The organism is Mesorhizobium sp. WSM4935, from assembly GCF_029625735.1.
In the GTDB taxonomy this organism is placed as follows: Bacteria; Pseudomonadota; Alphaproteobacteria; order Rhizobiales; family Rhizobiaceae; genus Mesorhizobium.
Genome location: NZ_JARTVR010000002.1, coordinates 55,694 through 168,028, shown reverse-complemented (window position 1 = coordinate 168,028; position 112,335 = coordinate 55,694). Strand labels below are relative to the sequence as shown.

The window sequence follows — 112,335 nt, the reverse complement described above, 5'->3', positions numbered from 1 at the left end:
CGCCTCGTCGATGGCGCCGTCGGCGGTCAGGCAGCCGACGACGACGCCGGCGACGCCGAGCTCCCGAAGCGCTGCGACATCGGCGAGCATCGAGCGGTATTCGGCCTCGCTGTAGAGGAAGTCTCCGCCGCGCGGGCGCACGATGACGTGGAAGGGGATGGTGGCGCTTTCGAGCGCGGCGCGCACCGTGCCCAGGCTCGGCGTGATGCCGCCTTCGATCAGGCTGGCGCAGAGCTCTACCCGATCGGCGCCAGCGGCCTGCGCGGCGAGCAGTCCGTCGATGCCTTCGACGCAAATTTCGATCAGGGGTTTTTGCGTGTCCGCCACCGGTTCCCATCCATGGTTCGAGGAGACGGGCAGCCCTAGCACCGGGCGCGTCGCGGCGAAAGCCGCAACGATCGGTCCAGCTTGGACGGCGCTTGACAATGCATAACTGCGAAGTTATGGATTACGCATAACTGAAAAGTTATTGATTGATGCGGACCTTACGAACCAAGGAGACCGACGATGCAAGCGAGATTGAAGAACCCGGTGATGCTCATTCCCGGGGCGCTGCAGGCGCTGCTGGCGCTCGACAAGTCGACCGAAGCCGGCGACGTGCCTTATGTGACGCGCAAGCTCATCCACCTGCGCGCCAGCCAGATAAATGCCTGCGCCGTCTGCGTCGACATGCACGCGCGCGAGCTGAAGAAGGCCGGCGAGAAGGACGAGCGAATCTTCGCCGTCTCGGCATGGCGGGAGACGCCATATTTCACCGACGCCGAACGCGCAGCGCTTGCGCTGACGGAGGCCGCGACGCGCCTGGCCGACCGTTCCGACGCGGTGCCGGACGACGTCTGGGACGAGGCCGCGCGCCACTATGACGACAAGGCGCTCGCCGCCCTGGTGATCCAGATCGCGCTGATTAACGCTTTCAACCGCCTGAACGCCATCACGCGGCAACCGGTGGGCGCCTGGGGATGAGGTGAGAGATCCGCTTCGAATCGGGCGCCTTGCCGATTACTGTTTCAGGATCGTGTTCTTGGCGCCTTGCTCCACCTGGTCGATCACCAGAAGCTTCACCGGATCGGGGCCGATGTTGGTGGCCTGGTGCCATTGGCCGATCATCTCGACGATAAAGTCGCCGGTCTTGTAGGTGTTGCTGGCGCCGCTCTCGGCATTGGTGACCTTGAGCGTGCCTTGTTCGACATAGGCATAGCGCGGGAAGGGGTGCTTGTGCACCGGCAGCGTCGCGCCCGGTGCGATCTGATAGGATGAGACCTGAACCTCGACGTTCTTCTGCGGCAGCGTGATCGGCTGGCCGGACGCGGTCGTGGTCTTGGACGCCAGCGGCGTCACAACGACCGGCGTGTTCGAGCTGTCCAGTGCGTTCGCGCTGGTCGTGAAAAATGCCGCCGCCAAAAGCAGCGCCGATGTCGCGATGTTGCGCATGAGATTCCTCCAGAGATCGCCAGCTTGGCTCAGAGGACACTAAGGCGCAAGCTCCGGACAATGGAATAGCTAACGCTTCGCCGGTGCCTGTTTGGGCGGCCGCAGCAACAGTGCAAACGGCACCAGCAGCGCCGTGACGATCGCGCAATAGAAGAAGACATCGACATAGGCGAGCAGCGAAGCCTGGCGGCCGATCTCCTGTCCGATCCAGCCGACGGCCTGCTGCCTGGCTTCGACCAGCGTCGAACCCTCGGCGACGAAATGGTCCGTCACCTGGCGAAGCGTCTGCTGATAGGTCTCGCTCGATTGCGCGGTGTGGCCGACCAGCACCGACTGGTGGAATTGGGTGTTCTGGGCAATCACCGTGTTGGACAGCGACACGCCGATGCTGCCGCCGATGTTGCGGGCGACGTTGATCAGCGAGGATGCCTGATCGGTCTTCTGCGGCGGCAGGCCGACATAGGCGGCGGTGGAGATCGGGATGAACAGGAACGGCAGGCCGATCATCATATAGATGCGCGCATAGGCGAAGAACCCGAAGCTGGCGTCCGGCGTCAGCGAGGTCATGTGCCAGAGCGCGACCGCGACCACCGCCATGCCCAACATGATGAGATAGCGCGGCTGAACCATCCCGGCGGCAAAGCCCGAGACCGGCATCAGCATGAGCATGGCGATGCCGCCCGGCATCATCGACAGACCGGAAAGGGTGGCGGTGTAGTCGAAGGTCGTCTGCTGCAACTGCGGCAAAAGCTGCGTGGTGCTGAAGAGCGCGGCGCCCACCGCCATCATGACGAGGAACGACATACCGAACTGCCGGCTGAAAAGCAGACGGATGTCGACGATCGGATCGCGCCTCGTCCACTCCCACGGAACAAGCAGCAGGAACGACACCGCCGAGATCACGGCGAAAGTGGTGATGAAGGTCGAGGCGAACCAGTCGTTGCGTTGGCCTTCGTCGAGAAAGACTTCAAGGCAGCCGAGTGCCATCGCCACCAGGATGAAGCCGATCCAGTCGACCTTCAGCCCCTTGCTCAACCGCTCGCGGCGCTCGCGTTCGAGAATGTCGGGCTCGATGACCAGCCATTGCACGAGCGCCAGCGACATGATGCCGAACGGCACGTTGATGAAGAAGATCCAGTGCCATGAGAAATTATCGGTCAGCCAGCCGCCGATGGTCGGCCCGACCGTCGGCGCGACGATTACCGCAATGCCGTAAAGCGCAAAGGCCTGAGAGCGTTTCTCAGGCGGGAACGTGTCGGCGAGGATTGACTGCTCGCTCGGCGCCATGCCGCCGCCGCCGAGCCCCTGCAGGATGCGAAAGGCGATCAGCGTTGGTAAATTGGGCGCCAGCCCGCACAGCAGCGACGCCAGCGTGAAGGTCGCCACGCAGATCATGTAATAGCGCTTGCGGCCGATGACGCTGGTCAGCCAGCCGCTGACCGGAATGATGACGGAGTTGGCGACGAGATAGGTGGTGATCACCCATGTGCTCTCGTCCATGCCGGCGGCCAGGCTGCCGGCGATGTTGCGCAGCGCGACATTGGCGATCGAGGTGTCGAGCACCAGCATGAAGGTCGCGATCGAGACGACGATCGCGATCAGCCAGGGGTTGCGCCCGCCGGCGGCGGAACGGCTTTCGTTTCCCTGGACTGTCGCGGCATCGCTCATCGTACCTTGACCGTCGGCACCACCGACATGCCGGGACCGAGATAGACGCCGGGCGGCTGGTCGAACACGATCTTGACCGGCACGCGCTGCACCACCTTGACGAAATTACCGGTGGCGTTTTCGGCGGGCAGCAGGCTGAACGCCGTGCCGCTGCCGGCCTGGACGCTGTCGACATGGCCATGGAAGGTCTTTTCCGGATAGGCGTCGATGGCGATGTCGACTGGTTGGCCCGGTCGCATCAGGTCGAGCTGCGTCTCCTTGAAATTGGCTTTCACCCAGACCTCGTTGGGTACGAACATCATCAGCACCTGGCCAGGCTGCGCATAGGTGCCTTTTGCCGCCGTGATGTTGGTGGCGTGGCCGGCGACGGGCGCCGTGATGGTGGTGCGGGTGAGGGTGATCTTTGCCTGGTTTTCGGTGGCCTCAGCCTGTCGAAGCTTGGCTTCGGCACTCTTGCCTTGAGCCTGCAGAACAGCCAACTGGCTTTTCGCCGCCTCGACATTGGCATTGGCCGTGTCCAGCGCCGCCTGGTCCTGGCGCAGGGTCGAAGCAGCCTGCTGCGCCTGTTGTTGCGTCGCGGTGCCTTTGGCCAGGAGCTCACGGTTTCGCTGGTCCTCGGATTTGGCGAATTCGAGCGCCGCCTGCGCCTGCGCCACCTGCTTTTCGGCGGCATCAATCTTGGCGTTCTGCGCCTCGGTCTGGGCCTGCACATTGGCAATATCGGCCCGCGCCGCAACCACGCCTGCTTCCGCCTGTTTGAGCGAGGCCTGATAATCGCTGTCCTCGACGCGCAGAAGCACCGTGCCGGCCTCGACCGGCTGGTTGTCGGTGACGGCGACATCGGTGATGCGTCCGGCAATTTCCGCGCCGACCGTCACCGTGCGGGTGTCGATGAAGGCGTCGTCGGTCCATTCATACTGCCGTGCGTTGATCCACCAGATGACCACGGCCGCGATGACCAACAGGATGAGGATGGCGACGATCGCCGCCATATAGGGATGACGTCTGATGAGGCCGGGTTTGTTGCCGTCGGACGGAGTATCATTCGCCTGCGTGTCTTGCGCGCGCTTGTCGTCCGCGCGCTCGTTTTCCACGCGTTTTTCGTCGCTCGGCGGCCATTGCTGGTCGGACCGGGGCTGAGCCCGCACTTCTTCGGCGGAAGCGGTTTCGCGCTCTTTTCTTTCGGTTTTCGCGTCCAAGGCAACGGAACCCAGAATCGTTGCCCCCCTCGCAGCTGGGTCAACGGGTGGTTTCCGCAAAGGTTCCTGTCGCCGAATGCCGGGCGGCGGCCCCGCTGGCACCCGTCAGCCCGCCATCCAGCCGCCGTCCACCATCAGGTTTATGCCGGTGACGTAGCTCGCCATGTCGCTGGCGAGAAACAGCGCCGCGCCCGCCACGTCGTTCGGATGTCCGAGCCGCGGCCACGGCGTGCGGCGGAGCGAATAGTCGAGCGCGTCGGGGTCGTTGGCGACGCCGGGCTTGCCGGTGATGATCTTGCCCGGAGCGATGGCGTTGCAGACGATCAGGTCGTCGGCGTGGTCGACCGCGATCTGCCGCGTCATCTGCACGATGCCGCCCTTGCTCACGGAGTAGGGAAAATCGCCGGGGCAGGCGACCATGCCGTGCTGCGAGGAGATATTGACGATGCGGCCGCGCACCTCGTTGACCGGCGCCTGGGTCAGCATCTGCGTGACGGCGCGCTTGTTGCAATAGAAGAAGCCGGTCAGATTGACGCCGATGACGCGGTTCCACTGTTCCGGCGTGGTCTCGATCAGGTTGGTGCTGGTGTAGATCGCGGCATTGTTCACCATCACGTCGAGCCGACCGAAGCGATCGATGGCTGCGCCGACAAGGGCGTCGACGGCGCTCCAGTCCGAGATGTCGGTTTTCATGTAGACGGCATTGCCGCCGGCGGAGCGGATCATATCCACAGTACTCTCGCCACCCTCGATCGGCTGCTCCACCGTGTCGGCAATGACGATATTAGCGCCTTCGGCTGCGAATTTGAGCGCGATGGCGCGGCCGATGCCGGAGCTCGCTCCGGTGACGATGGCGGTTTTGTCTGCGAGCAAGGCCATGGTGTTCAGCTTTCCCGGGTGACGATCTTCCCTTGCGCCGGGCCGACCAGCCGCCCTTCGCGCACGATCTCGCGGCCGCGCAGGAAAACACCGGCCAGCCGCGCTTTCACGGTCCAGCCGTCGAACGGCGTGTAGCCGGCCCGCGACACCTGCTCGGCGTTGGCGATGATGCCGGATCGGCGCGGGTCGAGGATCAGCAGATCGGCATCGTAGCCGGCCGCAATGCGTCCCTTGCGCCGGCCGAGGCCGAAGCGCTCGGCCGGATTGCGGGAGCACATACGCACCAGATCGGGCAGCGCGATGAGCCCGTCGTCGACCAGTCTCAACATCGTTGGAAGCAGCGTCTGCAATCCCGGCATGCCGCCCGGGATGTCGGCGAAAGCAGCATAGCGCGCCGCCTTTTCGTTCGGCGCGTGCGGGGCGTGGTCGCTGGCGACGATGTCGATCAAGCTCGCGCCCAGCGCGGCGCGCAGCGCGTCGACATCCTGCGGCGAGCGCAACGGCGGTGAAGCCTTGAGGTTGGCGCCCTGTGTTTCGTAATCGCCGGCGGTGAAGAACAGGTTCTGCGGCGTGGTCTCGACGCTGGCGTCGGCGATGCCGCGAAGCCGGGTCCAGGTCTCGACACCCAGTTCGGAATTGATCTGACGGACATGGATTCTTGCCTCGGTCGAGGCCGCGGCGACCAGCGCGCGGGCGATGCCGTTGGCTTCAGCCAGCGACGGCCGGCTGTCCAGGAAAGCGGCGATGGTGCCGGAGCGATCACGCTCGGAGCTGCCCGTCAGGATCGACTGGTCGCCGGGCGAGATGCCGATCAGCGTTTCAGCGCCGGCGAGCGCTTTGAGCGCCTCGGCAACCGCGTCGAGCGTTGCGAACAGGAAAGCATCCGGCACGTCGGCGGTGAACAGCTCGAATGACACCGGCGCGAGGTCGAGCAGGCGAGGAATGAGCGACAGATCGCGGCTGACCACGGCCTGCAGGCCGACATCGACATGGATGCGGTTTCCGGCCAACGCCATCTTGTCCGCGAGTTGCTCGGCCGTCGCGGTCCAAGGCTCGTCGGTCGGCATGTCGAGCACCGTCGTCACGCCGCCAAGCGCCGCCGCATGGGTGCCGGAAGAGAAATCCTCCTTATGGGTCAGGCCGGGGTCGCGCAGATGCGCGTGCGCATCGACCAGGCCGGGCAGCACGAAGCAGCCGGAGGCGTCGACGACCGTCCTGGCTTCGGCGGCTTCGCCGGGCGCGATGATTGCCGCGACCTTGCCCGCGGCAATGCCGATATCGCCGCGGCCGAGGCCGTCGGCATTCACCACCGTTCCATCGCGGATCAGCGTGTCGAACATCTCTCAGCCGCGCTGCTCGAAGCGGGCATGATTCGCGTGCCAGAAGCGGGCTATGTCCTCGCGGCGTATGAAGGCGGCGCCGTCGCTCTTTCGGACGTGCTCGATCACCTCGCGCAGGCCCGATGCCCGGTTGGGTTGGCCCGTCCAGCGGGCGTGAATGCCGATGGTCAGCATGCGGCCGCCAATCTCGTCGGCTTCTGAGAGCATATAGTCGATGGCCGAGCGGCAGTCCTCGGCGAAGTCGCGCGGATTGCCGTAGCCCGGCGCGACGAGGTAGCGGCTGTCGTTGAGTGTCTTGGAATAGGGGACGACCAGGATCTCGGTGCTCCTGTGGTCGAGGAAATAGGGCAGGTCGTCGTTGCAGGGATCGGAGTGGTAGAGGAAGCCGCCCTCCTCGACCAGAAGGTCGCGCGTGTTGACGCTGGGCAGCGAGCGGCAGTTCCAGCCTAGCGGGCGCTTCCCCAGCAGCTTCTCGTAGAGCGCGATCGCCTCGTGCAGGTGCCGTTCCTCCTCGCTGCGCTCCATCGTCGTGTAGTCGATCCAGCGCAGGCCGTGTCCGAGCAGGTCGTGGCGGCGACTCTTGATCCATTCGACGAAGGGCGGGTTGCGCTCCAGCGCCACGGCGCAGGCGGAGATGGTGACGGGGACGTCGTAGCGGTCGAACAGCCTGGCCAGGCGCCAGACACCGGCGCGACTGCCATATTCGAAATGCGTCTCGGTGCCGAGGTCGCGTACAGGCGGGCTCGAGGCGAGATTATACTCGCCCCAATTGTCGTTGCGGCCGTCTTCCAGCCAGTTGTACTCCGACCCCTCTTCGTAGTTCAGCACTAGGTTGACAGCGAGCTTGACGCCGCCCGGCCAGGTGACGAAGGGCGGATGCGGGCCATAGCCGACAAAGTCGCGCGGCTGCTGCGCTTGCTGCGGATCGGTCGGCATCGGCTGGTCTCCTCTGATCTCGTTGGCTCAGCTTTCGTTGGCGGCAATCCAGTCCATATAGGCGTGGAAGGCTTCCTTGCCGGGGCGCGGCCGCCACGCGGTGTCGCGCATGATGCGGGCGATGTCATAGGCGCCCCACATGCCGCCTTTCAGCGCCACATCCTGGACGATATTGGCGTCTTCGCCCGGCGTCACCTCGACCTTCAGTCCCGGGACGCGTTCGGCTGCCCAGCCGATGATCTCGCCGATGGTCTGGCTCGACCCGGAGCCGATATTGTAGTGGCGGTAGTTGAGGCGCGGCGCATCGATCAGCGCGAGGATCGCGGCGGCAACGTCGGTCGAGGCGACATAGTCGCCGACGGGCTCCAGGCTGTTCGGCCTGATCGTCTCGCCGGCCAAAGCGATATGCGCGACTCGGTTGGGAACATGACGAAAATTGCGGCTCTCGGTGGCGCGGTCCATCGGGCCGTAGACGGAAGCAAGCCGCACCGAAACCGCCGGCAGGCCGAACAGGTCGGCATAGCGGTTGGTGACCATCTCGGAGGCGAATTTCGAGATGCCGTAGAGCGTCAGCGGCGCGACATAACCGTCCTCCGGCAGCGGCTCACCGCTCCAGTCCGGCCCATTGTGGCGGTAGACGGAACCGGAACTGACATAGATGAAGCGCTGGAGGCCTGGTCTCGCGCGCGCCCAATCCAGCATGCGCACGGTGCCCATCAGATTGACGTCGACGATGCGGGCCGGGTCTTCGGCCTCCGGCTGGCGCTTTGCCTCCGTGGCGCTGCCGCGCGAGATCGGCGTGATCGTCGCGCCATGGACGATCGCCGTGATGCCTTGCTCGTCGAGCCCCGCGGACCAGGCTTTCGGGTCAAGGATATCGGCGGAAATCACCGTCAGCCGGTCGCGCACCGGCGCGAAATGTCTTTCGGCGGCCGCGTCGAGGCCTGAGCGGTCGAGGATCACGGCGCGGGCTTGCGGATCGCGGTCCAGCCATGCGCGCGCAACCACGCTCATGACAAAGCCGGTGCCGCCGGTAACGAGCAGGGTCATGGGACCTCCTCTGAAAGGGTTTTCGGGCTCAGCGCGTCGCATAGCCGCCGTCCACGAGCATGTCGGTTCCGGTGACGAAGGATGCGTCGGAGGAAAGCAGGAAAGCGGCCGCGGCGGCGATCTCATCGGGATCGGCGATGCGGCCGAGCAGGTGGGCAGGCCCAAGGCCGGCATTGGCCGCTTCGAAATCGGCGAACCGGCGCAGCAGCCGCGTCGTCGCCACGGCGCCCGGCGACAGGCTGTTGACGCGGATCTTGTCCGGCGCGTGATCGACGGCCATCGCCTTGGCGAGGTGAATCAGCCCGGCCTTGGCGGCGCAATACGCCACGGCCTTGGTGGTCGCGACGCGTCCAAATTGCGAGCCGATGAAGACGACAGAGCCGCCGCCGCTCGCCGCAATCAGCGGCACGGCGAACTTGCTCATCAGGAAAGCGCCGGTCAGGCCCACGTCGATCTCGTGCCGCCAGGCGCTTTCGTCGAGATCGACGACGGTGGCGCTGGTCGAGGGCGCGGCGGCATTGTGCACCAGCCCGTCGAGCCGGCCGAATTCCTGCCGAGCGAAATCGACGGCTGCTTCCGCGGAATCCCCCTTCGTCACATCGCATTGGCAAGCGGCGGCGGCAGGGCCGAGCGCTTCGGCGCGCTCGGTGGCCGGCTCGAGATCGTAATCCGCGCAGACTACCCTTGCGCCTTCGGCAATACAGCGGCGGGCGATTGCCGCGCCGATGCCGCTGGCCGCGCCTGCGATCAGGATGACATTGCCCTCGAGGCGGTTCGTTGCTGCATCCGTCATCAGGCGCGCTCCTCGACTGCCTGCATCGCCGGCGCGACGACCGGCCGGCGCAAGAGATTGTAGCAGGCAGCAATCGTCACCAGCACGGCGCCGCCGCCCAGAAGCAGGAACATGGCCGGGGCGCCCATATGCTCCATTAGGCCAGCCGAAATGCCAGGCGTCGCGACATTGCCGATCGAATAGAGCAGGAGCAGCGTGCCGGAAGCGCCGACCATATGCCGGCTGTGCAATTGCGAGGCGCCGAACGCCATCGCCACGGGATAGACGGTGAGCGCCGTGCAGCCGTAGATGAAGAACAGAACGAAGAGCAACGGCACCGAAGAATTGCCGAGCCAGGCGATGGCGGCGCAGAGCGTGACCGACAGGATGCCCTGGACAAGCAGTATGATGCGCCGTTCAAACCGGTCCGACAGCCATCCGACGGGCGTCTGCGCCAGCATGCCGGCGATGCTGATGGTGGTGACCAGCCCGACCGTCGTTGCCGCCGACAGCCCGATCTGCGTGCCGTAGATCGGCGTCAGCACGAAGATGTTCATGTTGGTGATGCCGCCCTGGAAGATGGCGACGACCGTTACCGGGGCCAGCCGGAACAGCGCCAGCGGACCGAGCCGCCTGACCGGCCTTGCCGAGCCTGCATGCTCCGGATCGATGGCAGGCAGCGCCGGCCAGCGTCCCCCGGCGAATTTGGAGGCCAGCGCCAGCAAGACCGTCGCCGCCGCAACCAGGAACAGATGCGGCGATTGCGGACCGACCATTGCGACCAGCACCTGACCGAGCAGCACTGCGATCGCCGTTGTCAGCATGTAGATCGAAAACAGCGCGCCGCGATTGTGATGCTCGGCATAAAGGTTGATCCAGCTTTCGCAGACGACGAACAGCGACGCCATCGCAAGGCCGCCGAGCAGCCGGAAGCAGATCCAGCTCGGCAGGAAATCGGTGAAGACGAAGCCGGAAGCCGCGAGCAGCGCCAGCACCAGGATCGCCACGAAAGTGCGCTCGTGGCCGTATTGGGCAACGGCCGGGCGTGTGACCAAGCATCCGACGAGGAAGCCAACAGGATAGGCGGTCAGCACGATCTGCACGACCTGGGGAGAAATGCCGGGCTTGCCGAGATGCAGCGACACGCCGGTGGTCAGCATGGCGCTGCCGATACAAGCAAGGCAGATGCCGACCATGATCGGCAGCATGGCGCGGGAGCGCTCTGCATTATGCCAAAGCCTCATCGCGGATTGAGCGATCGACCTCATGAATGCGGCTGCGGCGGCTCCCTGGCGGCACCGTTGACCGACGGCAGCCCGAGCAGAAGCTACACTTTGCGGCGATTGCCACAAACGAAGATTGACGCGGCTATGGCTTAAATTTTTTTGGCCATGTCGGCAAAGGAAAGCGGCGTCTCGGCCCGGCGCGGGCTTTACAGCCGTTTTGCGCCCTCCTTACCATAGGCAAAAACCAGATATGGGAACCAGCGGAAGGGAACAGCATGACGATCGAACGCCTGGAAAACGGACAACGCTTCTGCCGGGTGCTCCGCTACAACGGCACCGTCTACGTGGCCGGCCTGACGGCGGATGATCTTTCCGGCGACACCACCAGCCAGACCAAGCAGATTTTGGCCAAGATCGATGCGCTTCTCGCCAAGGCCGGCACCGACAAGTCGAAGCTGCTCAGCGCGCAGATATGGCTCCGCGACATCGCCGATTTCGAGATGATGAATGCTGCCTGGGACGCCTGGATCGACAAGAGCGCCATGCCGGTGCGCGCCACGGTGGAAGCGCGGCTTGCCGGCGACCAGTACCGCGTCGAAATCATGGTCACGGCGGCAGTCGGCTGAGCCGGCCGGCGAGGCCAATTTGATAGAAGAGCGGGCCAATGCATGAGCTGGTGATCAGAGGCGGGCGCGTGGCGCTCGACGACGGCTGGGCCGAATGCGACGTCGGCATCGACGACGGCCGCATCGCCGCCATCGGCAAGGGCCTTTCCGGCCAAAAGTCGATCGACGCCGGCGGCCGCTGGGTGATGCCCGGCGGCGTCGACGCGCATTGCCATCTCGACCAGCCGGTCTGGGGTGGGGCGGGCAATGCCGACGATTTCTCTTCCGGCACGATCTCCGCGGCTTTCGGCGGCACCACCTGCATCGTGCCGTTCGGCATGCCCGGACAGGACATGACGACAATCGGCGCCATCGACCGCGCGCTGGAGCGCGCGGCGGGACGCGCCGTGATCGACTACGGGCTCCATGCCGTGGTCACCACGGGCACCGGCGCGGATGTCGAGGCCCAACTCGACCAGCTTGCCCAGCGTGGCATCGCCTCGGTCAAGCTGTTCATGACCTATCAGGGTTTTGCCGTCGACGATGATTTGTTCTTCAAGGTTCTCGATACGGCGCGGCGGCTGGGCTGGATCGTCATGGTCCATGCCGAGAACGACGCCGCGATCCGGCGCACGCGACAGCGGCTCATCGATCTCGGCCGCACCGACATTCGCTACCATGTGGTCGCCCACAGCGAGACGATGGAGCGCGAGGCGACGCATCGCGCGCTGGCGTTTGCCGAGATGACCGGCGCGCGGATGACCATCGTCCACGTCTCGTCCTGGCAGTCGGCCGAGGAGGTGGCGCGGGCGAAGGCGCGGGGCGTCGACGCCATTGCCGAGACCTGTCCGCAATATCTCTTTCTCGGCGCTGCCGATCTCGACCGGCCGGCAATCGATGCGGCACGCTTCGTGTTCTCGCCGCCGCCGCGCTCGCCGCGCAGCCATGAGCATCTGTGGCGGGAGCTGATCGGTGGTGGCATCGACCTCTGGTCGTCCGACCATTCGCCATACTATTTCGCCGACAAGATCGGCCGTTCCGAAGCGCCAGGCTTCACCACGACGCTGAGCGGCATTCCCGGCATTGAGACACGCCTGCCGCTGCTGTTTTCGGAAGGGCTGCTCACCGGCCGTCTGACGCTCGAGCGCTATCTCGACCTCACCGCGCGCAATGCCGCCGCGATCTATGGCTTCGCCGATCGCAAGGGCAGCATCGCCGTCGGGCTCGACGCGGATCTGGCGCTGTGGGATCCGACCGCGCGCTGGACGCTCGGGCACAAGGCGCTGCATTCGCGCGTCGATTTCACGCCCTATGAGGGCAGAAGCGTCACCGGCAAGCCTACGACCGTCCTGGTGCGCGGTGTGCCGGTGGTCGCCGACGGCGAGCTGCAGGCGAAGCCGGGCTTCGGGCGCTTCGTGGCGCGGACCGCCGCCGATCCGGCGCATCTCAGAAAACCTGTCGAGGATTGGACGCCATGGCTCGATGCCTGACCATCGCCGTTTGCCAGACCGGACCGATCCAGCGGAGCGCCACGCGCGCCGAGACGGTGGGGCGGCTGGTGCATCTGCTTGAGAGAGCCGCAGCCGCCGGCGCCGAGATCGCGGTGTTTCCGGAAATGGCGCTCACCACGTTCTTCCCGCGCTGGTGCATCGACGACCAGGCCGAGATCGACGCCTTCTTCGAAACCTCGATGCCGGGCCCGGAGACGCAGCGGCTCTATGATGCCGCCGTGCGCCTCAAGGTCGGCTTTGCGCTGGGCTATTGCGAACTAACGCAGGAAGAGGGGCGCACGCGCCACTTCAACACGATGGATCTGGTCGGGCCTGACGGCGCGTTCATCGGCCGCTACCGCAAGATGCATGTGCCGGGGTCGAGCGAGCCGGAAGCGGGCACGACCACTCATCTCGAACGGCGTTACTTTGAACCCGGCAATCTCGGCTTTCCGGTCTTCGATTATCGCGGCGTTCGCGTCGGCCTCGCCATCTGCAACGACCGCCGCTGGCCGGAAACCTATCGGATGCTCTGCCTCAACGGCGCCGAGGTGGCACTGCTCGGCTACAACACGCCTCTGCTGCTCGACGAGGCGCCCGCGCTGGCGCATCTCAGAATGTTCCACAACCATTTGCCGATGCAGGCTGGGGCCTACCAGAACACGCTCTGGGTCGGCGCCGCTGCCAAGGCCGGGCTGGAGGACGGCCAGGCGCTGATCGGCGGCTCCTGCATCATCGCGCCGACCGGCGAGATCGCCGCGCAGGCGATGTCGCTCGACGACGAGGTCATCGTCCATCGCGCCGATCTCGACCTGATCGAGACTTGTCGCAAGGTGAATTTCAACTTCGCGCTCTACCGCCGTCCCGATCAGTACCGGCGCATTTCGGAACCGGTCTGAGATCGCGATGGGCCTGATCGAAACAAGCCGAAGCCAAAACACGACGCCCTCGACCGATCTGTTGACGCTGAGCGAGATCGTCGAGAGCGGGCTTTGCATCGGCTGCGGCCTCTGCCGCTCGATTGCCGGTGCCGGCCAGGTCGAGATGGTGATGACGCCGGAAGGGCGCGAGCGGCCGGTGGCGAGGCACGCGTTGGACAAGCCGACACTGGCAAAGATCAACGCCGTCTGCCCGGGAACGCGCATCGCCGGTCCGCCACCCGCGCAGATGAATGCGGCCGCGTTGGCGGACGCGGTCTGGGGACCGGTCGAACGGCTTGTGCTCGGTTCAGCCGGAGATCCCAGGGTGCGGTTCGTCGGTTCCGGCGGCGGGACGCTGACGGCGCTCGGGCAATTCCTGCTCGACACTGGCCGGGTCAAATTCGTGCTGCATGTCGCGGCCTCGCGCTCCATGCCGATGCGGACGGAACGCAAGCTGAGCTTCGACGCCGCTTCGGTGCTCGAAGGCGCCGGCTCGCGCTATGGCCCGGCGGCGACGCTGGTCGATTTCAGCGACATCCTCGATCGCGGCGAGCCGTTCGCGCTGATCGCCAAGCCCTGCGACATCACCGCCGTGCGCAATCTGGCGCGGCTCGATCCGCGCGTCGACGAGCGTATGCGCTATGCGCTCGCCTTCGTCTGCGGCGGTGCTTCGGACCTGACGAAGTCGGAGCAGGTGCTGCAGCGTTTTGGCCTCAGCGAGGATGAGTTGTCTCTCTTCCGCTACCGGGGACACGGCAATCCTGGCCTCAACCGGATCGAAACCAAGGACGGCCGCGCCTTCGAGATCAGTTATAGGCAGCTCTGGGAAGACGAGGACAAATGGATGATCCAGCCGCGCTGTAAGATCTGTCCTGATGCCATCGGCCAGGTGGCGGATATCGCGGTATCGGATTCCTGGCTGAATGGCGGACCGGCGGTCGAAGACGAGCCGCTCAACGGCATCATCGTGCGAACGAAGCGTGGGTTGGAGCTGTTCGACGCGGCCGTCGAGGCGGGCGTCTTGGAGATCAAGCGGGAGAGCGGGATCGCTGAGATCAGCGAATTGCAATCGCATCAGGTGCGCAAACGGCGCGCGGTCTGGGCGCGGCTGACGGGCATGGCCATCGCCGGCAAGCCAGTGCCTTTTGTCGGCGACCTCGCATTGCGGGACTGCGCCTCGCAGAATTCGCTGGCCGAGAATCTGGCTGAAGGGCGGGGCGCCCGCGATCGTGCGCGCCGCGGCCGGCTGGGCGAGCCGCCCGCCGTACCGCGCAGCGTGGGGGGAACCGTATTGGCGGATGGGTGTCCATGAGCGAACAAACCGACGTGATCATCATCGGCGGCGGCATGGCTGGCGCCGGCGCTGCCTTTGAGATTTCGCGCGACAGGAAGGTCGTGCTGCTCGAGCGGGAGAGCCATTGCGGCTATCACACCACCGGCCGCTCGGCCGCAAGCTTCACTGAGAATTACGGCAATGGCGTCATCCGCCGCATCGTGCTCGCAAGCCGCGCCTTCCTCACCGAGCCGCCGACTGGTTTTTGCGATTATCCGCTGCTCAGCAAGCGCGGCATGATCACGGTGGCACGCGCCGATCAACTCGAGCTGTTGCGCGAGGACCTTGCAGCCGCGCAGGCGCTCGTTCCCTCGATCGTCGCGATGACGCCGGCCGAGGCGATCGCGCGCGTGCCTGTGCTGCGCCGGGATTACCTGGCCGGTGCTTATATCGAACCGCATTCGATGGATATCGACGTCAACGGCCTGCACCAGGGTTTCTTGCGCGGCGCGCGGGCGCGCGGCGCGCGCATCGTCACTAAAGCCGGCGTGAGAGGCATCGGCAGGCAGGCTGGCCAATGGCGGGTCGAGACGGAGGCGGGCACATTCCTTGCACCGCTGATCGTCAATGCGGCCGGCGCCTGGGGCGACGAGATCGCGCTGATGGCGGGCGTGCGTCCCGTCGGCCTGCAGCCGAAGCGCCGCACCGCCTTCAATATTCCCGCACCTCCAGGTGCCGATATCACCGATTGGCCGCTGGTCAACGATGTCGGCGCGGAGTTCTATTTCAAGCCGGATGCCGGGCAGCTGTTCGTTTCTCCCGCCGATGCAACGCCGTCGGCGCCGATGGACGCCTTTGCGGAGGAGATTGATGTCGCGATCGGCGCCGAGCGTCTCGAACGGGCAACGACGATCGAGGTGCAGCGCGTGTCGCGCTCCTGGGCAGGCCTCAGGACGTTCGTCGCCGACGGGTCGCCGGTGGTCGGGCCGGATGACGAGTTTCACGATTTCGTCTGGCTGGTCGGGCAGGGCGGCTACGGCATCAAGACCTCGCCGGCGCTGTCGCGCGTCTGCGCCAGCCTGATCGCGGGTGGCGGCCTGCCGGACGATGTCGCAAGGCAGGGCGTTTCCTTGAACGATCTGACACCGCACCGGCTGCGCGGTGCCGAGGGGGAAGCTCGACAGGTCGCTTCATGAGCAATGCCGCACTGACGGCCGGCGGCAGGCTGGCCGGACGTCTCCTGGAGACACTCGCGCAAGCCACGACCGACCCGCCTGGAATCACGCGCGTCGCTTACGGACTGGGTGAGCGCTTCGCCCACGATCTCGTACGTGAGGAGGCACAGAAGCTCGGCGCGGTCGCGCGCACCGACGCCGCCGGCAATCTCTATCTGACGCTCGGCGGCCGCGACCCTGACCTGCCGGCGATCGTCATCGGTTCGCATCTCGACAGCGTGCCGCATGGCGGCAATTTCGATGGCGCCGCCGGTGTCGCCGCCGGCCTGGCTGTGATGGCTGAGCTCGTCCGACAGGGCATACGATTGCAGCGCGATCTCATCGTATTGGCGACTCGCGCCGAGGAAGCGGTCTGGTTTCCGCTCTCCTATCCCGGCAGCCAGGCGGTGCTTGGCCTGCTCGATCCGCAGGCGCTCGAAGCCAGGCGTTCCGATAGCGGCCGCACGCTCGCCGATCATATGCGTGAGGAGGGATTCGACCCGGATGCCGTGCGGCGTGGCGTTCCCGGCATCGATGCTGGCGGGATCGCGGCCTTCGTCGAAGTGCATATCGAGCAGGGACCGCGCCTGGTCGCCGCCGAAGCGGCGGTCGGCATCGTCACCGGGATTGCCGGCGGTTTCCGCTATGTCGACGCCAAATGCCTCGGCGCCTACGCCCATTCGGGCGCCGAGCCGCGTTTCGCCCGGCATGACAGTGTGCTCGGCTTTGCCGATCTGGTTGCGGGTCTCGAAGTGGAGTGGGACGCGCTCGAGCGCGAAGGGCATGAGGCCACCATCACCTTCGGACGCGTGCAGTCCGATCGCACGCAGCATGGCGGCAGCCGCGTGCTTGGTGAGCTCGGCTTCACGCTCGATGTGCGCAGCGCCGAGGCGGCCACTCTTGAACGGGTCGAGGCGCGGCTTCAGGCGATTCTCGCAGAGGTTGGCGCCAAACGCGGCGTCACTTTCGAGTCCGGGCCGCGCTTCACCTGGGAGCCCGCGACGATGTCGCCGGTTCTGATCGGCCGGCTCGACCGTGCTGCGACCGAACTGCAGATGCGGGCGCCGCATGTGCCGAGCGGGGCAGGGCACGATGCGGCGACCTTCGCCGGCGCAGGCATTCCGACCGCGATGCTCTTCGTTCGCAACGAGAACGGCAGCCATAACCCGCATGAGAGCATGGAGATCGCCGACCTCGATCAGGCGATCCGGCTGTTTTTGCGTTTCGTCACCGACTTCGACAACTCGGATCAGCCATGAACCTCGCCAAGACTGCCTTGCTCGTCATCGACCTGCAGAACGAATATCGTCCCGGCGCGGCATGGCCGGTCGTCGGCTATGACACGGTGCTTGCCAACACCGCTGCGCTGATCGAAGCCGCCCGCAAGGCGGCCGTGCCAGTCATCCATGCACAGGCCTGGGTGAGGTCGGAGGAACGCGCCGGCTATGCGCGGCAGGAGGAGATACTCACTGAGGAATTCCGCTCCGCGGTGGCCGGCAGCGAAGGCGCTGCGATCTGCGCCGAGGTGGCGGCGGCATCCGGCGACATTGTCATCCACAAGCACTGGCCGAGCGCCTTTCGGCGGACCGATCTTTCGCAAAAGCTCGCCACGCTTGGTATCGAAAACCTTATGGTGGCCGGCGTGCTGACCGACAGCTGCGTGACCGCAAGCGTGTTCGATGCCGTCTATCAGGGCTTTCGCGTCTGGCTGGTCAAAGAAGCCTGCGGCAGCATGACGGAAGCCATGCATCGCACCGGCATGCTGGACATGGCGAACCGGCTCTATGGTGGCGGCATATTGCGCCTGCCCGAAGCCTTGAAGGCGCTGGCCGGCCAGTCCTTCGACGGCTGGCGCTGCACCCGGCCGGTGGAGTTCGCCTACACGCTGGAGAGCGTCGACCGCATTTACGAGGCGCTGTGATCGGCGCCGCAGCCGCATGGGCCTCTGACGATCGCCTTTGAAGCCGAGGGCTTGAGAACCGCGCCCGGCAGCGCTCCGGTGGCTCGGCCCTTGCGCCAGACCGATACGCCGTTCACGAAGACATGCTCGATACCGGCGGCCGGGCGGCGCGGCTCCTCGAAAGTGGCGGTGTCGATGATCGTCTCGGGATCGAAGATGACGAGGTCGGCGAAATTGCCTTCCGCCAGAATGCCGCGCTGCTCGATGCCGAATTCGCGCGCGGGCAGCCCGGTCATGCGGAACACGGCCTCCTCCAGGGTGAGTAACCCGATGTCACGCGCATAGTGCCCAAGCACGCGCGGAAATGTGCCCCACAAACGCGGATGCGGGTGGATGTCGTGCGGCAGGCCGTCCGAGCCGATCATGGTGCGCGGATGGGCAATGATATTGCGGACGTCGTCCTCATCGAGCTGGAAGTAGACCGCGCCCGCCGGCAGCAGCCGCTCGCCGGCCTCGCGCTCGGTGCAGTCCCATTCGCGGGCGATATCGGCGATCTCGCGCCTCGCCATCTCCGGATGCGGATCGGACCAGGTGATGAGGATCTTCAGCCCGGTGTCGCAGCGCTCCAGCCGCAGCACCGTCGAGCTTGCGGCATAGGGGTAGACGTCCATGCTGATGTCCATCGTCTTGCGCGCCCGGTCGATCCGTTCCAGCGAGGGCCGGCTCTTGCCGAAATTGGCGCGGCCAGTGCACTGGTGGTGCGAGATGAAGAGCTTGCCGCCGGCGTGATCGGCGATATCGATCGCTTCCTCGATCGCCTCGTCCATCGTCTCGAAATAGTTGCGGGTGTGGGTGACATAGGGACCGCCGAGCTGCGCGGCGGTGGCCGCTAAAGCCTTGACCTCGTCCGTCGAGGAGTTGACGGCCGGCGGATAATCGAGGCCGGTGCTGAGGCCGAACGCGCCCTCGGCCATGGCCTCGGCGACCGCTTCCTGCATCGCCGCCGTTTCGGCTTCATTGGCCGGCCGGTCGGTCACCGGCATGCAGCGTTGGCGCAGAGTAGTGTGGCCGACAAGCAGGGCAGCGTTGGTGGCGATGCCGCAGCGCTTCAGCTCGGCGACATAGTCGGCAAAACGGTCGAAGCGGAAATTCTCGCGGCCGCCGACCAGCGTGAAGGGCGGCGGCGGGGTCTTGTCGAGCAGCAGCGGCGCGAGGCTGACGCCGCAGTTGCCGGCGATCACCGTCGTCACGCCTTGGCTGATCTTCGGATCCATGCCGCGCGGGGCCAGCAGCGCGCCGTCGTCATGGGTGTGCACGTCGATGAAGCCGGGAGCCACCACCTTGCCCTTTGCGTCGATTTCCTCGATTGCCCGCGCGTCACCCAGCCGGCCGATGGCGGCGATGTGGTCGCCGGTGACTGCGATATCGGCCTCGAACGGCTTCGAGCCGTCACCTGCGATCAGCGCCGCGTGGCGGATGACGAGATCATGAGGCATCGAGCAGCTTCTAGGCATCCGGATTGGCCGCGATTTCCTCGCGGCGGCGCGCGACATAGGCATCGAGCGCCTCGCGGATCGCGGGATCCATCACCGGCTCCTCATAGTCGTGCAGAGCGTGCTGCCAGAGCTCGGTCGCCCGCTCCAAGGCGTCCTTGCCGCCGGCCTCCTGCCAGGCACCGTAGTTCTGCCAGTTGGACAGCATCGGCTGATAGAAGGCCGTTGTGTAGCGCGACATGGTGTGCTCGGCGCCGAAGAAATGGCCGCCAGCCGGCACCGACTTGATCGCTTCGAAGCCGAGGTCGTCCTCCTGGAACGGCAAGGGCCGCAGGAACTCCATCATGTTCTGCAGGATCTCGACGTCCAGCACGAGCTTCTCGTAGGACGCGGTCAGCCCGCCCTCCAGCCAGCCGGCGGCATGGTAGATCAGATTGGCGCCGCCCAGCACCGCGCCCCATGTCGCCATCTCGGTTTCGTAGGCCGCCTGCAGATCGACCACGTTGGAGGCATTCGCGTTGGAGGTGCGGTAGGGCAGGTTGTAACGCCGTGCCAACTGTCCGGCGATGATGTTGGCCTTGGCGTTCTCCGGCGTGCCGAAAGCCGGCGCACCCGACTTCATGTCGACATTGGAGGTGAAGGCGCCATACATCACCGGCGTGCCGGGGTTGACGAGCTGCGTCAGCGTCACGCCGAACAGCGCTTCGGCATTCTGCTGGCAGAGCGCCGCGGCAAGCGTCACCGGCGTCATCGCGCCCATCAGCGTGAAGGGCGTCACCGTCACCGGTTGGCCATGCTCGGCCATGGCGATCAGGCCTTCGGCCATCGCGTCGTCGAACAGGCGCGGCGAGTTGATCGAAATGATTGTCGTAACACCTGGCGAAGCGCGCATCTCCTCGACCGAGATGCCGCGCGCGATGGCCATCATGTTGATGCCGTCCATCGCCCTGGCGCGGCCGATCGCGGTGCAATGGAAGGAGAGGTCGCTCAGCGTCAGATTGGCGTGGTAGGTGTCGAGATGGCGTGAATTGGCCGGCAATTCGATCGGCGCCACCACCTGGTTGCCGATGATGTGGATGGCGTTGAAGTGGTGCGCCAGCCGGATGAAGTTCTGGTAGTCGGGCAGGTTGCCGGGGCGGCGGCCGTTGATGCGGTCATGCACGTTGGGCGGACCGGCGACCAGGCCGAAGACCAGCGAATTGCCGCCGAAATGGACCCGCTTGTCCGGATTGCGGCTGGTCAGCGTGAAGGAGGAGGGCACGTTGCTCAGAGCTTCCGTCACGATGCTCTCGTCGATGCGGATGGTCCGCTCCTCTCGATCGACGATGGCGCCGGCTTTGGCGAACAGGTCCATCACCTTCTCGCTCATGACCCGGATGCCGAGCTCCGACAGAATGCGCATCGAGGTCTTGTGCAGTTGCTCGATGCGCTCCTCGTCGAGCAACTGCATGGGCGGGTAGGGGTTTTTCACGCTCTGCCACGGCAGTTGCGCGATGCCGCCACCGCCGCGTCCGAGCTTCGATCTGCGGCCACCGCCGCGCCTGTCCTGTGACATCGGATCATTCCCCTTCGATTCTTGTTCTCGTAATTCCGGGCGGAAAACCGCTGCGCACTTTTCCTGGAACTGCTTTCAGTAGCCGCGTTCCGGATTGACCACATTCTCCAGCGGCTCGCCTTTGCGGTAGCGCGCCAGATTGTCGGCGAACATGCGCACCGACTTGATGTCCCAGCCGTCATAGACCGCCGCGCAATGGGGCGTGACGGCGACGTTGTCGTAGCCCCAGAGCGGGTGCTCGGCCGGCAGGGGCTCGGTCGCGAAGACGTCGAGCGCCGCGCCCTTGATCCGCTTGTTGTCGAGCGCGCTGAGCAGTGCGGCTTCCTCGACGACGCCGCCGCGCGAAATGTCGATGAGGACAGCGGACGGCTTCATCGCGGCGAAGGCAGCCTCTCCAAGCAGGCCGCGCGTGGTCGGCAGCAGAGGCACGCAGCAGACGATGAAATCGGCGCGGCCGATCAGTGCCAGCAGTGCATCGGGGCCATGCACCTCGTCGAGCGACGGCATCGGCTTCGGTCGGGCGCGGATGCCCAGCGTGCTCATGCCCATCGCCTGCGCGCGGCGCGCGACGGCCTCGCCGGTCTTGCCGAGGCCGACGATGAGGACGGTCTTGCCCTCGATAGGCTCGACGCGGCCGCCCCCCCATTGGCGAGCCTGCTGTCGCCGTTCGAAGCCGCGCAGGTCGAGCGAGAAGGACAGCATGGCGCCGAGCGCATATTCGGCCAGCATGCCGGCGGCGACACCGGCCGAATTGGTAACCGTCACACGCGCCGGATCCCAGCGCCCGAGATGGTCGGTGCCGGAGCCGCCGATCGACACCCATTTGACTGTCGGGCTCTCGACGAGGGCCTGGCGCGGATAGCGCGGCGTGCCGTCAAAGCGGATTGAATAAACCACTTCCGCGGCAATCCGCTCGATCAGCGCGGGAAGGCCGGCATAGGTGTCGCAGGCATGGACATCGAGATCCGGGTGCGTCTCGGCGAGCACGGCAAGCGCGCCGGCCGGCTTGTCGGTGTGCAGGATGATTGTTGGGCGCGCCGACATCGCTGCCTCAATCGCGGCCGATATGGTCGGCTGCGCTGCCGAGGGCGGCAAGCAGCGCCTGGCCGCTTTCCAGCGTCGCGTTCTCATGCGGTGCGCGCAGATTCAGCCAGCGCCGGTCGCCGGACTTGACCGCAAGCACCGCCTTCATCGCCGGGATCAGCCCGGCATCCTGGATCACTTTCCGGAACGCCTTGACGGCGGCATCCGCCTGGGCGAAGTCCTCGCCCTTCCGAGCCGCGTCATAGAGGCGGCGGATGGCGGCGGCGTTCAGATTGACCGTGGCCGAAATGCAGCCGGCCGCGCCGTTTGCCAGACCCTTGGTGAGCTGCGCCTCGGAGCTCGGAAAGACCGAAATATCGGGCGCGGCGGCGATGACGGAAGCCGTGTTGTTCCAGTCGCCGGCGCTGTCCTTGTAGGCCACGACCGTGTCCGGAAATGCTTTGCTCAGCCTTGCCGTCAGCGCCGGGCTGACCGGCACACCGGAATTCTGCGGGATATGGTAGAGGATCACGCGCATCGAAGGTTTTGCCACCTTCTCGATCAGTTCGCTGTAATAGCGCGCCTGGCCGTTGTCGCCGGCGCCGGTGTAGAAGAAGGAGGGCAGCACCATGACCGCAGCGCAGCCGAGGGCCACAGCATGCGCCGACAATTCGACCGTTTCGGGAAGCGCGGTGACGCCGGTGCCGGGCATCAGCCGGTCCGGTGCGATGCCGGCCTCGACCAGCCATTCCAGCGCCTGCATGCGCTCGCGCAGCGACACCGACAGCGCTTCGCCCGTCGTTCCGAAGGGCGAGAGGAAATGCGCGCCTTGGCCGAGCACCCATTTGGCATGGGAGGTCCAGAGATCGCGCGCGATGCGGCCGTCGTCTTCGAACGGCGTCAGGATGGGAGCGATGGTTCCTTGCGGGCGGGTCATGGATGTCCTCTATGCTGGCGGCCGGCCACCGCCGCGACGGCGCGGGCGAAGTAGGCCGAAGCGGTGATGTCGAAGAGTATGTCGAAACCTGCCGGCGAACGGAACGTCACGGCTTCGATATGGCCGACGCGCGTCTGCGCGATATCATCGGCGCCGAATTTTTCGGGTCTCAGGTCCAGCGCGCAAAGGCCGCTCATCGCTTCGGCAAGGCGGGGACCGGAAAGCCGCATCCACGCCCAGCCTTCCTCGCGCCACGATGAGTAGCCTTTCGGCCCCACCGCGGTATGCCAGGCGGCTTTGATCTGGGCGAGTGTCTCGCCGGCATTCTCGGCGAGAAACAGGATGTCCTCGTTACCGAGGCGCAGGACCCGCATGCCGCGATGGTCGCCGATGCGGTTGACGGCGGGGAGGGGAACGCCTTGCGCCGTGAGCCAGGCGGCGCTGCCGCCGCCCTTCAGACCGAAGCATGGCTTGCCGGTAAGATCGCTCAGCACGACCGCGCCGGAAATCAGCTTCGTGCCGTCGGCCGCGCCGCCGGGCATGAAGGGGTAGATGTGAGTCGCTGCGCCGGCGGCCATCTAGATCTCCTGCCGCGCGTTGGTCGGATCGAAGAACGCGTGGGCGACCACCGGCGCCTCGACCAGTTCACCATCGCGGCACTTCACCGTCACGCGGCTGCCTTCGGCCTGGTCGTCGACATGAACATAGGCGAGCGCAATGTGAGCCTCGAGCGACGGCGAATATCCGATCGAGGTGATCTGGCCGACAGGTGCGCCTCCGCGCAGCACCAGGCAGCTTTCGCCGGGAATGTTGCGGGCGCCTGCGGGGAATTGTAGCCCGACCAGCTTGCGGGTCTGGCCGAGCCTTGCGCGCATCTCGATGGAGCGCTTGCCGACGAAGAACGGCTTCTTCTTCGAGACCGCCCAGCCGAAGCCCAGTTCGTCCGGCGTGGTGATCGCATCCGTGTCCTGGCCGATCAGGATGTGGCCTTTCTCCAGGCGCAAGATGCGCGATGCCTCCAGTCCGTAGGGGCGCAGACCGTGCGGCCGTCCGGCCGCCATCACCGCGTCCCAGAGACTGGGTGCCAGGCTCGAAGGGCAGTGCAATTCGTAGCTGAGCTCGCCGGTGAAGCCGATGCGCATCACCCGCACCGGCACACCGGCGACCATGCCGTCGCGGCCGCTGAGATAAGGGAAGGCGTCGCGGCTGAAATCGATGTCGCTGTCCAGCGCCTGAAGCACCAGGCGCGCCTTGGGTCCGGTGACGTTGAGGCCTGAGAACGCGCCGGTGAGGTTGAGCACGTCTACCTTCAGACGCCACTCGGCGTTCCAGAACAGCATGTCGGCATAGACGCGCGCGACGGCGCCGGTGGTCGCCGTCACGTAGAACTGGTCTTCGGCAATCCGGTAAGCGACGCCGTCATCGATTACCGAGCCCATCTCATTGAGCATCAGGCAATAGCGGACACGACCGACGGGTTGGTTGGCATGCGCCATGGTGTAGAGGCGGTCGAGAAACTCGCCGGCGTCCGGCCCGCGGATCTCCAGCTTGCCGAGCGTCGAGACGTCGAGCAGGCCGACGCCTTGGCGCACGGCGAGGATTTCCTCGCGGATAGCCTCCTGCGCGCTGTTTGCATCGCCGTAATAATAGGGCCGCCACCATGCGCCGACGGGCTTCATCGCGGCATTCAGCGCGATGTGTCGCGCATGCAGCGCCGTGCGGCGCTCCAACACTTCGTGGTGGCCAGCGAGCACGCCGAGCGTTTCCGGCCCCACCGGAGGACGCGCCGTGGTGATGCCGATCTCGCCGACGGTCCGGCCGGTTGCCTCGGCGACGATTCGGGCGGTCGCCAGGGCAGAATGGCGCCCTTGGCTAGGACCCATGCCGACGGTGGTGAAGCGCTTGACCAGCTCGATCTCGCGATAGCCGTCCTTGGTCGCGTTCTGCAGGTCCTTGACCTGCAGATCCTCGTCGAAGTCGACGAAGTCGCGTCCCTTGGGGTCCGCTACGATCTTCTGCACATAGCGTGGCCGGGCGGCCTTTGGTGTGACCGGAGGTTCCACCGTCGCTGCGTGGCCAAGTCGCGAAAGCGCGGTAGCAGCCGCGCGCCGGCCGCTGGCGATGGCGTCCTGCAGCTCGTCCGTTCCGGCGACGGCTCCGGCGAGATGGACGGGACCTTGCGGAAGCGTGATCGTCATCATCTGCGTCCCGGTATCGTAGCCCACCTTGCCTCCGGCCTGGCAGGGCAACTGCCATGCCGGCGTCTGGCCGATCGAAACGGTCAGCAGGTCGCAGGCGATCCAGCTTCCCCCGATACGGACGCGGGCAAGGTGACGATTTCCAGCCGTGCCCTCCGCCACCTCGATGGTTGCGTCCTTGCGGATGGCAACGCTCCTGCCGCGGAGCTCGGCTTCCAGCGGACCGGCCTCGCCGGCCGATCTCGGATCGACAAGTTCGACGACCGATACGCCCGCGTCGAGCAGGTCGAGCGCCGTCCGGTAGCCGTCGTCATTGGCAGCCAGCACCACCGCACTCTGGCCAGGCCGCACGCCATAGTGCCGGATCAGGCGCTGGGCAGCACTCCCGAGCATGATCCCCGGGAGGTCGTTGTTGCGGAAAACGGCCGGCTGCTCGATGGCGCCGGTCGCCAGGATCACCTCGAGGGCGCGTGTCCGGTGGAGACGGTCGCCCTCGATCAGCGGCAGCCAGTTGTCTTCGTACCAGCCATTGCAGACGGTGCCGGTCAGCAGCCGGAGATTGGGCAGCGCCTCTAGCCGCGACGCCAGGCCGGAGAGCACCGCCGGATCGTAGCGGCCGTAGCTCAGCGAGCCGCCGATCTCGGGATTCTCGTCGCACAGCATCACATCGGCGCCTGCCTCGGCGGCGGCGATCGCGGCGCTCAATCCCGCCGGACCGGCGCCGACGACGAGCAGGTCGCAATGCAGATGCATCTTGTCGAAATTCCTGTGCGGGGCCCTGGTGTCGACCACGCCCAGGCCCGCCTTGCGGCGGATCATCGGCTCCCAGAATTTCAGCCAGCTGTCGCGGCGCGGGCCCATGAAAGTGCGATAGTAGAAGCCGACCGGCAGGAAGCGGCCGAACCTGTCCATGACCGCGTCGCGGTCGCGCTCGAGCGAGCCGTTGACGTTCTGCGCGCAGACCCGCAGCCCTTCGCTGATCGGCGTGCGCTCTGCGGCTGCGTTCGGCTCGGACGGCAGCTGCACCAGCGCGTTGGCGTCGGCTCCGGTCATCGACAGGATGCCGCGTGGGCGATGATATTTGAACGAGCGCGAGAGCACCCACTGGCCGGAGGCGGCGAGCGCGCTGGCGATGCTGTCGCCCTCATAGCCTTCGAAGGATTTGCCCTCGAAGCTGAAGCGGATAGGGCGGCTTCGGTCGATCCGGCTTCCGAAAGGGGCGGGCAGCCGGTTCATGCGCGTTCCCGCAGTTGCGAAGCGTCGAAGGTGCGGATGATCTCGTTGCTGACGAGATCGCGCTCGGCCAGGAAGAAATAATTGCTCGGCACGTGCCGCCACCACTCGACCACAATGCCCTTGCGGTTCTCGGCTCGGAACAGATGGCGCGACCATTCCCTGTCGGCGGTGCCGTTCGGGTCGGGCCGCGCACGCACCGGGCCGAAAGACTGGAACTCGTCGATGTTGCGCGGGCCGTTCATGGGGCAGGTCAAAAGCTTCATCGTCAATGGCTCGCGGCGGTCGCGCCCATTTCGTTGAGCAGCCGAAAGGTCTCGAACCGCTCCAATGCAAATGGTTTCAGGATCTCGGGCACGCGGCCTTCGGCGATCGTCTGCGCCATGCGCTTTCCGGCGACCGGCGTCGCCTTGAAGCCCCAGGTGCCCCAGCCGCAGTCGAGCCACAGATTGGCGAGCGGGCTCGCGCCCATGATCGGGCTATAATCCGGCGTCATGTCGGTGATACCCGCCCATTGCCTCAGCAGCCGCACGCCCTGCAGGAAGGGGAAGAGGTGGACGGCGCCTTCAGCGAGATGCTCTTTCATGTCGAGCGTCGAGCGCGTCGAATAGAGCTGGTATGGATCGGAACCGCCGCCGATGACGACCTCGCCGCGCGAGGACTGCACGAGATAGGTGTGCAGCGAAACCGACGAGACCAGCGTGTGCAGCCAGGGCTTCAAAGGCTGGGTCACCATCGCCTGCAGCGGGTAGCAGCGGATCGGAAGCTCGACCCCGGCCATCAGCGCCACGTCATAGTTCATGCCGCCGGTGGCGATCAGCACCTGGCCGCCGGCGACGCGACCCCGGTTCGTCTTGACGGCCTGGACGCGGTCGCCGACGACCTCGAAGCCCTGCACCTCGGTGCGCTGGTGGATCTCGACGCCGCGCCGCGACGCCTGGGCGGCGTAGCCCCAGGCGACCGCATCGTGGCGCGCCGTTCCACCATCGGCATGCCAGAGCCCACCGAGGATTTCGAGCGGGCCGCCATAGTCCATGTTCAGCAGCGGACAGAGCTCCTCGACGCCCTTCTGGTCGACGACCTCGGTGCGCGTGCCCATATGCTTGCCCATCTCGGCGCGCATATGAAAGCTGCGCATCGTCGCCTCTGTGTGCGCCAGCGTGAGCTGGCCGCGCTGCGAGAACATGACGTTGAAGTCGAGCTCTTGCGAGAGCCGCTCGAACAGCTCGACGCCTTCCTTGTAGAAGGCGATACCTTCCGGCGTGATGTAGTTGGAGCGAATGGTGGTGGTGTTGCGCGCCGTGTTGCCGCCGGCGAGATAGCCTTTCTCCAGCACCGCCACGCTCTTTATGCCGTGATATTTGGCAAGATGGTGCGCGCAGGACAGTCCATGCCCGCCGCCGCCGATAATGACGACGTCGTAGGCGGGCTTCAACTCGGGCGTGGCCGGGATGTCGCCGCTGACCGGATAGTCCCTGCCGAGACCGTATTTCAGAAGCCTGAGGGGCATTGCGCGCTCAGCTCAAAGTCTTGGGAGGATCGTAGAGCAACGCGGAGAGATCGGAGAAGCGGCTGTCGCGATCATCGAGCGAGAGCACCGCATCGCGGATCGCTGCGGCGCGGCCGGATCCGAGCACGGGCGCTGCGAACTCCATATATTTGGCCTCAACGTCCTGCTTGGTCATCGGCGCTTCGGGACCGCCGCGCGCATGCACGTCGCCCGACATCAGCACGCGTCCATCGTTGGTCGTGATGACGACGTCGGCCCAGCGGCCGGCCGGGAAGCGGGCGCTGTAGCGCTCGCTCTCAGTCACCGTAATGCGGGTCAGCATGTCGGCGACCGCGGCGTCGGCGAGCCCGGGGCCGGAAATATGCTCCAGCCCGATGCGGCCATGAAGGATGAAGGTCGCGACGGCAAAGCGCAGGCTGTATTGCGCCTTCGAAGTCGTGTCCGGCATGCCGTCGAACAGCGTGGCGGCATAATGGAAGCTGTTCACCTGGACATGCGCGATGTCGGACGGGGCGAGATTGTGCGCCAGGCTGAGCTGGCGTACCGCGTCGATCGCCGCATGCGCCCAGCGGCAGATCGGATAAGGCTTCACATACTGATGCAGTGACTGCCAGAAGGCGCCGAGATCCTGCCAGTGCCTCGCGACCTCCGGCGCCTCGACGGTGATCGCCGGCGCTCCGGTGAAGCCGCGTTCGGCGAGCACCGCCGCCGAGAGGCCGACAAGAGCGCCGAGGCCGGAGCCATCATGCAGCATGGTCGGCGTGGCGATCTCCCGCATCATCTGGCTGCGCGGGCCGTGATACTCGGCAATGCCGAGCGCCTCGCGCAATTGGGTTCCGTCGAGCCGCCGCAGTCGTGCCGCCACGGCGGCCACGCCCAACGCGTTCCACGCGCCCGAGGTGTGATAGTCGCTCACCGTCGCATGCAAGGCGATGCCGGCGCGGCCGGCGACTTCGTAGCCAACGACCAGGGACGCTAGCGCCTCCGGCCCGGTGAGATCGGGCCTCGCCTCGGCGAGCGCGGCAAGCGCCGGCACCACCGCGACGCCGATATGGCCTTTGGTGGGACTGTAGCCGTCGTGGCCGTCGAGGTTGTCGGTCTGCGTGGCGACGGCGTAGGCCGCGCCGGCAATGCTGGCGCGCCGCCCATCGAACAGCATGCGGGCCGAATATTGCGGATCGTTGGAGCCATAGAGCAGGACCGCGGCGTCGCGGGCGATGCGGCCCGCTTCCATCGGTCCGGCCGCGACGGCGATGCCGAGCGTGTCGAGCAGAAGGTAACGGGCCTGTTCCAGCACCGGTTCGGGGAAGACGGAAGCGGGACGCCGCAGCACGAAATCGGCCAGACGCGTGAAAGTATCGGAACGGACGACAGGCCCCTCACGCCGGTATGACGGCACAGCCACGCGCTTATCTCCCCTGTCTCTTCACAACATCAATAAATTGGGTTCATTGCGCAGGCACGCGATTAGTTTGGCGGCTTTGACCAAAAATATTGATGCCATGTCGCTTGTCTGCGATTGAATGGCCGGTTGCGCGTGCGATAGCTGTAGGAAACGCGCAGCAGGAGACCGGGATGAAGCCGCCGCCCCCCTTGAACTATATCCGCTCGTTCGAGAGCTCGGCCCGCCATTTAAGCTTCACCACGGCGGCCAAGGAGCTGGGCTACACGCAAGCCGCGGTCAGCACGCATGTGCGCGCGCTCGAACATTATATCGGCCGGCAGCTGTTCATCCGCTATCCGCGCAGCCTGAAGCTCACCGAGATGGGGGAGGCATTCCTGCCGACCTTGCGCCAGGCGCTCGACCAGATCGACCAGGCGACCGAGGCGATCGTGGCTTCCTCGCGCAATCGGACGGTGGTCGTATCCTGCCCGATGAGCCTTGCGGAGAACTGGCTGGCGGGCTGCATGGCGGCCTTCCGCAAGAAGCACCCCGAGATAGAGATCGTGCTGCACGGCACGATCTGGGAGGACTTGAGCGAGCAGATCGCCGACATCACCATCTCGACGCGGCGTTTCGACGACCGGCCGCCTGCGGCGACCCCGCTCTGGAACGACGAATTGGTGCTGCTCTGCGCCCCCGGCATGCTTGACGGCGAACATGCGCTGAAGACGCCGCACGACATGCTCAAGGTGGACTGGATCTTCGTGCATGGCCGCCAGGAATACTGGCAGGTGGTGACCGAGGCGCTTGGCGTCGACCTGGAGGACCACGACAAGGGCCTGTCGACCAACGCCTCCAACATCGCCCTCGAGCTCGCCGCGATGGGAGCCGGCCTGGTCGCCACGCAGCGGTCGCTCGCGCATGCCTATATGCGCCGCGGGCTGCTCGTCGAGCCATTTCCGGTGCGGCCGCCAAGTCCCTGGAATTACTATCTCACCGAGAGCCAGCTTTCGAAAGGAAACATCGCCCGCACGGTCAGGGAATGGATACTTTCCAGGGCCAGGGAAGACGCCGCGCGACCATAGTGTTCGGTTCAGTCTCAAAAATTTGACAGGACAATGGCATCGTTTTTTTAGGCCTCAAAGGCCGGTTTTCTGCGGTTTGTGAAGGGTCGAGCCCTTCCGGGATTTTTGCATCGCCCCTAACATGCGCAGCCGCAAGGGGAATGTAACGGGCGGAAAGCCCTGAACCGGAGAACAACGATGACAATGTTCAAGAGCAACGGTGATCGCGTCCCGGCGGTCATCGAAAGCTACGCAGCCGAAGTCAAAGGCGGCCGGATGGACCGCCGCGAATTCCTGGCCATGGCGAGCGTGATGGGCGCTTCCACGGCGCTCGCCTATTCGATGGCAGGGATGGAGCCGGCCAAGGCCGCCGCGCCCGTGCCCGGCAAGAAGGGCGGCATCCTGAAGATGCAAATGATCATCAAGGACATGAAAGATCCGCGCGCCTGGGACTGGTCGGAAATCGCCAACGTCATGCGTCAGTGCAACGACTACATGATCCGCTACACCACCGACTTCACCTTCGAGGGCCATCTGGTCGAGAGCTGGGAGGTGAGCGACGATGCTACCGAATACACGCTGCACCTACGCAAAGGCGTGAAATGGTCGAACGGCGACGACTTCAACGCCGATGACATCGTCTACAACATCGAGCGCTGGTGCGATAAGGCGGCCGAGGGCAATTCGATGGCTGGCCGCATGGGTTCGCTGATCGATGCCGCCACGAAAAAGGCCGCCAAAGGCGCCATCACCAAGGTCGACGACCATACGGTGAAGCTTAAATGCAACCAATCCGACGTGACCATCATCCCGGGCTTTTCCGACTATCCGGCGGTCATCGTCCATCGCGACTTCGACAAAAATGGCGCCAATATGCTGAAGACGCCCGGCACCGGCCCGTACGAGCTGATCTCCTATAAGGTCGGCGAGTCGGCTTCGGTGCGGCGGCGCAAGGACTTCACCTGGTTCGGCGGCGAGCCCTATCTCGATGGCGTCGACTGGATCGACTACGGATCGGATGCGTCCAACCCCGCGATCGGCAGCGCCTTCGAAGCCGGTGAGATCGACTGCAACTACCAGACGGTCGGCGGCACGGTCGATCTCTATGACAGCATGGGGTTGGTCAAGGAGCAGGTGGTCACCGCCGGCACCATCGTGCTGCGCACCAACGTAACCAACAAGCCCTACGACGACAAACGCGTGCGCAACGCCATCCAGCTCGCGGTCGATAACGAAACTGTGCTGAAACTCGGTTACAGCGGCTTGGGCCAAGTCGCCGAAAACCACCATGTCTGCCCGATTCACCCGGAATATTACGAGCTGCCGAAGATTCCGCGCGACCTGGCCAAGGCAAAGGCACTGATGGCCGAGGCCGGCCAGACGGATCACGAGTTCGAGCTCATCTCTTACGATGCCGACTATGTGAAGGATCCGGCCGATGTCGTCGCGGCGCAGATGCGCGATGCCGGCTTCAAGGTCAAGCGCACCATCATCCCGGGCTCCTCGTTCTGGAACGACTGGACGAAATATCCATGGTCGACCACCGACTGGGGCATGCGGCCGCTGGGGGTCCAGGTGCTGGCGATCGCCTATCGCAGCGGTGAGGCGTGGAACGAGTCCGGCTATGCCAATCCGGAGTTCGACAAGAAGCTCAACGAGGCGATGGCCGTCGCCGACCCGGCCAAGCGCAAAGAGTTGATGAAGGACGTGGAGTTCATCCTGCAGGACTCCGGCATTCTCGTCCAGGCGTTCTGGCGCTCGCTCTATCGTCACCATGCCCCCTATGTGAAGAACCTCGGCATGCACCAAACATTCGAACTGCAACTGGACAAGGTCTGGCTGGACAAGGCCTAGACCGGCAGCTCAAGCATCAATTCAGGGGCGCGGCTTGCGCCCCTGAATTCGCCGGCGACTGCGATCGATCAGTCAGCTAAATGAAATCCCAAAGCGCTGCCAAAGAGCGCGAAGCAAGTCGCCGAACAAAGGGAAGAAAGCTCAAATATGCGTACTCATGCACAAGCCGTTGTTATTGGCGGCGGTCTGATTGGCTGCTCGATCCTCTATCATCTCGCCAAGTTCGGCTGGACCGATGTCGTGCTCTTGGAGCGCAACGAGCTGACCTCCGGTTCGACATGGCATGCGGCGGCCAACATCCACGGCCTGCATGATTCCACCAATATCAGCCGGCTGCAGCATTACACGATGGCGCTCTACAAGGAGCTGGAGGCCGAGACCGGCCAGGGCTGCGGCATCTTCCAGCCGGGCTCGCTCTATCTAGCCCAGACGGAGGCCCGCGAGCATCAGCTGAGGCTGCAGGAAGCCAAGGCGCGGCGCTACAAGATGAATTTCTACGAGGTCGGGCGCACCGAGGCGGAACGGCTGCATCCGCTGGTCGATTTCGACGGCATACGCTGCATCATGTATGAGCCGGAGGGCGGCAATGTCGATCCGTCGGGCGTAACGGCGGCCTATGCCGCGGGCGCCCGCCAGCGTGGCGCCGAGATCCATCGCTTCAACCCGGTCACGGCGACGGAGGCGCAAGCGGACGGCAGCTGGATCGTGCGCACGCCGAAAGGCGACATCCGCACGCAATGGGTGGTCAACGCCGCCGGCCTGTGGGGCAGGGAGGTCGCTGCCATGGCCGGGCTGCAGCTGCCGCTGATCCCGACCGAGCACCAATATTTCGTCACCGAGACAATCCCCGAGATCGCTTCCATGGGGCGCCGCCTGCCGTCGGTCGCCGATCGCGACGGGGAATATTACCTGCGCCAGGAGGGCCTCGGGCTGCTGATCGGCGCCTATGAGCGCAATATGAAGTTCTGGGCCGAGGACGGCACGCCGATGGATTTCGGCCACGAGCTGTTCCCCGACGATCTCGACCGCATCGAAGAGAACATGATGCGCGCCGTTCAGCGTGTCCCCGCAGCGGCTACCGCCGGCGTCAAGAAGGTGATCAACGGGCCGATGATCTGGTCGCCCGACAGCGCCGTGCTGTTCGGGCCGGCGCCGGAGCTCAGCAATTATTTCTGCTGCAACGGCATCATCCCGGGCTTCTCGCAGTCGGGCGGCCTGGGCAAGCTCGCCGCCGAATGGATGATCGAGGGCGAGCCTTCGCTCGATATGTTCGGCTGGGACATGGCGCGTTTCGGCCACTGGGCCGGCAAGGCTTTCACCAAGGCCCGCGTGCAGGACCAGTACAGCCACCGTTTCAAGATCCATTTCCCGAACGAGGAGCGCGCCGCCGGCCGCCCGGTGCGGACCCGGCCGGTCTATGACATGCAGAAGGAAATGGGCGCCGTGTTCGGTCTCAATTTCGGCTGGGAGCACCCGCTGTGGTTCGCCGCGGAAGGCGAGCCGCGCGAGGAGACGGTCGGCTTCACGCGCCAGAACTGGTGGGGGCCGGTCGGCCGCGAAGCGCGTATGCTGCGCGAGCATGCCGGCATTATCGACATCTCCAACTTCGCCAAGTACGAGGTGAAGGGCCCTGGCGCCGAAGCTTGGCTGAACGCGGTCTTCGCCAACCGCATGCCGACCAAAGTCGGCAACTCTTGTCTCACGCCACTGATCGGCAAGCGGGGCGGCATTGCCGGCGACTTCACCGTGACCAGGCTGGCGGACGACGAGTTCATGGTGATCGGCTCGGGTATGGCCGAGCGCTTCCACCAGCGTTTCTTCAAATCCGTGCCGCTGCCGGAAGGCACGACGTTCCGCTCGCGCACCGAGGAACTCGGCGGCTTCAACGTCGCCGGGCCAAAGTCGCGCGAATTGCTGCAGCGGCTGACCAATGACGACCTGTCGAACGAGGCCTTCCCGTTCATGCGCTCGCGCCAGATCACCGTCGCCGGTGTGGAGGTGGTGGCGCTCAGGGTCTCCTTCACCGGCGATCTCGGCTGGGAGCTGCACTGCAAGGCGGCCGATCAGATCGAGCTCTACCGCGCGCTGCTCAAGGCCGGCGCGGAAGTCGGCGCCGGGCCGGTCGGCTCGCGGGCGCTGATGTCGCTGCGCGTCGAAAAGGGCTATGGCAGCTGGAGCCGCGAATATTCGCCGGAATACTGGCCGCAGGAGGTCAAGCTCGACCGACTGGTCAAGACGGACAAGGACTTCCTCAATCGCGACGCCTATCTCGCCGTCGCCGAGAAGCCCGCGCGCGACGAACTCATCATGCTTTCCGTCTCGGCCAAGGACGCCGACGCCACCGGCGGCGAGCCGATCTTCCTGCCGGACGGCACGCCGATCGGCCAGGTGTCGTCGGGCGCCTATGGCTATTTCGTCGATCAGTCGCTGGCGATGGGCTACGTGAAGGCCGGAACCGCCAAGGCCGGCGACAAGGTGACCGTCGCCATTCTGGGCAGGCCGCATGATGCGGTGCTGCTCGCGCATCCACCCTTCGATCCGGAAGGCAAGCGACTGCGGTCGTAGGGGCTGTCGGGCAACCGGGGCGCCGGCTGCCCGGCTTAGCCGCCGTACCGGCTGAGCCAGTGGCGGGCGATATCGGAGCGGCGGCAGACCCAGATGTCGGGATTGGCCGTGATCTTGTCGAGGAAGCGTTCCAGCCCGATCATTCGCCCCGGCCGGGCGGCCAACCGGCAATGCAGCGACACCGTCATCATGCGCGGGATATTTTGGCCTTCCTTCAAAAGCCAGTCGACGCCGTCGCTGACATATTCGAAGAACTGGCTGCCGGTCTCGAGACCGGAGCCGCGCGAAAAACGGCTGTCGTTGTTGTCGAAGCTGTGCGGCACGACGAGGTGCCGCTTGGCGCCGACCTCGACGAAATAGGGCAGGTCGTCATTGTAGTCGTCGCAGTCGAACAGAAAGCCGCCATGCTCGACCACCAGCCGCCTTGTGTTGAGGCTTGGCCGGCCGGTGTACCAGCCCGCTGGATCGGTGCCGGTGATCTTGCGGACCGTATCCACCGTCATGGCAATATGCTGGCGCTCTTCCTCTTCGCTGAGCGGCGCATAGTCGATCCAGCGCCAGCCATGGCACACGATGTCGCTGCCGAGTGCTGCGATCGCCTTGCCGGCGGCCGGATTGAGCTCCAGCGCGCGCCCGACAATATAGAAGGTCGGGACGACGCCCTTGTCCCGGAACAGCGAGACGAGCCGCCAGACGCCGACGCGCGAACCGTACTCGTAAAGCGATTCCATGTTGCGGTTGCGCAAGCCCGGCATGGCGGGCGCCACGGCAAGGTCGGACAGGATCGTTTCGGAGACGCCGTCGCCTTCGCCGATCGAGTATTCGGCACCTTCCTCGTAGTTGACGACGATGCTGAGCGCCAGTTTCGCGCCGCCGGGCCACTCGGCCTGCGGAGGCCGCTCGCCATAGCCGATGAAATCGCGGGCGGGCAGATACGGCGCGTCTGACGTCATGAAATCCCCTCGGATAAAGCTCTTACCAGCATAGCCGGCCGCGCAGGGCGGTCAGGATGCGCAGCGCGCGGTCCATGACGTCCTGCGGCCCGATCGTGATGCGCAGGCAATCGGCGAGGCCGTAACCGGCGAGGCCGCGCACGACGATGCCGGCGCCGCGCAAAGCGTTGTCGGCGGCCGCCGCTGCCGCCGCCTCGGCAAAGCGCACCAGCACGAAATTCGTCCGGCTCTCGGGAACCTCGTATCCGGCCGTGCGCAATCCTTGCGCGAAGCGGTCGCGAATGTCCGATGTGCGCGCCACCGCTGCGCGCATATAGGCCTGGTCCTCGATGGCCGCGACGGCCATGGCAAGGCTCACCGTCGAGACCTGGTTGGAGTTCTGAATCTTGCGCAGTTCGGCGGCGATTTGGGGCGCGAACAAACCCCAGCCGATGCGTGCGCCGGCCAGCCCGTATGCCTTGGACAGACTGCGCAGGACGACGGTGTCGCCTCGCCCGGCCAGCGCAAAGAGGGCGTGCGGATCCTGGTCGTCGAATTCGCCATAGGCCTGATCGATCATCAGGAGAACGTCGCCGGGAAGGGCCGCGCGCAGGCGCAGCAGCTCCGTATTCTTGATGCATGTGCCGGTCGGGTTGCCCGGATTGCAGACGAAGACGATGCGCGTCGCCGGCGTGAGCGCCGCCAGGACGGCGTCGATCGAGACCTCAAAGCCGTGCTCCCGCGCCTTGACATAGGCCGCCCCGACGCGCGCGGCCGCCGAGGCGGCAAAATTATAGGCGTAGTCCGTGGCAAGCACGTCCGTGCCGGGACCGGCGAAGGCCGCGATGGTGCAGGCGATCAGCTCCATCGAGCCCGCGCCGCACAGTATAAGGTCGCGCTCGACCCCATAGGCCCTGGCGATCGCATCGCGCAGCAAGGTCCAGTCCGGGTCAGGATAAAGGTGACTGCGCGCCGTGGCGTCCCGGCCAGCCTCGATCGCCTTGGGGCTCGGTGGAAAGGCGCTCTCGTTCTGCGCCAGTGTCGGCTGGTCGTAACCGCCGAAATTCGCCAGAGCGAAAGCGGACATGGCCTCGATATGGGCAGCGGCTTTCAAGGGCACGGTATAAAGGGTCCGGCTATCGGCTGTCGGCAAGGTGTCGCGCAGTGAGGCTAAGGCAGGGCGACCAAGCCGCAAAGCAAAATTCGCCGGTGCAATGGCTAGGGGAATCTGGCCCATGCAGGAAGAAATGGACCTGTGCCCGTAAGGCGAGCGGCCCGGCAAGCCAGCTCAGGAAAGGCTGCCGGGCCGGTTGGCGGGGCGTTGCACTAAAACATACGCCCGCACTGGCAACGCCGGATTTATATCAATGCCAGCCAAGGCAGTCCCTCATCCGAATGCAGGATTCCTTCCTTACCGATTCGTAAGGTTTGCCTATCAGCCCTGCTCGAGGCATGGCCTGCAAATGGATGATGGCCCGTCGCGGGGCGAGCTATAGGATCGTTGGGTTACGACCGAAACCTCGCGGAGGGGCTGCTCATGCAGTCTCCGATAGAAAAGAACAAAAACCCAGCTCGGCCGTTGCCGGGCGAAGCGGAACGTCGGGCGAGGCTCCAAAAAATGAAAGGACTGCGAAGCCTGCGATCGTATGGCTCCTGCCTCAGGTTTGACCCAAGCGCCCAGTTTCACGAACTGATCGATTGTACTGCGTTGCTGGAATGGTCGAACGAAGGCGACGGCGAGCGGTGGAGGCGAGCTGCCGCTCCCTAGCAGCATGTCTCCCGAGCCTCGCGCCGGCGCCGCCGGCCGTTACGCCTGACAAGCAGCGGTGAACGCTTGCGATTGGATGAGGCCATTTCGCAACAGGAACATTCAGGCCCGATTATCGTTGGCAGTTCTGTTCGACCGTAGAGACAAGCTCAATGGAACCTAAATCATCGCGCGATCTGCCCGGTCCCAAGCCCCGCAAGGACAAGCAATGCGAAACCCGAAATGCTGCTGCCGAAACCCCCGACAAGACCAACGACTGGGACCGGAACAAGGTCCATGGAGACGGGGACAGCATCGGGATCGAAGAAGATAAGGCCTAGGGCGTTTACCGTTCCACGGAACGGCGCAGCCCTCCATCTCTTTCTTGTTACGCAGTGCCGGACGGAAGCTACGGGGAAGTCGCCGAGCCTGATTGCTTGCTCTAGCCGGCGACGACAGCGGCCGTCACCTCCAAAACAAGCGGCCCGGCAAGGCTGGCGGGGTAGAACCAGTCACGCCGGGCCTGACCAGCAAGGCTCGCAACGCTCCAGCTGAATCGAGCTTATCAGCCCGATCAAGGGTTCTCGCCATACAAACGGAGGACGCTCAGCCCATCCGTGGTGAGCCAAGACCCGCCTTGCCAAATAAGTCGCGAGGGCTGTCCTTGAAAATCCATATGCTTTGGAAACTTGGCTCCCCGGGCCGCCGAAACTGCGAACTATGAACTGCCGATTCCCCTCAAAACTCCGCCAGAGCCTTCCCTCAACATTCGAAAGCGGGACCGCGAGCGTGTGGAGCGAAACCGGTTGGCAGGTGGCCCGAAACTATCCCTAAGGCAGCGGGCAGTCGCGCTCGCTCAGGACCGGTGGGTAGTACGAACGCGCGACCTCACGAACATCGGTATTCCCCGTTGCTATCTAACACGGATGTGCAATGAGGGTCTCCTCATCAAGGTCGGCTATGGAATCGATCGCGCAGCAATTCACGACGCGAAATGATCAGGTTACGTCAGGATACTTGTCTGCAGGCGTCATCGCCGAACCAGCGGTTTGCCGCCACTAAGCCCTGGATTTGCGCTTCGCGGGAGCCTTTTTGGCGAGCGTCGGTTGTGGTCTGCGTCCGAGCCCCGAAGCCTTCGCGAGCGTCGATCTTTGGGCCGCGTAGTTCGGCGCAACCATAGGGTAGTCGCGCTTCAATCCCCGCTTTCGCGGTATTCGTTGGGAGTGAGCCCGTAGTGTACCGCGAGATGACGTTTCAGCGATTTAAATTTCTTCCCGTCTTCCAGGCAGATTATGAAATCCGGTGTCACCGACCTTTTCGGATTTATGGCGGGTTCCTGTTTAGGCGGCTCGGCCACATTTGGCTGACCAAGGCCTGACGAATGAATCGACGCGATGAGGTCTGGCAACCCAGCGACGGGCAGGGCATTTTGGCTGACATAGGCAGAGACAATGTCGGCCGTCAGCCCGACTAGATCGGCTGTCACGCCTTGGTTTTGATCGCTCAAGTCTTCGCTCCTGGTATCGGATCAGTGCGCTTCGCCATGTTGTATATCGATAAACCACCACCGGAGCTGTAAGATGAGGCTTTGGCGGGAGGCAACCCTAGCGGGTGTCCAATTCGCGGTGATCCGCATCTCGCTGACCTATGTCGACGAGATCATCCTGGGCTACAACATCCGCAACGACTCGTCCTCGCCCTTGGAGACCGCCCGGCAGGGCGTCGTGCTCTACGCCCAGAACGGCATGAAGATGGTCAAGAACGCGGTCTGGCTGGCGCTGATCCTGTGGGGCGTCACCTTCGTCATCTTCCTGCTCATGCTGGCTCCGGCGGGCGCGGTCGTCTACCTCCTGCCAGGCCATTTAAGCGGCTGGGGCTTCGTGCTGGCCATCGTCTTTGCCTGGGCGCTGAAGGCGGCTTTCGTGGAGCCCTTCGCCATCGCCTCGCTGATGCAAGTCTATTTCGAGGCGATCGAGGGCCAAGTGCCGAACCCCGAATGGGACCTCTCCGAAGCCTCGCGCCAGTTCCGCGAGTTGAAGAACAAGGCGATATTGTCTTCCGGCGAAAGGCCGGCCGGGACTGCGCCGCAACCGAGCATATGAGGCGTGTCTCGTTTAAACCGAGGCGATCCTCGCTGCCCGCAACCGATAGTGCCCCCCCGTTTCCGCCACCGACGAAGAGAGCGGCCATCTCATACTCTCGCAGCGCCGCAGCACGAGCGACGAAATCGAATGTTACGCAACGGCTGGTTTTGATAATCTAAAGGCGGACTGCCACGTTCCGATCCCAAAACGATCGTTGCACGGTTGTTATCTCCGACTAGTTCGAAATCCAGGGACAGCGCTCAGGCGGCGGCTGATGACCGGCCGGGTGGTTATGATCCCATTTCTTGCACTCACCGGGCGGTGGCAAATGGCCCTTCGGAATCCCGGATAAGTGCTGAAGACGTCTGCCGTTTTTGTCGCGATCATGACGCCGGGGATAATCAACGTCTGACCGATGCTTCCAAACTCGATGGCCACTTTCGTCCTTCCACGGATCGGCAGCAGAAAAGCCAGTGCTGCCAGCGACGGTCATAAGAGTCGCCAGCAGGGGAATCAGTATGCGCATTGTCGAAGCCTCCTTGCCCCCGTGTAGTGCGGCACGAAACATACACCCGGCTACGCGTCGTGCCGCAGCTCTTTAGCCGACTTTCTGCGGAGGACCCGGTCTGATAGCACCTGTTCGAGGTTTCGCCTCGTCCGTCGTCCCGGCAGCGTAAAGGGGACAGAAAGCAGAGTCCGCTGCTCGCGTTCGTCCTGCTCTTCATTCGGAGCTCTGGTATGATATCCTACCGAGCATCGTCTCATAGAGAACCCCAATCAGGCGGGACTTCACCGGCACCGGAGGCGAAAACCAAAGGGGATCGTGCGCGCGCATCATTAGGTGACGTCGGGTCAATAGGATCGGAACGCAACAGGAACCGGGCGGCCCGGCCCGCTCATCGAGATGACACTGGATTTGCGGGCCGGGCGCCCAATAGAGCTAGAGTTGCCCAGTCCAGCCTATCTTTTCAAGTTCCGCTGACAGCTGATCGGGCTCACTCACGCCGCGCCTGAAAAGGCACATGACCTTGAGTGCAATCGCCTCGCGCTCGCTCTCGTGGACAATTCGATGGTTGGCGCAATAGTCGTTGAAAACTCTCGCAAGCGTTTCCAGTTCGGCGGAATCCGCGACACCATATGGCAACATGCCTACCTCCCTCCTAGGGGCGAAAGCATGATGACCGCTCCCAAGCGTCCGCTTGCCTCTACCTTGGTGCGGACGACATCAGGATGATACTCCTGAAATGTGTCATGCCCGAGTCAATTCGATGCGACGCTAGGAAAGCAAAAGTCCGGCGACGAGCACGGTCAGGACAAGCGAGGCGGGGACTGCAAGAAGCCAACGAGCTTCCAAAACACTGTTCCGAGGATCTTCCATATTTATCGCTCCTAGTCTGCTTTGAGCGTACCTCCACCAACGCCGGAGCCTCTGCTTGCGCTCAACCGCCCAGCGGGAGCTTCCGGCGTTTGGTCAACGGAAGGTCTGAGTGATCGTTCCGAGCGACGGTACCCAGTCGGCTATCGGTTCCGACTGGAGTCGGACCTCAAATTGCATAGGTCCCACGACTGAAACATACAGCCCGCTATCTCGTTTGGCTCCCTGACTGTCGATTTTGAGTCCCTTCATCGTCAGTCAAGTTGCCAAAACTAACACCCGCTGCTCGTGCGATGCGGCGGGTGTTTTTTGCCTGACAACTCCGGGCGGAACGCGGCATAGCCAAAACCGGGTTTCAGACCGACACCGTCCTAACATGGCACGACAGGCGAGGTCCGTGGCTCCGATCAACAACGCCTCCAAGGCTTGCGTTCTGGATGCGCGGCTTTCGAATAGACGATGCGCGCCGCGGTGGCGGACGATCCGCTGTCGGCCGAGCTGATGGACGTCATGCTGACGGCGCGCGCCGCGCTGTGGAGACAATACTGCCGTCGTGAAGATCGTTGCGCGCAATGAGATGTGCCGGCGCTTCGTGGCCATTCCCGGCGTCGGCCCGGTGACTGCGCTCTCGTTCATCACGGCGATCGAAGACCCGTCGCGCTTCCGCCTCTCGCGCGACGTCGCGGCCTAGTTCGGGCTGACGTCGCGACGCTGGCAATCCGGTTCCACGATCCTCGTCCAGGGGTGCATCTCCAAGGCCGGCGACGCGGACGTCAGGCGCGCGCTCTACGAGGCGGCGTCGCGTCTGATGATGAAGCGCTTCAAGGGCTCCGACAAGGTCAAGAGATGGGGCCAAGTTACCGCCAAACGCTCCTGCCCACTGCAAGGCCTGTGTCGCGGTGCCGCGCAAGCTGGCGGTGATCATGCACGCGCTCTGGAGCGACGGCACGTTCCACTCGACGATCCGGCGGCAAGCCAGGCGGCGCACGCACGACGAGGCCCGCAAGCGACCCGGAGCGCATCGATGAGCAGAAGACCGACAGTTCAAGCGCATGGCCCCAACACGCTGATGGACGCCGCAAAGGGGCGCGTCCGGAGTGCCGGCGCCTGGTTCGGCCATGACGCCATTCATCCTGACATGAATGCGCGAGCCATCGTGTTACGGTGGTCAGGTTTCGGATTTCCGATGTGCCTTAGGGTTGAACGAAGAGGAGAGATCACCACGACCAGGATCAACCGCCGCGCCTTGCTCGCCCACTCTGGCGCCGCCGTTTTGGGGTCGACAGTGGCGGCAACGGCTTCTGCCGCAAAGGGAATGCGTCGAGACCTAGTAACAACCGACAAACTGCAGGCGTTGATTGAAGCGCACATGACGGCATACGCCGCGTTCGGGAAGGCGATTCATAAAGTGGGTGGCAGCAGTGGCGACCACGACAGAGCCAGCCGGCAGGAGGAAAGGACGTTACTGGCCATTTGCGCCTACCCTGCTGTCAGCGAAGGGGATCGCTTGGCCAAGGCCCGATATCTTTTGAAGATCGAGGCACGGGGCGAACTCGATCTACCAGAACACATTCAGGCTCTTCTGCGTTCGACAGTTTCGGAGACATGAGGCGAAAGCCCGGCTAGTCTCCTTCAGATCATCCGAAACGCCAACTGACACAGACAGGTTGATGTGACAGCTTTATGCATGCTTTTGATCTGTGGCGGACCGGTCGTTTCGGCGGACCTGGCGGCCGGTCCGCCTGCGCATGAGGAGAGAGGAATCTGGGCGGCAATCGCCTATTCAAGCCTCGACGGGAAGCAGGGCTTCTTCTTAGATCGCGAAGCCCGCAATTGCGAGCGCCCCGATTTGTGAACAGCCCGATGCTTTTGGGTGGCGTCGCCTTCTGCGAGGATTGCGGAGGTGCAATGACCCTTCGCACCTCGGGAAAGGGCAAACAGTACCGTTTTATACGTGTTGTACGACCGCCCGGCAGGGGCCCACCGGCTGCGAGAACAATTCCCATGGAGAAGCTTGACGAGTTGGTCGCCAGCTATGTGGAACAGCGGCTGTTGAACCCGGCCAGGCTGCAGGAACTGCTGTCCGGGTTGCTGCAACGAAGGGCAGAGCAAAACGACCGCGAGAAGAACCGGATTGGGCATCTGAGACGACGGGCCGCTGATGCTGAGCGGAAGCTCACACGACTGTACGAGGCGATCGAAAACGGTCTGGCCGAGTTGACTGATCTGACCCTTAAGAACCGAATCGCCGAATTGACGAGAATTCGGGATGCCGCCAAAGCCGATGCCGAACGCTCGGAGACCCGAAAGAGTCAATCGGTCCACATAGTGCCAGAGGCTGTTGCAAAGTTTGCCGAAAGTGCCAAGCAGCGCCTCCGGGATGAGAACGGGAGTTTCAGGCGCCACCATCTGCAAACGCTGGTGCAGCGAGTTGACGTTGGAGCCGATCGGATCCTGATCAAGGGATCAAAACTCTCACTCTGTCGAACGCTCGTCGCGTCAGGCGAAAAGCCTAGAGTGTCCACGGCGGGGCGCGACGTTCGCAGTTCTGTACTGAAATGGCTCCCCGGGCCGGATTCGAACCAGCGACCAACCGGTTAACAGCCGGTTGCTCTACCACTGAGCTACCGGGGAACGGAGGCTCTGACGTGAGTGGCGCAGCCTATAGCAAACACCTTTCGGCTTTGCAAAGAAGCAATTCGCAATTTTTCTGCACTTTTTAATGCGGCTATTTGTGCCATCGTTCGGCGACCCCACATATGAGGGGCCTCACACCGGCACGGAACAAAGCGGCCGGTCGTCGCCTTGACATGGCTTAGGCAGCAGATGGGATTTGGCTTGAATGACCGCAGCGGACGATGACGGCGCCCCGGCACGGAAGATTTCGATCTTCGGTCGCGAGTTCACCATGCCGCGCTCGCGCGGCTGGCGAATCGCGATCGGCATGCTGCTTACCCTGGGCGGGCTTCTGGGCTTTCTGCCGATTCTCGGCTTCTGGATGATTCCGCTCGGTCTGCTGGTCTTGTCCTATGAATTCGCCATGATCCGGCGCCACCGGCGGCGTTTCGTCGTCTGGTGGGAACGCCGGCGCCGGCCCGACTGAGAGGCTGCGGCGGCTGTGCCGCGGCGATGCCGCAGCCCTGACAACCGATTGGTAATCACCACTTTGGCCGCTCCATGCGAAAGCGTCGGGAATGACGCGCGAGCGCTTGACGACCTTTGAGCGCCAACATAATGAGTGCGCTCGGAACGCCGGGAGCATTGCGAGGCCTCGTGGCGGAGTGGTTACGCAGAGGACTGCAAATCCTTGCACCCCGGTTCGATTCCGGGCGAGGCCTCCAGATGCTTGCGGGCTCCAGCGCACCGCGCCGGGGTTCCAGTCGAAGTTTTAGCCGCGTGTTGGGCGCGGGGAGCGGATTGTTGGGACATGAGCGCTGATTTCTCCGAACGCCGCGTGAAGATGGTCGACGGCCAGATCCGCACCACCGATGTAACCAGCGCACCGCTCATCGAAGCGATGCTGACCGTTCCGCGTGAGGCTTTTGTCGGCACCGGACAGCAGGATCTGGCCTATATCGACGAAGACATCCGCATCTCCGATGGCGCGAATGGCAGCGGCGCGCGCTACCTGATGGAGCCGTCGCCGCTCGCCAAGCTTTTGCAATTGGCCGAGATCGACGCAAGCGACTCGGTGCTCGATGTCGGTTGCGGCACCGGCTATTCCGCCGCATTGCTGTCCAGGCTGGCGCGGTCCGTCGTGGCGCTGGAGAGCGATCCCGCGCTGGCGGAGGCCGCCAAATCCACGCTTTCCAGCCTTGGCTGCCAGAATGTCACGGTGGTCACCGGGCCGTTGCCGCAGGGGCACGCCGCCAAGGGACCTTACGACGTCATCTTCATCGGCGGCAGCGTCGAGGAAGTGCCGCAGGCATTGCTCGACCAGCTTGCGGAAGATGGACGCCTGGTTGCAGTCGAAGGACAGGGCAACTCTGGCGTGGCCCGGCTGTTTTTCAAAGCAGGGGGGGTTGTAACCGGAAGACGGGCCTTTAATGCGGCAATTAAGCCACTACCGGGCTTCGAACGTGCTCACGCGTTTGAATTCTGAGCGTTTTTACCTTGCAGCGAAGCCGCTGTCATGATCGCTTGCGTCTGACAATCGTTGCTGATTTGGTTAACCAGGCGTTATCGGGAGACTGTCAGCGGGGGAACGATAAACAACGCGGCGGCGGTCGATCCACTAAGGATAGGCTGACGCGGCGTGGTTCCCATGCAAAACGAATGAGGGAAATGACGTGCCGCCTCTACGCAAGAGTGTTTTAGTAGCTATCCTTGTTTCGGCCACAGCGCTTTCGCCGCTGGCCGCCTCCGCCGAGACCATCACGGGCGCCCTCGCCAAAGCCTACCAATACAATTCCCAGCTCAACGCCGCCCGCGCCGGCGTGCGCGTTACCGATGAGGGCGTTGCCATCGCCAAGTCGGGCTGGCGCCCGACCGTCACCGGTTCGGGCAGCATCGACTATACCAGCACCCACGGGCAAGGCATCACCCGGAACATAACGACTGGCAGTTTCGGCGTGCAGATCAACCAGACGCTGTTCGACGGGTTTCAGACCAAGAACAATGTCGCCGCCGCCGAATCGCAGGTGAAGGCTTCGGTCGAAAGCCTGCGCAACACCGAAGAGAACATCCTGTTCAACGCGGCGAGCGCCTATATGGACGTGATTCGCGACCGCCAGATCGCGGCGCTGACCGAACAGAACCTGCAGTTCCTGACCGAGCAGGCGCGCGCCGCCCGCTCGCGCTTTGAGGTCGGCGAGGGCACCCGCACCGATGTCGCCCAGGCCGATGCCTCGCGCGCCACGGCCGTGGCGCAGCTCAGCGCCGCCCGCGCGACGGCGCTGGCGAGCGCCGCCACCTACCACCAGATCGTCGGCGACGAGCCGGGCAAGCTCAAGGCGGCCTCGCCGCTGGGCAAGCTGTTGCCGGGCAACCTCGATTCGGCTTTGGCCGTCGCTTCCGCCGAACATCCGGCCATCCTTGCCACCCAGCATCTCGTCGATGCGGCGGCGTTCTCGGTGAAATCTTCGGAGGGGGCGCTGCTGCCGCAGGTGACGGCCTCCGCGGGCATTTCTGACAATTACAGCCACTCCGTTCCCGATCTCACCGGAACCAACGGCACCTCGACATCGGCCAATATCGGCGCCACGCTCACCATTCCGATCTATTCGGGCGGGCGAACCTCGGCGCTGGTGCGGCAAAACAAGGAATCGCTCAGCCAAGCGCGCATCCAGGTCGATGTCAGCCGCGACCAGGTGCGCCAGGCGGTGGTCTCGGCCTGGACGCAATATGTCGCCGCGCGCGAAAGCGTGGATGCCAACAGGCAGGTCATCGATGCCGCGCAGCTGGCGCTCAACGGCGTCATCGAAGAGCGCAATGTCGGCCAGCGCACGACGCTGGACGTGTTGAACGCGCAGAATGCCGTCATCACCGCCAAGATCAATCAGGCCAGCTCCGAGCGCGACGTGGTCGTGGCGAGCTACGCCATCCTGTCGGCGATGGGCCGCCTGTCGGTCGATCGCCTTGGCCTGCCGGTCACCAAATACAGGCCCGAAGAGCATTACAACGCCGTCAAGGACAAATGGTACGGATTGCGCACGCCTGACGGGCGCTGATTTCCGGTCCAGGCTTCGACAAACGCCGCGCGTCCGATGGATGCGCGGCGTTTGTCGTTGTGGGTGGCTCTTCGGGTTGCGCGTCGCCTAATCTGTTGAAATCCAAGCAGTCCCCAGATTGGGGATTCTCGGATGACGATCGGTCGGTTACGCTGTCGGCGTTGATTCGAATTCCGGACCGGGCAGGAACGGAATTCAACAGGTCACTAGGGCGGCGGATGTTACGATGGCGACGGCAAGCAGCGCGCAGCGCGAACCTTCCATGGAAGAGATATTGGCTTCCATCCGGAGGATCATCGAAGACAGCGACACCGGGCGCAAGCAGCCGACCGAGGCCGGCGAACTGCGCCAGGACCTGGAGCCGGCCACCGCTGCCGTGCCGAATGTCGAGGTTGACGCCTTCCGCTCCGAATTGCATGCCGACGCCCGCAAGCCGGTGACGCTGGCGGAGGTGCAGGCCCAGCTTGCCGCGACCGATCCTGCTCCGGCGCGCGCCGAGGCTCGCCACGAGCCTGCCAAGGCGGCGCCCGCGCCGACCACCTTGTCGGAGGTCGGAGCCAGGAGCGTTGCTCAATCGAGCGCGTCGCCGGCCGCGAGCAAGCCCGTGGCGGCAAACGCAACGCAGAGCGCCGAGACCATCGTGACCGATTGGCGGCGGGAAATCGCGGCGGCGGGCGGCAGCACGGTCACCGCGAAGCCGAGCGCCCGGGCGCCGGAAGCCGCGCCGCGGGTCGAGATCGAGAAGGTCGACATCGAGAAGGAAGAGCTTCGACCGGCGGCTGCATCCGCGCAAGCCGGCGGCTCGCGGGCATCCGAACCGGAGGCGCAGCCGGCTCGGCCCGCGATCCTTTCGGAACATACGGGCCGGCAGGTCGCCGCGGCCTTCGGCGAGCTTTCCGACGCTTTCGCCAGCCGCGGCAAGAAGGGTTTCGACGAGATGGCCGAGGAGATGCTGCGGCCGATGCTGCAGGATTGGCTCGACAACAATTTGCCGACGCTGGTCGAAAGGCTGGTGCGCGAGGAGATCGAGCGCGTGGCGCGCGGGGCGCAGTAAAGCCGCCGGACTGGGCAGGCTGAAAGCGTCGCCTTCGGGGCGGCGCTTTTGTTAAGGGGCTGGGCTGGGTGTGCCGTTGTCCCGGCTCAGGCGGGATTGCCGCTGGCTGCGGTAATCCTATCTGTAGCAGCGATCGCAGCTTCTCGCGGTTGACTCGGCCAAGCCCTTCCGATTTACACCGGACGCTTGTTCCCGACAGTCCGGACTTCCTCCATGCTTGAAAAGACATACGACGCCAAAGCCGTCGAGCCGAAGATCGCAAAAATCTGGGAAGAGGCCGACGCCTTCCGGGCCGGCGCCGGCGCGGAGGAAGGGGCCGAAGCCTTCACCATCGTCATCCCGCCGCCCAACGTTACCGGCTCGTTGCATATGGGCCATGCGCTCAACAACACGCTGCAGGACATTCTCGTGCGCTTCGAGCGCATGCGCGGCAAGAACGTGCTTTGGCAGCCCGGCATGGATCACGCCGGCATCGCCACGCAGATGGTGGTCGAGCGCCGGCTCATGGAAAAGCAGATCCACCGCCGCGACCTGACGCGCGAGCAATTCATCGAGAAAGTCTGGGAGTGGAAGGCCGAATCCGGCGGCGCGATCTTCAACCAGCTGAAGCGGCTCGGCGCCTCGGCCGACTGGTCGCGCGAACGCTTCACCATGGACGAGGGCCTGTCCAAGGCGGTGCTGGAAGTCTTCGTCACGCTCTACAAGGAAGGCCTCATCTACAAGGACAAGCGCCTTGTGAACTGGGACCCGAAGCTGCTCACCGCCATTTCCGACCTCGAGGTCGAGCAGCACGAGGTGAACGGCAATCTCTGGCACTTCCGCTATCCGATCGAAGGCGAGGCGTTCGACCCCGAGAACCCGAAGACCTTCATCACAGTCGCGACGACGCGCCCCGAAACGATGCTCGGCGACACGGCCGTTGCCGTGCATCCCGATGACGAGCGCTTCAACGATCTGGTCGGCCGCAACGTCGTGCTGCCGATCGTCGGCCGCAAGATTCCGATCGTCGCCGACGAGTATTCCGATCCGGAAAAAGGCTCCGGCGCGGTCAAGATCACGCCGGCGCATGATTTCAACGACTTCGAGGTCGGCAAGCGCCATAAATTGCCGGCGATCAACATCCTGACGATCGAAGCGGCCATCAAGCTCAAGGACAATGAGGACTTCCTCGCTGGTCTCGAAGTGACGCCCGAGCGCCAGGCGGTGTGGGACGAGTTGGACGGGCTCGACCGCTTCACTGCCCGCAAGAAGATCGTCGAACTGATGGAAGCCGGCGGCTTTCTGGAGAAGGTCGAGCCGCACCGGCACACCGTGCCGCATGGCGACCGCGGCGGCGTGCCGATCGAGCCGTTCCTGACCGACCAGTGGTACGTCAACGCTGCCGAGCTCGCCAAGCCGGCGATCGCCTCGGTGCGCGAGGGACGCACCAACTTCGTGCCGAAGAACTGGGAAAAGACCTATTTCGACTGGATGGAGAACATCCAGCCCTGGTGCATTTCGCGCCAGCTCTGGTGGGGCCACCAGATCCCGGCGTGGTATGGACCGGACGGGCACGTCTTCGTCGAGAAGACCGAGGAAGAGGCTTTGGCCGCCGCCATCGAATATTACCTTGCGCTGGAAGGGCCATGGAAGGCCTGGGTCGAGGACAAGCTCGAAAACTTCCAGCCGGGCGACATCCTGACCCGCGACGAGGACGTGCTCGACACCTGGTTCTCCTCGGCGCTGTGGCCGTTCTCGACGCTCGGCTGGCCCGACCAGACGCCGGAGCTCAAGACCTATTACCAGACCGACGTGCTGGTGACCGGCTTCGACATCATCTTCTTCTGGGTCGCCCGCATGATGATGATGGGCCTGCACTTCATGGACGAGGAGCCGTTCCATACCGTCTATGTGCATGCGCTGGTGCGCGACAAGAACGGCGCCAAGATGTCGAAGTCGAAAGGCAACGTCATCGATCCGCTCGACCTGATCGACGAATATGGCGCCGATGCGCTGCGCTTCACGCTGACCGTCATGGCGGCTCAAGGGCGCGACGTGAAGCTCGATCCGGCCCGCATCGCCGGCTACCGCAATTTCGGCACCAAGCTGTGGAACGCGACGCGCTTCGCCGAGATGAATGAAGTGGCGCGCGACGACGCTTTCTGGCTGAACGATGCCAAGCTGCCGGTCAACCGCTGGATTCTGACCGAGCTGACGCGGGCGGCGCGCGCCGTCACCGAAGGCATCACCAGCTATCGTTTCAACGAGGCGGCGACTGCTGCCTACCGCTTCGTCTGGAACCTGTTCTGCGACTGGTATCTGGAACTGTTGAAGCCGGTATTCATGGGCGCCGACGAAGCCGCCAAGGCCGAAAGCCGGGCCTGCGTCGCCTTCGTGCTGGACGAGATCTATAAGCTGCTCCATCCGATGATGCCGTTCATGACCGAGGAGCTTTGGGCGCAGACCGCTGGCGAGGGCAAGGAGCGTTCCTCGCTGCTTTGCCACGCCGCCTGGCCGTCGCCCGACTTCGAGGACGAGGAGGCAGCCGCCGATATCAACTGGCTGGTCGATCTTGTCTCGGGCATCCGCTCGGTGCGTTCGGAAATGAATGTGCCGCCGGCGGCGATTGCGCCGCTGATGGTGATGGGCGCCAACACGCTGACCCAAGAGCGGCTGGAGCGTCACGCCCAGGCGATTAAGCGGCTGGCGCGCGTCGGGGATATCGCGCTCGCCGACGCGCCGCCGAAGGGCTCGGCCCAGATCGTGCTCAACGAGGCGACGGTGAGCCTGCCGCTCGGCAGCCTGATCGACCTCCAGGCCGAGGCCGCGCGGCTGCAGAAGGAATTGGCCAAGGTGACCGAGGAGATCGCGCGCCTGCACAAGAAGCTCTCGAACGATAAATTCGTCGCCAACGCACCGGAAGAAGTGGTCGAGGCCGAGCGCGAGAAACTCGACGAATATCGCGAGGCGCAGGAGAAGCTTTCGGTGGCTTTGGCGAGGGTCCGCGACGCCGGCTGAGGGCAAGATTCGCTGCCGCTTCAGAGGTGCTTTCCGGTACGTGAGCTGCCTCGAAAACGAGCGTGCCGCTGCGTTAATTTTGACGTAAACGGAAAGTTTGCGCCCCATTGTTGCCATAATGTAACAATGGGGCCTGACAGCCCGGAAATCGGCCGGTTTTGCCCTGTTTTGGGTGGTTTTTGCGGATTTTTTTGATCGCTCGATGCCGGTTGGCGTGATTTAAGCGCCAATTGCCGCGTCGATGACCATGGCAAAAATACGAGCTGTCAAGATGTACATGTACAGCCCTTGAAATCGTTGTTGCGTCATTAACCCGAATTGGTTCTAGCTTGAGCCGCTTGTATTCGGGGAGGGATTTCCATGAACATTTTGCGGCTCAAAGCTCTGGCGGGGGCAGGCTGCTTTTCGATCGCTTTGATCGGGGCCGCGATGCATCCCGCGCATGCCGGCGGCCTGGAGCGTGGCGGCTACGACATCGATCTGCTTTTCGATCCGTCGCCGGTCGCGACCGAGGCCGAAGCGACCTATGTGATGCCGGATCGCAAGTACAAGAATGCGAGGGGGCCGGGAGGAGCCGACCTTGGTTTTGGTTCCTCGGCCAAGGGATCCGAGGATTACTGGGTGCCGCGCATCGGCGTCAAAGCCCAGGTTGTCCAGGGCGTCGACTGCATGGTCGACTACTCGCAGCCTTGGGGCGCGCATACGGCGCCCGGTGTGTGGAACGGTGCGTTTTCCAACATGGAAACCGACATCAAGAGCGACAACTACGCGGCAACCTGCTCGTACAAGTTTGACGCGGGGAAGGGTCAGCTCCGCTTTATCGGCGGCGTCTTTTATCAGAAGGTCTACGGTTTCAAGGAAGACCTCGTGTCGCCGTTCGTGCCCGACTTCGGGGGAACTGGCCGCGTCGATCTGACAAGCAGTGGCTGGGGCTGGCGTGCCGGTGTCGCCTATGAAATCCCGGATATCGCGCTGCGCGCTAGCCTTGTCTACAATTCCAAGGTCAAACTCGACAATATCGAAGGCACACTGGACCTGACCAACGTCGGCTTGGGTACGATCCCGATCTACGGGTCGACGCAGTACATGCCGGATGTGGTGGAATTGAAACTCCAGTCCGGCGTCGCGCCCGGTTGGCTGGCCTTCGGCTCGATCAAGTGGACCAATTGGAGCACGCTGCAAAGCGTGCCGATCTGCCCGGTTGGCGTTCCGTCCTCGCTTTGTTTCAGCAACTCACCGGCAGAGGTGACTTCGCTCGACTTGATGTATCGTGATGGCTGGACTGTTTCGGGCGGCATCGGGCACAAGTTCAACGACCAGTGGAGCGCTGCGGGTCAGCTCTCCTGGGATCGTGGCACCTCGCATGGTTACGGCGCGCAGACCGACACGTGGACTGTCGGCGGCGGCGTCGCTTATACCCCCCAGCCCAACATCGAGGTTCGTTTGGCCGGTGCAATCGGCGTGATGACCAGCGGTCATTCCGGTACAGTGATCGGCCCGAACGGCAAGATAATTGGCGACGACGCCAGTTATGATTTCGGCAACGACCTCGTCACCGCTATCAACGGTGGAATTAAGATCAAGTTCTAAGCTTCTGAAAATTCACCGAAAAGGCCGGGCTTTCCCGGCCTTTTTTGTTGCAAAGCTGATGCTTTGGCTTCGCCTTTCCGCCCACTGCTGCAGATTCGCTGCAGCGCCGCCGCCCTGTGTAATTGTGACGTTTTGGCAACACTTTCTGAACAACCCCTGCTGTAGAAGTCAGGCAGAGGGAACCGCCCATTTCCCGCCATAAACCCGGAGCACCCGATATAGGTCTCGGGATGCGTGCCAGGTTGGCGCGGCGATGGGACCGGCCGCGGGGTGTGCGGCAAGGACGAATATGGACGCCAAGGTAATCTCCAAGGCCAAGCTGCCCAGCCGCTACGTGACCGAAGGTCCGGCGCGCGCGCCGCATCGCTCCTACCTCTATGCCATGGGCCTGTCGGCGGCCGAGATCGCGCAGCCCTTGGTCGGCGTCGCCAGCTGCTGGAACGAGGCTGCCCCCTGCAACATCTCGCTGATGCGCCAGGCGCAGGTGGTCAAGAAGGGCGTTGCGGCCGCTAACGGCACGCCGCGTGAGTTCTGCACCATCACCGTCACCGACGGCATCGCCATGGGGCACCAGGGCATGAAGTCCTCGCTGGTGTCGCGCGAGGTCATCGCCGATTCGGTCGAGCTCACCATGCGCGGCCATTGCTACGATGCCCTGGTCGGCCTCGCCGGCTGCGACAAGTCGCTGCCCGGCATGATGATGGCGATGGTGCGCCTCAACGTGCCGTCGATCTTCATCTATGGCGGCTCGATCCTGCCCGGCAGCTATCGCGGCCGGCAGATCACCGTGCAGGACGTGTTCGAGGCGGTCGGCCAGCATTCGGTAGGATCGATCAGCGACGCCGAGCTGCTCGAGATCGAGCAGGCGGCCTGTCCTTCGGCCGGCTCCTGCGGCGCCCAGTTCACGGCCAACACCATGGCCACCGTCGCCGAGGCGATCGGCCTGGCTCTGCCCTATTCCTGTGGCGCGCCGGCGCCCTACGAGATGCGCGACCGCTTCAATTTCGCCTCGGGCGAAAAGGTCATGGAGCTGATCGCCAAAAATATCCGGCCGCGCGACATCGTGACGCGCAAGGCGCTGGAGAATGCCGCGACCGTGGTGTCGGCCACCGGCGGCTCGACCAATGCGGCACTGCACTTGCCGGCGATCGCACATGAGGCCGGCATCAAGTTCGATCTGTTCGACGTGGCGGCGATCTTCGAGAAGACACCCTATATCGCCGACCTCAAGCCCGGCGGCAAATATGTCGCCAAGGACATGTTCGAGGCCGGCGGCATTCCGCTGCTGATGAAGACGCTGCTCGACCACGGCTATCTGCATGGCGACTGTATGACGGTCACCGGCCGCACTTTGGCCGAAAATATGGAGCACGTTTCCTGGAATGAGAGCCAGGATGTTGTGCGTCCCGCTGATCGGCCAATCACCAAGACAGGCGGCGTTGTGGGCTTGAAGGGCAACCTTGCCCCCGAAGGCGCGATCGTGAAGGTCGCGGGCATGTCGGAACTGAAATTCTCAGGCCCGGCGCGCTGCTTCGATTCGGAAGAGGAGTGCTTCGAAGCAGTCACGCAGCGCAGCTATCGGGAAGGCGAGGTTCTCGTCATCCGCTACGAGGGGCCGCGCGGCGGTCCTGGCATGCGCGAGATGCTGTCGACGACGGCGGCGCTCTACGGTCAGGGCATGGGCGGCAAGGTGGCGCTGATCACCGACGGGCGCTTCTCCGGCGCCACGCGCGGCTTCTGCATCGGCCATGTCGGGCCGGAGGCGGCGGTCGGCGGGCCGATCGGCCTGATCAAGGATGGCGACGTGATCTCGATCGACGCCGTGAAGGGCACCATCGAAGTGGCCCTGTCGGACGCAGAACTGGCGGCCCGGGCAAAGAAATGGAAGCCGCGCAAGACCGATTATCAGTCCGGCGTGATCTGGAAATATGCGCAGACCGTAGGGTCGGCCCGCGACGGTGCGGTGACCCATCCGGGTGCGGCGGAAGAAACGCACTGCTATGCGGACATCTGAGGTGTTGAGGTCGTCTGTCTTTTCGGCACTGGTCGCGCTTGCGACCTTGGGCGCCGTCGGGCAGGCCATGGCCTTCGACGACAAGGTGTTCGACGACAAGACCGGCGTGAAGCCGCAGTCGAGCCCTTGGGCGGTGTTCCAGTTCGGCTTCTCCGCTTACAAGAGCGGCCACAAGGACCAGGCGGTCGAGGCCTATAAATACGCCGCCGAAAACGGCCAGATCGGTGCCACCTGGAAGCTTGCGCGCATGTATGCCGAAGGCGACGGGGTGACGCGCGACGACTATGCCGCCTTCAAGTTCTTCTCGGAGATCGTCGACCAGGATGTCGAGCCCGGCTCGCCGGAAGAAAGCTATGTGTCGGACGCGCTGGTGGCGCTCGGCGACTATCTGCGCAAGGGCATTCCCGGCACGCCGGTCGAGGAGAACGATGTCGCGGCGCAGGAGTATTACATGCGCGCCGCCGCCAACTACCGCAACCCGAATGCGCAGTTCGAGATCGGCCGCATGTTCCTGAAGGGCGAGGGCGGCGTGAAGGCCAGCGTCAAGCAGGCCGGCCGCTGGCTGCAATTGGCGGCCGAGAAGGGCCATGCCGGCGCGCAGGCGACGCTCGGCAATCTCCTGTTCCAGAGCGGCAAGATCGTGCGCGGCCTGGCGATGATGACGGCCGCGCTTGAGCGGGCTCCGGCCGCCGACCAGCCCTGGATCCGCAGCATGCAGGAGGAGGCTTTCGCCGCGGCCGGTGAGGCCGATCGCCGGACCGCGATCTCGCTCGCCGACGACATCCTGACAAAGGGCAACAACGGCGACCAGTAAGCGCCGACAATCCCCCCATCTATGGGCGAGATCGGCAGCGCCTCAGTTCTCGGTCGGCTCCGTCGGCGTCGGGCCGGGCGCCGGAGTCGAGATCGATGTCGGGTGCGGTTTCGGCGCGTCTCCCGGACATTCATCCTTGATCTTCGTCCAGGACGTGTTGTTGAGGACCATGTCGCAGCGGGCGAGGTGACTTTCGCCGTTCAGCGTCAGGCACGCCGTCTCGCCGAGATTGAACGATTTGCCGTTTGCTAAACAGGTCGGCGCCGCCAGCGCCAGCGTCGGCGCGGCAAGCGCAAAAGCAAGGCCGACCAGCCTGAAAAGAATTCGGATCGCCATTCAACCCCCACAGCAATTCGCATCAAAGATGGGATTTGTGGCGATATCTGGGTCCTAAAGCGGGTCGCGATCTTTCAGGTTCGCTCCCTGCGCTTGAGATTCCTGATTTTACCCATGTCTTTGCCCCGAAACCGGTTCTACTTTCGGGAGACATGCTCTAAGGGCTGGAAATTCTCAGGCGGGTTGCAGGCTGAGTTCGATCGCGACCGGCACGTGGTCAGACGGCTTTTCCCAGGCGCGGACGTGCTTTTCCACCGAAGCCGACGAGAAGCGGTTGGCGGCTTCCGGCGAGAGCAGCAGGTGGTCGATGCGGATGCCGTTGTTCTTCTGCCAGGCGCCAGCCTGATAATCCCAAAAAGTGTATACGCCGGCCGAGTCGGTCACGGAGCGCACCGCTTCCGTGAAGCCGAGATTCTTCAGCCGGCGGAAGGCCTGCCTCGTCTGCGGCTGGAACAGCGCGTCGCGCAGCCAGTTTTCGGGAAACCGGGCATCGGCGGGCTCCGGAATGACGTTGTAGTCGCCGGCCAGCACCAGTGCTTCCTCGAGCCGCAGCCGCTCTTCCGCCCAGCGCTCCAGCCGCGCCATCCAGGCGAGCTTATAGGAAAACTTCCGTTCATCGTCGACCGGATTGCCGTTGGGCAGATAAAGCGAAGCGACGCGCAGGGCGCCCTGATCGGTTGAAAAGACGCCTTCGATGAAGCGGGCATGGTCGTCCGCATCGTCGCCCGGCAGACCGCGATTGACCTCGTCGAAAGGCAGCTTCGACAGAATCGCGACGCCGTTGAAGCTCTTCTGGCCGTTGGTTTCGACGTTGTAGCCCAGCGTCTCGATCTCGGCGCGTGGGAACTGCTCGTCGACCGTCTTGATCTCCTGCAGGCAAACGATGTCCGGCGCGCTTTCGGTCAGCCAGTGGGTGAGGTTGCCGATGCGGGCGCGAACGCCGTTGATGTTCCAGGTGACGATCTTCATGGGCGGCCCCAATGCGGTTCGGACGGAAGGCGTTCGACAAGCCCAATCGTATTGCCTGCCGGGTCTTTTAGAAAGGCCATCCATTCGCTTTCCCCCGCCGGACCGAACCGGCCCTCGGTGTCGCGATGGACCATCGTGGGCGGCGCGGTGAAGGGAATGCCCGCGGCTTTCGCCTGCGCATGGAAGGCTTCGAGGCCAGCGATGTCGAGATAGACGGTGCCGGCGGGAACGCCGTCGGTGAAGAGGAGCCTCACGTCGCCGGCCAGGATGAAGGCCATGCCTGGCGGGTCATAGCGGGCGTGCACGCTCATCCCGAGCACGCTCTGCCAGAAGGCCAGCGTCGCGTCGAGATCGCGGCCGGCCGAGAGCGCGATCTGACGGACCGCGCCGACGTTGCTCATTCAACCGCTTCCGGAAGTTGAGTACTGCCATTATCTGAGAGGATCTGCTCGATGGCGTTCCTGAGATGCAACGCCTGGTCGCGGGTCGTGCGTTCATCCATCCAGTCACAAGCGTCGTAGAGGCCGCCGAGCCAGCTCGGATAGTCGTATTTTTCCTCTATGAGGCGGACCATTCGGCAGATCTGGAGCGGTTCGACGTCGCCATGAAGGTAGGTGCGGATGCGCTTCAGGAACACCTGCCGCGCTATCTCGGCGGCTTTCGCAGAGTCGCAATTGAAATCAGGGAACCTCCGCACGACGAGCGACGCCAGATGGCTAGGCGCTTTTCCAAGGGCAACCGCATTTCCTGGGTTGCAGCGCACCAGCTGGAGATAGTCGGCGTCGTCGGCATAGCTTAGTGGCGCGACGTGACGGCCAGCCCAATCGACGATGTCGGCATCGGAAGTGGCTTCCATCTCGCGGGCAACAAGAACCGTGACCGGATCCTCGTTGGCCTCGAGAAACGGCTTCATGTCTTCAAATGGAGAAACTCGTGCCGCAACCGCAGGAGGCGACCGCGTTCGGGTTCCGGATCTGGAAGGACTGGCCCATCAGGTCGTCGACGAAATCGATGACCGAGCCACCCATATAGACCAGCGACAGATCGTCGATCAGGATGGTCGCGCCGTCCTTCTCGATGGCGACGTCGTCATCGTTGCGGTGGCCCACCAGGTCAAATTTGTACGAGAAACCGGAGCAGCCGCCGCCTTCGACGGAGACGCGCAGAGCGGTCTTGCCCGGCTCGCCGGCAACGATCCTGGCAATCCGCTTTGCCGCGGCGTCGGTCATTTCGACCTTCATGGCAGTCTTGGCATCCGCGCCCATCGGCGTCACCTTGCTTTCGGTTTCCCATGATAGGTATGAAGCGGGCGGGGCCAAGTCAACTGGTGGGTCAATGGACGAGCGGCAGGGCAAGGATGCTCTCGGCGAGATCGGGTTCGGCTACCGGCCGCGCGCGGCCTATGCGAGCGACCCGGCGCGCTCGCGCGGCCGCCTGTTCGAGGAGCCGGAAAGCCCGACGCGCACGCCCTTCCAGCGCGACCGCGACCGCATCATCCATTCCACCGCCTTTCGCCGGCTGAAGCACAAGACCCAGGTCTTCGTCGCGCATGAGGGCGACCATTATCGCACCCGGCTGACGCACTCGATCGAGGTGGCGCAGATCGCCCGCGCCCTGGCGCGGGCGTTGCGCGGCGACGAGGACCTCGCCGAGGCCGTGGCGCTTGTCCACGATTTCGGCCACACGCCCTTCGGCCATACAGGCGAGGACGCGCTCAACGAGAAGATGGCGGCCTGGGGCGGCTTCGATCACAACGCGCAGTCGCTGCGCGTGGTGACGCGGCTCGAGCGGCGCTATGCCGAATTCGACGGGCTGAACCTCACCTGGGAAACGCTGGAGGGGCTGGTCAAGCATAACGGCCCGTTGACCGACGCGAGCGGGAAGGGGCTCAAGGGGCCGGTGCCGCAGGCGATCCGCGATTATTCGGAACTGCACGACCTCGAGCTCGACTGTTTCGCCGGCATCGAGGCGCAGTGCGCCGCGATCGCCGACGACATCGCCTACAATACCCATGACATAGATGACGGCCTGCGCGCCGGCCTGCTGACGCTGGACATGCTGCAAGGGGTCGGCCTGCCGGGCTCGATCCTGGACGGCGTGCGCGCCAGATACCCTCAGCTCGACGATGTCCGCACCGGCCATGAGCTGATGCGCCGGCAGATCACGCTGATGGTCGAGGATGTCATCGCATCGACCACCGCCAATATCGAGCGTCTGAAACCGGACAGCGCCGATGCGGTGCGGACAGCCGGCGAGACCCTGGTGACGTTTTCGGCAGGCATGGCCGCGGCCGAGAAGGAATTGAAGGCTTTCCTCTACAAGCATCTCTACCGGCACCCGGAAGTGATGCGGGTGCGGGCGGACGCCGAGCGCATCGTGCGCGAGCTGTTCGACGTCTATTTCGCCGATCCGCGCGCCATGCCCGATGGTTGGCGCGAAGGGCTCGACAAGGCCGAGGATCGCATCAAGGCGCGCAGCGTCGCCGACTTCCTGGCCGGTATGACCGACACCTATGCCTTGAAGGAACACCGGCGTCTGTTTGACCATACGCCCGATTTGAGCTAGGGCGAGCCTCGATTTTGCCGGCCCTTAGGCCGGTCGTCTCTTAAAGCCCAGAGCACTTCCAATGAATATCTTCGCCGATTTCAACGCGCGGATCGTAAAGGCCGTCGAAACCCTTGACCTGAAGGACAAGGAAGGGGCCGCCCTCGACCTGTCGCGTATCGCGGTCGAGCCGCCGCGCGACGCCAGCCATGGCGACCTCGCCACCAACGCGGCGATGGTGCTGGCCAAACCCACCGGCCAGAACCCGCGCGCACTTGCCGAGAAACTCGCCGAAGCGCTGCGAGCCGACGCCGATATTGCCTCGGCCGAGATTGCCGGCCCTGGCTTCGTCAATCTCCGGCTCAAGAACGCGTTCTGGCACGGGCATCTGGCTGCGCTGCTCGGCGAGGGGCGCAATTATGGCCGCTCGACCATCGGCGGCGGTCGCAAGGCCAATGTCGAATATGTCTCGGCCAACCCGACGGGCCCGATGCATGTCGGCCATTGCCGCGGCGCCGTGGTCGGCGACACGCTCGCCAATCTGATGGCCTTCGCCGGTTACGACGTGACCAAGGAATATGTCATCAACGATGCCGGCTCGCAGATCGACGTGCTCGGCCGCTCTGCGTTCCTGCGCTACCGCGAGGCGCTCGGCGACGACATCGGCGAGATCCCGTCCGGTCTCTATCCCGGCGACTATCTGGTCCCTGTCGGCCAGGCGCTGGCCAAGGAATTCGGCCGTGACCTGCTGCAAATGCCGGAAGAGGAAGCGCTGGCGATCGTCAAGGACCGCACGGTCGATGCGATGATGGCGATGATCCGCGAGGATCTGGCGTTGCTCAACGTGCATCACGACGTGTTTTTCTCCGAGCGCACGCTGCATGCCGACAACGCGAAGAAGATCCGGGCGGCGATCGCCGACCTGACGCTCAAGGGGCATATCTACAAGGGCAAGCTGCCGCCGCCGAAAGGCGAGAAGCCGGACGACTGGGAAGACCGCGAGCAGACGCTGTTCCGCTCCACCGCGGTCGGTGATGACATGGATCGGGCGCTGGTCAAGTCCGACGGCTCGTTCACCTATTTCGCCGCCGACGTCGCCTATCTCAAGGACAAGGTCGAGCGCGGCTTCGTCGATCTGATCTATGTGCTCGGCGCCGACCATGGCGGCTACGTCAAGCGGCTCGAAGCGCTGGCGCGGGCGGTTGCCGGCGACACGGTCAACCTCACCGTGCTGCTTTGCCAGCTCGTCAAATTGTTCCGCGACGGCGAGCCGGTCCGGATGTCGAAGCGGTCCGGCGATTTCGTCACGCTGCGCGACGTGGTGGAGGAGGTCGGCCGCGACCCGATCCGCTTCATGATGCTTTACCGCAAGAACGACGCGCCGCTCGATTTCGACTTCGCCAAGGTCACTGAGCAGTCGAAGGACAATCCGGTGTTCTATGTGCAATACGCCTCGGCGCGCTGCCATTCCGTCTTCAGGCAGGCGAGCGAGCAGCTCGGCGAGGCGAATTTCGACCGCAACCGGCTCGCGGCCTCGGTGGCTGCGCTGGCCGACGAGGGCGAAATCGCGTTGATCCGGAAGCTGGCTGAATACCCGCGGCTGATCGAGTCCGCAGCGCTTTCGCTGGAGCCGCACCGGCTCGCATTCTACCTTTATGATCTGGCTTCCAGCTTCCATGCGCAATGGAATCGCGGCAACGACAATCAAGACTTACGTTTTGTTAAGGTTAACGACCGAGAATCAACCTATGCCAGACTAGGGCTGGTGCAGGCTGTTTCGGATGTTTTGACCTCCGGCCTGACGCTGATCGGGGCAGACGCGCCCACTGAAATGCGTTAGGTTTGACTAAAAAACCTGTCACCTTTTGCCCACATTGCGCTGGTAAGGGCCAACCCTGCGCGACGTCCATGGCGTCCGACTGTGTGCGAGTTCGGGAACAATAATGGCAGACAGAACCCCGCTGAAAGTAGCCGACCACAACGACATCGCCGACGATGATCCGTTCGCGGAACTGACCCGGATCATGGGTTTCGACCCGCGCCAGCCGGTGAGGCAGCCGGCCCCCGCGGTCGAGAAGGCCATGCCCGCCAGTCAGGCTGTGGAGGCTGACGATTTCGACATCGACCTCGAGAAGGAGTTGATGGGCGAGTTCGATTCCGTCGAGGCAAGCGCGCCGGCCACCCAGCAGGCCGCACCGCATCAGATCGGACATGAGCCGGCCTTCGAGGCTGCCAGCGCTGCCGCGAATGACGACGAGCTTACCGCTTCCTTCGAGCAGGATTTCGTATTCGACGACGCAGCGGATCACGCCGACTTCGCCGTGGCCCGTGCGCCGGAGCCGGATTTCGCATCTGAGCCGCATCTCGCGCCGGAGGCGGAAGCCGCGCCAGAGGCGCATTTCGCGTCTGAGCCGCATTTCGCGCCGGAGCCACAGGCAGCTCCCGAGCCGGAAGTGGCTTTCGACGATGATTTCGACAGGGCGGTCGCCAGTTCGCTGGATATCTCGCCGCTCGAAGACGAGCTTCCGATCGATCAAGAAATGGCGGCTTCGCTGGACCAGGATTTCCAGTTCGACCATCACGAGCCGGCCAACCTCGATTATCACCGGGCGGCCGACGCCCGTCAGGACGCCATCGAAGCCGTGCAGGCCGCGAGCGAGGAGGCGTTCGACGCCGATTTCGACAATGCGGTCCAGATGTCGCTCGAAGACGAGCTGTCGTTTGGGAGCCACGAGCCGGAGCAGCACGCGCAGGCCGCTGAGCCGGTCGAAGCTCATGCAGCCGCCCCGTTGATTTCCGAGGATGATCTCGACGGTCATTTCGAGCAGGCGATGGCCGATGCCGATATGGATTTCGGCCAGGCTCAAGATATTCAGGAGCCGGAGCTATCGCTTGGCGACGAGCCGGCGCCGACGGTCGAGGCGCCGGTCGAGACGGCCCAGTTTGTCGCTGAGCCCGAATCTGTCGCGCCCGAACCTTCCGCCGCGCTGACCCTCGAGGACGATTTCGAGGTGAGCTTCCGCGATGCGCTGAACGAGGAGCCGCAAGCTCCGGCCGTCGAACCAGCTGCCGCGCTGCACCCGGCTGCGGTTGAGCCGGCTCCCGTCGTCGCTGCTCCGGTGGCGCCGGTCGCCGCCGTTGAGCCCGTGAAGCCGGCCGTCAGCGAGCGTAGCCTGGAGGACGAGCTCAATGCGCTGCTCGGCGCCATGACCGCGCGGCCGATGCCGGCGATCAAGGAGCCTGCTCCCGCCCCACGGCCGGTTGCGGAACCCGAGAGCCATGCGAGCGGGAAGGCGGTAGCCGACGATCTCGACTGGGATCTCGACGAGCATCAGCCGGCGCAGAACGGGCAGGCCGCTCAGCCGGTCGAAAGCGACCTGGATGACTTGCTCGCCAGCGAGCTCGATCGCCAGGATTTTGCGGCCCCGGCCAAGACCGAGGCCGACGATTTTGATGACGATTTTGGCGCTGCCTTCGCCCGGAGTATTGAGGCCGAGCAGGAGGCAGCCACTACGACGAGGTCTCCGGCAAATTCTTCCAATTGGGTGCATTCGACGCCCACGGAACCAACCAGGTCGTGGAGCCGTTCGACCCCGACCTCAGCTCCGCCGGTGCAGGTTTCCTTTGCCGCTCAGCCGGCGCCAGCGCAGCCGGCGCCCTCGGCGCCGGTGCAGGCAGCGCCTTCGGTGCCTGTTCAGATGGCAGCGCCTGCCTACCGCAACGAACCGGCGGTGGATTATTCCGCCTACGCCAAGCCCACGCCATCGTCGCAGGCTCCTCGGCATGAGGACGTGCCGGATGTGGAGACCGTCGATGTTCCAGAGCGCGTGGTCGCGCTTGCGGACGACCTCGACATTCCGGAGTTGAGCTTCGAAGAGGACCAGCCTGCGGCCCCCGCTTACGACGATCTCGACGCGGAATTCGCCAGCCTGCTCACCGATATGAACGCGACGGAGATCGCATCGGCACCCGTGCAGAACCGCGGCTATGACGATGAATCCTACAATGCCGGTTTCAACGGCTACAACCGTCGCGACCTGCGCGCCGAGACACCGGCGGCGCCGGTTGCCCCGGCTTCGTTCGCCGTCGCCAACGATTACGGCGCCGACGACCTGCCCGGCAGCCGGCCGGTTTCGCAGCAGGACGACTTCGCCAGCGAAGAGCTCGATTACGACCCCGAGCTCGAGGAAGCGATGGCGATTCCCGGGCTTGCCGAGCGCGAGGCGGCGCAGCCGCGCCGGCGCGGCATGATGGTCGCGGCGCTCGTCGGTGCCGTCGTGGTTCTCGGCAGCCTTGGCGCTCTGGCCTTCTCCTTCGGCGGCAAAGGCGGCAGCGAGGCTCCGGTGATCGTCAAGGCCGACAATTCGCCGATCAAGGTGAAGCCTGAAAATCCGGGCGGCACGGTGGTGCCGAACCAGGACAACAAGGTTTACGACGCGGTGACCAAGGGCGCCGGCGCGACCAAACCCGCCGAGCCGGTACAGCAGAAGCTGGTGAACACCACCGAGCAACCCGTGGACCTGGCCTCGAAAGAACCGCCGCAGAGCCGCGTGGTCGATCTTTCGCCCAATGACAAGGACGCCGCGGCTGGCACCGATGCCGCCGACAATGCAGGCTCCGCGTTGCCCGGCGTCGCACAAGCCGCTGTGCCCGAAAGCGCGCAGCCTGCCGCACCGGCAAGCGCGCAGCCGGCAGCGCCGGCGCCGAAGTCGGAAGACCGCATCGCCCAGGTGTTGCAGCAGGATGCCGAAAACACTGCCAACAACGACGTGGTGGCCGTCGCACCGCGCAAGGTGAAGACCATGATGGTCAAGCCCGACGGCTCGCTGGTGCCGCGCGAGGATCCAGCCCCGGCCGCGCCGAAGGTCGCGGCGGCCGAGCCGACCGATCCGGCGCCGCAGCATGTCGCGCCGGCCTCCGACGGCCAGCAGACGGGAACCGTGGCTTCGGATGCGGACCAGGCGGATGCGCCTGCCGTCAAGCCGGCAAAGCCCGCGAAGAAGGCCGAAGCCAAGGCGCAGTCGACCAACACCCCGGCGACGGTGCCGGTGGCGCCGGCCCGCCCGTCCGACCAGCCGGTCGATATTGTCGGCGAGGTCAAGCCGGACCAGGTCGCCTCCATCGATCCGGCGGCAGCCGCCGGCGGCGGCTCGTGGTCGATGCAGATCGCTTCGCAGCCGACGGTCGAGAGCGCGCAGTCGACCTATCAGGATCTGCAGCGCCGCTATGGCAGCGTGCTCTCCGGGCGCACCGCCAACATCGTCAAGGCCGAGGTCGCGGGCAAGGGCACCTTCTACCGCGTTCGCGTGCCGGCCCAGTCGCGCAACGATGCGATCAACCTTTGCACCAGCTACAAGGCGGCCGGCGGCAACTGTTTCGTATCGCGCTAACGGGATATTGGTCTCAAAGCCGGCGCCGCCGAAAGGCCGCGCCGGCTTTTCGTTGTGGACGGCTGCCGGCTTTGTCTGGTCCGAGGGCAGGGGTGATTCCCTTTGCCCGCTCAAAGCCTTAAGCTTCTGTGCATGAGCGAATCAAAATCCATGATCCTCGGCTGCGCCGGGAAATCCCTCACCGAAGACGAAGTCCGCTTCTATCGGGACGAACGTCCCTGGGGCTTCATCCTGTTTGCACGCAATATCGGCGAAGCCGCGCAGATCCGCGACCTTGTCGCCTCGATGCGCGACTGCGTCGGCCGCCCGGACGCTCCGGTCTTCATCGACCAGGAAGGCGGCAGGGTGCAGCGCCTGCGGCCGCCGCTGGCGCCGAATTATCCGGCGGGCGGGGCGCTTGGTGCGCTGTGGCGCGACGATCGCGAGGCCGGCCGCCGCGCTGCCTGGCTGCTGGCGCGGCTGCATGCCTTCGATCTCTCCCGCCTGGGTATAACGGCCGACTGCCTGCCGGTGCTCGACGTTCCGGTCGAAGGCGCCAGCGACGTCATCGGCGCGCGCGCCTATGGCAAGGAGCCCAACGCCGTGATCGAGCTCGGCCGCGCTTCGGCCGAGGGATTGATGTCGGGCGGCGTGCTGCCGGTGATGAAGCATATTCCCGGCCATGGCCGCGCCTTTGCCGACACGCATTTCGCGCTGCCGACCGTCGATACGCCGCTCGAGGAGCTCAGGCGGCATGATTTTGCCCCGTTCAAGGCGTTGAACGAGCTGCCGATGGCGATGACCGCGCATGTCGTCTACAGCGCCGTCGATCCCGACAACCCGGCGACGACGTCCGCCAAGGTCGTCGGTCAGGTGATCCGCGGCGAGATCGGCTTCGACGGGCTGTTGATGAGCGACGACACCTCGATGAAGGCACTTTCTGGGGATTTCCCGACAAAGGCGGCCTCGATCCTTGCGGCCGGCTGCGATCTCGTCCTTCACTGCAACGGCGTTTTCGAGGAAATGTCCGGGATCGCGTCGCGCACGACGGCGCTGTCGGGCAAGTCCTTGCAGCGCGCGGAGCGCGCGTTGACCTATATAAAGGATCGCGACGTCGCCGACGAAACGGCGATACGCGCGGAATTTGCCACCTATTTCGAAGCGGTGGCCTGAACCGAAGGGGCGAAAGGCACGTGGCGGAAACATTGGAAGGCAAGGCCGCGAAGGCCGCACCGATGGACCGTCTGTGGGCCGAGAACGACGATTCACGCCTGACGGGTGACCCGTCGCTGGTGGTCGATGTGGCCGGTTTCGAAGGCCCGCTCGACCTTCTCCTGCATCTTGCCCGCAACCAGAAGGTCGATCTGGCGCGCATTTCGATCCTGGCGCTTGCCGAGCAGTATCTGGCTTTCATCGAGAAGGTGCGGGCACTGAGGCTCGAGCTTGCCGCCGACTATCTCGTGATGGCGGCCTGGCTCGCCTTCCTGAAGTCGAAGCTCTTGATCCCGAAACAGCCGGGCGAGGAGGGCGAAAGCGGCGAGGAACTGGCGGCGGTGCTGCAATTCCGGCTGAAGCGGCTGGAAGCCATGCGCGACGCCGCGGCGCGGCTGGTCAACCGCAACCGGCTCGGCCGCGACGTCTTTGCGCGCGGCATGCCGGAAATGGTCATCGTCGAGAAGCGCAACAGCTTTTCGGCTTCGCTCTACGATCTGCTCACCGCCTACGCGCAGCAGCGCCAGCGGCAGGCGATCAACAATGTGACGATCGCCCGGCGCGCCGTGTGGTCGCTGAAGGATGCACGCGAGGTGCTGGCAAGGCTGGTCGGCTCGGTCGGCGACTGGACTGCGCTCGACAGCTTCCTGATCGAATATCTTGCCGCGCCGGAAGAAAAACGCACGGCAATCGCCAGCTCCTTCGCGGCGACGCTCGAAATGGTGCGCGAGGGCAAATTGGAAGTGCGGCAGGAACAGGTGTTCGCGCCGATCTATCTGCGCGGCCGCGCGCAAGGGGTCAGGGCAGTCGAGGTGGTATCATGAGCGAACGCGCCAACGCCTCGGTCATCCCGTTCAAGGTCGAGGACGAGCCGGAAGACGAGATGGCCGAACAGGGTTCCCTCGAAAACCCCGCCGAGCGGCTGCAATTGTCGGAAGCCGTGCGCATGGCGGAGGCGATCGTTTTCGCCAGCGCCGAGCCGGTCAGCGAAAAGCAGCTTGCCGCGCGCCTGCCGGAAGGCGTCAACATCGCCGCCGCGATGGCGGATTTGCAGGAAATCTATGCCAAGCGCGGCGTCAACCTCGTGCGGGTCGGCGACGCCTGGGCCTTCCGCACGGCGGGCGACCTGGCTTTCCTGATGAGCCGCGACTCCGTCCAGCAGAGGAAGCTGTCGCGCGCGGCGCTCGAAGTGCTGGCGATCATCGCCTACCACCAGCCGGTCACGCGCGCCGAAATCGAAGACATCAGAGGCGTGGAGACCTCCAAGGGCACGCTCGACACGCTGCTCGAAACGGAATGGGTCAGGATGCGCGGCCGCCGCCGCACGCCCGGACGGCCGGTGACCTACGGGACGACCGACGCTTTCCTGGACCATTTCGCGCTGGAGGAAATCCGCGATCTGCCCGGCATGGAAGAGTTGAAGGGCGCCGGCCTGCTTTCGACGCGCATGCCGGCCAATTTCTCGATGCCGGTGCCGCCTGCCGACCCGGACGCGCTCGCCGAGGACGAGGACGCGCTGACCGATATCGACCTCGAGGAACTTGGGCTGCTGACGCCACGCGTCACGGAAGAGTGAGAGCGAAAAGCCGTACGAATGGTCTATTAGCAAGGCCTGCGCGGATTCGTAGCAAGGCGCTCACGCTGAAAGTGCGTGACATCCGCTAGCCATTTTATCAACTTCATTGCGGTTGTGTTTGAATCCCCGGGCGAAAACGCATAGATCATCGCCAGGGAAAACATTCGAGAGAGAGTAGCAATGGGTTCATTTTCGATTTGGCACTGGATGATCGTGCTGGTCATCGTGCTTCTGGTGTTCGGCCGCGGCAAGATCCCCGAGCTGATGGGCGACATGGCCAAGGGCATCAAGAGCTTCAAGAAGGGCATGGCTGACGACGACGTCGACGACAAGCGCACCGTCGAGCACCGCGCCGATGAGACCGTTTCGCCGGCCAAGGAAAAGGTCAGCAAGGGCTGATCTCGGGTTGTTGCTTTGAGCATGCCGTTGTCCCAAAACCGCTTCGCATGTGCGGGCGGCATGCACGCGTCGGAATAGATCGTCATGTTCGAAGTCGGTTGGAGCGAACTGCTGGTGATCGCGGTCGTCATGATCGTGGTCGTCGGGCCTAAGGATTTGCCCAACATGCTTCGCACTTTCGGCCGCACCGCGGCGAAATTGCGCGCCATGGCCGGCGACTTCCAGAAGCAGTTCAACGAAGCGCTGAAGGAAGCCGAGCTCGACGACGTGAAGAGCTCGATCGACAGTCTTCGCGGCCTCAATCCGATGAATGAGGTGCGCAAGCAGCTCAATCCGTTCGAGCAGGCCGCAGCCGATGTGCGGGCCGGCGTCGATACGATGATGAAGCCGAAGCCCGCCGCCGATCCGGCGGCGCCGGCAGCAGCAACGCCGCAAGCCGCCGAGCCGCTCAAGAACGGCGCGACGGACATGCCCGGCGTCACCGGAACCGAGCCTGCTCCGGCCACACCGACCCTTCCTGTCATGACCGACACTTCCGTTACCGCACCAGCTTCGGAGACCGCCGCAGTTCCGGCCCAGCCGGCGAGAAAGGCGACGGCCGCCAAGGGAAGGACGGCCGGCACCGCGGCGAAGGCACCGGCTGCAACGGCGCCGGCCAAAGCCGCGCCGGCTGCGGTTAAAGCCGCCGCGCCTGCCCGGAAGGCCGCGGGCAAGGGGGAGGCAAAGCTTGCCGCGGCGAAGAAGCCGGCCGCCAAGAAGACAACCGACCCCAAGAAGACGGCGGGAGCCGCCAAGTGAGCGTAACCGACAAGGAGAGGGAAGAAATCGAGAAATCGTCGGCGCCGCTGATCGAGCATCTCATCGAGCTGCGCCGCCGCCTGATCTGGTCGCTGGGCGGCTTCTTCGTCGCCTTTCTCGTCTGCTTCTTCTTCGCCAAGCGTCTGTTCAACCTGCTGGTCATCCCCTTCAAATGGGCGACGCAATGGGCGGGACTCGATCCGCATAAGGTCGAGCTGATCTATACCGCGCCGCAGGAGTTCTTCTTCACCCAGGTGAAGCTCGCCATGTTCGGCGGCATGGTGATCGCCTTCCCGCTGATCGCCACGCAGATCTACAAATTCATTGCGCCCGGCCTCTACAAGAACGAGCGCAGCGCCTTCCTGCCGTTCCTGTTCGCGTCGCCCATCCTGTTCCTGTTGGGCGCTTCGCTGGTCTATTTCTTCTTCACGCCGATGGTGATGTGGTTCTTCCTGGCCATGCAGCAGGTCGGCACCAACGACCAGGTGCAGATTTCGCTGCTGCCGAAGGTTTCGGAATATCTGAGCCTGATCATGACGCTGATCTTCTCCTTCGGCCTGGTATTCCAGCTGCCGGTGGTGACCAGCCTTTTGACGCGCGTCGGGCTGCTGTCGTCGCAGGCGCTGGCCGAGAAGCGCAAATGGGCGATCGTGCTTTCCTTTGTGGTCGCCGCGGTGCTGACGCCGCCCGATCCGATGAGCCAGTGCGGCCTCGCCATCCCGACCATCATCCTCTACGAGGTCGCCATCTGGTCGTCGCGCATGATCGAGCGCAGCCAGGCACGCGACCGCCTGGCGCGCGAGCAGGCGGAGGAGGGGAACTCCGTCGCCAGCAACACGCCGGACGCCTCGTCGACCTAAACGGGGTTTCCCAGTCGGGAAATCGCGGCGGCGCGCTTATCCGCCGTCTTGCATCGATGGCGGATGCGGTTTACGCCCTCGATCCTTAAAGCGCGCCGCGCTGAAACAGATTCAAGCGACGCGCTTTAAGGTCTTGGTTTGATGCATGTCGTTGTCCCAGAACCGCGACACACTTCTGGGCGACATGCATTGCTTTGAGGATCGACCATGCTGGACATCAAATGGATTCGCGACAACCCGAAGGCCCTTGTCGAGGCGCTGGTGAAGCGCTCGTGGTCGGCGGGCGAGGCGCAGTCCACGGTCGACGATCTGGTCACGAAGGACGAAGCGCGGCGCTCGCATCTCAGCGAATTGCAGGTCAAGCAGGAGCGCCGCAACGCCGCCTCGAAGGAGATCGGCAACGCCATGCGCTCGGGCGATGCGGCCCTTGCCGAAAAGCTCAAGGGCGAAGTCAGCGAGATCAAGGCGTTCATCCAGAACGGCGAGGCGCGCGAGCGCGAGCTCGACAAGGCGCTGAACGACGCGCTCGCGGTGCTGCCCAACGTGCCGCTGGAGGACGTGCCGGTCGGCAAGGACGAGCACGACAACGTCGTCAAGCGCATCATCGGGGAGGTGCCGACGCGGCCGAACTGGGTAAAGGAGCATTTCGAGATCGGCGAAGCGCTCGGCATGATGGATTTCGAGCGTGCCGCGAAACTGTCCGGCGCGCGCTTCACCGTGCTGAAGAGCCGGCTTGCGCGCCTGGAGCGGGCGCTTGGCCAGTTCATGCTCGACCTGCACACCACCGAGCACGGCTATGAGGAAATCCAGACGCCGCTGATGGTGCGCGACGAGGTGCTGTTCGGTACCGGACAGCTGCCGAAATTCGAGGAGGACCTTTTCTTCACGCCGCATGGCGATGGCCGCCTCGGCCTGATCCCGACGGCCGAAGTGTCGCTGACCAACCTCGTGCGCGAGGAAATCACCGCGCATGAAAAGCTGCCGCTGCGCTACACGGCGCTGACGCCGTGCTTCCGTTCGGAAGCGGGCTCGGCCGGCCGCGACACGCGCGGCATGCTGCGCCAGCACCAGTTCTACAAGGTCGAACTGGTCTCGATCACCGACCAGGAAAGCTCGATTGCCGAGCACGAGCGCATGACGCAATGCGCCGAGGAAGTGCTGAAGCGGCTCGGCCTGCCGTTCCGCACGGTGACGCTCTGCACCGGCGACATGGGTTTCGGCGCGCGCAAGACCTACGATATCGAGGTCTGGCTGCCGGGGCAGAACGCCTATCGCGAAATCTCGTCCTGCTCGGTCTGCGGCGATTTCCAGGCCAGGCGCATGGATGCCCGCTACAAGGACAAGGACGGCAAGGGCAATCGCTTCGTCCACACGCTGAACGGCTCGGGCACCGCGGTCGGCCGCGCGCTCATAGCTGTCATCGAAAACTACCAGAATGAGGATGGCAGCGTAACCATTCCTGAAGTGCTGCGGCCTTACATGGGTGGTCTCGCCAAGATCGAAGCGAAGTGACTTGATGCGCATTCTTCTGACCAATGACGACGGCATCCACGCCGAGGGTCTGGCGTCGCTCGAACGCATCGCGCGCACGCTGTCGGACGATGTCTGGGTGGTGGCGCCCGAGCAGGATCAGTCCGGCTATGCGCATTCGCTGTCGATCTCGGAGCCGCTCAGGCTGCGCAAGATCGGCGAGAAGCATTATGCCGTGCGCGGCACGCCGACCGACTGTGTCATCATGGGCACGAAGAAAATCCTGCCCGGACCGCCGGACCTGATCCTGTCCGGCGTCAATTCCGGCGCCAACATCGCCGACGACGTCACCTATTCCGGCACCGTGGCGGGCGCCATGGAAGGCGCGCTGCTCGGCGTGCGCTCGATCGCGGTCAGCCAGGCCTATTCCTATGTCGGCGAGGACCGCGTCGTTCCTTATGAGACGACCGAGGCGCTGGCGCCGGCGCTGCTCAAGCGCCTGGTGGAAACGCCGCTGCCGGAAGGCGTGCTGCTCAACGTCAATTTTCCGAACTGCGCGCCCGACGAGGTGGAGGGCACGGTCGTCACCTCGCAAGGCAAGCTGGTGCACAGCCTGTGGGTCGACGAGCGGCGCGACGGGCGCGGCCTGCCTTACTACTGGCTGCGCTTCGGCCGCGAGCCCGTCGAAGGCAAGAAGGGCACGGACCTTTACGCGCTGCGCAACCGGTTGGTCTCGGTGACGCCGCTGCAGCTCGACCTCACCGCCCATGAACTCCGCGACCAACTGACCAAGGCGTTGTCATGAACAGGGTGTCGGCATGAGCATGGCCATCGACGACCGCGAAGGGTTTGCCGCTTTCCTGCTCAGGCTGCGGGGCAGGGGCACGGCGCCGAAGGCGCTGGTCGCGGCCTTCGAGGCGACACCGCGGCGCGGTTTTCTGTCGGCTCAGTTCCATGCGCTCGCCTGGTCGGACGGCATGCTGCCGATCGAATGCGGCGAGGCGATCGAGGGCGCCGATCTGCAGGCGGCGGTGATCGCGGCACTTCACATCGAGCCGGGCAACCGCGTGCTCGAGATCGGCACGGGCTCGGGCTACACGGCAGCCGTCATGTCGAGGCTCGCGGCGCGCGTCATCACCGTCGACCGCTATAAGACGCTGACCGAGCAGGCAAAACAGCGTTTCGAGGCGCTCGCCATCAGCAACGTCATCGTCCGCCAGGCTGATGGCTCGAATGGCCTGCCCAATGAAGGGCCGTTCGACCGCATCGTCGCCTGGGCGGCCTTCGACAGCCTGCCGCGCTTCCTGCTCGACCAGCTGTCGAGCGGCGGCGTCGTCATCGCGCCGATCGGCCCGGAGGAGGGCGAGCAGGTGCTGGCCAAGCTCACCAAGGTCGGCAGCCGTTTCGAGCGCGAGGATATCGGCATGGTCAGGCTGCAGCCGATCCTGCGTAGCGTCGCAGCGGTGATCTAGCGGGCCTTGCGGGCTTCGCCAAAATTTCCGCCAATGTTTTAAGAAAATTTTCGCCGGATTCTAATGGGTTAACCGGCCGGTAACATTAACGCGCTTTAATCATGACCAGTTTGTACCGGGTCTGTGCGGGTTAGTGCGATGCAATTCAATCACTTGAAGGCAAACAGACGCAATCTGGCGCGCGGTTGCGCTGTCCTGATGATTGCCGGCGCGGCGGCCGGGTGCAGTTCCCAGTCAATGCGCTTCAACGGTGTCGATGATGTTTTCACATCCTCCACTAACAATCAGCGTGCCATCATCAACAAGCAGAATGTCGACCAGCCCTATCCGGGCGACACGGTCGCGCCTGCGCCGGTCGACGGCACCCACACCCAGTCCATAAGCCGTTCCAGCCTCGAGCCGGTCACGGCGCAGCAGTTGCCGCCTCCGTCGGCGCCGGCTCCGGCAAAGCCGATGCGAACCGCTTCGGCACCCGCCCTTGCGCCCGCTCCGGCGCTTGCTCCCGCGCCGCATCTCGACAGGACGGCCACCGGCACGGTTGCCCAGGCGAAGCCGTTCAAGACCGCCGAGCCCGATGCCGTGCGCAATGCGAGCGCTGCGCCGCATGCGACCGAGATCGTGGTGCGTGATGGCGAGACGCTTTCAGGCCTGGCGGCGCACTACCATGTGCCGGCCGATGCCATCGCCAAGGTCAACGGGATAGATCCGAAGAAAGGCCTCCGTAGCGGCCAGAAGATCGTCATCCCCGCCTATGCCTATTCAAGCAAGGCGGAGCCGAAGGTTGCGGAAGGTAAGCCGACGAACGCGCCGAAGCAGCCCGCTCCGGAGAAGGTCGCGGTGCTGCCGCAGCAGCCCAAGGTCAAGGACGGCAAATCCGCCGCGCAGGTCGATGCGTCGGCCGCGGCCGCGGGTTCCAAGAACCCGAAGCCCGCGCCGCAGATGGCCGAGGCCAAGCCGGCCGGCGCCGGCGGCTCCTACACCGTGCAGCAGGGCGACTCGCTGTCCTCGATCGCCAGGAAGACCGGCGTCAGCGTCGTGGCGCTGAAGCAGGCCAACGGCATGCAGGACGGCTTGCTCAAGATCGGCCAGACGCTCAAGGTCCCGGCCGGCGGCGCTGTCGTGGCGGCCGCCAAGCCTGCAGCAGCCAAGCCCGCCGTCGATCCTGTGACGACGGCGACGACGCAGCCGCCGGCCAAGACCACGCCGTCGCAGACGCTTGCCTCCTACACGCCGCCGAAGAAGGACGCCAAGGTCATCCAGCAGGCCGAGGACGACGACGCGGTGGCGCCCGACGCGACCGGCATCGGCAAGATGCGCTGGCCGGTGCGCGGCCGCGTGATCTCCAGCTTCGGCTCCGGCAAGGACGGCGTCGACATCGCGGTGCCCGAAGGAACGCCGATCAAGGCGGCCGAGAACGGTGTGGTCATCTATGCCGGCGACGGCCTCAAGGAATTCGGCAACACCGTGCTGGTGCGGCACGAGAACGGCCTTGTCACCGTCTATGGCCACGCAAGCTCGATCGAGGTGCAGCGCGGCCAGAAGGTCAAGCGCGGCCAGGAGATCGCGCTGTCCGGCATGAGCGGCACCACCGACTCGCCCAAGCTGCACTTCGAAGTGCGAAAGAACTCGGCCCCGGTCGATCCGTCGGGCTATGTCGAATAGAACAAGAACAATTGCGGGCCGCCTGACCTCCAGTCCGGCCCGCCGTCTTCAGCCCGCCCTGCCAAGGGGCGGGCTTTTTCAGTTTTTGTTCTTGACCATGATCTTGTCCGAAAACCGGCCTCCACTTTTCGGGATCATGGTCAGGCTAATCCTTCAGCGGCTTGCCGAGCCGGCCGGCGAGATCCTGCGTGAATTGCCAGGCGACGCGGCCGGAACGGCTGCCGCGCGTAGTGGCCCATTCAAGCGCCTCGGCGCGCAATTGCTCGGGATCGATCGTCAGGCCGTGATAGCGGACATAGCCGTCGATCATGTCGAGATACTCGTCCTGCGAGCATTTGTGGAAGCCGAGCCAGAGACCGAAACGATCGGATAGCGAGACTTTTTCCTCCACCGCCTCCGACGGGTTGATCGCGGTCGAGCGCTCATTGTCGATCATGTCGCGCGGCAACAGATGGCGCCGGTTGGATGTGGCGTAGAAGATGACGTTGGCGGGCCGGCCCTCGACGCCGCCTTCGAGCGCCGCCTTGAGCGACTTGTAGGAGGTGTCGTCATGGTCGAAGGAGAGGTCGTCGCAAAACAGGATGAAGCGGTATGGAGCCGCCTTCAGGAGACCCATCAGCTTGGGCAGCGTGTCGATATCCTCACGATGGATCTCGATCAGCTTCAGCGGCCGGTCGAGCTTGTCGGAGGCGTTGACGGTGGCATGCACGGCCTTGACCAGCGAGGATTTGCCCATCCCGCGCGCGCCCCACAACAGCACGTTGTTGGCCGCATAGCCGGACGCGAAGCGTTCGGTGTTGTCGAGCAGGATGTCGCGCACGCGGTCGACGCCGCGGATCAGGCCGATGTCGACGCGGTTGACCTTGCGAACCGGTTCCAGATAGCCGGGCTCCGCCTGCCAGACGAAGCAATCCGCCACGCCGAGATCGGTTTCCGGCACGGGCGGCGGGGCGAGGCGGGAAACCGCCTCGATCAGGCGGTCGAGTTTCTTGTTCAAGGCGTCCAGGCTGTCGGTCATTTTGGGTCTTTTTGTCGGGGTCTTTCAGCGTGCGGGAGCAGCTTCCATGACATTGCTGCAAGAACCAGCTCCAAGCTTTTGTTGGAGCATGATCTTTTCGGTGGCCTTGAAGCGGCTTCCGCTGCGACGCTCTAGCACGCCGCAAACGGCTGGAAAAGCAACGGATTGGGCTCGCAGCGCAGTTGCATTGGCAAGTTTACCGACTATATTCCGGCCAAATTTTCGCGGGGCGGCCGCGGCGGAATTTCACCATCCAGGAGTTTCTTGATGTTCGTTACACCGGCATACGCCCAGGGCGTCGGCGCTTCGCCAGACATGTTCATCTCGATTTTGCCGTTTGTCCTGATTTTCGTGATCATGTATTTTCTGATTATCCGGCCGCAGCGCGCGCAACTGAAGAAGCGCCAGGAGATGCTCTCGGCGGTGCGCCGCGGCGATACGGTGGTGACCGGCGGCGGTTTCGTCGGCAAGGTGACCAAGGTGATCGACGACAATGAGCTGGAGATCGACCTTGGCGGGGGAACCAAGGTGACGGCGCTGCGCTCGACGATCTCGGATGTGCGCGTCAAGGGCGAGCCCGTGGCGAACCAGAACGCCAAGAAGTAATCCTCTCGATGGCGGAACGCTGCCGCTTGTACGCCTGAACGGATAAGAACGAATGCTTTATTTTTCGCGCCTGAAGATGATCCTGATCTGGCTCGCCGTGGCCATCACAGTGATCCTTGCCGCGCCCAACCTTTTCCCGGCAAGCATGCTGGCGCAATTGCCAAGCTGGGTGCCGAAGCGGCAGATGACGCTCGGCCTCGATCTTCAGGGCGGGTCCCACATCCTGCTCCAGATGGACCAGAACGATCTGATCAAGGATCAACTGGAGACGACACGCGACGAGATCAGGACGCTGCTGCGCGACGCCAAGATCCAATATACCGGACTTGGTGGCACGGGCCGCACCGTGCAGGTGCGCATCAACGATCCGAGCCAGGTGGAAGCCGCAAAAACGGCGTTGAAGCCGATAACCAATCCGGTCACGGCTGGCCTCTTTACCGGCGGCTCCGTCCAGTCGATGACCCTCGACGATTCCGAACCCGGATTGCTGAAGTTCACCGTCACGGATGCCGGCATCAAATACCGCACGTCGACGGCGTTGTCGCAGGCGATCGAGGTGGTGGAGCGGCGCGTCAACGCGCTCGGCACGACGGAACCGATCGTGCAGCGGCAGGGTGACGATCGCATTCTAGTTCAGGTGCCCGGACTGCAGAATCCGCAAAGGCTCAAGGACATCATCGGCCAGACCGCCAAGCTGACGTTCCAGATGGTCGATACGTCGGTGCCGGTCCAGGACGCGATCAAGAACCGTCCGCCGCCGGGTGATTCCGTCCTCTATTCGCAGGACGATCCTCCCGTTCCTTATCTCGTCGAAAACCGCGTCATCGTGTCGGGCGAAGACCTGTCGCAGGCGACGCCGACCTATAATTCGCAGACAAACGAGCCGGTCGTTTCGTTCACCTTCAATTCCCGCGGCGCGACGCGGTTCGGCCAGGCGACCCAGCAGAATGTCGGCAAGCCATTTGCCATCGTGCTCGACAACCAGGTGATCTCGGCGCCGGTTATCCGCGAACCTATCCTTGGCGGCAGCGGTCAGATCTCCGGCAATTTCACGGCCGAAAGCGCCAACGACCTTGCCGTGCTGTTGCGTGCGGGCGCACTGCCGGCAAAGCTGACCATCATAGAGGAGCGCACGGTCGGGCCGGGCCTTGGCCAGGACTCGATCCATGCAGGTAAAATCGCCGGCGTGATCGGCTCGATCCTCGTCGTCGCCTTCATGTTCGTCGCCTACGGCTTCCTCGGCTTCCTGGCCAACGTCGCTTTGGCCGTCCACGTGGCGATGATCGTGGCCGTGCTGTCGCTGCTCGGCGCGACGCTGACCTTGCCTGGCATCGCGGGTATCGTGCTCACCATCGGCATGGCGGTGGACTCCAACGTTCTGATCTATGAGCGCATCCGCGAGGAGCGACGACTTGGCCGCTCGGTGATCCAGTCGATCGATACCGGCTTCTCCAAGGCGCTGGCGACGATCGTCGATTCCAACGTCACCTCGCTGATCGCCACGGTGGTGCTGTTCTGGCTGGGCACCGGCCCGGTCAAGGGCTTCGCCATCACCTATGCGATCGGCATTCTGACCACGGTCTTCACCGCCTTCACCTTCACCCGCATGCTGGTATCGATCTGGCTGCGCCGCGCCCGGCCGAAGGAACTGCCGCGCGCCCCGGTCACCTTTATTCCGCCGGGCACGAAGATCCCGTTCATGGGCATCCGCCGCTGGACCTTCGCTTTGTCCAGCCTGTTGTCGGTCCTGTCGGTGATCGGATTCCTGACCATCGACATCAATTACGGCATCGACTTCAAGGGCGGCTCGATGATCGAGGTGCAAGCGAAGCAGGGCAACGCCGATCTCGGCGACATCCGCAACAGGCTGTCCGAGCTCAACATCGGCGAGATCCAGGTGCAGCAGTTCGGCGCGCCGAACGACGTCTTGATCCGTGTCGGCACGCAGGACGCCGGCGAGAATGCCGAGCAGACCGTCATCGACAAGGTGCGGGGCGAGCTGCAGGATCAATATGATTTCCGCCGCGTCGAAGTGGTCGGACCGACAGTGTCCGGCGAGCTTGCCAAGCAGGGCACGATCGCCATGCTGATCGCGCTGGTCGGCATCCTGCTCTATGTCTGGTTCCGCTTCGAATGGCAGTTCGCGGTCGGCGCCATCATTGCCACGGTGCACGATGTGGTGATGACGATCGGCTTCTTCGTCCTGACCGGGCTGGAGTTCAACCAGTCGTCGCTGGCGGCGATCCTGACCATCATCGGCTATTCGCTGAATGACACGATCGTGGTCTATGACCGCGTCCGCGAGGATCTGCGAAAATACAAGAAGATGCCGTTGCCGCAGCTCTTGAACAACGCCATCAACGAGACGCTGTCTCGAACCACGCTGACGTCGGTCACCACCATCCTGGCGCTGTTGGCGCTGGTGCTGTTCGGCGGCGAGGTGATCCGCTCCTTCACGCTGGCGATGCTGTTCGGCGTGGTGTTCGGTACCTATTCATCGATCTTCATCGCGGCGCCGCTGCTGATCCTGTTCCGGTTGCGGCCGCAGGCCGCCACCGAAGAGGAAAAGAAGCCGGTGAACGGCAAGCCCGTGGCGACCTGACGCGGTCAACGCCGGATGATTCAGTTCGAATCGACCTGAAATCATCCGGCTCTAGGGCGGTTCAGCGTTTCACGGAATCGCCGAACCGCTCTAAGTATTTGTTCGCGCGCAATTCCGGGCGGAAAACCGCTATGTACTTTTCCGGGAATTGCGCCCAATCAAAGAGATAGAGCATGATGTCGTCCGGAAACCGCTCCACATTTTTCGGCATCATGCTCTAGACCATGGCCAAAGGCATTATCATCCGCGAGGCGCATTTCCCCGGCAAGGCGCCGATCGAAGCCTATGGCAATGGCGGCTTCCGTTTTGCCGACATGTCGCATCGCGGATCGCTGCTCGTCCTGCCGTCGGGCATCCATGGGTGGGAGCCCGCCGATCCGCTGGCGCTGAAGGCCGCCGATTTCGACAAGCTGTTCGCCGAGGCCGGCAAGGTCGAGATCCTGCTGGTCGGCATGGGCAAGGATTTGCGGCCGCTGCCGGCGGCGCTGCGCGCCGCACTCAAGGAGGTCGGCATCGCGGCCGACCCGATGTCGACCGGAGCGGCGGTGCGGACCTACAATGTGCTGCTCGCCGAAGACCGCGCCGTGGCAGCGGCGCTGATCGCCGTCGACTGAATGGCCGGCGCTTCCAACATCGTGACGGGCGACTTCGTCATGGATGCGGTCCGCGCCGCCGACCATGACCGCTACTTGTCGGCGCTCTATGCGCCCGCCAACAAGCGCAACGCGCTGCTCGCGCTTTACGCCTTCAACGCCGAGGTCGCGAGCGTGCGCGACCGCATCCACGAGCCGCTGCCGGGTGAGGTCAGGCTGCAATGGTGGCGCGACGTCATTTTGGCCGAAGGGGATGCCGAGACGGGCCATCCGATTGCCGATGCCCTACGCGCGACGATCGCCGCCAATTATCTGCCGAAGGCTGCCTTCGAGAACATGCTCGAGGCGCGGATCTTCGATCTCTATGACGATCCGATGCCGTCGCGGACCGACCTTGAGGGCTATTGCGGCGAAACGGCCGCGGCGCTGATCCAGCTTGTGGCCATGGTGCTCGATCCGGTCACGGCGCCAGGCTTCGCCGAACTGGCGGGACGAGCCGGTTGTGCGCAGGCCATTACCGGCCTGCTGCTTCTGTTGCCGCTGCATCGTCGGCGCGGCCAGTGCTTTGTGCCCGCCGACATACTGGCGGCGGCCGGCACGACGCCGGAAGAGTTCGTCAAAGGAGAGGGCGGGGCTGGCGCGGAGCGCGCGGTGGCGGCGATGGTCGCGCTGGCGCGGGAGCATCTCAATGCCTTCGAGAAGGGTGCGCCGGGGCTTCCGGTTTCGCTGCGCCCTGCATTCCTGCCGCTGGCGCTGACGCGCGCCCATCTCGACAAGATGGAAAAGGCGGGCAGTTCGGTGCTCAGCAGGACGGTAGCGCTCTCCACCCTGCGCCGGCACTGGCTGCTCCTGCGTCACGCGATGCGGGGCTGGGCGCCTCTTTGACGTAAACGTCAATCGTGCTAGGGGTTCTCTTGAGTGGACTCGCGTCAAAGAAATGCGGGCCGCCGGAGGAGCCGCCTTTCCATGGGCCTGCCAGTCCTGGTCGTTCTTGTCGTGTTCGGCATCGCGTTGTCGGTCGCTGCCGTGCATTTCACCGGCGGCACGACAACCGCGACGCTTGCCGGCGCGGATCAGGCGCTCGCACGCTTTGCCGAGGACTTTCCCGACGAAAGGCCGGGAGCCGTGCGGCTGACAGCCGACAACCATACCGCTTTTCTCGATCTCGGCGCGCAGCGTTGCGGCATCGTCCAGAGCATAGGCGATTGTTTTCTGACGCGTATCGTCACGCCGCAAGACCTTCTAGCGCTGGCCAGGGAAGGGGATGCGGTGTCGCTGCGGCTGAAGGACTTCACCTGGAAAGGTGGGCGGTTTGCTTTTGCCAACGAAGCCGATGCGCGAGCCGTAGCGGCGGCGCTGCAGAACGATGATCGGATCCGGGAGGCGGCGTGATGGATCAGTATGATTTCCCGCAGGTCACCCAGCTTGCGATCCCCTTCTTCGTCGCGGCGATTCTGATCGAGCTGTGGCTGGTGCGCACCGGCCGCGCCAAGGGATCGTTCGAGACGCGCGATACGCTGACCAGCCTGATGATGGGAACGGGCAATGTCGTCGCCGGCCTGCTGCTCGGCGTGGTGTCCTACTGGGCGCTGCTGTGGCTCTGGCAGTTCCGCTTCTTCAATCTCGGCCTGTCGATCTGGGTGTTCGTCGCCGCTTTTCTGCTCGATGACTTGCGCTACTACGTCTATCACCGCATCGCGCACCGGGTGCGCTGGGTGTGGGCCGAGCATGTCAACCATCACTCCAGCCAGCATTACAATCTCTCGACGGCATTGAGGCAGAGCTGGACCGGCCTGTTCACCTTCACCTTCATCCTGCAGGCGCCGCTGGTGCTGCTCGGCTTTCATCCGGCGGTGATCGCCTTCGTTTTCGGCTTCAATCTCGTCTGGCAGTTCTGGATCCACACCGAGACGATCGGCAAGATGTGGAGCTGGTTCGAGTTCATCTTCAACACGCCCTCGCACCACCGCGTCCACCACGCCACCAACCCGCGCTATCTCGACGCCAATTACGCCGGCACGCTGATCATCTGGGACCGCATGTTCGGCACTTTCGTCGAGGAGTTGGAGAAAGACCGGCCGCGCTACGGCATCGTCAAGAATATCGGCACCTTCAACCCGCTAAAGGTGGCGTTCCACGAATGGATCGGCATGTTCAAGGATGCGCTGGCGCCCGAGCTGACGTTCCGTCAGCGGCTGAACTATCTGATTCAGCCGCCGGGCTGGAGCCATGACGGCTCAGGAGATACGTCGGAGACGCTGAAAGCGGCCTATGTGCGGAGGAATCCGGGAGAGGCGGGGAAGCCGGGGTTGCCGGCAGCGGGTGCCGAGCCGGCGGAGTGAGGATTGTCTCGGGTGGTCAGTCGCTGTCTCGCGCCAGCTCCGAAATCCATCCCCCTCTCGAGGCCAGCCAAAGGTGCCCGGATTCGAATCTACCCTGTGGCTGGGCTGTCACCCGGGCACGGCAGCGCTGATGCGCCGTGTTGTACCGAAAATCCGGCTGAAGGTGCCGCCCTGTGCATCCGTGAAATTGGCTTGCAGTTCGACCAGCGCGTCCACGACGGCGGGCGCTTCCGAGCCGGGGTTCTCTCGCTGGAAGCGTGCGCTGGCGTATACGCCCTGAGGATGTGACGGATTGAGACGGGCCTGGATGGCCCAAAACGATGACAGCGAGTAGAGCGTCTTAATGAAGCTGAGGAATACCTGGTCGGTATAGGGGCCTTTAAGGCCCTGCACAGCTATTATCCTCTTCAGGCTTCGGTCGCGGTTCTCGTTGTAGTTTTCATTTTCGTACAGCCAACCTTTGCCGCCATGGAGCTGGCCGATTAACGCCTCAAGCGCCGGTATGTGAACAGCACGCAGCTTTTGCAGGTTGCCGCATCTGATGTAGATGCTCCAGACAATCTCATAGTCACCTGCGAAAGGCTGGTCACGGTTCGGCAAATCCGGCGGCAGAAGCTGCGGCATCCCGGAACGCTTGGCCACGAATTACTCCGCCGCCTCGGCCCGCGCCGGCAACCCCAGCCATTGCCTGCAATCGGCCAGCGCGCGCGAGGTGATCGCGTGCCTTTTCGCGACGGTCTTGTCCTTGCCGCGCAGGCGCTTGCCTTCGGCCTTCGGCGGCTCGACGGGCGGGAACAGGCCGAAATTGACGTTCATCGGCTGGAAGGAGCGTTTGCCGGGCTCGTCGTCCGAAACGATGTGGCCGCCGGTGATGTGGTTGAGCAGCGCGCCGAAGGCGGTGGTCGCGGGCGGCAGTGACGGCGCCTGGCCGAGCCGTTCTGCGGCGGCGAAGCGGCCAGCAAGCAGGCCTATTGCCGCGCTTTCGACATAGCCTTCGCAGCCGGTGATCTGGCCGGCGAAGCGCAGGCCGGGGCGCGATTTGAGCTGCAGCGAAGGATCGAGCAGCGTCGGCGAGTTGATGTAGGTGTTGCGGTGCAGGCCGCCGAGCCGTGCAAAGTCGGCGTTTTCCAGCCCCGGAATGGTGCGGAAGATGCGCACCTGCTCGGCATGCTTCAGCTTGGTCTGGAAGCCGACCATGTTGTAGAGCGTGCCCAGCGCATTGTCCTGGCGAAGCTGCACCACCGCATAGGCCTTGACCGATGGATTATGGACGTTGGTCAGCCCCATCGGCTTCATTGGCCCGTAGCGCAGCGTCTCGACGCCGCGCTCGGCCATCACTTCGATCGGCAGGCAGCCGTCGAAATAGGGCGTGCCTTCCCACTCCTTGAACTCGGTTTTTTGCCCTTCCAGCAGCGCCGCCACGAAGGCGAGATACTGGTCCTTGTCCATTGGGCAGTTGATATAGTCCTTGCCGGTGCCGCCGGGCCCGACCTTGTCGTAGCGCGACTGGAACCAGGCCGTATTCATGTCGATCGTGTCGAAATGCACGATCGGCGCGATTGCGTCGAAGAAGGCCAGCGCATCGGCGCCGGTGGCCTCCGCGATCGACTGCGCCAGCGAAGGCGCCGTCAGCGGGCCGGTGGCGATGATCGACTGATCCCAATCCTTGGGCGGCAGTCCCGGCACTTCCTCGCGCTGGATGGTGATCAGCGGATGCGCTTCGATCTTCGCTGTGACCGCGTCGGAAAAGCCGTCGCGGTCGACCGCTAGCGCGCCGCCGGCCGGCACCTGGTTGGCATCGCCGGCGCTCATGATCAAGGAGCCGGCGAGCCGCATCTCGGCATGGAGCAGGCCGACGGCATTGTTTTCGGCGTCGTCGGAGCGGAACGAGTTCGAGCAGACGAGCTCGGCCAGGCCGTCGGTCTTATGCGCGTCGGTGCCGCGCACCGGGCGCATTTCATGCAGCACGACCGGAACGCCGGCTTGCGCGATCTGCCATGCGGCCTCGGAGCCGGCGAGGCCGCCGCCGATGACGTGTACGGGATTTTTGCTCATGAGCGCCGAAATAATCGCTTGAGGACGCGATTGCAATTGCCGGCGGAAAACGCGCCAGGCCGGTGCCTGCGCCAAAAACAACAACACCCGCCGGGGGAGGAGGTCCGGCGGGTGTCGTTTTGGGGGTCGACCCTCGGGAGGAGGAGAAGATCGACCATATTCGCCATCGCCGGGGAGGAGGTCGGCTTTGACGAAATCTCTTTCGCCTTTTTTAGAAGGGCGAAACCTTCGAAGACGAACTACGTTCGCTTGGAAGACGAACTTCGTTCGCTTCTGAACAACGCCCGCCGGGGGAGGAGGTCCGGCGGGCGCCGTTTCGGTGGTCAACCCTTGGGAGGAGGTAAGGGTTGGCCGTATCCGTCAGGGTCGGGGAGGAGGTCGACCCTGGCGAAATTCGTTACTTAGATCGCCTTGCGGGCGACCATCTTGATCTCGTCGCGAACGATACCGAGGTCATGGAGCTGGCGGTTCGAAAGCCGACCCAGCTCAGCAACGGTGTCGCGGTAGACGCGCCAGTTGCGATAGCTGCGGATCAGGTTCATTGTCTTGCTCTCTTCAAAACTGGTTCGGACCATTTGCGGTCCGAAGCGGATTAGACCGCCTTGCGGGCGACGTAGTGGATGTCGCTGCGGCTGATGCCGAGGTCGGTCAGTTCACGGTTCGACAGGCGGCTCAGCTCGGAAACGGTTTCCCGGTAGCGGCGCCAGTTGCGATAGTTGCGGATCAGGTTCATGGTAGTTCTCGTTTCGTCTTTAGTTCGGGTCATTCCGTTTGTGTACGAACGGAAAATAGGTGGGATCGTATCGGTTTAAAAGTGCCGTTGGCGCATGGCAGCAATGCAAATTGTGCAATGCAACATTAACGGCCATTCACGCCTGCGTCACAAAGAAGGCCGAATCGGAAAATGGCGCAGCGTCAACGGCTTGGCTGTTTCGGCTAAGGACATGACCGGGGCCGGGGGGAAAGCATGGCGGGCTATGCGACACGGGTGAGGGCGGATATCGCGCGCTGGCGGGAGGCCGGGCTGATCGATCCCGTCACGGCGGAGGCGTTGACGCGCGACGTCGCCGCCAACGAGCGCGCGTCGCTGAGTTTCGGCTCCATCCTGGCGATGATGGCGGCGCTTCTGTTCGGCGCCGCGATCCTGATCTTCGTCGCCGCGAATTGGGAGACCATCCCGCGTCTCGCTCGCGTGGCGGCGCTGTTTACGGTCATCCTCGCCGGCTATGTCGGCGGCGCGGTGCTGAAGACACGCGATCATGCCGCGATGGGCGAGGCGCTGTGGATTATCGCGGCCGCCGCTTTCGGCGGATCGATCGCGCTGATCGGCCAGATGTATCACCTCTCGGGCGACGAGACCTCGGCGCTGGTGACATGGTGCGCGGGCACGGCACTGGCGGCGGTGGCGCTGCGTTCCAACCCGCTGACGGTGGCTGCGGTCGGCATCGCGGATGCCTGGCTGGTGCTCAAGGGGTTCGGCTTCTACTGGCGCGCGGAAATTCCGCATCTCTTCGTCGTCATGGCGGTCGTCCTGTTCGCCGTCTCGTTCTGGACGCGCAGCCGGGCCGCGCGCCACCTCATCATTGTGTCGATCATTCTCTATCTGGTTCTGTTGGCAACGGATCACGATACGCTGCCGGTGGCGATTTCGCTGGCCGTCATATCGGCGTTGCTCTTTGCCGCTTCGGTCTTTGCCGGCGACCCGATCGACAGGATCCTTCGGCTGGGTGGCCGGCTGCCCTTGCACGCCTTGCTCGGCTTCCTCACCGGCATGGCAATCATCCAGTTCGATCTGGCGGATGAAAGCACCTACAACAGCGGTTTCGCCGTCGCCTCCGTCGTGGCTCTCGCCGGCATCGTCGCCGCGATCATGCTGGCGGGCCGCGAGAGCAGGGGGCTGCGCTGGCTGGCCTATGCCGGCTTCGCCTTCGAACTCGCCATCATCTATGGCGTAACCTTGCGGTCGATGCTGGATACCGCCGGCTTCTTCCTGGCGGCGGCCGTGCTGCTCGGCATCCTGGCGCTGATCATCATCCGCGTCGAGAAGCGCATGAAAGCGCCTGCCGAGACAGGAGCAGCGGCATGACCGGCAAGAAACTCATCATCTCGGCGCTGGTGCTGGCGCTTGTCCAGATCGGCTTCCTCAGCTGGATCATCGCCGGCCGCGCCGCGATCCTGCGCAACGGCAGGGAAGTGCTCCTGAAGGTCGAACCGGTCGATCCGCGCGATCTTCTGCGCGGCGACTATACCTCGCTCAACAACAACATTTCGCGCATCCCTGTGAAGCTCATCGCCAACATCCCGCAAGGCAAGTTCACCAGCGATGACAGATCGATCGTGGTGCGGCTGAAGAAGGGCGCCGAGGGCTATTGGCAGCCGACCGCGGCGTGGTTCGGCAAGGCGCCGTCACCGGCAGGCGAGGGCGAAGCGGACATTGCCGGCCATGTCGCGGAGGGCTGGGGCCTTCGTGATCCGGAAGCGACGGTCGCGCCCGACTACGGGATCGACCGCTTCTATCTGCCGGAAGGCGAAGGCGTGGCGATCCAGGACGACATGCGCGTGCGGCCATTCGGCATCAAGCTCGCGCTCGCGCCCGACGGCACGGCGCAGATCAAGGCGCTGATGGACGGCGACAAGACGCTGTTCGAGGAGCCGCTTTATTAGAGCGTTCAAGGGCTGTGGTTGTCAGCGGCAGTCCGTATTGATGATGGTCCCGGTTAACGTTGAATGGTGCCGGTCTCCGCGATGATTTTGGGATAGGGACCGATCGATATCGTATAGCTGAAGTTGGCAGAGCCTTTTTCCTGCTTCGAAGGGCTGCGCACAACCCAGTCGTAGACGCCGGAGACCATGCAGCGATCGTTGGCGCAGGTCACCGCAATGCTTTCATCGCGGACGTTAGACACGCGGTCGGGCCACTGCTTGTAATAGTTCCTCTTGTTCTGAATGATCGACCTCAAGCTCGTCGGCTTGCCATAATAATCGACTTTGGGAGCATAGGACGCCTGGGCTTGGGCAATCGCGAAATCGTCGTTGTCGCCGTGATGCTCAATGAGATCCCTGACGAAGGCGACCGCAATGCTCTCCGGCTCCTGCCTGGCCTCGGGTGCAGGAGCAGATTCCGGGACCGGATTTGGCACGGTTGGCACTTGCGACGTATCTGTGGGTGGTTGGTTCGCCGCAACATTGGTCACACGCAATTCAGCCATTTCGCCGGCCGATAGATATCTTAGGTCGCGCTTGCCATACGTCGAAGCCAATTCGATCAGCTTGGGGTCCACTCCCATCTCGATGACATAGGATATGATTGCGGCCGTTCCGAACTGGACACGGGCCTCGGCTTCCTGGGTGGACATCCCGTCAGCCGGTTTGAGAAATGCCCGGTGAATGCCGATGGAACGTGGTTCGGCGAAACGGTGGATGCCACCCAGGAAAGCCAGTGAGCAGGCTGAAGCGCACTGCAGTTGGTGAACCTGAAGCGTATCCAATCCCGCTGCGCGGATCATACGCCCCAACCGAATGGCACTCCCGACGTTGCCGCCAGGGGAGTTAAATACAATCACCCTGGCTCCGCTGCTCACAACCGCGCGGTTAAATTTATTTAAGGATTGATTGGCGTCGAACTCACCGGAGACAACGAGCATTGGCCGCTGACCCGGAGGAGAAGCCGGAGTGTACTCCAAAGCCTTGACCTGAGACGTCGCTGCCGCGACGACGGATCCGACCCCCAGAAACAGAGAAACTATGCGCACAACCTGACAGAGCCCCAACCTGCCTGTCGCAACTAAGAACCTCTTAACGGGCTCTTTCAAGTGCATTTGATGCGCAAAAGGTCGTAGCTAGCCGAGCATGAAGGCCTTGCTCGCGCCGCCAAATGGCTCCGGTCCTTTTAGCCAAGGCTTCGGAAAGGTCCTTGCCTGTGACTGATCTCCAGGGTGGCCTGCCACCCGAAGCTCGTCAGAGCGAAAGGTGGTGCGGATGAAGGGACTCGAACCCCCACGCCTTTCGGCACTGGAACCTAAATCCAGGGCGTCTACCAATTCCGCCACATCCGCTTTCCCCGGCAATCCCATGTAGCCATCATTCTGTCAATGTCGGGTCTCAATCCATGCTTATGGGCTGGAAGCGAAGATAGTTGAAAATTAGCCTAGCCTGTGACAAAAGGCGTGTCGAATGTGACGGAACGTGAATTTCCGCTTCGGCAAAATGTGAAAAGTTCCAGGAAAAACAAGAGCTTATTCGCATTTTGCAAGCTTTATTCAGGGGAATTTGAACCGCATCGGCGGTCAAATCGCCGGGTTCCGTACCAAAAGCCATTTCCGGCAAGATCATACCGGCAGGCTGTAAACGGCTAAAACCGTTTGGCTGTCTCATTGGTGAAAACAAAGGTTCTAGGATGCAGGTCACCGAAACGCTCAACTCCGGTCTCAAGCGCGAGATCAAGATCACCGTGCCGGCCGGTGATATGGAAGCCAAGCTGATGGCGCGGCTGACCGATGCCCGCGGCAAGGTGCGCATCAACGGCTTCCGCCCCGGCAAGGTGCCGGTGCAGCATCTGCGCAAGATGTACGGCAAGTCTTTCATGGCCGAGGTCGTCAACGAGATCCTCAACGACTCGACGCGTTCGATTATTTCGGGACGCGGCGAAAAGGCCGCCATGCAGCCCGAAGTGATCATGACCGAGGACGAGAAGGAAGCCGAGAAGATCCTGGCCGGCGGGGCCGACTTCGAATTCAGCCTCAATTACGAGGTGATCCCAGCGATCGAGATCAAGGATTTCTCCGACATCAAGGTGACGCGTCAGGTCTATGACGTGCCGGAATCGGAAGTCGACGATCAGGTCAAGCGCGTTGCCGAATCGGCGCGCAGCTACGAGCCGAAGACCGGCAAGGCCGCCGAAGGCGACCGCGTGAGCATCGACTATGTCGGCAAGATCGGCGGCGAGGCCTTCGCCGGCGGCGCCGGCACCGACCAGCCGCTGGTGCTCGGCTCCAAGGAGTTCATCCCGGGCTTCGAGGATCAACTGATCGGCACGAAGGCCGGCGACGAGAAGCAGATCACCGTCACGTTCCCCGAAAACTACCAGGCGGCGCATCTGGCCGGCAAGGAAGCCACGTTCGACGTGACCGTCAAGGAAGTGTCGGCACCCGGCGCGCTCGAAATCAATGACGAGACAGCCAAGAATCTCGGTCTGGAATCGCTCGAGCGCCTGCGCGAGATCGTGCGCGGCCAGCTCGAGAACCAGTTTGGCTCGATGACCCGCCAGAAGGTGAAGCGCCAGCTCCTTGACCAGCTCGACGCATCCTATTCCTTCGAGGCGCCGTCGAAGCTCGTCGAGGCCGAGTTCAACAACATCTGGGCTCAGGTCAACCGCGACCTCGAAGCTGCCGGCCGCACTTTCGCCGACGAAGAGACGACGGAAGAAGAGGCGCGCGCCGAATATATGCGCCTTGCCGAGCGCCGCGTGCGGCTTGGCCTGGTCCTGGCCGAGATCGGCGAGAAGGCCGGCGTCACAGTGTCGGACGAGGAACTGCAGCGCGGCCTGTTCGAGCAGGTGCGCCGTTTCCCGGCCAACCAGCAGCAGGAAGCCTTCGAGTTCTACCGCAGCAACCCGGAAGCCATCAACGCGCTGCGGGCGCCGATGTTCGAGGAGAAGGTCGTCGACTATCTGCTCGGCCAGATTTCGGTCACTGACGTCAAGGTCGGCAAGGACGAGCTGATGGCTGACGACGAAGAGGCCGAAACCGCGACCAAGGCGAAGCCGGCCAAGAAGGCCTCCTCGAAGAAGGCCGAACCCAAGGCAAGTGAGGCAAAGGCGGACGAAGCCGCCGGCGAGGCCGAGGAGCCGAAGAAGAAGGCCGCGCCGAAGAAGAAGGCTGCCAAGGAAGCCGAGTAACGGGTTTCGATATCGCGATTTAGAGAGGCCGCCTTCGGGCGGCCTTTTCATTAGGATCTGCTTCATTGTGGCGGCGCGGCAACACAAGCAATCTGTCTTGATGGTCCGCTGCTGGCGATACCAGCCGTTGAACATTATCTGCGTTTCATCGCATTCGCGGGTGTTTGGAGGCATTGGTGAGGCTGGGGTTCATGATGAGAGACGTGGTCGCCGCCGCGGCGCTCTTGTTTGCCGCAGCAACCGGCACCGCGCTGGCCGAGCCGAATCTCGGCAATTGGAGCGTCGGCGCCGGCGATAATGGTCAGATCACGGCATCGCTGCACGCCAGCAACAAGCTGATCACCGGGGGCGGAGCCCTGGGCTACAGCCCGGTGCTCACCTTGGCTTGCCGGCCTGACGGCGAACCGCGGTGGAGCGAATGGCTCCAGCTCAACGACCCCGTCTCCGCTAGCCGAAAAATCACCATCTCCGTCATTGTCGATGGCGGCGGCAAAATCGATGAAAGCTGGTCGGTCGGCCCGCGCGGCAGAAGGCTGTTCAGGGATGGAGACGACGGCATCAGGCGTCTGGTTTCGGCGAACCGGCTGACGCTGTCATGGCGCTTCGGCCTGCTGTCAGGCCGCGGCGAGGCCGATTTCGATCTCGCCGGTCTCTCCGAGGCAATCGGGCAGATCGCGGCCAGCTGCAAAACCGATCCGCCCTGATCGCTGCCGTTCAGAACAGGCTTGCACGCTTTTGCCCTTTGGGCAGCTACTCCTCAGCGCACAGCCTAAACCTTCGCAAAAACTGGCTTTTTGTACCCATTGGGTCAATTCTGTGGTATGTAGGTGCCGCAATTCCACTGGAGAGACGCGGACGCCTGCCATGCAGGGTACGCCAGCGGGCTGGCGTGGCGCGGATCGTCCGACGTAAACGACGATCGGGAGGAAGTGCCATGCGCGCAACCGCGCTTTTCATCGTCTTGTCCGCTACGACCCTCTTTGCAAGCCCATCGCAGGCGCAGGACGCCGCCGCAGGCGAGAAGGTGTTCACCAAGTGCAAGGTTTGCCACGTTGCCGACCAGGATCAGAATAAGGTCGGCCCGTCTCTGCACGGCGTCATCGGGCGCACCGCGGGCACGCATCCCGGTTTCACCTATTCCACGGCCATGATCGAGGCCGGAAAATCCGGCATCAAATGGGACGAGCCTACGCTGACAAAATATCTTCACGACCCCAAGGCGATGGTCAAAGGGACCAAGATGGTGTTTCCCGGCCTCAAGAACGATCAGGACATAGCCAATGTTATCGCTTACCTGAAACAGTTCTCCAAGTAAGCAGCCCGCTCCAGCCCGGTCGGCGGTCGCCGGCTCGCCGACCGAAGCCGCCGGCAGTTGCGCTGCCGAAATGTCGCGTCCGCGCCGTCACGCCGGCAGCGCAAAGAATCCCAACACCAGCAGAATGACTATGCCAAGGCCGAGTATGAGTAGCGTCCGCGTGTCCATGATGTTCGCCTTCGACCGGGCGCATGACCCCGAAAATCGGGAAAGGATCAAGCGCCAATCAAAGTGATCCAGCGTCCTTTGCGCGCTCCAGAGGGCGCGCAGCGCTGTACAAGAATACCGCAAAAAAACCTCTGGAACCAGCATCCAGCCCTGGCCGGCCGCCGCACCCTTTTCCATTGAAAAGACGACAAATCGGGCACGAGGGAGTATGTTGGATGCCGGTGCAGGTCGCGGTTTGCGTGGCCAGCCATGCAAAGCGGAAGCACCGCGAATCCGCGACCTTGCCGGACCTGGTCTGGAGGAATGGTCATGGCAAGCTTTCACGTGATTGCAGGCGCCAGCGAAACGCTGGAGCATACCAGAGTGAGAAAGATCGGCATTTCCGATCTTTTCGATGCGCTCAGGCGCGGTGTCGACGACTTCATGGTCAAACCCTCGCACATCGTGTTCTTATGCATGATCTATCCGCTGGTCGGCGTGGTGCTTGCCACCTGGACATCGGGAGCAAACGCGCTGCCGCTGCTGTTTCCGCTGGTGTCCGGCTTTGCACTGATCGGTCCGTTCGCGGCGATCGGCCTGTACGAGATCAGCCGCAGACGGGAAGCCGGGCTCGATGCATCCTGGAGCCATGCTTTCGAGGTCAGGAACTCCCCGGCGCTGCCGGCCATCGCCGCGGTCGGGATCATGCTGTTTGCGATCTTCATCGCGTGGCTTTTGACCGCCAAGCTCTTCTATGAGTACCTGTTCGGTCCCGAGCCGCCGGCGTCGCTGTCCAGCTTCATAGCACAAATATTCGCCACCGGACGCGGCTGGACTTTGATCGTGCTGGGTCACGCCATAGGGTTCCTATTCGCCGTGGTCGTGTTGTGCACCACCGTGGTCGCGTTCCCGCTGCTGCTCGATCGCGATGTCGGCGCCTATGAGGCCATCCACACTTCGGTACGCGTGGTCCTGGCCAATCCCATTGTGATGGCCGTCTGGGGACTTGTCGTCGCCGTTGGGCTCATTATCGGCTCTTTGCCCATTTTTGCAGGGCTGGCCGTCGTGCTACCGATCCTCGGCCACTCCACCTGGCATGTTTACCGCAAGGTCGTAGAGCCGGCAGCCGCCCCCACAACGTCGACGTAAGCAGGCCCTGTCGTGACGCACCGGCGAAAGTCTCGGTGCGTCAGAAGGCCGGATGGCTGAAGCGCGCCTGGCGGGCGTCCATCGTCAGGTTGCGGAAATCTTTGCCGCTGACATGCACAAGCGTCTTGTGATCGCCGCCCTCGAAATAGATATCGGCGGCATCGCGCAGGCTTTCGTCCAGAATGACCGGCACATCATAAGCCGCACCGATCGGCGGTATGGCGCCGATGTCGCAATCGTCGAAAAGCGATACAACTTCGTCTTCGGAAGCGAGGCCGAGGCGCTTGTCCATGACGTCCTGCAGCTTGCCGAGTTCGATCCTGTGGGTGCTTGGCACCACGGCCAGTGCATAACCGAGTTCGTGATGAACGACCACGGATTTCGCCATGATGCTGCCGGGCACGTGCGCGGCAATGGCGGCCTGCCTGCTGGTGGCAGTTCGATGATGCCCAACGGTATCGTAGGGGATGCCCTTGCCGTCGATAAACTCTCTCAGTTTGTTTGCTATCGTCATTGTCCGCGTCCTTTGCTTGAGTTCACGGCGAGTACGCCAAACCAAAAATGGGCCGGCGGCCTGTTATTCAAGGCATCGGAGCCGGCCGTCCCGGCTGCTCATACTGCGGCTGGCCCGTATAGGGTGTCAGGGGCCAGGCCCGAAAAACGCGATACGGGTCAGCAGCGTATAGTCGGCCTCGAAGACCATCATCGCCACGAAAACCAGCACCAATATCGGCGGCAGGATGATTGCATACATCATCGCCAGCCGTTCCCAGGCCATGTGCATGAAGACGGCGACGATCAGTCCTGCCTTGAGCATCATGAAGATCAGGATCAGCGACCACCTGAGGTAGCCGTGGAGACCGAAATAGTCGACCAGATAGGAGCAGGCGCTGAGAACGAACAGCCACGCCCAGACCACCAGATAAAGCTTGATGGGGTGCTCCTGATGCGTCTCCGCCTTGGCGACGATCGCTCCGTCATGGGGATGCAGTGCGTGTTGTCCGAGACCGTTTGCGGTTGCTTCAGCCATGTCTGCCTCTCAACAAAGGCCACCTTCTCACCAAAGATAGAAGAAGGCGAAAATGAACACCCAGACCAAGTCGACGAAGTGCCAGTAGAGTCCCATGATCTCGACATTCTCGTAGCGGCCGCGGCGACTGGTGAAAAACCCGGGTCGTCCGATGTCGAAATCGCCGCGCCAGACTTTTCGCGCCACGATGATCAGGAAGATCACGCCGATGGTCACGTGAGTGCCGTGGAAGCCGGTGATCATGAAAAAGCAGGAGCCGAATTGCGCGGCTCCCCAGGGATTGCCCCACGGCCGGACCCCTTCGGTGATCAGCTTGGTCCATTCGAAGGCCTGCATGCCGACGAAGGTCGCGCCGAGCGCGGCGGTCAAAAGCATCAGGATCGCGGTCTTGCGGCGATCGCGGCGGTAGCCGAAATTGACGGCCATGGCCATGGTTCCGCTGCTCGAGATCAGAACGAAAGTCATGATGGCGATCAAGATCAGCGGGATCTCCGAGCCGCCGATGCGAAGGGCAAAGACCTCGCTTGGATTCGGCCAGGGCACGCGCGTGGACATCCGCGCCGTCATGTAGGAAAGCAGGAAACAACCGAAGATGAATGTGTCGCTGAGCAGGAAAATCCACATCATGGCCTTGCCCCAGGACACGTTCTTGAACGCGCGCTGATCCGAGGCCCAGTCGGCGGCGATCCCGCGCCAGCCGTCGGGGCGATTCAACTGGCCGGTATGCGTCGTCTCAGCCATCGCCTGCCTCCTAGGTTAGCAATTGCCGGCAAATGTCGATGAACGTCGCGGCCCAGCCGGCGAGCAGGGCAAAGATGGCCAGCCAGACGAAAAGCAGGAAATGCCAGTACATGGCGCAGAGCTCGACGCTGAGGCGCAGCCGCTCCGGCCGCGTTCCGTTCCAGGCGCCAGCGCTCGTCCTGCCAAGGCCGACCAGCCCGCCCAGTATGTGCAGGCCGTGCATCGCCGTGATCAGATAGAAGAAGCTGTTGGCCGGGTTGGAGGCCAGCAGGTAGCCGTCTTCGGTCAGTTGCCGCCAAGCCATCAACTGGCCGGCGAGGAAGGCGAGGGCGGTCAGTCCCGCCGTCGCAAGTCCAAGCCTGGCCATATCCACCTGGCCCCGCCGCGCGGCGACGACGGCGCATTGCAGCGCGACGCTGCTCAGGACCAGCACGCCGGTGTTGAGCCAGAGCAGGCGCGGCAGCGGCAGCGGCCGCCAGTCCGACAGGCCCATGCGCATGAAGTAGGCGCTGGTGAACAGCGAGAACAGGCAGCCGACGACGGCGAGGAAGACCCCGAGACCGATCTTGGCGGTGGGCAGGGCCGATCGGTCGAAGCCTACAAACTCCCCGGCCATGCCTTGCTCCAGCCACGGCTTCGCTGTCAGCCGCTGGTGCGAAAGCCACCAAGCGGCAAAGCCGGCAATCACCAACAGGAAAACCAGGATGACGCTCATGCCGGCTCCCTGGAGGGGCCGAAGGTGCCCGGCACATTCTGCGGGATGAAGTCTTCCTTGGCACCCGGCACGCTGTAGTCGTAAGCCCACCGATAGACGATCGGCAGCTCCTTGCCGAAATTGCCGTGTGCCGGCGGCGTCTCAGGCGTCTGCCATTCGAGCGTCGTTGCCCGCCACGGATTGCCGCCGGCCTCGCGGCCATGGCGGATGCTCCAGATAAGGTTGAACAGGAACACCATCTGGGCGAAGCCGACGATGAAGGCCATGATGGAGATGAAGGAGTTCAGATGGTGGGCCGATTCCGTCATGATGGTCATGTCGGTCAGTTCGGCGTAACGGCGCGGAATGCCCATCAAGCCGAGATAGTGCATCGGGAAGAAAATCAGATAGGCGCCGAGGAAGGTCACCCAGAAATGGAAGCGGCCGAGCGTCTCGTCCAGCATCCGCCCGGTGACCTTCGGATACCAGTGATAGATCGCGCCGAAGATCACCAGGATCGGCGCGACGCCCATGACCATGTGGAAATGTGCGACGACGAACATCGTGTCCGATAGCGGCACGTCGACGACGACGTTGCCGAGGAAGAGGCCCGTCAGGCCGCCATTGACGAAGGTGACGATGAAGGCGAGCGCGAACAGCATCGGTATGGTGAGGTGGATGTCGCCGCGCCACAGGGTCAGAACCCAGTTATAGACCTTGATCGCAGTCGGTATGGCGATGATCAGCGTGGTGGTGGCAAAGAAGAAGCCGAAATAGGGGTGCATGCCGCTGACATACATGTGGTGCGCCCAGACCACGAAGCTCAGCGCGCCGATGGCGATGATGGCCCAGACCATCATGCGGTAGCCGAAGATGTTCTTGCGCGCATGCGTGCTGATCAGGTCGGACACGATGCCGAAGGCAGGCAGCGCCACGATGTAGACTTCCGGGTGGCCGAAGAACCAGAACAGATGCTGGAACAGGATCGGGCTGCCGCCATTGTGCTGCAGCTGCTGGCCCATCTCGACGATTGCAGGCATGAAGAAAGAGGTGCCGAGGGCACGGTCGAGCAGCATCATCACGCAAGCAACGAACAGCGCCGGGAAGGCGAGCAGCGCCATGACGGTGGCGGTGAAGATGCCCCAGACGGTGAGCGGCAGGCGCATCAAGGTCATGCCGCGCGTGCGGCCCTGCAGCACCGTCACCACATAATTCAGGCCACCCATGGTGAAGCCGATGATGAACAGAATGAGTGAGGAGAGCATCAGGATGATGCCCCAATCCTGGCCCCCCGGCGTGCCGGTCATTATCGCCTGCGGCGGGTAGAGCGTCCAGCCCGCGCCCGTCGGCCCGCCCGGCGCAAAGAAGCTCAAGACCAGGACCAGCACGGCGAGCAGATAGACCCAGTAGCTCAGCATATTGACATAGGGAAAGACCATGTCGCGGGCGCCGACCATCAGCGGAATGAGATAGTTGCCGAAGCCGCCGAGGAAGAGCGCGGTGAGCAGGTAGATCACCATAATCATGCCGTGCATGGTGATGAACTGGTAGTAAGCCTCCGGAGTGATGAAGTCGAACGTACCGGGAAAGCCGAGCTGCAGGCGCATCAGCCACGACAGCACCAGGGCCACAAGCCCGATCGCGGTTGCCGTCGCCGAGTACTGGACCGCTATGACCTTGGCGTCCTGCGAGAAAACGTATTTCGTCCACCAGCTGTGCGGATGATAGAGTTCCATCTCCCCGACTTCGGCGGGCGGAACGGCATCTGCGGGTGTGACGTCGACCATGGGAGCACTCCGTGCCCTGTTCAGCGGGCCTCGAGCGTTTCGAGTTTTGCCGCGACGTCCAAACCGGACGCCATCGTCTTTTCTAACGGTTGGTTCGCCGAGCCCGTTTGCTTGGGCGCGGACAATTGCGCAAAGGTCTGTTGCTGGCCGAGCCAGGCCAGATAGTCTTGCTCGGTGTCGACCATGACCACGCCATGCATGAGCGGATGTCCCTGGCCGCACAGCTCGGCGCACAGAACCTGGAAGCTTCCGGTCCTGGTCGGGGTGAACCAGAAATAGGTGACCGAACCCGGGATCATGTCCATCTTGGCGCGAAATTCCGGGATGTAGAAATCGTGCAGCACGTCGATGGAGCGCAACAGGACCTTGACCGGCTTGCCTACCGGCAAGTGCAGGTCTGCAGCCTCGACCACGATATCGTCCTGGCCGTTCGGGTCGCCGGGTGCAATGCCAAGCGGGTTTTCAGCCGATACGTCGCGAGTGTCGGATGTGCCGAGCTTGCCGTCCTTGCCGGGCAGGCGAAAACTCCATTGCCATTGCTGGGCGACAACCTCGATATCGGCCGCCTCGCGTGGGACGTTGACGAAGTGGTTCCAGACGAACAGGCCAGGGACCAGCAAGGCGGTGACGCCGAGCGCGGTGCCCACCGTCAGCCATGATTCGAGCCGCTTGTTCTCGGGTTCGTAGGCGGCGCGGTTGCCTTCGCGGTGGCGGAAGCGGAACACGCAATAGGCCATGAAAAGTACAACGGCGGCGAAAACGACGCCGGTGATCCAGAAGCTGATGATGATGGTGTTGTCGATATAGTCCCAGTTCGACGCAATCGGCGTCCACCACCATGGGCTCAGGAAGTGGAACAACACCGAGCCCACGACGATCAAAACGAGTACAAGCGCGATGGCCATGTCCCGTCCTCCGGTATTTCATGGAAGCGCGAAGCATCCTCGGGGAAATACCAAGCCCATCATGCTTGATTTCCTGCTGAAATTCCAGAGCCGACTATCTGATGAGGCGACGATGTCCCGGCAATTCCGAAATGTCGGGCAAACGCCTCAAATCAGCAGCAGTCCCTTCATCGAAGCATTGCCCTTGCGGCCGATGATGATGTGGTCGTGCACGGCAATGCCAAGGGGCTTGGCCGTATCGATGATCTGCTTGGTCATCTCGATGTCCGCGCGGGAAGGTGTGGGATCTCCCGAAGGGTGGTTGTGCACCAGGATGACGGCGCTGGCGGAAAGTTCCAGCGCGCGCTTCACCACCTCGCGCGGATAGACAGGCGTGTGGTCGACGGTGCCTGTCTGCTGCACCTCGTCGGCGATCAGGCCGTTCTTCTTGTCGAGGAACAGGATGCGAAACTGCTCGCGGTTCTCGAAGGCCATGGCCGAGCGGCAATAGTCGAGCAGTTGCGTCCAGTTGGACAGGACCTCGCGGCCGCGCACCTCGCCGCGCGCCATGCGCTGGGCTGTCGCTGCGATGACCTTGAGATCGGTCGCGACCGTCGGCCCGATGCCTTTGACTTCCTCGAGCAAGGATGCCGGTGCGCCCAGCACCTCGGCCAGCGAGCCGAAGCGGGCGATCAGTGCCTTGGCGATGGGCTTGGTGTCGAGGCGCGGGATCAGCCGGAACAGCAGCAGCTCGAGCAATTCATAGTCGGGCAGGGCGTCCGGTCCGCCGGCGACGAAACGTTCGCGCAGGCGGTCGCGATGGCCGTGATAATGTGGCTTTTCCGCTGCTGCGGCTTTTTTCGGCGCCGTCTTGGGCGGCTCGACCCAGCCTTCGGAAAAGAATGCCCGCTCGTCCTCGACTTTGCCCATGTTCGCCCGCTCCCCCTCAGGCTTGGTCGAAGTTCTAGGCTGGCAGGCCGGGGCGGTCGAGCTTTTTCGGCGACAGCGTGAATATCTCGCAGCCGCTGTCGGTGACGCCGATCGTGTGCTCGTACTGCGCCGACAGCGAGCGGTCGCGCGTGACCGCCGTCCAGCCGTCCGACAGAACCTTCACATGCGGCCGGCCGAGATTGATCATCGGCTCGACGGTGAAGATCATGCCGGGACGCATCTCGACGCCTTCATTGACGGTGCCGTAATGCAGGATGTTCGGCGCGTCGTGGAAAAGCTGGCCGACACCGTGGCCGCAGAAATCGCGCACCACCGAGCAGCGCTCGGCCTCGGCATAGGTCTGGATCGCGGCGCCGATAGCGCCGGTGCGGGCGCCGGGCTTGATTGCGGCGATGCCCCGCATAAGGCACTCGTAAGTCACTTCGAGCAGGCGCTCGGCGGCCCGCTTGATCGTGCCCACCGGATACATGCGCGAGGAATCGCCGTGCCAGCCGTCGAGGATATAGGTGACGTCGATGTTGACGATGTCGCCTTCCTTCAGCGGCTTGTTGTCGGGAATGCCGTGGCAGACGACATGGTTGATCGAGGTGCAGGACGACTTGGTGTAGCCGCGATAGTTAAGCGTCGCCGGCAGAGCGCCGTGGTCCATGCCGAACTCGAAGACGAAGCGGTCGATCGCTTCCGTCGTCACGCCGGGCTTCACCATCGGCACGAGCTCGTCGAGGCAGCGCGCGGTGAGATCGCAGGCCCTGCGCATGCCGGCAAAGCCTTCCTCGCCATAAAGGCGGATCTGGCCCGTGTTTCGAAGGGGCGCGGTGGAGGCGTCGAGATAGGTAACCATTCTTGTCCGTTTGCCGGCGAGGGCTCCAACGGAGCCGAATGCGAAAATCTGCTCCAGATTTGGCACCGGAAGCCGCAAGGTTCAAGGACGAAGTGCGATTGCGGCCTCCATTACGGCTTTCCTTCGCCCATTCCATCGGTTAGGTCGGGTTGTGGTATCCGGAGATAGTCTTGACGGCGCCTGAACCCAAAAGATCGAAGCTGCTGCCGGTCAGGACCGCTTTTGCGGGCCTGATGGCGCTGCTGATGCTCGCGCTGCTCAGCTTCGCCCAGGCAGAAATCTCCGCATCAGCCGTCTCGCTCCAGGGCCCCTCCAGCATCAGCGCCGCCCGCCAGGGCGACACGATCGCGCTGCTCAGGACGACCGGCAAGGCGCAGGCCCTTGAGGTCAGGGCCAACCGGCCGCTGCCGATAAAGCTCGTCGGCGGCAATCCCGGCGCGCTCGAGCCCCCGGCCGATTTCCTGGTTATCGGCCGAGCGTTGCCGGCCGAGATCGGCGTCACGCCCGCGGCGGGAATCGCGACGCCTTCGCGCACCAACCAGCCACGCGCGCCGCCCGCCACATAAGGCCTTAGCCGCAAGGCGCGGCATCCAAATCAAAATATCTCTTCGCGTCGCGACCCGGCGACGGCCGCTGGCCGTCCGCCGGTCGCATGCGCTTCAGTTTGGATTTTCTTCAATGCAACGCATCAAGACGTTCAAGACACTCACCCGCGCGGCTGCCGCGGCCGCGTTTCTGGCGGTTCAGGCGGTAATCTGCATCGGCACCGTCTACTGGGCCGTCGCCGCTACCCTTCGCATGGAAGGAACGGCGGCGATCGTGCTCGGGGCTATCTTCGCGCTGCCGTCCGCCTATCTGCTGATGGTGGTTGTCCGCATGGCCTATGACGCCGAGACTGACCCGGCCAACGAGTAGCGCCGACGATATCGAACAAGAGCAGGGCAGGGCGGCGCGGGTTGCGTCGTCCTGTCACATAATGGTTATCCTGCGGCCTTAGTCAGGTTTTCCAACCCCGGCGCTCGCCGGACTTTCCTCAGCTTGATCAACAACAGGTATTTCCATGCGCCAGATCGTCCTCGCCGCCCTATTGCTGGCATCTACCGTGGCGGGCGCCGCCGCCGACAGCACGCTGGTGCTCTATACCAGCCAGCCGAATACCGACGCCCAGCAGACTGTCGACGCCTTCATGGCCAAGAACCCGGGCATCAAGGTCGACTGGGTGCGCGACGGCACGCCGAAGATCCTGGCGAAGCTTCATGCCGAGATCGAGGCCGGCCAGCCTCAGGCCGACGTGCTTCTGATCGCCGATGTCGTGACGATGGAAGGCCTGAAGAAGGAAGGGCGGCTGCTTGCCTATCCGGAGGCCAAGGTCGACGGCCTCGACGCCGCGCTCTACGACAAGGACAAGACCTATTTCTCGACCAAGCTGATTACCACCGGCATTGTCTACAACACCAAGGCGCCTTTCGTGCCGACGAGCTGGGAAGACCTGAAGAAGCCCGAGGCCAAGGGCCTGATAGCGATGCCGAGCCCCCTGACCTCGGGCGCGGCGATGATCCACACGGTGACGCTGACGGGCAATTTGCCGGAGGGCTGGGACTATTACGGCGCGCTCGCCAAGAACGGCGCCCAGGCCAGCGGCGGCAACGGCGACGTGCTCAAGGCCGTCAGCGGCGGCGACAAGCTGTTCGGCATGATCGTCGACTATATGCCGATCCGTGAGAAGGCCAAGGGCGCGCCCGTCGAGTTCGTGTTCCCGAAGGAAGGTGTGTCCGCCGTCACCGAGCCCGTCGCGATCCTCTCCACCGCCAAGAACAAGGACGCCGCCAAAGCGTTTGTCGACTTCCTCTTGTCGAAGGACGGGCAGGAAGTGGCGGCCAAGATGGGCTACATCCCGGCTCGCGCCGACGTCGCGCTGCCGGCCGGCTATCCTGACCGAGCCTCGATCAAGGTGCTGGACTATGATGCGGCCGCCGCGCTCACCAACGATGCGCAGAACAAGGAAAAATTCAGCGCGGTGATGAGCCAGTAAGCGCGCGGAAGGCAAGTTTGGCCTCCGCGGAACATCGCGTCGCCGGGTCGAACCCCGCGTTGCCGCGGGCAGGCGGCTTCGCGCTGTCTTCCCCGGTATCCGGCCAGCGCCTGTCGGCGCTGGCCGTGCTCTCCGTCATCGCGGTGCTCAGCCTGCTGCCTATGGCGCGTCTCGTCCTTGCGGCGATCGCGCCCGGCGGAGAGGTCGATTTAGCCGCCTTCGCAGGGCGGCTTGCCAGCCCCGCCGCGCTCAAGGCGACCTGGCACACGCTGGATACGGCCTTCCTCGGCGCGCTGCTGGCGCTTTGCCTCGGCATTCCGTTCGCGATCGCGGTGACGATGACCGATCTGCCAGGGCGAAAGATCCTCGGCTTCCTGCTGCTTCTGCCGCTGATGATCGCGCCGCAGGTGACGGCGCTCGCCTGGCTGCATCTCTTCGGCCCGTCGAGCACGCTGCTCGGCATGCTTGGGCTGGCGCCTGCGCCTGGCAGCGGCAATCCGATGCTTGGCCGTGGCGGCATCATCCTCCTCTATGGCGTCCAGCACGCGCCGATCGTCTTCATCACCATGCGGGCAGGGCTATCACGCGTGCCGCGCGATCTGGTCGAGGCGGCGCGGTCTTGCGGCGCACGGCCGCTCGGCGTGCTGCGGACCGTCGTGCTGCCGGTCGTGCGGCCCTATGCGGTGGCCGCCGCCGCCCTTGCCTTCGTCTCGGGTGTCGGCAATTTCGGCATACCGGCTCTGCTCGGCATGCCGGCCAATTATCTCACGCTGCCGACCTTGATCTATCAGGACCTGTCGAGTTTTGGGCCGAGCGTCTTGCCGCAGATTGCGGCTTTATCGGTGCTGGTCGGCGCCCTGGCGCTTGTCGGCATGGTCTTCCAGTCGCTGGCCTTGCGGGGCGCCGGGCATCGCGTTGTCGCCGGCACGCCCGCGCGGTTCGAGCTCGGCCGCTTCCGACTGCCACTTGCTTGCGCTGGTTGGCTGGTCATCGGCCTGATCCTCATTCTTCCGGCCTGCGCGCTGCTGGCGACGTCGCTGGTGCCGTCCTTCGGCGTGCCGCTTGGTCCGCGGACGGCAACGATCGCCAACTATACGGAAGTTCTGGTCCGGCAGGCATCCACGGTGCGAGCCTTCCGCAATTCGCTGCTCTTTGCCGGCGGCGCGGCTCTGATGCTTGCCCTTGGGGTCATCCCGATGGCCGCACGGCTCGAGCGTTTCGACAAGCGCTTGCGGCGCGTGCTCGGCGGCATCGTCGACCTGCCTTACACGATCCCCGGCGTGGTGCTGGCGATCGCCTGCATCCTGCTTTTCCTGCGTCCGCTGCCGCTGATCGGCAGCCTCTATGCGACCGCGTCGATCATCCTGGTCGCCTATGCGATGCGCTTCCTGACGCTGGCGATGAAACCGGTGACGACGGCGGTCGGGCAAATTCCCCGCGATCTCGATGAAGCGGCGGCGGTGTCCGGCGCGGGTCCGTTCCGGCGGCTCTGGACGATCACGGCGCCGCTTGCTGCGCCCGCGGCCGTCGCGGGCGGGCTCTTGGTGTTCATGAGCGCCTTCAACGAATTGACGGTCTCGGCGCTGCTGTGGTCGAGCGGCAAGGAGACGCTCGGTGTCGTACTGTTCAGCCTGGAAGAGGCAGGGCTCGGCACACAGGCGGCGGCCATCGCGGTGTCCACGATCGTCGTCGTGGTCGTGCTGCTCTTGGCGCTCGATCGGCTCGGACGCCGTCTGCCGGCTGGGATATTGCCCTGGCGATAGGGCGTTTCACCGTTTCACGGAAACGGCGAACCGCCCGATCTTTTTATTTGTACGCAATTCCGGACCGAAAACCGCTCACACTTCCTGGAATTGCTCTTAATCAACTGCTCGGCACCACCCAGGCATCGGACACCGCGACATGCACAAGCTGCCCCGCCGCCAGCGCCTCGGTGCTGTCGACCAGCAGATGCTGTCCGGGCTCGGCGAGCGCCAGCCGCACCTCATGCACCGGTCCGCGATAGACGCTGTCCAGCACTGTTGCCGGCAGGCCCTCGGCCGCGATGCGCAGGGCTTCCGGGCGCAGCAGGACCTTGACCGCGCCGGTCGGCTTGTCGTGGCTTCGCGCCGCGAGCCGGTGGCCGGCGATATCGATGATCGAGGCCTGATCCGAATGGCCGACGGTGTTGCCCGAAATCAGGCTGCCGCGGCCGACGAAACCGGCAACCGCGGCATCGGCGGGAGAGCGATAGATCTCCTGTGGGGACGCCGCCTGCACCAGCCTGCCTTTGCTCATCACGGCGACACGGTCGGCAAGCGCCAGCGCCTCCGCTTGGTCATGCGTGACATAGACGATCGTCGCGCCGGTGCGGCGATGGATGTCGCGGAAGGCGTCGACCATCGCGGCGCGCAGATGCATGTCGAGATTGGCGAGCGGCTCATCGAACAGGATGATGCCGGTTTCGGCGACGAGACAGCGGGCGAGCGCCACGCGCTGCCTCTGGCCACCCGACAATTCGTCGATGCGACGCTTGGCGAAGCCGCCGAGCCCGACGATATCGAGCACTGCCGCGATGCGGGCCGGGATGCCGGCGGAAGGCACATGCCTGGCTTTCAACGGGTAAGCGACGTTTTCGGCGACATCCATATGCGGCCACAGCGCGTAGGACTGGAAAACGACGCCGACATTGCGCGCTTCCGGCGGCACCTGCCGCTGCGGATCGGCGACTAGCGCGTCGCCAAGGAACACGCGGCCTTCGCTCGGCGCCTCGAACCCGGCGATCAGGCGCAGCATTGTCGTCTTGCCGCAGCCGGAGGGGCCGAGCAGCGCGGTGAAGGAACCCTTCGGAAAGGCCAGCGAGACACCGTCCAGCGCCGTTGTGCCGCCATACCGCTTGGTGAGAGACTCGACCCGGATTTCGCTCATGTTTTTCGCCCACGGCAGCTATGATGGCCGGCAATAAGGTGGAAATCCGGCATTGGCAATGCAGCCGGTTATCGACGGGGACTGAGGCCGATCTGCCGCACCGGCGAACCGATTCTTCATCGCACTGATGTCACATTTGCGCGTCAGAAGGCCGCAAAAGAAACTTTTCAGAACGAGCGGCGTTGCTCCGGCCACGCCAGTTCGGGAGACAGGGAATGGACAGACTGCAATTCGAGGTGCCGGTGCGCATCACGCCCGCGCCCGGCCTGCCGGTCGAGGAAATCTACAGCGTCGAGCAGGCGCTCGATTTCCTGCAGGACTGGCCGAAGCGCCAAGGCAAGGTCTACGAAGCCGCGTTCAACGCCTGTTTCGGCGCTACGGTCGACGTGGTCAGCGCAGAGGAAGCCTGCCGCGCCTTCGCCGCCTTCTGCCGTGTCAGCGGATTGCTGGCGAAGGATGCGATGTTCCCCGGCAAGCTCGGCAGCAGGGCAGGCGCATATCGCGACGCGCGAGCTTAAAGCGCGACCGCAGCCTCAGCCGCCGAACGACACGCCGCGATAGCGCATTCCCACCTGGACGCCGCGCACGATCACACGCGACAGGATTTCCATGTCCAGCGGCATTTGCGGACGCCACACGTCGAGCAGGAGAGCGACGCGGGGCTGATCCGAGTTGTTCATGACTTCGTGCTCGAACGTGTCGTCCCAGAGCATGCACTCGCCGTCGGCGATGCGCCTTTCCTCGTGGTTGATCATCATGATCGTCGCCGGACGGCCGTCCGCCTGCTTCGGGATGACCAGGCCGAGATGGAACCGCATGATGCCGCGAAAGGGTCCGCGGTGCGGCGGGATGTGCTTGCGCGGGGCGAGGAACGAGACGGCCGCCGATTTGACCTCGGGGCACTCCGTGAGCAGCCGGCTCAGCACCGGCATGCGCGCGAGATTCTCCGGCACCGTCATGTCATAGGCCTTGAGCACGAACATGCGCCAGTCGAGACCGTCATTGGCCGATATAGCGGCCTGCTCCGGCATGATGTCGTGGAAGCGTGGCGCGCTGTTCAGCTTCGCCGCCAGCGCCTCGTCGCGGATATCTTGCCAAGCGGCGCTGAACTTCGCGGCATTGGGAAAATGCGTGCCGGCATCAAGAATGGCCGGTGCATCTATGCGCTTTTCATAGATACGGCGAACCAGATTGGTTCCGAGATCGTAGGCGCCTGACATCTCATTACCTCAACGAGGCTGTTATATAGTGGGATATTGTTTGCGGCCATGGCTCACGGAGATTTGTACGGGCCGTCAACAGGCGGATAAACATCGTGCACATTGTCTCATTGGGCACTCGATGCCAGTCGCGGCCCGGTGCCGACATCGATGATTTCGGGCCTGGCGGTGTCGATCGCGCCGTCCCAGCCGCCGCCAAGCGCCTTGTTGAGGGCAATGTAGTCGGTGGCGATCGAGACGCGGCTTTGCAGGACGGAATCGTCGGCGGAGTAGGCTGACCGTTCGGCATCGAGCACGTCGAGAAGGCTGGTCTCGCCAGCCTTGTAGAGCGTTCTTTCTAGCCGCGCGGCATCGCCATAGGACTTGGCCGAGGAGGCGAGCTTGCCGTTTCTGATGCGCTCCTGCGACAGCGAAACGGTGGCGTTCTCCACGTCTTCCAGCGCCGTGAGCACGGCGGCCTTGTAGGCGACGAAATACTGGTCGCGCTGAGCCTTGGCGACGTCGACGGCCGCCTGCAACCGGCCGCCATTGAACAATGGCACGCTGAGCGTCGGACCAAAGGACCAGCCGATGGTGGAGTTCTTGCCGAGATCGCCGAGCTTGAGGGCGGTGGTGCTGATGTCGCCCGTCAGGCTGACGCTCGGATAGCGCGCCGCCTCGGCCTGACCGATCTTGGCGGTGGACTGCGCATATTGCCGCTCGGCCATGCGCACGTCCGGGCGGGTGAGCAGAATGTCGGCCGGGATACCGGTCGGGATCGGCAGGTGTGGCGCCGGGATCGGCTTCACGCGCCTCAAGCGTTCGTTGAGCGCCGCCGGCGGCCGCCCGGTCAGCACGGAAAGGCGATGCACGGCTTCGGCATAGCTTGCTTCCAGGCTCGGGAGGCCGGCTTCCGTACCGCTGGCCTGTCCTTCCGCCTTGGCGACATCCGCCGCGGTCGCCGAGCCGGCCAGAGCCATCGAGCGGGTGAGTTGGACGGTCTGCCGCTGCGACGCGGCGGAGCGCCGGGCAAGCGCTATGCGCGCCTGGTAACCGCGCGCCTGGACATAGTTCGAGGCCACATCGCCAACCAGCGTGAGAAGGGTCGAACGCAGTTCCTCCTTGGAAGCGTCCAGCCCATAGCTGGCCGCCTCGACACCCCTGCGGTTGGCGCCGAAGAGGTCGAGTTCCCAGCTGGAATCGAAACCCGCCTGATACTGGCTATAGGTCTCGCTGGATGTGGTGCCGGCGGTGGTGGCCGAAACTTTGTTGCGGGTGGCCGAGGCAGATCCGTCGGCGGAGGGGAGCAACGCGCCCACCGATTGGCGATAGCTCGCCCGCGCCTCGCGGATCTTGGCCTTGGCGCTTGCCACATCGAGATTGCCGGCAACCGCTTCCTCGACGAGCGCGTTGAGCTCGGGATCGCGCAGGCGCTGCCACCATTTGGACAATTGCGCCGGTCTCGCCGGTTTCGCCGCCTTGTGCCCGCTCCAACTCGCCGGCATCGCCAGCAGAGGCTTCCGGTAATCCGGACCGACGACGCATCCCGAGAGCAGGACAGCGGCAAACGCGGGCAAAAAGAGCCCTTTCGCGGTCGCGAGACCGCGTTCAAAATCAAACATTTGAGGGAACCCTTTATTCCTGAGTGGCTGTGGCTTGTGTCCCGCCCGTATCCTGCTTGGCCGCCCTGCCTTTGAAGATGCGGCGCACCGTGACGAACAACAGCGGCACCAGAAAGACGCCGATCACGGTCGCCGCGATCATGCCGCCCATGACGCCGATGCCGACCGAGTTCTGCGCGCCGGAGCCCGCGCCGCTGGCGATCGCAAGCGGCGTGACGCCGAGGATGAAGGCCAGCGACGTCATCAGGATCGGCCGCAGGCGTTGCCGCGCCGCTTCCAGTGTCGCTTCGACCAGTCCCATGCCGGCCGACTGTCGCTCGATGGCGAACTCGACGATGAGGATGGCGTTCTTGGCCGCGAGACCGATCGTGGTGAGCAGACCGACCTTGAAATAGACGTCGTTGGTCTGGCCGAAGAGAGTGGCCGCCGCCAGCGCGCCGAATATGCCGATCGGCACCGACAGCATGACGGCGAACGGGATCGACCAGCTTTCATAGAGCGCCGCGAGGCAGAGGAACACGACCAGCGCCGAAATCGCGTAGAGCGACATGGCCTGGTTGCCGGAAAGCTTCTCCTGGTGCGACAGCCCCGTCCATTCATGCGAATATCCGGCGGGCAGTTGCGCGACCAATTTGTCGATCTCGTCCATCGCCGCGCCTGAGCTTTGGCCAGCGGCCGCGGCGCCCTGGATCTCGACCGCGGCCGAGCCGTTGTAGCGTTCGAGGCGGGGCGATCCGTAGGTCCAGTGGCTGGAGGCGAAGGCCGAGAACGGCACCATGGCGCCGCCGGAGTTGCGGACCTGCCACTTGTCGAGATCTTCCGGCTGCATGCGGAAATCCGGGTCCGACTGCAGATAGACCGGTTTCACCCGCCCGCGATCGATGAAGTCGTTGACGTAGTCGCTGCCCCAGGCGGTCGACAGCGTGTTGTTGATGTCGGCGAGGCTGATGCCGAGCGCGCTGGCCTTTTCCTGGTCGATATCGACCGAGAATTGCGGCTGGTCCTCCTGGCCGTTGGGGCGGGTGTTGGCGAGCAGCGGGCTCTTCGCGGCCAGGCCCAGAAGCTGGTTGCGCGTCTGGATCAGCGCCTCATGGCCGGCGCCGTTGACGTCCTGCAGGTAGAAATCGAAGCCGTTGGTGTTGCCGAAACCCTGGATGGCCGGCGGGGCGAGCGCGAAGACCTGCGCGTCCCTGATCCTGGAGAAGGCGCCCATGGCGCGGCCGGCCACCGCCGACGCGGCGAGCGCCGGCGTCTTGCGCTGGTCGAAATCCTTCAGCCGCACGAAGGCGATGCCGACATTCTGTCCGGCGCCGCCGAAGCCGAAGCCGGAAGCGGTGAACACGCCTTCGACAGCATCCTTCTCTTCGTTGAGATAGTGGTCGGTCACCTTGGCGAGCACGCGCTCGGTGCGATCCTGCGTCGCGCCGACAGGCAGCGAGGCGCTGGTGATCAGGATGCCCTGATCCTCATCCGGGAGGAACGAGCTCGGCAGCCGGGCGAACATCCAGCCCATGGCGATGACGATGGCCAGAAACACGGCGAGGAAGCGCCACGACCGGTTGATGATACCATGCGAGCCGTCGCGATAGGCGATCGTGCCGCGGTCGAAGAGGCGATTGAACCAGCCGAACGGCGCCTTCTGCGTCGCATGGTTCTTTGGCGCGCGCAGAATGGTGGCGCAGAGCGCCGGGGTCAGGACCAGCGCCACCAGCACCGAGAGCACCATGGCCGAGACGATGGTGACCGAGAATTGCCGGTAGATGATGCCGGTAGAGCCGCCGAAGAAAGCCATCGGCACGAACACGGCCGACAGCACGGTGGCGATGCCGATCAGCGCGCCGGTGATCTCCTTCATCGACCTGCGCGTCGCCTCTTTCGGCGGCAGGCCTTCCTCATGCATGACGCGCTCGACATTCTCGACCACGACGATGGCGTCGTCGACGAGCAGGCCGATGGCCAAAACCATGGCGAACATGGTGAGCGTGTTGATGGAATAGCCGAAGAAGGAGAGCACGCCGAACGTGCCGAGCAGCACCACCGGCACGGCGATCGTCGGGATAATGGTGGCGCGCAGGTTCTGCAGGAAAAGCAGCATCACCAGGAACACCAGCACGATCGCTTCGGCCAGCGTCTTCACCACTTCCTCGATCGACAGGCGCACGAAGGGCGAGGTGTCATACGGGTAGACGACCTCGACGCCTTGCGGAAAGGTCGAGCTCAGGCGATTGATGGTCGCGCGCACCGCCTCGGCGGTGCTGATGGCGTTGGCGCCGGTGGCCAGGTTGACGGCGACGCCGGCGGCCGGCTTGCCGTTGTAATGGGCTTGGGTGGTGTAGCTTTCGGCGCCGATCTCGACCTTGGCGACATCGTTGAGGCGTACCAGCGAGCCGTCGGTGTTGCTCTTGAGGATGATGTTGCGGAACTGCTCGGCGGTCTGCAGCCGGCTCTTGGCCGTCACCGTGGCGTTGAGCTGCTGGCCCTTGCGCGCCGGCAGGCCGCCGAGCTGGCCGGCCGAAACCTGCGTGTTCTGCGCCTCGATCGCGGTGGCGACATCGCTCGGCATCAGCGCGTATTGCGCCAGTTTGTCGGGGTCGAGCCAGATGCGCATGGCGTAGCCGGAGCCGAAGAGCTGCGTCGAGCCGACGCCTTCGACGCGCTTCAGCGTGTCGTTGATGGTTGAGTCGACATAGTCGGCGAGGTCGGTCGAGTTCATCTTGCCGTCGGTGGAGACGAAGCCGATGACCATCAGGAAGCCGGTCGAGGATTTGGAGACGGTGATGCCGTTGCTCTGGACGACCTGCGGCAGCTGCGACTGAACCAATTGCAGCTTGTTCTGCGTCTGCACCTGCGCGGTGTCGGGATTGGCGGCGCTGGTGAAGGTCAGCGTGATCGAGGCCTGGCCGGTCGAGGTCGAGGTCGCGGTCATGTAGTCGAGATTGTCGATGCCGGTCATGCCCTGCTCGATGACCTTGGTCACCGAGTTCTCCACCGTCTGGGCATCGGCGCCGGGATAGGTGGCGCTGATGTTGACCGTGGTGGGAGCGATCTGGGGATATTGCGAGATCGGTAGCGTTTGCAGCGCCAGCAGCCCGCCCAGCATGATCACGATGGCGATCACCCAGGCGAAGATCGGCCGGTTGATGAAGAAAGCCGACATTGCTCAGTTCCCGGTTGCGCCAGAGGTAGGCTGCTTTGCGGCGCCGGCGGCATTGCCGCCGGCTGGCGCCGCAGAGGCGGAGCTCTGCTCGCGGTCCTTGATCTCGCCGGTCGTTTCGTCGATTGTCACCTCGACCGCTGTCGCGTCGCCGCCGGCGCGCACCAGCTGCAGGCCCTCGACGATGACGCGGTCGCCGTCGCCGACGCCGGAATCCACCAGCCAGTTGTTGCCGATACTGTTGCGCACGCTCAGCGTTCGCTGCTCGACCTTGCCCTGGGCATTGACCACCATGGCCGTCGCCTGGCCCTTGGGGTCGCGGGTGACGCCGCGCTGCGGCACGAGGAAGCTGTTTTGCGCAACGCCTTCCTCGACTATGGCGCGCACATACATGCCGGGCAGGAGCAGGCGGTCGGGATTGGGGAACTGGGCTCTGAGCGCGAAGGTGCCGGTCGACTGGTCGACATTGGCGCCGGCGAATTCCAGCTTGCCGTTCTGCGCGTAGATGGTGCCGTTGTCGAGCTTCAGCTTGACGCTGACATTGGTCCCGCTGAATTTCAGCCGGCCTTCGTTTATCGCCTGGCGCAGATTGAGCAGGTTGGTGCTGGACTGCGTGACGTCGACATTGATCGGGTCGAGCGAGCGAATGGTGGTCAGCACCGTTTCCTGGTTGGCCGTGACCAGCGCGCCCGGCGTCAATGTCGATTTGTCGATCCGGCCGGCGATCGGCGCGGTGATCGAGGTGCGGTCGAGGCTGATCTTCGCGGTCTCGACGCTGGCCTTGGCCGATGCGACATCGGCCTGGGCCTGCGCCAGCGTCGCGGCGGCATCGTCGTAATCCTGCTTCGAGACTACGTTCTGCTTCAGCAGCCCGGAATAGCGGTCGAACTTCGCCTGCGCGGTGGGCACCGCGGCTTCCGCCTTCTGCTGCGCGGCGACGGCGCTGTCATAGGCGGCCTGATAGCTCGCCGGATCGATGAGGTAGAGCGGCTGTCCCGCCACCACCTCGGCGCCTTCCTGGAACAGGCGCTGCTGGATGATGCCGTCGACCTGCGGACGCACCTCGGCGACGAGCGAGGCGGCGGTGCGGCCGGGCAGCTCGGCGGTGATCGCAACCGACTGCGGGTGCAGCGTGACGACGCCGACCTCGGGCCGCCCGACGCCACCCATGCCGGCCGGCACCTGGCTCTTTTCCTGCGAGCAGGCCGCCAGGAGCAGGGCAGCGCACAACATTCCGGCCCAGGAGGAAAGCTGGCGCGGCCTTGAACGCAGAAAGGATTGATTAGATTGCATGGGCATTGTCTGAAACTTTCCCCGGAATTGCAGTTACGGCGCGGCTATCGGCGCGAGGTCCGTCGACCAATAGCTTGCCCAGATGTCGGGCAAGGAACCGCTGGATGTCGTCCATGAAAGTGTAAACGACCGGCATGTAGACGAGGCTGAGCACGGTCGAGGAGATGAGCCCGCCGATCACAGCGATCGCCATCGGCGCACGCGTCTCGGCGTCGGCGCCGATGCCAAGCGCGATCGGCAGCATGCCGGCGCCCATGGCGATCGACGTCATGACGATGGGCCTGGCCCGCTTGCGGGCAGCGTCGAGCAGTGCCTCGAAGCGGCTCATGCCATGCCCCTTCTCGGCGACCAGAGCATATTCGACAAGCAGGATCGAGTTCTTGGCCGCGATGCCCATCAGCATCAGTATGCCGATCAACGGCGAGATGCCAAGCGCCTTGCCGGTAATGAGCAGGAAACCAAGCGCGCCGCCGACCGAGAGCGGCAATGCGACCAGGATGGTCACCGGCTGCACGAAGCTGCGGAAGAGCAGCACCAGCGTCAGGTACATCAGGATGATGCCCGCGGCTATTGCGGTCGCGAAACCGGAAAACAGCTCCTGCATGCGCTGGGCATCGCCGCGTGCCAGCTCATGCACGCCGGCCGGAAGGTTGCGCATCGCGGGCAGGGCGCGGATGGCTTCGGTCGCCTGGCCGAGCGTCAGACCGGAAAGATCGGCTTCGACCGTGGCGCTGCGGCTTCTGTCGACACGCGTGATGCTGTTCGGGCCGGCGTTGAAGCCGATATCGGCGACGGCGCCGAGCGGAACCACGCCCTTGGTGCCCGTCAGCGGCAGCATGGCGAGCTTTGCCGGATCATCAATGGCACCGTCGGGCACGGTGACGATGATCGAGACCTGACGGTCGCCAAGATTGAATTTCGCCAGGCTGGTGTCGGTGTCGCCGATGGTGGCGATCTTGACAGTCGCGGCGATCTCGGTCGGCGTGACGCCGAGCTCGGCCGCCTTGGCGCTGTCGGGCCGCACGATAAGCTCGGGTTTGGTGGTGGCCGCGGTCGACGTCGGATTGATCAGCCCGGGAACCGATTTCATCCCGTCGATCAGCGCATCGCTTGCCTTTTCGAGGGCTTCGCCATCGTCGCCGACAAGCGTGATCGACACCTTGGCGCCGGAGAAGCCGTCCGCGCCGAACTGGATGCGGGCGCCTGGGATGTCGTTGAGCTTTGGCGAAGCCTCGGCCTCGAATTGCTGCTGGCTCATCGTCCGCTCGGCGCGCGGCTTCAGATTGACCGTGATGGTCGCGGTCCGCACTTCAGCCGAGCTCGAACTTTGGTTCGGCCCTCCGCCCGACGAGGCGGCCGTGCCGATCGTGGCAAACACGCTGTCGACGGCCGGCTCATTCTCCAGCCTTTTGGTGATGTCCTGCACCACCGCGGCGGTCTGCTCGATCGTCGAGCCGGGCTGCAGCTCGACCGAGATCATCGAGCGGCCGCGATCCGCCGCCGCCATGAACTCAGTCGGCAAGTGTGTCGCCAGCATCATCGAGCCGGCGAAGAAGGCGGTGCCGGCAGCAAGCGTGATCCAGCGGTGGTCGAGCGCCTTGCGCAGCAGCCAGAGATAGGTCGGCACCCAAGCGGGCGTGTCATCCTCGTCCTGGCCGCCGGCGCGCACCAGATAGGCGCCCATCAGCGGGGTGAGCATCCGTGCCACCAGCAGCGAGAACAGAACCGACACGCAGACGGCGACGGCGAAGGAGAAGAAGAACTTGCCGGGAATGCCGGACATGAAGGCCACTGGAAGGAAAACGGCGGCGATGG

General features: G+C 64.0%; 101 protein-coding genes, 3 tRNA genes and 3 pseudogenes (2 of these 107 only partly in view). 56 read left to right on the top strand and 51 right to left on the bottom strand.

What is annotated here, in order from left to right; all coding sequences use genetic code 11:
• Positions 1-327, bottom strand: partial view of a copper homeostasis protein CutC gene (locus P9273_RS05090; protein ID WP_278047920.1) — the 5' portion only. It extends 429 nt beyond the left edge of the window; only the first 327 of its 756 coding nucleotides appear in the window; the start codon lies at positions 325-327; the stop codon falls past the left edge of the window.
• A 180-nt stretch (positions 328-507) separates the two neighbouring features.
• Here P9273_RS05090 and P9273_RS05085 point away from each other — a divergent pair, with 180 nt between their 5' ends.
• Positions 508-963: a carboxymuconolactone decarboxylase family protein gene (locus P9273_RS05085; RefSeq protein WP_278047919.1), complete on the top strand. Its 456-nt coding sequence runs from the start codon at positions 508-510 to the stop codon at positions 961-963.
• Positions 964-999: 36 nt separating this feature from the next.
• Here the strand turns inward: P9273_RS05085 and P9273_RS05080 are convergent, their stop codons facing one another.
• The 9 genes from P9273_RS05080 to P9273_RS05040 all read right to left on the bottom strand — a co-directional run bounded on the left by P9273_RS05080 (position 1,000) and on the right by P9273_RS05040 (position 10,483).
• The gene (locus tag P9273_RS05080; protein ID WP_278047918.1) at positions 1,000-1,431 is read right to left on the bottom strand and encodes a cupin domain-containing protein; all 432 of its coding nucleotides are present in this window, start codon (positions 1,429-1,431) and stop codon (positions 1,000-1,002) included.
• A gap of 69 nt (positions 1,432-1,500) precedes the next feature.
• Positions 1,501-3,099, bottom strand: a complete 1,599-nt coding sequence (locus P9273_RS05075; protein ID WP_278047917.1) for a DHA2 family efflux MFS transporter permease subunit — start codon at positions 3,097-3,099, stop codon at positions 1,501-1,503.
• Entirely contained in the window at positions 3,096-4,193 is a 1,098-nt protein-coding gene (locus P9273_RS05070; RefSeq protein ID WP_278047916.1) for an HlyD family secretion protein, read from the bottom strand. The genes P9273_RS05075 and P9273_RS05070 overlap by 4 nt, the downstream gene beginning before the upstream one ends.
• 210 nt (positions 4,194-4,403) lie before the next feature.
• Entirely contained in the window at positions 4,404-5,177 is a 774-nt protein-coding gene (locus P9273_RS05065; protein ID WP_278047915.1) for an SDR family NAD(P)-dependent oxidoreductase, read from the bottom strand.
• Between the two features lie 5 nt (positions 5,178-5,182).
• Entirely contained in the window at positions 5,183-6,517 is a 1,335-nt protein-coding gene (locus P9273_RS05060; protein ID WP_278047914.1) for a dihydroorotase, read from the bottom strand.
• 3 nt (positions 6,518-6,520) lie between these two features.
• On the bottom strand, positions 6,521-7,453 hold the full coding sequence (locus P9273_RS05055; protein ID WP_278047913.1) for a polysaccharide deacetylase family protein: 933 nt from the start codon (positions 7,451-7,453) through the stop codon (positions 6,521-6,523).
• A 27-nt stretch (positions 7,454-7,480) separates the two neighbouring features.
• The gene (locus P9273_RS05050; protein ID WP_278047912.1) at positions 7,481-8,503 is read right to left on the bottom strand and encodes an NAD-dependent epimerase/dehydratase family protein; all 1,023 of its coding nucleotides are present in this window, start codon (positions 8,501-8,503) and stop codon (positions 7,481-7,483) included.
• 28 nt (positions 8,504-8,531) lie between these two features.
• A complete protein-coding gene (locus tag P9273_RS05045) occupies positions 8,532-9,296 on the bottom strand; it encodes an SDR family NAD(P)-dependent oxidoreductase (protein WP_278047911.1) in 765 nt (254 codons plus the stop codon).
• Entirely contained in the window at positions 9,296-10,483 is a 1,188-nt protein-coding gene (locus P9273_RS05040) for an MFS transporter (protein ID WP_278047910.1), read from the bottom strand. Before P9273_RS05040 ends, P9273_RS05045 begins: the two co-directional genes overlap by 1 nt.
• 293 nt (positions 10,484-10,776) lie before the next feature.
• On the opposite strand from P9273_RS05040, the gene P9273_RS05035 reads away from it, so the two are divergent.
• Genes P9273_RS05035 through P9273_RS05005 form a run of 7 tightly spaced genes read left to right on the top strand, consistent with a single transcriptional unit; the run spans position 10,777 to position 17,924 of the window.
• The gene (locus P9273_RS05035; RefSeq protein WP_278047909.1) at positions 10,777-11,127 is read left to right on the top strand and encodes a RidA family protein; all 351 of its coding nucleotides are present in this window, start codon (positions 10,777-10,779) and stop codon (positions 11,125-11,127) included.
• A 38-nt stretch (positions 11,128-11,165) separates the two neighbouring features.
• Positions 11,166-12,596: a dihydropyrimidinase gene (gene hydA, locus P9273_RS05030; RefSeq protein ID WP_278047908.1), complete on the top strand. Its 1,431-nt coding sequence runs from the start codon at positions 11,166-11,168 to the stop codon at positions 12,594-12,596.
• On the top strand, positions 12,581-13,495 hold the full coding sequence (locus P9273_RS05025) for a nitrilase-related carbon-nitrogen hydrolase (protein WP_278047907.1): 915 nt from the start codon (positions 12,581-12,583) through the stop codon (positions 13,493-13,495). The genes hydA and P9273_RS05025 overlap by 16 nt, the downstream gene beginning before the upstream one ends.
• Before the next feature lie 7 nt (positions 13,496-13,502).
• Positions 13,503-14,828 carry a Coenzyme F420 hydrogenase/dehydrogenase, beta subunit C-terminal domain gene (locus P9273_RS05020; protein WP_278047906.1) on the top strand — a complete coding sequence of 442 codons (1,326 nt, stop codon included), beginning with the start codon at positions 13,503-13,505 and terminating at the stop codon, positions 14,826-14,828.
• On the top strand, positions 14,825-15,985 hold the full coding sequence (locus tag P9273_RS05015; protein WP_336619360.1) for an NAD(P)/FAD-dependent oxidoreductase: 1,161 nt from the start codon (positions 14,825-14,827) through the stop codon (positions 15,983-15,985). The genes P9273_RS05020 and P9273_RS05015 overlap by 4 nt, the downstream gene beginning before the upstream one ends.
• On the top strand, positions 15,982-17,262 hold the full coding sequence (locus P9273_RS05010) for a Zn-dependent hydrolase (protein ID WP_278047904.1): 1,281 nt from the start codon (positions 15,982-15,984) through the stop codon (positions 17,260-17,262). Before P9273_RS05015 ends, P9273_RS05010 begins: the two co-directional genes overlap by 4 nt.
• Complete coding sequence (locus P9273_RS05005) at positions 17,259-17,924, top strand: cysteine hydrolase family protein (protein ID WP_278047903.1); 666 nt, start codon at positions 17,259-17,261, stop codon at positions 17,922-17,924. Before P9273_RS05010 ends, P9273_RS05005 begins: the two co-directional genes overlap by 4 nt.
• Here the strand turns inward: P9273_RS05005 and P9273_RS05000 are convergent.
• From P9273_RS05000 to P9273_RS04960, 9 genes are all read right to left on the bottom strand, one after another.
• The gene (locus tag P9273_RS05000; protein ID WP_278047902.1) at positions 17,909-19,399 is read right to left on the bottom strand and encodes an N-acyl-D-amino-acid deacylase family protein; all 1,491 of its coding nucleotides are present in this window, start codon (positions 19,397-19,399) and stop codon (positions 17,909-17,911) included. The genes P9273_RS05005 and P9273_RS05000 overlap by 16 nt on opposite strands.
• A gap of 10 nt (positions 19,400-19,409) precedes the next feature.
• Complete coding sequence (locus P9273_RS04995) at positions 19,410-20,951, bottom strand: trimethylamine methyltransferase family protein (protein WP_278047901.1); 1,542 nt, start codon at positions 20,949-20,951, stop codon at positions 19,410-19,412.
• 75 nt (positions 20,952-21,026) lie between these two features.
• The gene (locus P9273_RS04990; RefSeq protein ID WP_041004101.1) at positions 21,027-21,995 is read right to left on the bottom strand and encodes a D-2-hydroxyacid dehydrogenase; all 969 of its coding nucleotides are present in this window, start codon (positions 21,993-21,995) and stop codon (positions 21,027-21,029) included.
• Between the two features lie 7 nt (positions 21,996-22,002).
• The gene (locus P9273_RS04985) at positions 22,003-22,911 is read right to left on the bottom strand and encodes a dihydrodipicolinate synthase family protein (RefSeq protein WP_278047900.1); all 909 of its coding nucleotides are present in this window, start codon (positions 22,909-22,911) and stop codon (positions 22,003-22,005) included.
• Positions 22,908-23,489, bottom strand: coding sequence for a hypothetical protein (locus tag P9273_RS04980; protein WP_278047899.1), 582 nt, complete (start codon positions 23,487-23,489; stop codon positions 22,908-22,910). Before P9273_RS04980 ends, P9273_RS04985 begins: the two co-directional genes overlap by 4 nt.
• Complete coding sequence (locus P9273_RS04975; protein ID WP_278047898.1) at positions 23,490-26,345, bottom strand: 2Fe-2S iron-sulfur cluster-binding protein; 2,856 nt, start codon at positions 26,343-26,345, stop codon at positions 23,490-23,492.
• Positions 26,342-26,608, bottom strand: coding sequence for a sarcosine oxidase subunit delta (locus P9273_RS04970; protein ID WP_041004104.1), 267 nt, complete (start codon positions 26,606-26,608; stop codon positions 26,342-26,344). The genes P9273_RS04975 and P9273_RS04970 overlap by 4 nt, the downstream gene beginning before the upstream one ends.
• A 2-nt stretch (positions 26,609-26,610) precedes the next feature.
• Positions 26,611-27,852 (bottom strand): FAD-dependent oxidoreductase, encoded by a 1,242-nt coding sequence (locus P9273_RS04965; protein WP_278047897.1) that lies wholly within the window; start codon positions 27,850-27,852, stop codon positions 26,611-26,613.
• A gap of 7 nt (positions 27,853-27,859) precedes the next feature.
• Positions 27,860-29,257 carry an MmgE/PrpD family protein gene (locus tag P9273_RS04960; protein WP_278047896.1) on the bottom strand — a complete coding sequence of 466 codons (1,398 nt, stop codon included), beginning with the start codon at positions 29,255-29,257 and terminating at the stop codon, positions 27,860-27,862.
• A gap of 170 nt (positions 29,258-29,427) precedes the next feature.
• Here P9273_RS04960 and P9273_RS04955 point away from each other — a divergent pair, with 170 nt between their 5' ends.
• The 3 genes from P9273_RS04955 to P9273_RS04945 all read left to right on the top strand — a co-directional run bounded on the left by P9273_RS04955 (position 29,428) and on the right by P9273_RS04945 (position 34,719).
• The gene (locus P9273_RS04955; RefSeq protein WP_278047895.1) at positions 29,428-30,321 is read left to right on the top strand and encodes a LysR substrate-binding domain-containing protein; all 894 of its coding nucleotides are present in this window, start codon (positions 29,428-29,430) and stop codon (positions 30,319-30,321) included.
• Between the two features lie 177 nt (positions 30,322-30,498).
• A complete protein-coding gene (locus P9273_RS04950; protein ID WP_278047894.1) occupies positions 30,499-32,154 on the top strand; it encodes an ABC transporter substrate-binding protein in 1,656 nt (551 codons plus the stop codon).
• A 147-nt stretch (positions 32,155-32,301) separates the two neighbouring features.
• Complete coding sequence (locus P9273_RS04945; protein ID WP_278047893.1) at positions 32,302-34,719, top strand: GcvT family protein; 2,418 nt, start codon at positions 32,302-32,304, stop codon at positions 34,717-34,719.
• Between the two features lie 35 nt (positions 34,720-34,754).
• Here the strand turns inward: P9273_RS04945 and P9273_RS04940 are convergent, their stop codons facing one another.
• Complete coding sequence (locus tag P9273_RS04940) at positions 34,755-35,672, bottom strand: allantoinase PuuE (protein WP_278047892.1); 918 nt, start codon at positions 35,670-35,672, stop codon at positions 34,755-34,757.
• A gap of 22 nt (positions 35,673-35,694) precedes the next feature.
• Positions 35,695-36,771 carry a pyridoxal phosphate-dependent aminotransferase gene (locus tag P9273_RS04935; RefSeq protein WP_278047891.1) on the bottom strand — a complete coding sequence of 359 codons (1,077 nt, stop codon included), beginning with the start codon at positions 36,769-36,771 and terminating at the stop codon, positions 35,695-35,697.
• An 800-nt stretch (positions 36,772-37,571) separates the two neighbouring features.
• On the opposite strand from P9273_RS04935, the gene P9273_RS04930 reads away from it, so the two are divergent.
• Both P9273_RS04930 and P9273_RS32240 read left to right on the top strand, forming a co-directional pair.
• Positions 37,572-37,739 (top strand): hypothetical protein, encoded by a 168-nt coding sequence (locus P9273_RS04930; RefSeq protein WP_278047890.1) that lies wholly within the window; start codon positions 37,572-37,574, stop codon positions 37,737-37,739.
• A 450-nt stretch (positions 37,740-38,189) separates the two neighbouring features.
• Positions 38,190-38,396 (top strand): type IV toxin-antitoxin system AbiEi family antitoxin domain-containing protein, encoded by a 207-nt coding sequence (locus tag P9273_RS32240; RefSeq protein ID WP_336619366.1) that lies wholly within the window; start codon positions 38,190-38,192, stop codon positions 38,394-38,396.
• 60 nt (positions 38,397-38,456) lie between these two features.
• Here the strand turns inward: P9273_RS32240 and P9273_RS04925 are convergent.
• Positions 38,457-38,905, bottom strand: a pseudogene (locus tag P9273_RS04925) (MucR family transcriptional regulator).
• Between the two features lie 118 nt (positions 38,906-39,023).
• Here P9273_RS04925 and P9273_RS04920 point away from each other — a divergent pair.
• Positions 39,024-39,500: pseudogene (locus tag P9273_RS04920) on the top strand (hypothetical protein); the annotation flags it as partial.
• 922 nt (positions 39,501-40,422) lie between these two features.
• Here P9273_RS04920 and P9273_RS04915 read toward each other — a convergent pair.
• Positions 40,423-40,629 (bottom strand): hypothetical protein, encoded by a 207-nt coding sequence (locus P9273_RS04915; protein WP_278047889.1) that lies wholly within the window; start codon positions 40,627-40,629, stop codon positions 40,423-40,425.
• 687 nt (positions 40,630-41,316) lie between these two features.
• Here P9273_RS04915 and P9273_RS04910 point away from each other — a divergent pair.
• The 3 genes and pseudogenes from P9273_RS04910 to P9273_RS32325 all read left to right on the top strand — a co-directional run.
• Positions 41,317-41,885 (top strand): annotated as a pseudogene (locus P9273_RS04910) (transposase); the annotation flags it as partial.
• On the top strand, positions 41,882-42,466 hold the full coding sequence (locus tag P9273_RS04905; protein WP_278047888.1) for a hypothetical protein: 585 nt from the start codon (positions 41,882-41,884) through the stop codon (positions 42,464-42,466). The pseudogene P9273_RS04910 and the gene P9273_RS04905, both read left to right, overlap by 4 nt.
• A 254-nt stretch (positions 42,467-42,720) precedes the next feature.
• The gene (locus P9273_RS32325) at positions 42,721-43,458 is read left to right on the top strand and encodes a zinc ribbon domain-containing protein (protein WP_442920194.1); all 738 of its coding nucleotides are present in this window, start codon (positions 42,721-42,723) and stop codon (positions 43,456-43,458) included.
• On the opposite strand, the gene P9273_RS04900 is transcribed toward P9273_RS32325, so the two are convergent.
• Positions 43,417-43,491: transfer RNA gene (locus tag P9273_RS04900), tRNA-Asn, on the bottom strand. The genes P9273_RS32325 and P9273_RS04900 overlap by 42 nt on opposite strands.
• Positions 43,492-43,699: 208 nt before the next feature.
• Here P9273_RS04900 and P9273_RS04895 point away from each other — a divergent pair.
• The 9 genes from P9273_RS04895 to P9273_RS04855 all read left to right on the top strand — a co-directional run bounded on the left by P9273_RS04895 (position 43,700) and on the right by P9273_RS04855 (position 54,995).
• Entirely contained in the window at positions 43,700-43,960 is a 261-nt protein-coding gene (locus P9273_RS04895; RefSeq protein ID WP_041004115.1) for a hypothetical protein, read from the top strand.
• A 164-nt stretch (positions 43,961-44,124) separates the two neighbouring features.
• Positions 44,125-44,198 (top strand) — tRNA-Cys (locus tag P9273_RS04890).
• An 86-nt stretch (positions 44,199-44,284) separates the two neighbouring features.
• Positions 44,285-44,959: a protein-L-isoaspartate O-methyltransferase family protein gene (locus P9273_RS04885; RefSeq protein WP_278047887.1), complete on the top strand. Its 675-nt coding sequence runs from the start codon at positions 44,285-44,287 to the stop codon at positions 44,957-44,959.
• A gap of 187 nt (positions 44,960-45,146) precedes the next feature.
• Entirely contained in the window at positions 45,147-46,526 is a 1,380-nt protein-coding gene (locus P9273_RS04880; RefSeq protein ID WP_278047886.1) for a TolC family outer membrane protein, read from the top strand.
• Between the two features lie 226 nt (positions 46,527-46,752).
• Entirely contained in the window at positions 46,753-47,580 is an 828-nt protein-coding gene (locus P9273_RS04875) for a PopZ family protein (RefSeq protein WP_041004121.1), read from the top strand.
• Between the two features lie 213 nt (positions 47,581-47,793).
• Complete coding sequence (locus P9273_RS04870; protein WP_278047885.1) at positions 47,794-50,577, top strand: valine--tRNA ligase; 2,784 nt, start codon at positions 47,794-47,796, stop codon at positions 50,575-50,577.
• A 360-nt stretch (positions 50,578-50,937) separates the two neighbouring features.
• A complete protein-coding gene (locus P9273_RS04865) occupies positions 50,938-52,167 on the top strand; it encodes an OmpP1/FadL family transporter (RefSeq protein ID WP_278047884.1) in 1,230 nt (409 codons plus the stop codon).
• Positions 52,168-52,456: 289 nt separating this feature from the next.
• Positions 52,457-54,181: a dihydroxy-acid dehydratase gene (gene ilvD / locus P9273_RS04860; RefSeq protein ID WP_278047883.1), complete on the top strand. Its 1,725-nt coding sequence runs from the start codon at positions 52,457-52,459 to the stop codon at positions 54,179-54,181.
• Complete coding sequence (locus P9273_RS04855; RefSeq protein WP_041004130.1) at positions 54,168-54,995, top strand: tetratricopeptide repeat protein; 828 nt, start codon at positions 54,168-54,170, stop codon at positions 54,993-54,995. Before ilvD ends, P9273_RS04855 begins: the two co-directional genes overlap by 14 nt.
• 42 nt (positions 54,996-55,037) lie before the next feature.
• On the opposite strand, the gene P9273_RS04850 is transcribed toward P9273_RS04855, so the two are convergent.
• From P9273_RS04850 to erpA, 5 genes are all read right to left on the bottom strand, one after another.
• A complete protein-coding gene (locus P9273_RS04850) occupies positions 55,038-55,331 on the bottom strand; it encodes a hypothetical protein (RefSeq protein ID WP_278047882.1) in 294 nt (97 codons plus the stop codon).
• A gap of 174 nt (positions 55,332-55,505) precedes the next feature.
• On the bottom strand, positions 55,506-56,300 hold the full coding sequence (xth, locus tag P9273_RS04845) for an exodeoxyribonuclease III (protein WP_278047881.1): 795 nt from the start codon (positions 56,298-56,300) through the stop codon (positions 55,506-55,508).
• Positions 56,297-56,701, bottom strand: a complete 405-nt coding sequence (locus P9273_RS04840) for a VOC family protein (protein WP_278047880.1) — start codon at positions 56,699-56,701, stop codon at positions 56,297-56,299. Before P9273_RS04840 ends, xth begins: the two co-directional genes overlap by 4 nt.
• A complete protein-coding gene (locus P9273_RS04835) occupies positions 56,698-57,213 on the bottom strand; it encodes a hypothetical protein (RefSeq protein WP_278047879.1) in 516 nt (171 codons plus the stop codon). Before P9273_RS04835 ends, P9273_RS04840 begins: the two co-directional genes overlap by 4 nt.
• Positions 57,214-57,217: 4 nt before the next feature.
• Positions 57,218-57,565 carry an iron-sulfur cluster insertion protein ErpA gene (gene erpA / locus P9273_RS04830; protein WP_278047878.1) on the bottom strand — a complete coding sequence of 116 codons (348 nt, stop codon included), beginning with the start codon at positions 57,563-57,565 and terminating at the stop codon, positions 57,218-57,220.
• Positions 57,566-57,635: 70 nt separating this feature from the next.
• On the opposite strand from erpA, the gene P9273_RS04825 reads away from it, so the two are divergent.
• From P9273_RS04825 to P9273_RS04765, 13 genes are all read left to right on the top strand, one after another.
• Positions 57,636-58,865: a deoxyguanosinetriphosphate triphosphohydrolase gene (locus P9273_RS04825; protein ID WP_278047877.1), complete on the top strand. Its 1,230-nt coding sequence runs from the start codon at positions 57,636-57,638 to the stop codon at positions 58,863-58,865.
• 61 nt (positions 58,866-58,926) lie between these two features.
• Positions 58,927-60,684, top strand: a complete 1,758-nt coding sequence (gene argS / locus P9273_RS04820) for an arginine--tRNA ligase (protein ID WP_278047876.1) — start codon at positions 58,927-58,929, stop codon at positions 60,682-60,684.
• Between the two features lie 103 nt (positions 60,685-60,787).
• A complete protein-coding gene (locus tag P9273_RS04815) occupies positions 60,788-64,234 on the top strand; it encodes an SPOR domain-containing protein (protein ID WP_278047875.1) in 3,447 nt (1,148 codons plus the stop codon).
• Between the two features lie 132 nt (positions 64,235-64,366).
• Positions 64,367-65,386 carry a beta-N-acetylhexosaminidase gene (gene nagZ, locus P9273_RS04810; RefSeq protein WP_278047874.1) on the top strand — a complete coding sequence of 340 codons (1,020 nt, stop codon included), beginning with the start codon at positions 64,367-64,369 and terminating at the stop codon, positions 65,384-65,386.
• A 62-nt stretch (positions 65,387-65,448) separates the two neighbouring features.
• Positions 65,449-66,249 carry a segregation and condensation protein A gene (locus P9273_RS04805; protein WP_052459006.1) on the top strand — a complete coding sequence of 267 codons (801 nt, stop codon included), beginning with the start codon at positions 65,449-65,451 and terminating at the stop codon, positions 66,247-66,249.
• Positions 66,246-67,001, top strand: coding sequence for an SMC-Scp complex subunit ScpB (gene scpB, locus P9273_RS04800; protein ID WP_278047873.1), 756 nt, complete (start codon positions 66,246-66,248; stop codon positions 66,999-67,001). Before P9273_RS04805 ends, scpB begins: the two co-directional genes overlap by 4 nt.
• A gap of 180 nt (positions 67,002-67,181) precedes the next feature.
• Positions 67,182-67,400 carry a twin-arginine translocase TatA/TatE family subunit gene (locus P9273_RS04795; protein ID WP_041004153.1) on the top strand — a complete coding sequence of 73 codons (219 nt, stop codon included), beginning with the start codon at positions 67,182-67,184 and terminating at the stop codon, positions 67,398-67,400.
• An 84-nt stretch (positions 67,401-67,484) separates the two neighbouring features.
• Complete coding sequence (gene tatB, locus P9273_RS04790; protein ID WP_278047872.1) at positions 67,485-68,198, top strand: Sec-independent protein translocase protein TatB; 714 nt, start codon at positions 67,485-67,487, stop codon at positions 68,196-68,198.
• Positions 68,195-69,058, top strand: coding sequence for a twin-arginine translocase subunit TatC (gene tatC / locus P9273_RS04785; protein ID WP_278047871.1), 864 nt, complete (start codon positions 68,195-68,197; stop codon positions 69,056-69,058). Before tatB ends, tatC begins: the two co-directional genes overlap by 4 nt.
• A 207-nt stretch (positions 69,059-69,265) precedes the next feature.
• Positions 69,266-70,570, top strand: a complete 1,305-nt coding sequence (gene serS, locus P9273_RS04780; protein ID WP_278047870.1) for a serine--tRNA ligase — start codon at positions 69,266-69,268, stop codon at positions 70,568-70,570.
• Positions 70,571-70,574: 4 nt separating this feature from the next.
• Positions 70,575-71,333, top strand: coding sequence for a 5'/3'-nucleotidase SurE (gene surE / locus P9273_RS04775; protein ID WP_041004373.1), 759 nt, complete (start codon positions 70,575-70,577; stop codon positions 71,331-71,333).
• Between the two features lie 13 nt (positions 71,334-71,346).
• Positions 71,347-72,000, top strand: a complete 654-nt coding sequence (locus tag P9273_RS04770) for a protein-L-isoaspartate(D-aspartate) O-methyltransferase (protein WP_278047869.1) — start codon at positions 71,347-71,349, stop codon at positions 71,998-72,000.
• 138 nt (positions 72,001-72,138) lie between these two features.
• The gene (locus tag P9273_RS04765) at positions 72,139-73,662 is read left to right on the top strand and encodes a LysM peptidoglycan-binding domain-containing M23 family metallopeptidase (RefSeq protein WP_278047868.1); all 1,524 of its coding nucleotides are present in this window, start codon (positions 72,139-72,141) and stop codon (positions 73,660-73,662) included.
• Positions 73,663-73,807: 145 nt separating this feature from the next.
• Here P9273_RS04765 and P9273_RS04760 read toward each other — a convergent pair whose 3' ends face one another.
• A complete protein-coding gene (locus P9273_RS04760; RefSeq protein ID WP_041004166.1) occupies positions 73,808-74,680 on the bottom strand; it encodes an ATP-binding protein in 873 nt (290 codons plus the stop codon).
• 267 nt (positions 74,681-74,947) lie between these two features.
• On the opposite strand from P9273_RS04760, the gene yajC reads away from it, so the two are divergent.
• The gene (gene yajC / locus P9273_RS04755) at positions 74,948-75,286 is read left to right on the top strand and encodes a preprotein translocase subunit YajC (RefSeq protein ID WP_041004168.1); all 339 of its coding nucleotides are present in this window, start codon (positions 74,948-74,950) and stop codon (positions 75,284-75,286) included.
• A 52-nt stretch (positions 75,287-75,338) separates the two neighbouring features.
• Positions 75,339-77,888 (top strand): protein translocase subunit SecDF, encoded by a 2,550-nt coding sequence (secDF, locus tag P9273_RS04750; RefSeq protein WP_278047867.1) that lies wholly within the window; start codon positions 75,339-75,341, stop codon positions 77,886-77,888.
• Positions 77,889-77,949: 61 nt separating this feature from the next.
• Here secDF and P9273_RS04745 read toward each other — a convergent pair whose 3' ends face one another.
• Positions 77,950-78,102 carry a hypothetical protein gene (locus tag P9273_RS04745; protein WP_278047866.1) on the bottom strand — a complete coding sequence of 51 codons (153 nt, stop codon included), beginning with the start codon at positions 78,100-78,102 and terminating at the stop codon, positions 77,950-77,952.
• Positions 78,103-78,112: 10 nt separating this feature from the next.
• On the opposite strand from P9273_RS04745, the gene P9273_RS04740 reads away from it, so the two are divergent.
• From P9273_RS04740 to P9273_RS04725, 4 genes are all read left to right on the top strand, one after another.
• Complete coding sequence (locus tag P9273_RS04740; protein ID WP_278047865.1) at positions 78,113-78,502, top strand: Mth938-like domain-containing protein; 390 nt, start codon at positions 78,113-78,115, stop codon at positions 78,500-78,502.
• The gene (locus tag P9273_RS04735; protein WP_278047864.1) at positions 78,503-79,366 is read left to right on the top strand and encodes a phytoene/squalene synthase family protein; all 864 of its coding nucleotides are present in this window, start codon (positions 78,503-78,505) and stop codon (positions 79,364-79,366) included.
• 81 nt (positions 79,367-79,447) lie between these two features.
• Positions 79,448-79,873: a hypothetical protein gene (locus P9273_RS04730; protein ID WP_278047863.1), complete on the top strand. Its 426-nt coding sequence runs from the start codon at positions 79,448-79,450 to the stop codon at positions 79,871-79,873.
• Positions 79,873-80,823 (top strand): sterol desaturase family protein, encoded by a 951-nt coding sequence (locus tag P9273_RS04725; protein WP_278047862.1) that lies wholly within the window; start codon positions 79,873-79,875, stop codon positions 80,821-80,823. The genes P9273_RS04730 and P9273_RS04725 overlap by 1 nt, the downstream gene beginning before the upstream one ends.
• A gap of 108 nt (positions 80,824-80,931) precedes the next feature.
• On the opposite strand, the gene P9273_RS04720 is transcribed toward P9273_RS04725, so the two are convergent.
• The 4 genes from P9273_RS04720 to P9273_RS04705 form a co-directional block, all read right to left on the bottom strand.
• Positions 80,932-81,465: a hypothetical protein gene (locus P9273_RS04720; protein WP_278047861.1), complete on the bottom strand. Its 534-nt coding sequence runs from the start codon at positions 81,463-81,465 to the stop codon at positions 80,932-80,934.
• Between the two features lie 3 nt (positions 81,466-81,468).
• A complete protein-coding gene (trmFO, locus tag P9273_RS04715) occupies positions 81,469-82,878 on the bottom strand; it encodes a methylenetetrahydrofolate--tRNA-(uracil(54)-C(5))-methyltransferase (FADH(2)-oxidizing) TrmFO (RefSeq protein WP_278047860.1) in 1,410 nt (469 codons plus the stop codon).
• A 401-nt stretch (positions 82,879-83,279) separates the two neighbouring features.
• On the bottom strand, positions 83,280-83,420 hold the full coding sequence (locus tag P9273_RS04710; protein ID WP_071031998.1) for a DUF1127 domain-containing protein: 141 nt from the start codon (positions 83,418-83,420) through the stop codon (positions 83,280-83,282).
• Between the two features lie 50 nt (positions 83,421-83,470).
• Entirely contained in the window at positions 83,471-83,611 is a 141-nt protein-coding gene (locus P9273_RS04705; RefSeq protein ID WP_071031999.1) for a DUF1127 domain-containing protein, read from the bottom strand.
• A gap of 234 nt (positions 83,612-83,845) precedes the next feature.
• On the opposite strand from P9273_RS04705, the gene P9273_RS04700 reads away from it, so the two are divergent.
• Both P9273_RS04700 and P9273_RS04695 read left to right on the top strand, forming a co-directional pair.
• Complete coding sequence (locus P9273_RS04700; protein ID WP_278047859.1) at positions 83,846-84,964, top strand: DUF2157 domain-containing protein; 1,119 nt, start codon at positions 83,846-83,848, stop codon at positions 84,962-84,964.
• Positions 84,961-85,542 (top strand): GDYXXLXY domain-containing protein, encoded by a 582-nt coding sequence (locus tag P9273_RS04695; RefSeq protein WP_278047858.1) that lies wholly within the window; start codon positions 84,961-84,963, stop codon positions 85,540-85,542. Before P9273_RS04700 ends, P9273_RS04695 begins: the two co-directional genes overlap by 4 nt.
• 53 nt (positions 85,543-85,595) lie before the next feature.
• Here the strand turns inward: P9273_RS04695 and P9273_RS04690 are convergent, their stop codons facing one another.
• Both P9273_RS04690 and P9273_RS04685 read right to left on the bottom strand, forming a co-directional pair.
• A complete protein-coding gene (locus P9273_RS04690; protein WP_278047857.1) occupies positions 85,596-86,522 on the bottom strand; it encodes a hypothetical protein in 927 nt (308 codons plus the stop codon).
• A 326-nt stretch (positions 86,523-86,848) separates the two neighbouring features.
• Positions 86,849-86,933, bottom strand: a tRNA-Leu gene (locus tag P9273_RS04685).
• A gap of 341 nt (positions 86,934-87,274) precedes the next feature.
• Here P9273_RS04685 and tig point away from each other — a divergent pair.
• The 4 genes from tig (at position 87,275) to P9273_RS04665 (ending at position 91,385) form a co-directional block, all read left to right on the top strand.
• Positions 87,275-88,774 carry a trigger factor gene (gene tig / locus P9273_RS04680; RefSeq protein WP_278047856.1) on the top strand — a complete coding sequence of 500 codons (1,500 nt, stop codon included), beginning with the start codon at positions 87,275-87,277 and terminating at the stop codon, positions 88,772-88,774.
• A gap of 194 nt (positions 88,775-88,968) precedes the next feature.
• Entirely contained in the window at positions 88,969-89,478 is a 510-nt protein-coding gene (locus tag P9273_RS04675; protein WP_278048381.1) for a hypothetical protein, read from the top strand.
• Between the two features lie 230 nt (positions 89,479-89,708).
• Positions 89,709-90,089 carry a cytochrome c family protein gene (locus P9273_RS04670; RefSeq protein WP_278047855.1) on the top strand — a complete coding sequence of 127 codons (381 nt, stop codon included), beginning with the start codon at positions 89,709-89,711 and terminating at the stop codon, positions 90,087-90,089.
• Positions 90,090-90,566: 477 nt separating this feature from the next.
• Positions 90,567-91,385: a DUF2189 domain-containing protein gene (locus P9273_RS04665; RefSeq protein WP_278048380.1), complete on the top strand. Its 819-nt coding sequence runs from the start codon at positions 90,567-90,569 to the stop codon at positions 91,383-91,385.
• A gap of 40 nt (positions 91,386-91,425) precedes the next feature.
• On the opposite strand, the gene P9273_RS04660 is transcribed toward P9273_RS04665, so the two are convergent.
• The 8 genes from P9273_RS04660 to map form a co-directional block, all read right to left on the bottom strand.
• The gene (locus P9273_RS04660; protein ID WP_041004194.1) at positions 91,426-91,899 is read right to left on the bottom strand and encodes an aminoacyl-tRNA deacylase; all 474 of its coding nucleotides are present in this window, start codon (positions 91,897-91,899) and stop codon (positions 91,426-91,428) included.
• Between the two features lie 126 nt (positions 91,900-92,025).
• Positions 92,026-92,415, bottom strand: a complete 390-nt coding sequence (locus P9273_RS04655) for a cytochrome C oxidase subunit IV family protein (protein ID WP_041004196.1) — start codon at positions 92,413-92,415, stop codon at positions 92,026-92,028.
• A gap of 27 nt (positions 92,416-92,442) precedes the next feature.
• Positions 92,443-93,156 carry a heme-copper oxidase subunit III family protein gene (locus P9273_RS04650; RefSeq protein ID WP_041004199.1) on the bottom strand — a complete coding sequence of 238 codons (714 nt, stop codon included), beginning with the start codon at positions 93,154-93,156 and terminating at the stop codon, positions 92,443-92,445.
• A gap of 10 nt (positions 93,157-93,166) precedes the next feature.
• Entirely contained in the window at positions 93,167-93,871 is a 705-nt protein-coding gene (locus P9273_RS04645) for a cytochrome c oxidase subunit 3 (protein WP_278047854.1), read from the bottom strand.
• Positions 93,868-95,637, bottom strand: a complete 1,770-nt coding sequence (ctaD, locus tag P9273_RS04640; protein ID WP_041004203.1) for a cytochrome c oxidase subunit I — start codon at positions 95,635-95,637, stop codon at positions 93,868-93,870. The genes P9273_RS04645 and ctaD overlap by 4 nt, the downstream gene beginning before the upstream one ends.
• Positions 95,638-95,657: 20 nt before the next feature.
• Positions 95,658-96,542 (bottom strand): cytochrome c oxidase subunit II, encoded by an 885-nt coding sequence (locus P9273_RS04635; protein WP_278047853.1) that lies wholly within the window; start codon positions 96,540-96,542, stop codon positions 95,658-95,660.
• A 147-nt stretch (positions 96,543-96,689) separates the two neighbouring features.
• A complete protein-coding gene (gene radC / locus P9273_RS04630) occupies positions 96,690-97,451 on the bottom strand; it encodes a RadC family protein (RefSeq protein ID WP_278047852.1) in 762 nt (253 codons plus the stop codon).
• A gap of 34 nt (positions 97,452-97,485) precedes the next feature.
• Entirely contained in the window at positions 97,486-98,313 is an 828-nt protein-coding gene (gene map / locus P9273_RS04625) for a type I methionyl aminopeptidase (RefSeq protein WP_041004380.1), read from the bottom strand.
• 170 nt (positions 98,314-98,483) lie between these two features.
• Between map and P9273_RS04620 the strand changes: the two genes are divergently transcribed.
• From P9273_RS04620 to P9273_RS04605, 4 genes are all read left to right on the top strand, one after another.
• Positions 98,484-98,879 carry a hypothetical protein gene (locus P9273_RS04620; RefSeq protein WP_278047851.1) on the top strand — a complete coding sequence of 132 codons (396 nt, stop codon included), beginning with the start codon at positions 98,484-98,486 and terminating at the stop codon, positions 98,877-98,879.
• A 112-nt stretch (positions 98,880-98,991) separates the two neighbouring features.
• A complete protein-coding gene (locus P9273_RS04615; RefSeq protein WP_278047850.1) occupies positions 98,992-99,228 on the top strand; it encodes a hypothetical protein in 237 nt (78 codons plus the stop codon).
• Between the two features lie 145 nt (positions 99,229-99,373).
• Positions 99,374-100,345 carry an ABC transporter substrate-binding protein gene (locus tag P9273_RS04610; RefSeq protein WP_278047849.1) on the top strand — a complete coding sequence of 324 codons (972 nt, stop codon included), beginning with the start codon at positions 99,374-99,376 and terminating at the stop codon, positions 100,343-100,345.
• Between the two features lie 161 nt (positions 100,346-100,506).
• Positions 100,507-102,108, top strand: coding sequence for an ABC transporter permease (locus P9273_RS04605; RefSeq protein WP_278048379.1), 1,602 nt, complete (start codon positions 100,507-100,509; stop codon positions 102,106-102,108).
• Between the two features lie 100 nt (positions 102,109-102,208).
• Here the strand turns inward: P9273_RS04605 and P9273_RS04600 are convergent, their stop codons facing one another.
• Positions 102,209-103,252 (bottom strand): ABC transporter ATP-binding protein, encoded by a 1,044-nt coding sequence (locus P9273_RS04600; RefSeq protein ID WP_278047848.1) that lies wholly within the window; start codon positions 103,250-103,252, stop codon positions 102,209-102,211.
• Positions 103,253-103,467: 215 nt separating this feature from the next.
• Between P9273_RS04600 and P9273_RS04595 the strand changes: the two genes are divergently transcribed.
• Positions 103,468-103,770 carry a DUF982 domain-containing protein gene (locus P9273_RS04595; RefSeq protein WP_041004215.1) on the top strand — a complete coding sequence of 101 codons (303 nt, stop codon included), beginning with the start codon at positions 103,468-103,470 and terminating at the stop codon, positions 103,768-103,770.
• 15 nt (positions 103,771-103,785) lie between these two features.
• Here the strand turns inward: P9273_RS04595 and P9273_RS04590 are convergent, their stop codons facing one another.
• The 5 genes from P9273_RS04590 to P9273_RS04570 all read right to left on the bottom strand — a co-directional run.
• Entirely contained in the window at positions 103,786-104,472 is a 687-nt protein-coding gene (locus P9273_RS04590; protein WP_278047847.1) for an aspartyl/asparaginyl beta-hydroxylase domain-containing protein, read from the bottom strand.
• Positions 104,473-104,579: 107 nt separating this feature from the next.
• Entirely contained in the window at positions 104,580-106,073 is a 1,494-nt protein-coding gene (locus tag P9273_RS04585) for an efflux transporter outer membrane subunit (RefSeq protein WP_278047846.1), read from the bottom strand.
• Between the two features lie 13 nt (positions 106,074-106,086).
• Positions 106,087-109,230, bottom strand: coding sequence for an efflux RND transporter permease subunit (locus P9273_RS04580; protein ID WP_278047845.1), 3,144 nt, complete (start codon positions 109,228-109,230; stop codon positions 106,087-106,089).
• A 3-nt stretch (positions 109,231-109,233) separates the two neighbouring features.
• Complete coding sequence (locus P9273_RS04575; RefSeq protein WP_278047844.1) at positions 109,234-110,460, bottom strand: efflux RND transporter periplasmic adaptor subunit; 1,227 nt, start codon at positions 110,458-110,460, stop codon at positions 109,234-109,236.
• A 49-nt stretch (positions 110,461-110,509) separates the two neighbouring features.
• Positions 110,510-112,335: the 3' portion of an efflux RND transporter permease subunit gene (locus tag P9273_RS04570; RefSeq protein ID WP_278047843.1), read on the bottom strand. 1,321 nt of this gene lie beyond the right edge of the window; the window shows 1,826 of its 3,147 coding nt (coding positions 1,322-3,147); its start codon lies beyond the right edge, outside the window; it ends in the stop codon at positions 110,510-110,512.

What these genes read in the sequence shown, in the direction of transcription:
- P9273_RS05085 (WP_278047919.1), top strand. Translation starts at nt 508, where the DNA reads ATGCAAGCGAGATTGAAGAACCCGGTGATGCTCATTCCCGGGGCGCTG.
- P9273_RS05080 (WP_278047918.1), bottom strand. Translation starts at nt 1,431, where the DNA reads ATGCGCAACATCGCGACATCGGCGCTGCTTTTGGCGGCGGCATTTTTC.
- P9273_RS05075 (WP_278047917.1), bottom strand. Translation starts at nt 3,099, where the DNA reads ATGAGCGATGCCGCGACAGTCCAGGGAAACGAAAGCCGTTCCGCCGCC.
- P9273_RS05065 (WP_278047915.1), bottom strand. Translation starts at nt 5,177, where the DNA reads ATGGCCTTGCTCGCAGACAAAACCGCCATCGTCACCGGAGCGAGCTCC.
- P9273_RS05060 (WP_278047914.1), bottom strand. Translation starts at nt 6,517, where the DNA reads ATGTTCGACACGCTGATCCGCGATGGAACGGTGGTGAATGCCGACGGC.
- P9273_RS05055 (WP_278047913.1), bottom strand. Translation starts at nt 7,453, where the DNA reads ATGCCGACCGATCCGCAGCAAGCGCAGCAGCCGCGCGACTTTGTCGGC.
- P9273_RS05050 (WP_278047912.1), bottom strand. Translation starts at nt 8,503, where the DNA reads ATGACCCTGCTCGTTACCGGCGGCACCGGCTTTGTCATGAGCGTGGTT.
- P9273_RS05045 (WP_278047911.1), bottom strand. Translation starts at nt 9,296, where the DNA reads ATGACGGATGCAGCAACGAACCGCCTCGAGGGCAATGTCATCCTGATC.
- P9273_RS05040 (WP_278047910.1), bottom strand. Translation starts at nt 10,483, where the DNA reads ATGCTGCCGATCATGGTCGGCATCTGCCTTGCTTGTATCGGCAGCGCC.
- P9273_RS05035 (WP_278047909.1), top strand. Translation starts at nt 10,777, where the DNA reads ATGACGATCGAACGCCTGGAAAACGGACAACGCTTCTGCCGGGTGCTC.
- hydA (WP_278047908.1), top strand. Translation starts at nt 11,166, where the DNA reads ATGCATGAGCTGGTGATCAGAGGCGGGCGCGTGGCGCTCGACGACGGC.
- P9273_RS05025 (WP_278047907.1), top strand. Translation starts at nt 12,581, where the DNA reads ATGGCTCGATGCCTGACCATCGCCGTTTGCCAGACCGGACCGATCCAG.
- P9273_RS05020 (WP_278047906.1), top strand. Translation starts at nt 13,503, where the DNA reads ATGGGCCTGATCGAAACAAGCCGAAGCCAAAACACGACGCCCTCGACC.
- P9273_RS05015 (WP_336619360.1), top strand. Translation starts at nt 14,825, where the DNA reads ATGAGCGAACAAACCGACGTGATCATCATCGGCGGCGGCATGGCTGGC.
- P9273_RS05010 (WP_278047904.1), top strand. Translation starts at nt 15,982, where the DNA reads ATGAGCAATGCCGCACTGACGGCCGGCGGCAGGCTGGCCGGACGTCTC.
- P9273_RS05005 (WP_278047903.1), top strand. Translation starts at nt 17,259, where the DNA reads ATGAACCTCGCCAAGACTGCCTTGCTCGTCATCGACCTGCAGAACGAA.
- P9273_RS05000 (WP_278047902.1), bottom strand. Translation starts at nt 19,399, where the DNA reads ATGCCTCATGATCTCGTCATCCGCCACGCGGCGCTGATCGCAGGTGAC.
- P9273_RS04995 (WP_278047901.1), bottom strand. Translation starts at nt 20,951, where the DNA reads ATGTCACAGGACAGGCGCGGCGGTGGCCGCAGATCGAAGCTCGGACGC.
- P9273_RS04990 (WP_041004101.1), bottom strand. Translation starts at nt 21,995, where the DNA reads ATGTCGGCGCGCCCAACAATCATCCTGCACACCGACAAGCCGGCCGGC.
- P9273_RS04985 (WP_278047900.1), bottom strand. Translation starts at nt 22,911, where the DNA reads ATGACCCGCCCGCAAGGAACCATCGCTCCCATCCTGACGCCGTTCGAA.
- P9273_RS04980 (WP_278047899.1), bottom strand. Translation starts at nt 23,489, where the DNA reads ATGGCCGCCGGCGCAGCGACTCACATCTACCCCTTCATGCCCGGCGGC.
- P9273_RS04975 (WP_278047898.1), bottom strand. Translation starts at nt 26,345, where the DNA reads ATGAACCGGCTGCCCGCCCCTTTCGGAAGCCGGATCGACCGAAGCCGC.
- P9273_RS04970 (WP_041004104.1), bottom strand. Translation starts at nt 26,608, where the DNA reads ATGAAGCTTTTGACCTGCCCCATGAACGGCCCGCGCAACATCGACGAG.
- P9273_RS04965 (WP_278047897.1), bottom strand. Translation starts at nt 27,852, where the DNA reads ATGCCCCTCAGGCTTCTGAAATACGGTCTCGGCAGGGACTATCCGGTC.
- P9273_RS04955 (WP_278047895.1), top strand. Translation starts at nt 29,428, where the DNA reads ATGAAGCCGCCGCCCCCCTTGAACTATATCCGCTCGTTCGAGAGCTCG.
- P9273_RS04950 (WP_278047894.1), top strand. Translation starts at nt 30,499, where the DNA reads ATGACAATGTTCAAGAGCAACGGTGATCGCGTCCCGGCGGTCATCGAA.
- P9273_RS04945 (WP_278047893.1), top strand. Translation starts at nt 32,302, where the DNA reads ATGCGTACTCATGCACAAGCCGTTGTTATTGGCGGCGGTCTGATTGGC.
- P9273_RS04940 (WP_278047892.1), bottom strand. Translation starts at nt 35,672, where the DNA reads ATGACGTCAGACGCGCCGTATCTGCCCGCCCGCGATTTCATCGGCTAT.
- P9273_RS04930 (WP_278047890.1), top strand. Translation starts at nt 37,572, where the DNA reads ATGGAACCTAAATCATCGCGCGATCTGCCCGGTCCCAAGCCCCGCAAG.
- P9273_RS04915 (WP_278047889.1), bottom strand. Translation starts at nt 40,629, where the DNA reads ATGTTGCCATATGGTGTCGCGGATTCCGCCGAACTGGAAACGCTTGCG.
- P9273_RS04905 (WP_278047888.1), top strand. Translation starts at nt 41,882, where the DNA reads ATGAGCAGAAGACCGACAGTTCAAGCGCATGGCCCCAACACGCTGATG.
- P9273_RS32325 (WP_442920194.1), top strand. Translation starts at nt 42,721, where the DNA reads ATGCTTTTGGGTGGCGTCGCCTTCTGCGAGGATTGCGGAGGTGCAATG.
- P9273_RS04895 (WP_041004115.1), top strand. Translation starts at nt 43,700, where the DNA reads ATGACCGCAGCGGACGATGACGGCGCCCCGGCACGGAAGATTTCGATC.
- P9273_RS04885 (WP_278047887.1), top strand. Translation starts at nt 44,285, where the DNA reads ATGAGCGCTGATTTCTCCGAACGCCGCGTGAAGATGGTCGACGGCCAG.
- P9273_RS04875 (WP_041004121.1), top strand. Translation starts at nt 46,753, where the DNA reads ATGGCGACGGCAAGCAGCGCGCAGCGCGAACCTTCCATGGAAGAGATA.
- P9273_RS04870 (WP_278047885.1), top strand. Translation starts at nt 47,794, where the DNA reads ATGCTTGAAAAGACATACGACGCCAAAGCCGTCGAGCCGAAGATCGCA.
- P9273_RS04865 (WP_278047884.1), top strand. Translation starts at nt 50,938, where the DNA reads ATGAACATTTTGCGGCTCAAAGCTCTGGCGGGGGCAGGCTGCTTTTCG.
- ilvD (WP_278047883.1), top strand. Translation starts at nt 52,457, where the DNA reads ATGGACGCCAAGGTAATCTCCAAGGCCAAGCTGCCCAGCCGCTACGTG.
- P9273_RS04855 (WP_041004130.1), top strand. Translation starts at nt 54,168, where the DNA reads ATGCGGACATCTGAGGTGTTGAGGTCGTCTGTCTTTTCGGCACTGGTC.
- P9273_RS04850 (WP_278047882.1), bottom strand. Translation starts at nt 55,331, where the DNA reads ATGGCGATCCGAATTCTTTTCAGGCTGGTCGGCCTTGCTTTTGCGCTT.
- xth (WP_278047881.1), bottom strand. Translation starts at nt 56,300, where the DNA reads ATGAAGATCGTCACCTGGAACATCAACGGCGTTCGCGCCCGCATCGGC.
- P9273_RS04840 (WP_278047880.1), bottom strand. Translation starts at nt 56,701, where the DNA reads ATGAGCAACGTCGGCGCGGTCCGTCAGATCGCGCTCTCGGCCGGCCGC.
- P9273_RS04835 (WP_278047879.1), bottom strand. Translation starts at nt 57,213, where the DNA reads ATGAAGCCGTTTCTCGAGGCCAACGAGGATCCGGTCACGGTTCTTGTT.
- erpA (WP_278047878.1), bottom strand. Translation starts at nt 57,565, where the DNA reads ATGGGCGCGGATGCCAAGACTGCCATGAAGGTCGAAATGACCGACGCC.
- P9273_RS04825 (WP_278047877.1), top strand. Translation starts at nt 57,636, where the DNA reads ATGGACGAGCGGCAGGGCAAGGATGCTCTCGGCGAGATCGGGTTCGGC.
- argS (WP_278047876.1), top strand. Translation starts at nt 58,927, where the DNA reads ATGAATATCTTCGCCGATTTCAACGCGCGGATCGTAAAGGCCGTCGAA.
- P9273_RS04815 (WP_278047875.1), top strand. Translation starts at nt 60,788, where the DNA reads ATGGCAGACAGAACCCCGCTGAAAGTAGCCGACCACAACGACATCGCC.
- nagZ (WP_278047874.1), top strand. Translation starts at nt 64,367, where the DNA reads ATGAGCGAATCAAAATCCATGATCCTCGGCTGCGCCGGGAAATCCCTC.
- P9273_RS04805 (WP_052459006.1), top strand. Translation starts at nt 65,449, where the DNA reads ATGGACCGTCTGTGGGCCGAGAACGACGATTCACGCCTGACGGGTGAC.
- scpB (WP_278047873.1), top strand. Translation starts at nt 66,246, where the DNA reads ATGAGCGAACGCGCCAACGCCTCGGTCATCCCGTTCAAGGTCGAGGAC.
- P9273_RS04795 (WP_041004153.1), top strand. Translation starts at nt 67,182, where the DNA reads ATGGGTTCATTTTCGATTTGGCACTGGATGATCGTGCTGGTCATCGTG.
- tatB (WP_278047872.1), top strand. Translation starts at nt 67,485, where the DNA reads ATGTTCGAAGTCGGTTGGAGCGAACTGCTGGTGATCGCGGTCGTCATG.
- serS (WP_278047870.1), top strand. Translation starts at nt 69,266, where the DNA reads ATGCTGGACATCAAATGGATTCGCGACAACCCGAAGGCCCTTGTCGAG.
- surE (WP_041004373.1), top strand. Translation starts at nt 70,575, where the DNA reads ATGCGCATTCTTCTGACCAATGACGACGGCATCCACGCCGAGGGTCTG.
- P9273_RS04770 (WP_278047869.1), top strand. Translation starts at nt 71,347, where the DNA reads ATGAGCATGGCCATCGACGACCGCGAAGGGTTTGCCGCTTTCCTGCTC.
- P9273_RS04765 (WP_278047868.1), top strand. Translation starts at nt 72,139, where the DNA reads ATGCAATTCAATCACTTGAAGGCAAACAGACGCAATCTGGCGCGCGGT.
- P9273_RS04760 (WP_041004166.1), bottom strand. Translation starts at nt 74,680, where the DNA reads ATGACCGACAGCCTGGACGCCTTGAACAAGAAACTCGACCGCCTGATC.
- yajC (WP_041004168.1), top strand. Translation starts at nt 74,948, where the DNA reads ATGTTCGTTACACCGGCATACGCCCAGGGCGTCGGCGCTTCGCCAGAC.
- secDF (WP_278047867.1), top strand. Translation starts at nt 75,339, where the DNA reads ATGCTTTATTTTTCGCGCCTGAAGATGATCCTGATCTGGCTCGCCGTG.
- P9273_RS04745 (WP_278047866.1), bottom strand. Translation starts at nt 78,102, where the DNA reads ATGATGCCGAAAAATGTGGAGCGGTTTCCGGACGACATCATGCTCTAT.
- P9273_RS04740 (WP_278047865.1), top strand. Translation starts at nt 78,113, where the DNA reads ATGGCCAAAGGCATTATCATCCGCGAGGCGCATTTCCCCGGCAAGGCG.
- P9273_RS04735 (WP_278047864.1), top strand. Translation starts at nt 78,503, where the DNA reads ATGGCCGGCGCTTCCAACATCGTGACGGGCGACTTCGTCATGGATGCG.
- P9273_RS04730 (WP_278047863.1), top strand. Translation starts at nt 79,448, where the DNA reads ATGGGCCTGCCAGTCCTGGTCGTTCTTGTCGTGTTCGGCATCGCGTTG.
- P9273_RS04725 (WP_278047862.1), top strand. Translation starts at nt 79,873, where the DNA reads ATGGATCAGTATGATTTCCCGCAGGTCACCCAGCTTGCGATCCCCTTC.
- trmFO (WP_278047860.1), bottom strand. Translation starts at nt 82,878, where the DNA reads ATGAGCAAAAATCCCGTACACGTCATCGGCGGCGGCCTCGCCGGCTCC.
- P9273_RS04710 (WP_071031998.1), bottom strand. Translation starts at nt 83,420, where the DNA reads ATGAACCTGATCCGCAGCTATCGCAACTGGCGCGTCTACCGCGACACC.
- P9273_RS04705 (WP_071031999.1), bottom strand. Translation starts at nt 83,611, where the DNA reads ATGAACCTGATCCGCAACTATCGCAACTGGCGCCGCTACCGGGAAACC.
- P9273_RS04700 (WP_278047859.1), top strand. Translation starts at nt 83,846, where the DNA reads ATGGCGGGCTATGCGACACGGGTGAGGGCGGATATCGCGCGCTGGCGG.
- P9273_RS04695 (WP_278047858.1), top strand. Translation starts at nt 84,961, where the DNA reads ATGACCGGCAAGAAACTCATCATCTCGGCGCTGGTGCTGGCGCTTGTC.
- P9273_RS04690 (WP_278047857.1), bottom strand. Translation starts at nt 86,522, where the DNA reads ATGCTCGTTGTCTCCGGTGAGTTCGACGCCAATCAATCCTTAAATAAA.
- tig (WP_278047856.1), top strand. Translation starts at nt 87,275, where the DNA reads ATGCAGGTCACCGAAACGCTCAACTCCGGTCTCAAGCGCGAGATCAAG.
- P9273_RS04675 (WP_278048381.1), top strand. Translation starts at nt 88,969, where the DNA reads ATGAGAGACGTGGTCGCCGCCGCGGCGCTCTTGTTTGCCGCAGCAACC.
- P9273_RS04670 (WP_278047855.1), top strand. Translation starts at nt 89,709, where the DNA reads ATGCGCGCAACCGCGCTTTTCATCGTCTTGTCCGCTACGACCCTCTTT.
- P9273_RS04665 (WP_278048380.1), top strand. Translation starts at nt 90,567, where the DNA reads ATGGCAAGCTTTCACGTGATTGCAGGCGCCAGCGAAACGCTGGAGCAT.
- P9273_RS04660 (WP_041004194.1), bottom strand. Translation starts at nt 91,899, where the DNA reads ATGACGATAGCAAACAAACTGAGAGAGTTTATCGACGGCAAGGGCATC.
- P9273_RS04655 (WP_041004196.1), bottom strand. Translation starts at nt 92,415, where the DNA reads ATGGCTGAAGCAACCGCAAACGGTCTCGGACAACACGCACTGCATCCC.
- P9273_RS04650 (WP_041004199.1), bottom strand. Translation starts at nt 93,156, where the DNA reads ATGGCTGAGACGACGCATACCGGCCAGTTGAATCGCCCCGACGGCTGG.
- P9273_RS04645 (WP_278047854.1), bottom strand. Translation starts at nt 93,871, where the DNA reads ATGAGCGTCATCCTGGTTTTCCTGTTGGTGATTGCCGGCTTTGCCGCT.
- ctaD (WP_041004203.1), bottom strand. Translation starts at nt 95,637, where the DNA reads ATGGTCGACGTCACACCCGCAGATGCCGTTCCGCCCGCCGAAGTCGGG.
- P9273_RS04635 (WP_278047853.1), bottom strand. Translation starts at nt 96,542, where the DNA reads ATGGCCATCGCGCTTGTACTCGTTTTGATCGTCGTGGGCTCGGTGTTG.
- radC (WP_278047852.1), bottom strand. Translation starts at nt 97,451, where the DNA reads ATGGGCAAAGTCGAGGACGAGCGGGCATTCTTTTCCGAAGGCTGGGTC.
- map (WP_041004380.1), bottom strand. Translation starts at nt 98,313, where the DNA reads ATGGTTACCTATCTCGACGCCTCCACCGCGCCCCTTCGAAACACGGGC.
- P9273_RS04615 (WP_278047850.1), top strand. Translation starts at nt 98,992, where the DNA reads ATGCAACGCATCAAGACGTTCAAGACACTCACCCGCGCGGCTGCCGCG.
- P9273_RS04610 (WP_278047849.1), top strand. Translation starts at nt 99,374, where the DNA reads ATGCGCCAGATCGTCCTCGCCGCCCTATTGCTGGCATCTACCGTGGCG.
- P9273_RS04605 (WP_278048379.1), top strand. Translation starts at nt 100,507, where the DNA reads ATGGCGCGTCTCGTCCTTGCGGCGATCGCGCCCGGCGGAGAGGTCGAT.
- P9273_RS04600 (WP_278047848.1), bottom strand. Translation starts at nt 103,252, where the DNA reads ATGAGCGAAATCCGGGTCGAGTCTCTCACCAAGCGGTATGGCGGCACA.
- P9273_RS04595 (WP_041004215.1), top strand. Translation starts at nt 103,468, where the DNA reads ATGGACAGACTGCAATTCGAGGTGCCGGTGCGCATCACGCCCGCGCCC.
- P9273_RS04590 (WP_278047847.1), bottom strand. Translation starts at nt 104,472, where the DNA reads ATGTCAGGCGCCTACGATCTCGGAACCAATCTGGTTCGCCGTATCTAT.
- P9273_RS04585 (WP_278047846.1), bottom strand. Translation starts at nt 106,073, where the DNA reads ATGTTTGATTTTGAACGCGGTCTCGCGACCGCGAAAGGGCTCTTTTTG.
- P9273_RS04580 (WP_278047845.1), bottom strand. Translation starts at nt 109,230, where the DNA reads ATGTCGGCTTTCTTCATCAACCGGCCGATCTTCGCCTGGGTGATCGCC.
- P9273_RS04575 (WP_278047844.1), bottom strand. Translation starts at nt 110,460, where the DNA reads ATGTTGTGCGCTGCCCTGCTCCTGGCGGCCTGCTCGCAGGAAAAGAGC.